This is a genomic window from Streptomyces sp. NPDC093510, from assembly GCF_040683555.1.
Lineage (GTDB): Bacteria > Actinomycetota > Actinomycetes > Streptomycetales > Streptomycetaceae > Streptomyces.
Genome location: NZ_JBFBEE010000004.1, coordinates 1 through 113,655 on the forward strand (window position 1 = coordinate 1; position 113,655 = coordinate 113,655).

Consider the following 113,655-nt stretch of genomic DNA (forward strand, 5'->3'; position numbering starts at 1 on the left):
CCAAGTACGGCAAGAAGATCGAGGTCGACGACCCGTGGGGTTACGGCCGTTCGCTGGAGTGGGCGACGTCCTGCCCGCCCCCGCGGCACAACTTCCTCACCCTGCCGCGCATCCGTTCGGAATCGCCGGCGTTCGACCTGCACCACCCTGAGATCGCGGCGCTCGGCCACATCGAGAACGACGGGCAGAAGGACACCGCGCTGTTCGGCGGCGACAAGGAGGCCGCGAAGTGAAGATCCAGGGCAAGATGTTCATCTGGCTGAGCGTCTTCGTCCTCGCCATGGCGATCGTCTATGGCGTGTGGTCGAAGGAGCCGGCCGGTACCACGGCGCTCTTCCTGGCCTTCGGCCTGTGCATCATGATCGGCTACTACCTGGCCTTCACGGCCCGGCGTGTCGACGCCTCCGCACAGGACAACAAGGAGGCCGACGTCGCGGACGAGGCCGGCGAGGTGGGCTTCTTCAGCCCGCACAGCTGGCAGCCGCTCTCCCTGGCCGTCGGTGGCGCGCTCGCCTTCATGGGCGTCGTCTTCGGCTGGTGGCTGCTGTACTTCTCGGCCCCGATCATCATGATCGGCCTGTGGGGCTGGGTGTTCGAGTACTACCGCGGCGAGAACCAGACCCAGTGACTCCAGTGAGTCTGTAGTTCCCGGCGCACCCGAAGGGCCCAGACACTCCGAGAGGAGCGTCTGGGCCCTTCGGGCGTATTCGCCGTCCCACGAACGGGTCACTCGGCGCGCCGCAGCTGATGAACCTTCATACCGTGTGGTTATGAGCCACTCTCCGCGAATCCGCACGGTACTGAGCTGCACGGTGCTGGTGACCGCCCTCGGCGCGGGAGCCACGTCATGCGGCACCTCCGACGGCCACCCGCTCTCGGCGAAGCCGTACGACGCGGCAGGCCAGATCGCCTTCAACGGCCCCGTGGGCAGTCAGAAGGCGGACCCGGACAAGCCCCTGGAGGTCACGGCCCAGGGCGAGGACGGGCGCATCACCGACGTGACGGCCACCGACGCGATGGGGCGGTACGTGGCGGGCGAACTCTCGGCCGACGGCGCCCGGTGGCACAGCACCACGCCGCTCGCGGCAGGGGCCCACTACACCGTGCGGGTGAGCACCGAGGACGACGAGGGCTCACCGGGCCGCAAGATCATGACTTTCGACACCGACACGCCCGACAAGAAGAAGCGGCTGAAAGTCACCTTCGGCCCCGAGTCGGGCAAGTACGGCGTCGGCCAGCCCGTCACGGCCTCCCTCAGCGCCCCGGTGAAGGGCAAGGAGGCAAGGGCGATCGTCGAACGCGCCCTCAAGGTCCGCTCGGTACCCGCTGTCGAGGGCGCCTGGCACTGGGTGGACGGCGAGACGCTGCACTACCGCCCGAAGGAGTACTGGCCCACCGGCGCGACCGTCAACGTCTCGAGCAACCTCGAGGGCCTCAAGATCAAGGACAAGCTGTGGGGCGGCGACTCCAAGCCGCTCAACCTCTCCATCGGCGACCGGATCGAGGCCGTCACGGACGCCTCCTCGCACTGGATGACGATCTACCGCAACGGCGAGGAGATCAACTCCATCCCGGTGACCACCGGAAAGCCCGGCTACTCCACCCGTAACGGCGTCAAGGTGGTGCTGGGCAAGGAGTACTCCGTACGCATGACCAGTGCCAGCATCGGCGCGTCGGACTTCTACGACAAGATGGTCTATTACGCGACACGGGTGACCGACTCCGGCGAGTACGTGCACGCGGCGCCCTGGTCGGTCGGTTCGCAGGGCGCCGCCAACACCAGCCACGGCTGCACCGGCATGAGCACGGGGAACGCCGCCTGGTTCTACGAGACCGTCCGGCAGGGCGACCTCGTCACGGTCATCAACAGCAACGGCGAGGACATGCCGACGTTCGGCAACGGCCTCGGCGACTGGAACATGGGCTGGAAGACGTGGCGCAAGGGCAGCGCGCTGCTCACCGGGACCAGGGAAGGCCCCGCGGCGGCCGATGCGGCCAGGCTGCGGCCGCGGGTCTAGCGGCCCGCCAGAGAGGCCGTCAGAGGCGCACGAGAGGGGCCCACACCACAGCGTGGGCCCCTCTCGCACACCTCGTCACGTTCTCGGGCGCTCTCAGGCCTCCACGGCCGTCTTCGTGCGCAGCAGGGCGGCCAGGGCCTCCGCGAACTCCACCGGGTCGACCGGCAGGGTCACCGCGGCCTCCGCCCGGCTCCAGGTGGCCAGCCAGGCGTCCTGCGGGCGCCCGATGAGGAGCAGCACGGGCGGCGACTGGAAGACCTCGTCCTTGATCTGGCGGCAGATGCCCATGCCGCCGGGCGCCGACTCGCCGTCCAGCACGCAGACGTCGATGCCGCCCTGGTCGAGTTCCTTGATGACGGCGTGCGGTGTGGCGCACTCGACGAACTGGACCTGGGGAACGTCCGCCGCCGGCCTGCGGCCGGTGGCCAGCCGCACTTGCTCGCGGGTGCTCGAGTTGTCGCTGTAGACCAGCACCGTGGCGGTCGGCTGCATTGTTCCTCCATACGTCGGTACGTCGAGCAGTGAGCAGTCTGAGCAGAGCTGTGCCGTCATGGGATCGGGAACCGATGCGCGGATGCTACTCCTCCCGACACCCCGTCAACACCGGTTCGGACAGGCCTCCGATGGGCCATCCGGGCAGGACACAGACCGTAGACACTCCGAACGGCACCCCCCGGGGTGAGGGCGGGATAAGCGACCGACATAATGTCGGTCGTGGCGACAGCAACGACAGTAGATACCGGGCACGCGCACCCGCCGGTCAATCGACCGAACCTCACCAGCGTCGGAACCATCATCTGGTTGAGTTCCGAGCTGATGTTCTTCGCGGCCCTCTTCGCGATGTACTTCACCCTGCGATCGGTGACGGGTCCTGATCACTGGAAGGAAATGGCCTCGGCCCTTAACTTCCCGTTCTCGGCGACGAACACCACGATCCTGGTGCTCTCCTCCCTCACGTGTCAGCTGGGCGTGTTCGCAGCTGAACGCGGTGATGTGAAGAAGCTCCGGATGTGGTTCATCGTCACCTTCATCATGGGTGCGATCTTCATCGGCGGTCAGGTGTACGAATACACCGAGCTGGTCAAGCACGAGGGCCTCTCGCTCTCGTCGGACCCGTACGGCTCGGTCTTCTACCTGACCACCGGCTTCCACGGACTGCATGTGACGGGCGGCCTGATCGCCTTCCTGCTGGTCCTTGGACGCACCTATGCGGCCAGGAGGTTCACCCACGAGCAGGCGACCGCAGCCATCGTCGTGTCCTACTACTGGCACTTCGTCGATGTGGTCTGGATCGGCCTCTTCGCCACGATCTACATGATCAAGTAAGCGGCAGGTCGCTCACGCGACGTATCCGAAACATTCCAGAAGCATCGACGCAGAAGATCCTGACACCGGGGTAATCCGTGAAAAAGCTCTCCGCACGACGACGCCATCCGCTGGCGGCGGTCGTCGTCCTACTCCTCGCGCTGGCGGCCACCGGGGGGCTGTACGCCGCGTTCGCGCCGGCGGACAAGGCGCAGGCCGATGAAACCGCCCAGTCCCTCGCCATCGACGAGGGCAAGAAGCTCTACGCCGTGGGCTGCTCCAGCTGCCACGGAACCGGCGGTCAGGGCTCCTCCGACGGTCCGAGCCTGGTCGGCGTGGGCGCCGCCGCTGTCGACTTCCAGGTCGGCACCGGCCGCATGCCGCTCCAGCAGCCAGGTGCCCAGGCGCCCAAGAAGAAGGTCATCTACAACCAGGCCCAGATCGACCAGCTGGCGGCGTACATCTCGTCGCTGGGTGCCGGTCCCTCGGTTCCGACCGAGAAGCAGTACAGCCCGGAAGGAGCGGACATCGCCAAGGGCGGTGAGCTGTTCCGCACCAACTGTGCCCAGTGCCACAACTTCACCGGTGAAGGTGGCGCGCTGACGCACGGCAAGTTCGCGCCGTCGCTCGAAGGTGTCTCCCCGAAGCACATCTACGAGGCCATGCAGACCGGCCCGCAGAACATGCCGTCCTTCCCCGACACCACGATGCCGGAGAAGAACAAGAAGGACATCATCGCGTACCTCGACGCGGTCAACGGTGAGAAGACCGAGAGCCCTGGCGGTCTCAAGCTGGGTGGTCTGGGTCCGGTCAGTGAAGGCCTCTTCGGCTGGATCTTCGGTCTCGGCTCGCTGATCGCGGTCGCCGTGTGGGTCGCCGCTCGGACCGCAAAGGCCAAGAAGTCATGAGTAGCCAAGAGATTCCAGAAGAGAACCTGCCCAGCAAGCAGGAGACCGAGCACGGCTCGGTGGCGACCACGGACGACAACCCGTTCGCCGACCCGGGGCTGCCGCCCCACGAGCACCGCGTCCAGGACATCGACGAGGCCGCCGCCCGGCGTTCCGAGCGTGCCGTGGCGTTCATGTTCACCCTGTCGATGATCGCGACGGTCGGCTTCATCGCCTCGTACGTGGCGATCCCGGCCGACAAGAGCGTGTTCATCTGGCCGATGGGGCACATCAGCGGCCTCAACTTCGCCCTGGGCACGACGCTCGGCCTGGCGCTGTTCTTCATCGGCGCGGGCGCGGTCCACTGGGCCCGCACCCTGATGTCCGACGTGGAGATGGCCGACGAGCGGCACGAGATCGCGGCGACGCCCGAGGTCCGCGCCAAGGTCATGGCGGACTTCAGGCAGGGCGCCGAGGAGTCGGGCTTCGGTCGGCGCAAGCTGATCCGGAACACGATGTTCGGCGCGCTGGCCCTGGTCCCGCTGTCCGGAGTCGTCCTGCTGCGTGACCTCGGTCCGCTGCCGGAGGACAAGCTCCGGCACACCAAGTGGGCCAAGGGCAAGATGCTCCTGAACATGAACACCAACGAGCCGCTGCGCCCCGCGGACGTGCAGGTCGGGTCGCTGACCTTCGCCATGCCCGACGGCATGTCGGAGCACGACCACGACTTCCAGACCCAGATCGCCAAGGCCGCCCTGATGATCGTCCGGATTCAGCCGGAGAACATCAAGGACAAGCGCGAGCTGGAGTGGTCGCACGAAGGCATCGTGGCGTACTCCAAGATCTGCACCCACGTGGGCTGCCCGATCTCCCTGTACGAGCAGCAGACGCACCACGTCCTCTGCCCGTGCCACCAGTCCACCTTCGATCTCTCCGACGGTGCCCGAGTGATCTTCGGCCCGGCTGGCCACGCCCTGCCGCAGCTGCGCATCGGCGTGAACGAAAAGGGCTACCTCGAGGCGCTCGGCGACTTCGAAGAGCCCGTCGGTCCAGCTTTCTGGGAGCGCGGATGAGCACCACCACCACTTCCTCCAACGAACAGCGCAAGCAAGCGCCCGCCGGCGAGCGCGTCGCCGACTGGGCCGACGGCCGGCTGGGGATCTTCTCCCTCGCCAAGGCCAACATGCGCAAGATCTTCCCGGACCACTGGTCCTTCATGCTCGGTGAGATCTGCCTGTACAGCTTCATCATCATCATCCTCACGGGTGTGTACCTGACGCTGTTCTTCCACCCGTCGATGAACGAGGTGGAGTACCACGGCAGCTACATCCCGCTGCAGGGTCAGCTGATGTCCGAGGCGTTCAACTCGACCATGCACATCTCCTTCGATGTGCGCGGTGGTCTGCTGATCCGGCAGATCCACCACTGGGCGGCGCTGATCTTCCTCGCCGGCATGTTCGTGCACATGATGCGCGTGTTCTTCACGGGTGCGTTCCGCAAGCCGCGTGAGGTCAACTGGCTCTTCGGCTTCCTGCTGTTCTTCCTGGGCATGTTCACCGGTTTCACCGGCTACTCGCTCCCGGACGACCTGCTCTCCGGCACCGGTGTCCGCTTCATGCAGGGCGCCATCCTGGCGGTGCCGGTCATCGGTACCTACCTGTCGATGTTCCTGTTCGGCGGGGAGTTCCCCGGCGGCGACTTCGTGGCGCGGTTCTACTCGGTGCACATCCTGCTGCTGCCGGGCATCATGCTCGGCCTGATGGTGGCGCACCTGATCCTGGTCTTCTACCACAAGCACACGCAGTTCGCGGGCCCCGGAAAGACCAACAAGAACGTCGTCGGCATGCCGCTGCTGCCGGTCTACATGGCCAAGGCCGGAGGCTTCTTCTTCCTGGTCTTCGGTGTCATCGCGGTCATCGCGGCGGTCGCCTCGATCAACCCGATCTGGGCCATCGGCCCGTACCGCCCGGACCAGGTGTCCACCGGCGCCCAGCCCGACTGGTACATGGGCTTCGCCGAGGGTCTGATCCGTGTGATGCCGGGCTGGGAGATCAACCTCTGGGGTCACACGCTCGTCCTGGGCGTGTTCATCCCGCTGATGATCTTCCCGCTGGTCCTCGCCGCGATCGCGGTCTACCCGTTCATCGAGTCGTGGGTCACCGGCGACAAGCGCGAGCACCACATCCTGGACCGCCCGCGCAACGCACCGACCCGTACGGCCTTCGGTGTCGCGTGGATCACGGCGTACATGATCATGCTGGTCGGTGGTGGCAACGACCTGTGGGCCACCCACTTCCACCTGTCGCTGAACGCGATCACCTGGTTCGTCCGGATCGGCTTCTTCGTCGGACCGGTCATCGCCTTCATCGTCACCAAGCGGATCTGCCTGGGTCTCCAGCGGCGCGACAGGGACAAGGTGCTGCACGGCCGCGAGTCGGGCATCATCAAGCGCCTGCCGCACGGCGAGTTCATCGAGGTCCACGAGCCGCTCGGCAAGGACCAGCTGCACACGCTGACCGCGCACGAGCAGTACAAGCCGCTCGAACTCGGCCCGAAGGTCGACGAGAACGGTGTCGAGCGCAAGGTGTCCGGTTCGCAGAAGCTCCGGGCCAAGCTCTCCAAGGGCTACTACGGGGAGGACAGCCAGATCCCCAAGCCCACCGCCGAGGAGTACAAGGAGATCACGAGCGGCCACGGCCACCACTGATCACCTGATTGACCTCCCCCACTCTCGGCTTCGCTCGAGCGGGGGACGCCCATGGTCGCCACGGCAAGAGCCCCGTCCATTGCATGGACGGGGCTCTTTGCCGTCCCCGGGGGCTGGATAGGGTGGTCCCACCCCGCATTCCCGGGGTGTTCTCCACATACGCATGAGCAGACGAAGACCAGGAGCGGCTATGAACGCTGTGACCCCCGCAGGAGGCGACACCGCGGCGGACCGTTCCTGGCCCGTCGTACTGAACGGCCTGCTCGAAGGCCGTGACCAGAGCGCCGACGACACGGCCTGGGCCATGGACCGCATCATGCGGGGCGAGGCCACCGACGCGCAGATCGCGGGCTTCGTGGTCGCGCTGCGCGCCAAGGGCGAGACCGTCGAGGAGATCTCCGGTCTGGTCCGCGCGATGTACGCGCACGCCAACGTCATCGACGTACCGGGCCCCAGCGTCGACATCGTGGGCACGGGCGGCGACGGCGCCAAGACCGTCAACATCTCGACCATGTCCGCGATCGTCGTCGCGGGAGCGGGCGCGAAGGTCGTCAAGCACGGCAACCGCGCCGCCTCCAGCGCGTCCGGCGCCTCCGACGTGCTGGAGAAGCTCGGCGTCAACCTCGACCTCACCCCGCAGCGGGTCGTCGAGGTCGCGGACGAGGCCGGCATCACGTTCTGCTTCGCCGTGAAGTTCCACCCCGCGCTGCGGCACGCCGGCGCCGCGCGCAGCCAGCTGGGCATCCGGACCGTCTTCAACCTCCTCGGCCCGCTCACCAATCCGGCCAAGGTGCGGGCCCAGGCGGTCGGGGTCGCCGACCCGCGGATGGCGCCCATCGTGGCGGGCGTCTTCGCCGAGCGGGGCCACTCGTCCCTCGTCTTCCGCGGCGACGACGGGCTCGACGAGCTGACGACGACGTCCACGTCCCGCGTCTGGGTGGTGCGGGACGGCGCCGTGCGCGAGGAGGCCTTCGACCCCCGCGACGTCGGGATCGACCTGGTGCCCGTCGAGGCGCTGCGGGGCGCCGACGCCTCGTACAACGCGGAGGTGGCGCTGCGGCTCCTCGACGGGGAGGGCGGGCCGGTGCGGGACGCGGTGCTGCTCAACTCGGCGGCCGCGCTGGTCGCCCTCGCCCCCACCGACGCGCCGCTGGCGGAGCAGATCCGGGCCGGTATGGCACGGGCGGCGCAGGCGATCGACTCCGGGGCCGCGAAGAAGTCCCTGGAGCGCTGGGTGGCCGCCAGCAACCGCTGAGGGGCTCCCTCGGGCCCGACGATGTGACGCAAGGCGCAGTCCGGATTCTGGACTGCGCCTTGCGCGTCGAAGATCGTGTGGCAGGATGCTGCACAGGTCATGAGTGACAGCGACTACGGCCCCGGCCCGCTGTCCGGCAACCCTCCGTCCGTGGCGGGGTGCCCCGGGTGAAGACCAGGTCGTACGCAGCAAGGCGTATGGCAAGCGCGGACCCCTCGCACTCTTTCGAGTTGACACAGCCCAGGGGTCCTGGTCATCGAGGGAGCAGTCTCGTGAGCAAGCGAATGTGACAGGGCTTTCACGCCCCGCCTCCGCACACCCTTTTGCACTCTTCTCCCGCGCCGTCGACGTAGCTCGGACACAGCTCCGACGCAGCTCCGGCGCGGTGAATTCACCTGCCTCTCACGGGAGTTCGCCATGTCTGTTTCCGCCGTCGCCGTCGACGCCTCCGTCTGTGCCCCGCTGCCGGTCCTCGGCAGGGACGTCACCGTTCCGCTGGTCACCGGCGGCGAGGTGAGCTACGCCGCGCTCGACTACGCGGCGAGCGCACCCGCGCTGCAGCGGGTGTGGGACGACGTGGCGGCGTACGCGCCGTACTACGGCAGCGTGCACCGCGGCGCCGGGTACCTGTCGCAGCTCTCCACCGACCTGTTCGAGAACAGCCGGGTCGCCGTCGCCGAGTTCCTCGGCTGCCGCGAGGACGACCAGGTCGTCTTCACCCGCTCCACCACCGACTCCCTGAACCTGCTGGCCGCGGCCCTGCCCGCCGACTGCCAGGTCTTCGTCTTCGAGACCGAGCACCACGCCTCGCTCCTGCCGTGGCGCGACGCCCGGGTGACCTACCTGAACGCGCCGCGCACCCCCGACGAGGCCGTCCAGACCCTGGAGCGCGCACTGGCCGACCGCGACCCCTACGGGCCCGCCCTGGTGTGCGTGACCGGTGCCTCCAACGTCACCGGCGAGCTGTGGCCGGTGCGGGAGCTGGCCGCCGCCGCGCACGCCCACGGCGCCCGGATCGTCCTCGACGCCGCGCAGCTCGCGCCCCACCACCCGGTCTCCGTCGCTGAGTTGGACGTCGACTGGGTCGCCTTCTCCGGACACAAGCTGTACGCGCCCTTCGGCTCGGGCGTCCTCGCGGGCCGCTCCGACTGGCTGCGGGAGGCCGAGCCGTACCTCGCGGGCGGCGGCGCCTCGCGCAAGGTCGCACGGCGTGCGGACGGCGGAGTGGACGTGGAGTGGCACGACACCGCGGCCCGCCACGAGGCGGGTTCGCCGAACGTCATCGGCGTCTACTCGATCGCCTCCGCCTGCAAGGCGCTCACCGAGGCGGGCTTCGACGAACTCGTCGCCAGGGAGCAGTACTTGATCGGCAAGGTGCGCGAGGGGCTCGCCGAGGTGCCCGCCGTGCGCGTGCTCTCGCTCTTCGGGGACGACGCGCCGCGCGTGGGTGTCATCTCCTTCGTCGTGGACGGCTGGAACAGCTCGCACTTCGCCGCCGCGCTCTCCGCCGAGTACGGCATCGGCGTACGGGACGGCCTGTTCTGCGCCCACCCGCTGGTGCGCACCCTCCTCGGCAGCGAGCCCGACGAGCCCGGCGAGTGCGGCGCCCCCGAGGCCGCGCCGGGCGAGAGGTCGCTGAACGCCATCCGGGTGAGTTTCGGCGCGGGCACCCCGGACGAGCACGTCGAGCGCTTCGTGCGTGCCGTCAAGGAGCTGGTGGCGGACGGCGCGCGGTGGAACTACCGCACGGAGGACGGGCGTTGCGTGCCGGACACCAGCGCCGCCGCCTGAGCCGCCGCCTGCCCCGCGGTCGGCCGGCCGCCCGGCAGCCGTGACCCGAGCTGGATCATCCGCAGGGCCCGTTCCGTCGCGTCGGTGAGGAACTCGTCGCCCCGGCCGAGCGCCTCCGTCAGCGAGACCGGGGCGGGCAGGATCGAGCTGTACGCGTCCACGCCCAGCGCGCGGACGGTGTGCGCGCCGTCCCCGATCGTGCCCGCGAGCACCAGGACCGGGCGGCCGGACCGCTTCGCGCGGCGGGCCACCTCGGCGGGGACCTTGCCGCGCGGAGTCTGGTGGTCCAGGGCGCCCTCCGCGGTGATGACCAGGTCGGCGCGGGCGAGCCGTTCGTCGAGGTCGAGCCGTTCGAGCAGGACGTCGAAGCGGGGGAGCAGCGCGGCGCCGAGGGCGGCGAGCCCGGCGCCGAGGCCGCCCGACGCGCCCGTGCCGGGTCCGCCGAAGAGGTCGGACCGTACGCGCAGGTCCCTGGTGAGGATGTGCGCCCAGTGTTCCAGGGCGGCCGCCAGCCGTTCGGCCTGCTGGGGTGTCGCGCCCTTCTGGGGGCCGAAGACGCGGGCCACGCCGCGCTCGCCGCACAGGACGTTGAAGGGGTTGCAGGCGACGCGGATCTCGGTGTTCCCGATGCGCGGATCGAGGCCGGTCGGGTCGATCCGGCTCAACCGCGTCAACTCGCGCCCGCCGAAGGGGAGTTCCCAGCCGTCCGCGTCCAGGAGGCGGGCGCCGAGGGCTTGCAGGGCGCCCGCGCCGCCGTCCGACGTGCCCGAGTCGCCGCAGCCGACCAGGATGCGGCGGGCGCCCGCGTCGAGGGCGGCACGGATCAGCTCGCCGACGCCGTACGTCGTGGTGGCGCCCGGGTCCCGCAGATCGCGGGGCACCAGCGAGAGGCCCGCGACGGCCGCCATCTCGACGACCGCCGTGCCGTCGGGCAGCAGGGCGAAGTGCGTGCCGATCGGCTGGCCGACGGGCCCGGTGGCGGGCAGGGCGACGAGGCGGCCGCCGCCCGCCGCGGCCAGCGCGCGGGCCGTGCCCTCACCGCCGTCCACCAGCGGGATCAGATCGGTCTCGGCGTGCGGTACGACGCGGCGTACACCCGCGGCGATGGCATCGGCCACGGAGCTCGCGGACAGGGACTCCTTGAAGCCGCTGGGGGCGATGGCGAAACGGGTCAGCATGACGGTCTCCCGGTGGTTCAGGGGTGGGGTTCAGCGGACGGGGACGCCGAGCAGCGGCCAGAGCGTCACGGCGAAGAGCAGGACGAGCGCGGCGGTCAGCGGTGCCAGGACCGCGGAGAGGCGCAGCAGGTCGCGCGGGGTGTAGGTGGGGGTGTCCGGGATCTCGGCGAAGAGGGTGACGGGCTTCGCGGAGGCGGGCAGCGTGTGGCAGAAGCCGGCGGCCGCGGTGGAGGCGAGCGCGGCGGCGACCGGGTTGACGCCCGCGCCGGCGGCCGCCGCGACGACCAGCGGGACCAGCACCGATGAGCGTGCCGAGCGGGACTGCAGGACGAGGTGGGCGGCCGTGCTGACCGCGACGACCACGGTGAGGAACAGCCACGGGGACAGGTCCAGGGGCAGCCCCGACACCAGCCACTTCGCCGCCCCTGAGTCGGCGAGCGCGACGCCCATCGCCATCGTCGCCGCCATGAACAGGAGCAGCGACCAGGGGACCGTCTTGAGGGCGTCCTTGAGGCCGACGGTGCCGAGGGCGGGGGAGGCGGCCACGACCGCGCCGATCAGCGCGACGACGGCGGGCGGCACCTGGTGCAGCGGCTCGCTGCACCACAGGGCCACGACGGTGGCGAGCAGCAGGGCGCAGCGCGTCTCGGCCGGTTCCCAGGGGCCGGTGACGGGCTGCTCGCTGTGCTCCTGGAGCTGGTCGAGGGTGATGCGGACCGGGCCGCGGCGGTCCGCGCGCCGCGTGGTCGTCAACAACACCGCCTCCGCCGCCAGATGGGATGACATCAGGGCGAGGGGCAGGCCGAGCAGCAGCCACTGCGTGAAGCCGATCCGTTCGCCGGTCGCCTCCCACAGGACCGACACGGTGATCAAATGTGCTCCCGCGCCGATCAGGGTCGCGACCGCGGAGAGAAGAATGACGGTCGGAAAGAGCAGCGCGAGCATCACGACCAGTCGCTTCCGGTCGGCGAGGACCTTGGCGAGGGCGAGGAAGACGGGCAGCGCGAGCGCGGCGCGCCCCGACGTGGCCGGCACCGCGAACGCGGTCACGACCAGCGCCGCCGTCGTCAGATGCGTCAACTGCCGTACGCCGCGCGCCCCGCTGACCAGGAAGGCCGCGGCCCGCCCCGACAGCCCGGTGCGCGCCACGGCCGCCGCGAGCACGAAGGCGCAGATCAGCAGCCACACCGTCTCGTCGCCGAGAGTGCCGAACAGCGTGTCGCTGCTGATCACCCCGGTCGCCGTGAGCGCGAGGCCCGCACCGAGCGCGATGTACGTGTCGTCGATCGGCGTACCGATCCAGGCACAGGTCGCGAGCGCGAAGACGGCGAGGGTGAGCCGGGCGTCACCGCTCAGCCCGTGGAAGTTCCCGGGGACCGACAGGAGGGCGCAGACGCTGAGCGCCACACAGAGGGTCACGGCCTGCCGCAGGTTCAAGGTCACGCCGTTCAGCGTGGTGCCGCGCCGTGAGCCCTCAATGAGCCGCAGATGAAAGGAGCTTCACCGAGCCCCCGCGTCTCACTCCGGCAGCCGGTACCCCATCCCGCGCACCGTCTCAACGCGCTGCGAGCCCAGCTTCTTGCGCAGCGCGCGGACGTACACGTCGACGATGTTCGAGCCCGGGTCGAAGTCGTACCCCCACACGTGGGAGAGGATCTGCTCCCGCGAGAGCACCTGCCCCGGATGGCGCAGGAACAGCTCCAGAAGCACGAACTCACGCGCCGTCAGGTCCACCGTCCGCTCCGCCGACCGCGCCCTGCGGGTCCGCAGGTCCAGCGTGAGCTCCCCGCTGCGCAGCACCGTCACCTCCGGCGCCCCGGCCGCCGTGCGCAGCCGCAGCCGCACCCGGGCGAGGAGCTCCTCGAAGCGGAACGGCTTGGTCATCCAGTCGTCGGCGCCGCCCTCCAGGCCCGCCACCGTGTCCCGCACCGAGTCCCGCGCGGTCAGCACGATGACGGGCGTGGTCACGCGGGCCTCGCGCAGTTGGCGCAGGACCGTGAAGCCGTCCTTGCCGGGCAGCCCGATGTCCAGGACGATCAGGTCGAAGCCGCCGGTCAGGGCGTAGTCGTGGGCACTCTCGCCGTCGGCGACCACGGTGGTCGTGAAGCCGTTGGCGCGCAGTCCCTTCTCGACGAAGGAGGCGATGCGCTCCTCGTCCTCGACGATCAGTATGCGGTTCACTGCTGCGCCGTCCCTTCCGGCTGTCCCTGCGGTAGTACGAGTACGAAGGTGGCGCCGCCGCCTTCCGTGGGGCGCAGCTCGACGCGCCCGCCGTGGCCCTCGGCGATGGCCTTCACGATGGCGAGGCCGAGGCCCGCCCCGGTCGCGCGGGAGCCGCGGCGCGCGGTGCCGCGCCGGAACCGCTCGAAGATGACCGCGGCGTCCTGCGCCTGCACGCCGGGCCCGCTGTCGGCGACGTACAGCTCGATGTGTCCCGCGTGCAGCCGTGAGCCGATGCCCACCCGCCGGCCGGGGACGGTGTGCTGGACGGCGTTCTGGGCCAGCTGCACCATCGCCTGGGTGATGCGCTGGGCGTCGAGGACGGACTCGGTGTCGGCGACCTCGGCGAGGCGCCAGTCGCGCTCGCCGAGCGCCCGCGCCTTGACGAAGACGTCCGCGGTCAGCTCGGCGAGCTGCACCGGCTCCGGGGTGACGAAGTCGGGCCGCTCGGCCTTGGCGAGCAGCAGCAGGTCCTCGACGATGCGGCTCATCCGGTCCAGCTCCTCCGTCACGATGCGGACGGTCTCCTCGCGTTCGCCGGGACTGTCGCCCATCAGCTCCAGATGGCCGCGGACGATGGTGATGGGGGTGCGCAGCTCGTGGCCCGCGTCGTCGACGAACTCGCGCTGGGCGGCGAAGGCCCGCTCCAGGCGGTCCAGCATGCCGTTGAACGTCTCGGCGAGGGCCGCGATGTCGTCCCGGCCCTGGACGGGGATGCGGCGGGTCAGGTCCTGCTCGGTGAGCTGCGCCGCGGTCGTCCGCACCAGCCGCACCGGTTTGAGGATGCGGCCCGCGACCGCCCAGCCGATGCCCGTCGTCATCAGGAGCGCCACGCCGGAGATGGCGAGGAGCATGGTGAACACGTCGGTGGCCTTGGCCTGTTCGCCCTCCGGGTGGAAGGCCACGACGAACGCGGCGGCCGGGTGGCCGCCGCTCGCCCCGATCTCCACCTTCGCCCAGCGGACCTCGCCGCGGTCGCGGTGGAGCGTGCCGGTCGCGTCGGGGGAGTCGAAGACGGCCTTCAGCGCGGCGGGGTCCTCGGCCAGCGGATGGTCGATCCGCGGCTCGCGGGCCTGCTCCTTCTTGGCGGGCGCCCTGCCGGAGCGGCCGACCAGGCCGAGGAGTTCCTCGTCGGGGTCGGCGTACTGCCGCGACAGGAAGAGCCGCAGGAGCGGGTCGGGGTCGGTGAACCTCTCGCCGGTGTGCGGGTCGACGCCCTCACGCGCGAGATTGGTGAACTCACCGGTCTCCTGGGCGAGGAGCCGGTCGATGCGGTGGTCGACGTCGCGGAGCAGGACCGAACGGGTGGTGGCCGCCACCGCGGTGAGCGCGACGGCCATCACGACGAGCAGCCACAGCAGGATGCGGACACGGGCGGATATCCAGTGGCGCCGGGGCTCAGCCGTCGTCGCCGGGGCCGTCATCGTCGTTGTCACCCCGGCTGTCGTCGCCGCCGTCGTCGTCGGAGTCGTCGCTGCCTCTGCCGCTGCCGTTGCCTCTGCCGTTGCCGCTGTCATCGTTTGAGGGATTCTCACTCACCGGTGGCGGGGACACCTTCTCGTCGCTCGGGGTGGGCCGGGGGGAGGCCGGCGCCGAGGACGGAGAGCCGCTCTCCAGCTCCACCTTGGGCGGGGCCTTGGGCTGCTCGGGGTTGTCCGTCAGGGCGTAGCTGGTCGCGGCGATGCCGAGCGGGATCGCGACGACGGCGGCCAGGGCGGCCATGCGGTGGGAGAAGACCATGACAGCGAGGGTGGCCGACGTACCGCGCCGCCAGGATGAGGCGCGGATGAAGAAACCCTCATGGAGTGCCCGGGGACGGAGTGCCCAGGAACGGAGCGCCCGGGAACGGAATGCCCGGGAGCCGAGTGCCTAGGAGTCGAGGCCGATCGCGAAGGCGGCTTCCAGGTCGTGCTGCGAGTACGTGCGGAACGCCACGTGCGTGTCCGTGCCCTCGACACCGGGGATCTTGCTGATCCGGCCGGGGATGATGTCCGCCAGATCGTCGTGGCGCGGCACCCGCACCATCGCGATCAGGTCGTACGTACCGGTCACGGAGAAGACCTCGCTGACGGAGTCGAGCGCGGCGATCGACTCGGCGATCTCCGGAATCCGGTCCACGCTGGTCTTGATGAGCACGATCGCGGTGATCACGGCTGGCTGTCTCCCTCGGTGGCCGGTGCGCTGGCTTGCATCTGCACTCTAGTCCTCCGGACACTCCACCCCCACGCGAAGAGGAAGCCGAGCGAGAAGCCCACCAGGTGGGCCAGATAGGCCACCCCCGTGCCCTTGCCGTCCTGCCCGGCCGCCAGCCACTGCAGCGCCACCCAGAACGGCAGCACCACCCACGCGGGGAAGCGCAGCGGCAGGAAGAAGAGGAACGGGAAGAGGCTGGTGACGCGCGCCTCAGGGAAGAGATACAGGAAAGCACCGAGGACGGCGGAGATCGCCCCGGACGCCCCCACGAGCGTCTGGTCGGAGCCCGCGTGCGCGGCCGCGTACGCGAGCAGGGCGAGGTATCCGCAGCAGATGTAGAAGAGCGCGTACAGGAGGTGCCCCATGCGTTCCTCGACCATGGCCCCGAACACGTACAGGAACAGCATGTTCCCGAGCAGATGAAGCCAGCTTCCGTGCACGAACAGGGCGGTGAACGGTCCGAGTGCGGCACGCGGGGCGCCGCTGAACAGTTCGACGGGGACCACGCCCCACCGCTCGAAGTAGACCTGCTGCGCGCCGAGCAGCTCGTCACCGCTGCCGTAGGAGGGGTTGAACCCGGACCCCGGGGAGATCAGGAAGACCGCGCAGCAGACGGCGATCAGTCCGTACGTCACCGGAGCGGACTCTCCCCTGAGCAGCCGGCCCGCCTTCATGCCCCATGCGTGGATCATGAACAGAGCATGACGTAATGCCAGGAAACCGTACAGACCGCCTCGCCGCCGCGACGTGCCCCTTACAGGCCTTAGGGTTACGGGCAATACGCACCACGTAAATCGAGGGAAAGCAGCCACGATGACGGTTCCCCTGCCGACCGCCACCACCCGGTGGCGCTGCACGCTGTGCGGCAACCTCACGCGTTTCGACGTGACCCGCACCTCCAAGGTCGTCGAGTATGTGCATCTCGACCTGGCCGGAGAGGCGAACGTCGAGGAACGCGAGGTGGTCAGTGAGAGCATCGAGTCCGTGCGCTGCCGCTGGTGCAACGCGGTGGATCAGGTGGAACTCGTGGACAGGCCGGGCACCGGCTCCTGAGGGAGCGGGACCCGCACAGCTAGTGGGGTGACGGATGGTGGAGAGCGCAGGCGGGGAGCCGGACGACGGCACCGCTGAGGTGCTCGACCGTCCGCTGCCCGACGGGGTGCGCCGGCGGGTCGTGCAGATCGTCTCGGACGGCTTCGGCGGCCTCACCCTGGCCGAACTGCCCGCCCAGCTGCGGCAGTACGCGCGCTTCACGCCCACCCGGCGCGCGAAGTTCGCGGCCAACGCCATGGCGGCGGCACTGGAGAACGACACCCTCTTCCGGCAGCGCATCGGCGAACGCCTCAGGGAGGTCCAGCCCGAGCTCGCCGGCGCCCTGGACGCGGGCTCGCCGCCCCCCGCCGCCGACCCCCTCGACGTGGCCGCGGCGGCCTACGTGCTGCGCCCCACCGGCTGGGTGAAGCTGGTCACCGCCGCGGGCGAGGAGGCCCAGCGGGCCGACGCCGAGCGGGTCGACGACGAGACGCGGGCCGAGCTTGAACGGCTGCGCGAGGAGCTCGCCGCGGCCCGCGGCCAGACCAGGGCGGACACCGAGCGGCTGCGCACCGAGCTCGAATCGGCGCGCAAGGAAGCCGAGTCGATGCACCGCAAGCTGCGCGGAGCGCTCAGCGACGTGAAGCGCGGTGAGGCCGCGCTGCGCAAGGCCGCCGCCGAGATCGAGGCCGTGCGCGCCGAGGGCCAGGCGCAGGTGTCCGCCGCCGAGAGCGAGACCCGGCGGCTCAAGGCGCGGCTCGGCGAGACGGAGGCCGCCCTGGAGGCCAGCCGCAGGGCGGCCCGCGAGGGGCGCAGCGTCGAGGACATGCGGCTGCGGCTGCTGCTCGACACCGTCCTGGACGCGGCCCAGGGGCTGCGGCGCGAGCTGGCGCTGCCGCCCGTGTCCGTGCGGCCCGCGGAGACCGTGGACGCCGTCGAGCCGGGCCGGATGTCGCCCAAGGACATCGCCGCCCGCGCGCTCTCCGAGAACGACCCGGCGATCCTGGACCAGCTGCTCGCCCTGCCGCAGGCCCATCTGGTCGTCGACGGCTACAACGTCACCAAGACGGGTTACCCGACCATGCCGCTGGACAAGCAGCGGCTGCGGCTCCTCGGCTCGCTCTCGCAGCTCGCCCTGCAGTCGGGCGCCGAGGTCACCTGCGTCTTCGACGGCGCGGAGCTGGCCGCGCCCGTGCTGCTCGCGCCGCCGCGCGGGGTGCGGGTGCTGTTCTCCAAGCCCGGTGTCACCGCGGACGAGTTGATCCGTCAGCTGGTGCGCGCGGAGCCGCCGGGGCGGCCCGTGGTCGTCGTCTCGACCGACCGCGAGGTGGCCGACGGGATCGCGAAGGCGGGGGCGCGGCCAGTGGCTTCGGCGGTGCTTCTGAAGAGGCTTTCGCGCGGCTAAGTGGTGCTCGGTCAACTCCTGGGTCCTATGCCCGAATTGAGGGGCTCCCTTACGCGACGTAGCGTCAGAAGATCATCACTGACCGTGCGTCATCGGTAAAGAATGTTCCCCGCGGCCGTTTTTTCGCCGGTGGGATTTGAATGATCACAAGATGGTCACTAGGGTCTCGCCTCGAACCCCCGCTCGGTTGATCACCCATCCGGGGTGGCGGCGGTGGTACCCGCCGACCGCGTCCCGGTAGGCGGCCGGAGGATGAAGGAGCCGCCCGCGTGGCGTCCCACCGTCGACCCAAGCAGCCGAGCCGCACCCGCGTGACCGTGCTCACCGCAACCGCCGCCGCTGCCGTGGCCCTCACCTCGCAGGGCGCCGCCCAGGCCGCGCCGAAGCCGAGCAAGGACGAGGTCAAGTCCAAGGTCGACAAGCTCTACGAAGACGCGGAGCGGGCCACCGACAAGTACAACGGGGCCAAGGAGAAGCAGGAGAAGCTCGAGAAGCAGATCGGCGATCTCCAGGACAAGGTCGCCCGCGGCCAGGAGGAGCTCAACGACCTGCGCGACGGCCTCGGTTCGATGGCCAGCGCCCAGTACCGCTCCGGCGGCATCGACCCCTCCCTGCAGCTCTTCCTCTCCTCCGACCCGGACAACTACCTGGAGAAGGCCTCCACGCTGGACCAGCTGAGCAGCCAGCAGGTCGACTCTCTCCAGAAGATCCAGAAGAAGCAGCGGGACCTCGCGCAGCAGCGCAAGGAGGCCGCGGGCAAGCTCGACGACCTCGCCGCCACCCGCACCGAGCTCGGCAAGAAGAAGAAGGAAGTCCAGGGCAAGCTCGGCGAGGCGCAGAAGCTCCTCAACACGCTGACCGCCAAGGAGAAGGCGGCCATGGCCGCCAAGGAGGAGCAGCGCGCGAGCCGCTCCGCCGACAAGCGCGCCGACCTCGGCGACGAGGCGCCCGCCTCCGGCCGCGGCGCCGCCGCCCTGAGCGCCGCCGCCACCCAGCTCGGCAAGCCCTACGTCTCCGGCGGCACAGGACCCAACTCCTACGACTGCTCCGGGCTCACCCAGTGGGCGTACGCGCAGGCCGGTGTCTCCATCACCCGGACCACGTACACGCAGCAGAACGACGGCACGAGGATCGGCCGCAACGAGCTCAAGCCCGGCGACCTGGTCTTCTTCAACAACCTCGCGCACGTCGGCTTCTACGCCGGCAACGGCCAGGTGCTGCACGCCCCGAAGCCCGGCGCCGTGGTCCGCTACGAGTCGATGTCGTACCTCGGCACCTTCCAGTTCGGCGTCCGCGTCTGAGCAGTGACGGCTGCCGACACCGCCCGAACGGGCGAATTCCGGTAACTCCCGCTGACCCCACGCCCCGTTGATGACCTGCGTCTGAAGCGGGGCGTCGGGCTGTCCGCCCCTTTCCTCACCCGGCCGGGTCTTTGGCACCGCGTGTCCGCACGGCTACTGTCGGCGCGCATTCCCCCGGGACAGCCGGGGGTTCGTCAGCGGAAGGGAGAGCGGCTTCCCGTGGGGTTCCATCGCCGTCCCGCACAGCCCGGTCTCGACCGGAGCACGCGCGTAACCGTCCTTTCAGCGGCAGCGGTCACCGCGGCGGCGGCCCTCGCCGCCGCGCCCGCAGGCGCCGCGCCGCAGGACAAGCCGTCCGACACGCGCGCCAAGGTGGACCGGCTGTACGAGCAGGCCGAGCAGGCGACCGAGCTGTACAACAAGGCCGACGAACGCGCCGACAAGCTGCGCGCACAGGTCGGCCGGGCCAAGGACAGCGTCGCGCGCGGCCAGGAGCGCATCAACCGGATGCGCGGCGCGCTCGGTGCGCTCGCCGGCGCGCAGTACCGCTCCGGCGGCATCGACCCCTCGCTGGCCCTGCTGCTCTCCTCCGACCCGGACGGCTACCTCGAAAGGGCCTCGGTTCTGGACCGCGTCACCGCCCGGCAGGCGGGCGAACTCGCCGACCTGCAGCGGGCCCAGCGCGGCCTCACCCAGGAACGCGCCGAGGCGGGCCGCAAACTGGCCGAGCTGGAGAAGAGCCGCGCCACCGTCGCCCGTCACAAGCGCACCGTCGAGCAGAAGCTGGCCAAGGCCCGACGGCTGCTCAACTCGCTGTCCGGCGACGAGCGCGACGCGTACGACAGGTCCTCGCGCACCGGCGGACGCGCCGCCGGGATGCCCGAGCTCGGGGGCGCCCCGGGCTCCTCGCGGGCCGCCGCCGCGATCGCCGCCGCCCGCTCCGCGATCGGCCGCCCCTACGTGTGGGGCGCCAACGGACCCTCCGGATTCGACTGTTCGGGCCTCATGCAGTGGTCGTACGCCAAGGCCGGCGTCGGCCTGCCGCGCACCTCGCAGGCCCAGCGGTACGCCGGACGCCAGGTGTCCCTGTCCGAGGCGCAGCCCGGCGACCTGGTCGCCTACCGCGACGACGCCAGCCACATCGGGATGTACGTGGGCAACGGCCAGGTGGTGCACGCCCCGTACCCCGGGGCGCCGGTCCGCTACGACCCCGTCGGCATGATGCCGGTGTCGTCCGTGACCCGGATCTGACCGGCGGCCCGCCACCCGCACACCGTACGATCGGGAAGGTGGCTGGTCACAGGCGTGGGTCGTGGATGGTGGCGCTGTGTTTCGCGCTCTGCCTCGCTCTGCTGGCCGGATGCGGCGGCGATCCGGTGCCGGACACCGCGGCCGGCGAGGTGCGCGGGCTCCTGGAGCGGCGGGCGCGGGCCCTCCTGGACGGCGACGAGAAGGCGTACGACAGGACCGAGCGGCCCGCGAAGGGCGCGAAAGACCTCTTCGAGAACGTCGACGACGTCCCGCTGGAGTCCTGGGCGTACCGCCTGACCGGCCTCGACCGCACCGGTGCCGAGGCCACGGCGACCGCCGAACTCCACTACCGCGTCAAGGGCTACGACCGCGCGCCGGTCACCGCCGAGCGCACGCTGTCGCTGGAGCGCAGGGACGGCCGGTGGTACGTCACCGCCGAACGGCCCGCGAAGAAGTCCGGCGAGCAGCTCTGGGACCAGGGGCGCGTGACGGCCGAACGCGGCAGGCGCAGCCTCGTCCTCGGCGTCGGGCAGAGCCCGGCCGAGCTGCGCGCCCACCGTGAGCTCGCCGACCGGGCGGTGCCCGTGGTGCGGGACGCCTGGCCGGGCGAGTGGCCGGAGCGGGTCGTCGTCCTCGTGCCCCGCTCCCTGGACGGCATGGCGGGGCTGCTCGGGGCGCCCGCCTCCGGGTACCGGGGGATCGCGGCGGTCACCACCGGTGAGACGGGCGGGTCGGGGCGGGCGCCCGCCGACCGGATCATCGTCAACCCCGAGGCGTACGGCGTCCTCGGCGACTTCGGCAAGCAGGTCGTCCTCACCCACGAGGCGGCCCACGTCGCGACGCGCGCGCAGACTTCGACGGCCACCCCGCTCTGGCTCTCCGAGGGCTTCGCCGACTGGGTGGCGTACCGCGAGACGGGGCGTACCCCGGCGCAGGCCGCGCCGGAACTGCGGCGCGCGGTGCAGCGCGGGCAGCTGCCGGGCGCGCTCCCCGAGGACAAGGACTTCGGCTTCGGAGGGGACGCCGCGAAGCTCGCCGGGGCGTACGAAGGCGCGTGGCTGGCCTGCCGGATGATCGCGGAGCAGTGGGGCGAGCGGAGACTGACGGACTTCTACCGGGCGGTGGGGGACCACGAGAAGCGGGCGGGCGCGGTCGAGGACGCGCTGTCGGACGTCCTGGACACGACGCCCGAGGACTTCACGGCGCGCTGGCGCACGTATCTGCGTGCGGAGCTCGGCTGACCTGCCCGGGCATCGGCCGCGGCCCGCGGCGCGGTTCGGACACCGTCTCCCGCCACAGATTCCGGCAGGCCAGCAGGGCCGCCGTGACCAGCAGACCATTGCGTGCGAGGAGCAGGGACACGCCCAGCGGGTCGCTGGCCACCACGTGCGAGAACCACACGGGGAACTCCAGGAACGTCACGAACGTGGCCGCGAGCACCAGACGCGCGGGTGCCTCCATGCGGCTGGCCCGGAACGCCAGGCAGACGGCGGCGATCCCGACCAGCCAGAGCATGTACTGCGGACTGATCACCCGGCTCGTGGTGGTGAAGAGCAGCACGGCCACGAAGGCGGCGTCCGCGGGCGTGCTCGCCGACCAGGCACGGGCGCGCAGCCGCCACACCAGGAGCCAGCAGAAGGCCGCCGCCGACAGGCCCTGCGCCACCGTGCTCACCAGTGGAACGTATGGACCGAGGAATTCCACCGAGCCGTAGTTGAGCCGCACGTCCCCCTCCCAGCCGGCGTACCGTCCGATGTGGAAGACGAGGGCGCCGAGCGACTCCACCTCCGTGCCGCGGTCGCGCTGGAAGGTGAGGAACGCGAGCGCGCCCGGCATCGCCACCAGGAACCCCAGCGTGAGGACGACGGCCGTACCCGCGGCGGCGCTCCACGACCGCCGGGTCGCCCGCCCGCGCGGGGCGCCGACGAGCAGCAGCACCGGCCACACCTTGAGCAGCGCGCCGAACCCCGCGAGCGCCCCCATGATCCGCGGCCGCCGCGCCCCGGCGAGCAGCGCGGCGACCGCGACGGCGGCCACCATCACGTCGTAGCGGGCGTACACAGTGGGCCCGAGCAGCGCCACGCCCACGACCCACGTCCAGGCGCCCCGCGGCGACTTGCCGGGCCGCCGCCCCGCGTACAGGAGCAGCGCGCACACCGCCGCGTCGCAGAGCAGGGCGATGACGAAGAAGGCCGAGGCGTAGTCGAGGAAGGGCAGCAGCGCGGGGGAGAGGATCGCGAGGGCGGCGGCGGGCGGGTACTGCCAGGTGACGTCGTCGAGCGGGAAGGTGCCGGTGCGCAGCACCTCGTACCAGCCCTGGTAGATGACGGAGACGTCGCTGGTCACGTCCGGGCCCGGGGCCGTCAGCACGCGGAGGACGCAGAGCAGCAGCACGGTCCTGGTCAGGACCCAGACGGTCAGGATGCGTGCCATGAGTGCCTCGCCCCTTTTTCACACACTTCGTTGTGATTCGGGGACATGATGCCGGGCGGTGCCGGGGGAGGGCGAAGAGGCTGGGCCGTTCGGCACGGGCGGCGGCTTGCGGCACGGCCCGCGGCTTTCGGTACTGTCGTGCGCGATGCACAAGACCCTGATCGTCACGAACGACTTCCCGCCCAGGCCCGGTGGCATCCAGGCGTTCCTGCACAACATGGCGCTGCGCCTGGACCCCGAGCAGCTCGTCGTCTACGCCTCCACCTGGAAGCGCGGCCGCGAGGGCGCGGAGGCGACGGCCGCCTTCGACGCCGAGCAGCCCTTCAAGGTCGTACGCGACCCCACGACGATGCTCCTGCCGACCCCGCGCGCCACCCGCCGCGCGGTCTCGCTCCTGCGCGAACACGGCTGTACGTCGGTGTGGTTCGGGGCAGCCGCCCCGCTGGGTCTCATGGCGCCCGCGCTGCGGAAGGCCGGGGCGGAGCGGCTCGTCGCCACGACGCACGGACACGAGGCCGGCTGGGCCCAGCTGCCCGCGTCCCGCCAACTCCTGCGCCGGATCGGCGAGTCGACGGACACGATCACCTATCTCGGTGAGTACACGCGCTCGCGGATCGCCGCCGCGCTGACGCCCGCGGCGGCCGGGCGGATGGTCCAACTGCCGCCCGGCGTCGACGAGAAGACGTTCCACCCGGGGTCCGGCGGCGACGCGGTGCGGGATCGGCTCGGGCTGACCGGTCGGCCCGTGGTGGTCTGCGTCTCCCGGCTCGTGCCGCGCAAGGGCCAGGACACGCTGATCCTCGCCATGCCGAGGATTCTCTCCTCGGAGCCGGAGGCGGTGCTCCTGATCGTGGGCGGCGGGCCGTACGAGAACGACCTGCGCAAGCTCGCGGCCGAGACGGGTGTCGCGGACTCCGTCCGCTTCACGGGGGCGGTTCCCTGGGCGGAACTGCCCGCCCACTACGGCGCGGGGGACGTCTTCGCCATGCCCTGCCGGACCCGGCGCGGGGGCCTCGACGTGGAGGGCCTCGGCATCGTCTACCTGGAGGCGTCCGCGACGGGGCTTCCCGTCGTCGCCGGTGACTCCGGCGGGGCGCCGGACGCGGTGCTCGACGGCGAGACGGGCTGGGTCGTCCGGGGCGGTGCTCCTGAGGAGGCGGCGGATCGGATCACCGCCCTGCTGGCGGACGCGGAGTTGCGGGCCCGCATGGGGGAGCGGGGCCGCGCCTGGGTCGAGGAACGGTGGCGCTGGGACCTCTTGGCAGAACGCCTCAAGGAGCTCTTGTAGCGCCTACGCGTCTGCCTCGGAAGCTCGCTCGGCGGCTGACGGCTGTCCTGGGCTGATCGCGCAGTTCCCCGCGCCCCTACCGCCCAGGGGGCTGCCACTGGCGGTTCGCCGGCGTCTGACGGCCTGTCTTGGGCTGATCGCGCAGTTCCCCGCGCCCCTATCGCCCAGGGGGCTGCCACTGGCGGTTCGCCGGCGTCTGACGGCCTGTCTTGGGCTGATCGCGCAGTTCCCCGCGCCCCTGGAAAGCCGGGCTGCGCCCGCCTTCAGGGGCGCGGGTGCAGGGAGGAGCGGGGCGCAGCCCGCTTCAGGGGCGCGGGGAACTGCGCGAGCAACCACAAGAGACCGGGAGCCGCCCGACAAGACACGCAGCCACGGCGAGTGGGCGCAGCAACCGCAGGAGACCGCGCGCCGCGCGTCAAGGGCGCCCCGCCACGGCGAGTGGGCGCAGCAGCCACAAGAGACCGGGAGCCGCGAGGCAAGGGCGCCCCGCCACGGCGAGTGGGCGCAGCAGCCACAAGAGACCGGGCGCCGCGAGGCAAGGGCGCCCCCCACGGCGAGTGGGCGCCTCCGCCCACGCTACCCGCGGTAAATCGCTTCGATCTCGTCCGCGTAATCCTTCGCCACCACGTTCCGCTTCAGCTTCAGCGACGGCGTCAGGTGGCCCGACTCCTCCGTGAACTGGGAGCCGAGGACCCGGAACTTGCGTACGGACTCCGCCTTGGAGACCGCCGCGTTGCCGTCGTCCACCGCGCTCTGGATCGCCGCGAGGAGGTCCGCGTCGTCACGGAGAGAGGTCGCTGTCGAACCGGTGGGCTTCCCGTGTTCCGCGGCCCACCGGCCGAGGAACTCGTCGTCGACCGTGACCAGCGCGCCCACGAAGGGGCGGCCGTCGCCGACGACCATGCACTCGGCGACCAGGGCGTGCGCGCGGATGCGGTCCTCGATCACGGCGGGGGCGACGTTCTTGCCGCCCGCGGTGACGATGATCTCCTTCTTGCGGCCGGTGATGCGCAGGTAGCCGTCCTCGTCGAGCGTGCCGATGTCACCGGTGTGGAACCAGCCGTCGGCGAGCGCCTCTTCGGTGGCTCCCTCGTTGTTCCAGTACTCCTTGAACAGGTGCTCGCCGTGGAGCAGGACTTCGCCGTCGTCGGCGATGCGGACGACCGAGCCGGGCAGCGGCTGGCCGACCGTGCCGATCTTCTGGCGGTCCCACGGGTTGAAGGCGGTGGCCGCGCAGGATTCGGTGAGGCCGTACCCCTCCAGGACCGTGAAGCCGATGCCGCGGAAGAAGTGGCCGAGGCGCTCGCCGAGCGGGGCGCCGCCGGAGATCGCGTACTCGCCGCGGCCGCCGAGGACCGCGCGCAGCTTGCTGAAGACCAGCTTGTCGAAGATCTTGTGCTTGATTTTCAGGCCGAGGGACGGGCCCGAGGGGGTGTCGAGCGCGCGGCTGTAGGCGATCGCCGTGTCCGCGGCCTTGTCGAAGATCTTGCCCTTGCCGTCGGCCTGCGCCTTGGCGCGCGCCGAGTTGTAGACCTTCTCGAAGACGCGCGGGACGCCCAGGACCATGGTCGGCCGGAAGGAGGCCAGCTCGTCGGTGAGGTTCTTGACGTCCGGCGCGTGGCCGAGCTTGATCGGAGCCATCAGCGCGGCGACCTCGACGAGCCGTCCGAAGACGTGCGCGACGGGCAGGAAGAGGAGGACCGAGCACTCGCCCGTACGGAAGAGGGGCTTGAGGCGCTCCACCACGTTGCCGCACTCCGCGAAGAAGCTGCGGTGGGTGAGGACGCAGCCCTTGGGGCGGCCCGTGGTGCCGGAGGTGTAGACGATGGTGGCCGGGTCGTCGGCGCCGGCGACCGCGCCGCGCTCGTCGACGGTGGCGTCCGGGACGTCGGCGCCGGTGCGGTGCAGCTCCTCGACGCTGCCCTTGTCGATCTGCCAGACGTGGTCGAGGGCGGGCAGCCGGTCGCGCACGGACTCGACGGCGGCGGCGTGCACGTCCAGCTCGACGACGCAGGCCACGGCGCCGGAGTCGCCCAGTATCCACTGGATCTGCTCGGCGGAACTCGTCTCGTACACGGGGACGGTGACCGCGCCCGCGCTCCAGATGGCGAAGTCGAAGAGCGTCCACTCGTACCGGGTGCGGGACATCAGGCCGACGCGGTCGCCGGGGCGCACCCCGGCGGCGATCAGACCCTTGGCGGTGGCACGCACGTCGGCGAGGAAAGCCTTGGCGGTGACGTCCTGCCAGCGGCCGTCGACCTTGCGGCCGATGACGGCGACATCCGGGTGCTGCGCGGCATTTCTACGGACGATGTCGGTCAGATTGCCGTCCGCAGGGACCTCGTACAGGGCCGGAAGGCTGAACTCGCGCAAGACTGCTGCTCCTACATAGGGCGCCGGCGCCACGACGTTGTGTGCTGCGACGGTGCGGTCCAAGATCGGGCAGGTGCTCAGTCGAGTGAGGGCTGAGCACTACTGGACTGCCCGGACGTTACCCATCGGTATGGCTGGTTCGGTAGGGGGGCAGGGCCAGATGTTCGGTGCGTCACACGTCGTTCTGGTCTGAATCGCACAGTACGCCACGGTCTTCCTGACTCGGAAGTAACCGCAGGTCGCACACTGTCAAGAGCCCCTACCGCCCGTCGGGCGACCGTCCTAGGGTGATCGGCATGCCAGCTTTCCGGGTCAATGTGGTCAGTGACGTGCACGGCAACGCGGAGGCCCTCGCCCGCGCGGGAGACGGCGCGGACGCGCTCGTCTGCCTCGGCGACCTCGTGCTCTTCCTCGACTACGCCGACCACTCGCGCGGCATCTTCCCCGACCTCTTCGGTGCGGCGAACGCGACGCGGCTCGTGGAACTGCGCACCGCACGCCGCTTCGAGGAGGCCAGGGAATTCGGCCGGAAACTGTGGGGAACCATCGGCAGCGACCGGGCCACGGCGATCGAGTACGCCGTCCGGAAGCAGTACGCCGAAATGTTCGCGGCCTTCCCCACCCCGACCTACGCCACCTACGGCAATGTCGACATCCCGACCCTGTGGCCCGAGTACGCGCGCCCCGGCACCACCGTCCTCGACGGCGAGCGGATCGAGATCGGCGGCCGCGTCTTCGGCTTCGTCGGCGGCGGCCTGCGCACCCCGATGCGCACCCCCTACGAGATCAGCGACGAGGAGTACGCCGCGAAGATCGAGGCCGTCGGCGAGGTCGACGTCCTGTGCACCCACATCCCGCCGGACGTGCCCGAGCTCCTCTACGACACCGTCGCGCGCCGCTTCGAACGGGGCAGCCGGGCGCTGCTCGATGCGATCCGCAGGACCCGGCCGAAATACGCCCTCTTCGGCCACGTCCACCAGCCGCTGGTCCGGCGCGTGCGCGTCGGCGCCACGGAGTGCGTGAACGTGGGGCACTTCGCGGGGTCGTCCACGCCCTGGGCCCTGGAGTGGTGACGACACGGCGCGCGGTAGCCTTCACGCGGTACACACCACCTGATCCCGGACCGCATCTGGAGGAGCCACAGCGATGGCGGAACACACCAGCTCGAGCATCACGATCGAGGCGGCACCGGCCGAGGTCATGGGAGTGATCGCCGACTTCGCTCGCTACCCGGACTGGACGGGGGAGGTGAAGGAGGCCGAGGTGCTCGCCACCGACGAGCAGGGCCGCGCCCAGCAGGTCCGCCTCGTCATGGACGCGGGCGCGATCAAGGACGACCAGACGCTCGGATACACCTGGACCGGCGACAACGAGGTCAGCTGGACCCTCGTCAAGTCCCAGATGCTGCGTGCGCTGGACGGCTCGTACCTCCTGAAGCCCGTCGGCACCGGCACCGAGGTCACCTACCAGCTCACCGTCGACGTCAAGATCCCCATGCTCGGCATGATCAAGCGCAAGGCCGAGAAGGTTATCATCGACCGCGCCCTTGCGGGCCTGAAGAAGCGCGTGGAGTCCAAGGAGTCCTGAGCTTTCGCAGGCGCGGGGGGAGCGGGGCGCAGCCCCAGCTTCCAGGGGCGCGGGGAACTGCGCGAGCAACCACCCACAACCGTCCGCCGCGAAAGAAGCACGCTCCCCGCGGCGAGTGGGCGCCCCCGCGCCCCCGCGCCCCCGCAACGCGCTGACGTACGGTTCACCCCTATGCGCACCCTCCTCGTCACCGGCCCCGGCGGCTCCGGCCGGACCACCGTCGCCGCCGCCACCGCGCTCGCCGCGGCGCGCGCCGGCCACCGGGTCCTCGTGCTCTCCGCCGACCGTGCCGACACCCTCGGCACGGCGCTCGGCGCATCGGCCGCGCACCCCGGGCTCACCACCCGGCGGCTCGACCCCGACGACCGCTTCCGGGACGACCTGCTGGCCTTGCAGGAACGTGCCGCCTCCGCCCTCGACCTGCTCGGCGCCGAGCGGCTGGACGGCGAGGAGCTGACCCCGCTGCCCGGGGCCGAGGAACTTGCCCTGCTGCGCGCCCTGCGCGACGCCGCCCGCGACGACACGTACGACACCGTGGTCGTCGACCTGCCGCCCACCCCGAAGGCCCTCGCGGCCCTCGCACTCCCCGAGCAGCTCCGCCGCTACCTGCGCAGGCTGCTCCCGCCCGAGCGGCAGGCGGCCCGCGCCCTGCGCCCCATGCTCGGCCGCCTCGCGGGCGTCCCCATGCCGGCCGCCTGGCTGTACGAGACCGCGGCCCGCGGCGAGGACGAACTCGCCGCCGTCCAGCACGTGATCGAGGCCCCCACCACCACCGTCCGCCTGGTCGCCGAACCGGGCCCCGCGGGCGCCGACGCCGTGCGCACGGCCGCCACGGGCCTGGCCCTCCAGGGCCTGCGCACCGACCTCCTGATCGCCAACCGGGTCCTCCCGGACGCCGGCTCCGACCCCTGGCTGGCCGGACTCTGCGCCCAGCAGCACAAGACGCTGGCCGAGTGGGAGTCGGCGTACGACCGTGTCGGCGGGGTCCGCAGGGTCCCGCACCTCGGCCGCGACCCCCGCGGCGCCGACGACCTCACCGCCCTCGGTCTGACCGCGCCCGCGCCCGCCCCCGACCGGATCGTCTGGCCCGTCACCGAGGCATCCGCAGACCCCGCCGACCCCGCCGACGCCGAAGGCGGCCACCGCTACGTGTGGCACATCCCGCTGCCCGGCGTCGCACGCGACGAACTCGGCCTCGTCCGGCGCGGCGACGAACTCGTCCTCACCGCGGGCCCCTTCCGCCGCATCGTCCCCCTGCCCTCCGCGCTGCGCCGCTGCACCGTCGAGGGGGCCGGGCTGCGCGAGGACGAACTGCGGGTGCGGTTCGCGCCCGACCCGGACCTGTGGCCGCGCCGCGGCTGATCCTTGCGTCCGGACGGTGAACGCCCTACCGCCGTTCGGGTAACGTCGAGTGGCATGAGCGATGCCACCGAGCGCGAAGCCCCCGAAGCCGACGCCGACGCCTGGGAGCAGGCGTGCGCCGAGGATCTCGCGGCCGAGCAGGCCCGCCGCCGCGCGCAGTACGGCCCGCCGCCCGGATCGGCGGCCGAGGAGCTGCGCAAGCTCGTCGACGCCGTCTCGGAGAAGCTCTCCGGGCTCCAGGCGCCGCTGCTCGGCGCGGTCGCGCAGGGCGCCGTCGAGCAGACCCTGAAGCAGGTCGTCAGGGAGGCGAAGGCCGTCGTCGAGCCGGTCATCGAGCGCAACCCCGACGTCTTCGACCACCTCGCGGCGGCCGGCTCGGAGCTGCTCGCCGCCTACCGCTCCGCGGTCGAGGGCCAGGAGAGCCGCTGGACCCGCGGCGAGGATCGCAAGGACGACGGTCCCTCGGCGGGCGAACACATCGATCTGGACTGACCCCCCTCGGGTACGGTGGGCCGTAGCGGGGCTCGATCGAACTGAGGGATTCATGGGACTCACCATCGGCGTCGACATCGGCGGCACCAAGATCGCGGCCGGAGTGGTCGACGAGGACGGCAACATCCTCTCGACCTTCAAGGTGCCGACCCCTGGTACTTCCGAGGCCATCGTCGACGCGATCGCCTCCGCCGTGGCGGGCGCACGGGCCGGGCACGAGATCGTCGGCGTCGGCATCGGCGCCGCCGGATACGTCAACCGCCAGCGTTCCACGGTCTACTTCGCGCCGAACATCGACTGGCGGCAGGAGCCGCTCAAGGACGAGGTCGAGAAGCGCGTCGGCCTGCCCGTGGTCGTCGAGAACGACGCCAACGCCGCGGCGTGGGGCGAGTACAGGTTCGGCGGCGGCAAGGGCCACCGCAACGTCATCTGCATCACGCTCGGCACCGGCCTCGGCGGCGGCATCATCATCGGCAACAAGCTGCGCCGCGGCCACTTCGGCGTGGCCGCCGAGTTCGGCCACATCCGGATGGTGCCGGACGGCCTGCTCTGCGGTTGCGGCTCGCAGGGCTGCTGGGAGCAGTACGCCTCAGGACGCGCCCTCGTGCGGTACGCGAAGCAGCGCGCCAACGCCACCCCCGAGAACGCCGAGTACCTCCTCTCGCTGGGCGACGGCACCCCCGAGGGCATCGAGGGCAAGCACATCTCGATGGCCGCGCGGCAGGGCGACGCCGTCGCCATCGACTCCTACCGCGAGCTGGCCCGCTGGGCGGGCGCCGGCCTCGCCGACCTGGCGTCGCTCTTCGACCCGTCCGCGTTCATCGTCGGCGGCGGACTCTCGGACGAGGGCGAGCTGGTCCTCGACCCGATCCGCAAGTCCTTCAAGCGCTGGCTCGTCGGCGCCGCCTGGCGCCCCGAGGCCCAGGTCATCGCCGCCCAGCTGGGCAACAAGGCGGGCATGGTCGGCGCGGCGGACCTGGCGCGGGAGCCCGACCCGGTCATGTGACCCCGTGACGGGGGCGCCGCCCATCGCGACGCCCATCGCGCCGCGCGCTCGTCCTCGAACGCCGGACGGACTGGATATCCCCAGCCCGTCCGGCGTTCGCGTATCTTGATCGCCATGCCGACGAGCCCGAGCTCCGCGCTCCCCGACTCGCGCACCGAATCCGACGGTTCGGCCGTCATCCGGGTGCTCAGCTACAACATCCGTTCCCTGCGCGACGACACCGCCGCGCTCGCCCGGATCATCTCCGCCTGCGCCCCGGACCTCGTCCTGATCCAGGAGGCGCCGAGGTTCTTCCGCTGGCGCAAGAAGCTGGCCCGCCTGGCGCGCGCGGCCGACCTGGTGATCCTCTCCGGCGGCGGCAGCGCGGCCGGACCCGCGCTGCTCTGCTCGCTGCGCGCCACGGTCGAGCGCACCGAGGACGTGCTGCTGCCGCTCACCCCCGGGCTGCACCGGCGCGGCTTCGCGACCGCCGTCGTCCGCTTCGGCGGCGCCAGGCTCGGCGTCCTGAGCTGTCACCTGAGCCTGCAGACCGACGAACGGTACGACCAGGGCGGCATGCTGCTCGACCGGCTCGCAGGCATGGGCGTGGAGCACGCCGTCGCGGGCGGCGACCTCAACGAACGCCCCGGCGGCCGGACGTTCCGCGCCCTCGCGGCCGCGCTCCAAGACTGCTGGAAGGTGCGGCCGTGGGGTGGCGAGAACACCTCGACGCCCACCGACCCGCACCAGCGCATCGACGCGATCTTCGCGACCCGGGGGATCGAGGTCCTGGGCTGCGGGGTGCCGTCGGACCTTCCGGGCGTGGACGAGACGGACCTGAGGGCGGCCACGGACCACCTGCCGGTCCTGGCCGCCCTCAGGGTTCCCCCCTCCCGATGAGGCCCACGAGGCGAGCGCTCGGTGAGACCTACGGGCGCTGCCTCACCTTGTCGACGATCGCCCACTCGACCGTGTGCGACAACTGGACGTACGTCTTCTTTCCGTCTCGCGAGACCCGCTCGTCACGGAAGCCCAGGAATTCATGGGACTTCGCGTCGAAGATGAGGTACCTGCCCTTGAAGTGGCCGGGGTAGGCGACCCCCACACCGGTACGCCCTGCGGAGTCCTCGACCCCCTCGACCGTCTTGACGCCGGGCACGAGCGCCAGCCCTTCGTAGGCCGCGGCGCGCAGCCCTTCGGGCAGCGTCGGCGCCTTCAGGAGCTCGCCGAGCAGGAAGTAGGCCTGCCACCGGTCGTCCTTGGTGAAGGCGCTGACCGGTTTGTCGGAGGTGCCCATGGAAACGATGGCCGGGACGAGCTTCTCGGGGTCGGTGGGCAGCTTCTTCAGCTCGTCCCACCTGCGGGGCGGCCACACCCCCTCGCCCTCGCCCATGGGCTCCTCCCACATGATCTTGCCGAGCTCCATGGTCAAGGAGCGCCGGGAGCCGTCCACCGAGTCCCACATCTCGTCGGTGTAGGTCCTGACCTCGCCGGTCCTCTCCTCCGTCTCCTTGATGATCCGCTTGGAGTAGATGAACTGGTCGTCGCGGGGCACCACGGTCTGCTTCTCGTGCTTGCGCTCCCAGGCGGCCGCGCCGCTGAGCACCTTCACCGCGGCGACGTTGGCCACGTTCGGGGAGCTGTCGGCGGGCGGCTTGGCCTGCTGCCCTTCCTCCGTGCCGTCGACGGCGACCAGGACGGTCGCGGCCACCGCGGCCGTCACGAGGCCGGCAAGGGCGATGCGCAGCACGGGTCGGCGCCTCAACGGCCGTACCGCTGCGGGCTGTTCGTTCATCGCGGCGAACAGACGGATGCGCGCGCGGTGGCGGGTGTCGTCGTCCAGCGGGGGAGCCCCGGCCTCCCAGCCGCGCAGTTCATCGAGCTCATTCATGGGCGTGTGCCTCCTGCAGTGCTGTCGGATCGGATCCGCCCAGTGCTTCGCGCAACGTGCTGCGAGCCCGGTGCAGCCGTGACCTGACGGTGCCGATGGGCACCCCCAACGCCTGGGCCGCCTCTTCGTAGTTGAGGTCGGCCCACGCCACCAGCAGGACCACGTCGCGGTGCCGGGCGGAGAGCCGGGCCAGGGCCGCCGCAAGGTCGGTGCGGATGCCCTCGGCGCCCGCGCGGGCGACCGCGAGGTCGGCGACCGGCTCGTCGTGCGGCACCGGGGCGGGCACCTGGGCCAGCGCCTTGAAGCGGCGGGCCTCGGCCCTGCGGTGCCGGCTGATGAGGTTGGTCGCGATGCCGAACAGCCAGGGGCGGGCGTCGGCCCGCGCCGGGTCGTACCGGTGGCGCTGCTGGAAGGCGGTGGTGAAGGTGTCCGCCATCAGGTCTTCCGCCGCCTCGGGGCCGAGCCGGCGTGCCGCGTACCGGTACACGGAGTCGGCGTGCCGGTCGAAGAGGACGGCGAACCGCTCGGGCTCGTCCCGGGACCGCTCGATGGACCAGGCGTCACTCTGCTCGTGCTGCCCCGTTCGAAGGGGGACGCCGGGTTCGACGGTCATCGGGGCTCCTTTCGTTCGTACGAACGCCTCGAAGGCTTGGGCTTGTTCGGTGGTTCACCTCTCCTTCGCCGCTGGGCGGAATCGGGTTCCATCGGCGTACGCCCGCCATGCGTGAGGCCCGCCCGGAACAGTTCCGGACGGGCCTCACAGGGGCTGGGGGACGGGTCAGACGACCGCGCCGCGTCCCGGGTCGTCGTCCTCCTCGTCGTCACCGCTGTTCATCCGCATCACGAGCGTGGCGAAGCCGCCCAGGAAGCCGCCGATGCCGAGCGTGGTCAGCCACCACGTCATCTGCCAGCCGAGCAGCACGGCGAGCAGCATGAGCAGCGGGCCGCCGAGCACGGCGAGCCAGGCGAACTTGGCCGTCACGTCGGCCTCGGGCAGCGGCGGCGGCTCGGGCGGCACGAAGTGGCCCTCGTCGTCGGCGTCGAAGTCCTTCTCGGAGGGCTCCGGCGTGCTGTAGTCGCGCGGGCCGCCGGCCATCGGCCCGATGCCGGGCGCGAAGGAGACGGAGCTGCCGAGCGGCTTGTCGGTGCCGGACTTGTCGTCCGGGTCGGACTCGGCGGGGCTCTTCACCGGGCCGCCGGGGCCGGTGGCGGGACCGGTCGCGGGGCCGTTCGTCTCCGTCTCAAGGAGCGCCAGGTCCTCTACCGACTTGAAGGGCTTGGCGCCGGGCGGATCGGCCGGCTCCTCGCCGTACCCCGCGACGATCGCCTGCCAGGCGGCGTCCTCGTCCAGGGGCAGCCTGTCCGCCGGAGTCCCGTCCTCGGGCACCTTGCTCTTCTCGGGGCTCTTCTCGGGGCTCTTCTCAGGCTCGCGGCTCTCGTCGCGACTGTCCTCGCGGTCCGCCTCGTGCTCAGCCACCGGTGGCCGTCCCTTCCTTACCGACACTGGGGGCGAGCCGGCCGATGAACGCGTAGCTCTCCTCGAAGATCCGGTCCGCGTCGTAGTCCAACGTCGCGACGTGGTAGCTCTGTTCCAGCAGGATCTCCTTGACGTCCATGGACGAGACGCGGCCGAGGATGCGGGCCGAGTCGGCGGGCGGCACCACATGGTCGCGGGGGCTGTGCAGCACCACCAACGGCTGGGTCACCTGCGGCAGTTCCGCGTCGACCACGCGGAAGAAGCGGCGCAGGGAGTGCGCGGCGTGCAGCGGGACCTTGCCGTACCCGATCTCCACGGATCCTGGCTTGGCGATGTCGCTGGCGATGCCCTTGGTCGTCGTCACGAAGTGCCGCACCACCGGCAGCGCGTGCGCCGCGACGCCGTGCACCTTGTTCCCCGGGTTGACCAGGACGAGACCGCTGACCGCGTCCCCGTGCCTGGCCGCCAGGCGCAGCGCGAGCGCGCCGCCCATCGAGAGCCCGAAGACGAAGACCCGCTCGCACCGGTCCAGGAGGCCCCGCAGCTCGCGCTCCACCTCGGCGTACCAGTCCTGCCAGCCGGTGACCTGCATGTCCTCCCAGCGGGTGCCGTGCCCGGGCAGCAGCGGCAGCGAGACGGTGAGGCCGCGCTCCGCCAGGTACTCGGCCCAGGGGCGCAGCGACTGCGGTGATCCGGTGAAGCCGTGGCAGAGGAGGACGCCGACCTCGCCGCCTTCGTGGCGGTACGGCTCGGCTCCGGGGAGGACCGGCACCTTCGGTCTCCTTCGTGAGAGGTGGAGGGGGTGACAAGGGCCCGCGAGGGGGTTCGAGGAGTACTTCACCGTACGCGACCGGACTGACACCGACCAGGGTCGTCGGGCCCATTGGCCGTACCCCGGGTTAAGGTCTGATCCACAGAAACAGGAGGCACTCGGTTTGATCTACGGCGCAATGAAGGTTGCCATCGGAGGGCCACTGAAGCTCGGCTTCAGGCCCTGGGTGGAGGGCCTTGAGAACGTCCCCGCCGAGGGCCCCGCGATTCTGGCGAGCAACCACCTCTCGTTCTCGGACTCCTTCTTCCTCCCCGCGGTCCTCGACCGCAAGGTCACCTTCATCGCCAAGGCGGAGTACTTCACCTCGCCCGGTGTGAAGGGCAGGCTCACCGCCGCGTTCTTCAAGGGTGTCGGCCAGCTTCCCGTGGACCGCTCCGGCGGACGCGGCGCGGGCGAGGCGGCCATCAAGAGCGGCATCGAGGTCCTGGAGCGCGGCGAACTCTTCGGCATCTACCCCGAGGGCACCCGCTCGCCCGACGGGCGTCTCTACCGCGGCAAGCCGGGCGGCCTCGCGCGCGTGGCGCTCGCCACCGGCGCGCCCGTGCTCCCCGTCGCGATGATCGACACGGAGAAGATCCAGCCGCCCGGCAAGGTGATGCCGAAGCTGATGCGTCCCGGCATCCGCATCGGCGAGCCGCTCGACTTCACGCGCTACCAGGGCATGGAGCAGGACCGCTTCGTGCTGCGCGCGCTGACCGACGAGGTCATGTACGAGATCATGAAGCTCTCCGGCCAGGAGTACGTCGACATGTACGCGACGGCCGCGAAGCGCCAGATCAGCGACGCGGCCAAGGCGGCCAAGGCAGCGGACGGACACAAGGACGCGCACAAGGACGCGCGCAAGGAACGGTCCGGCTCCTAGCCGCGTCCGTTCAGGGGTGGGCACACGGGCGGTGGGGGGACATGGCCAGGCGCGAGAAAGTCATGCGGATGTCGGTCGAGCAGCCGCTGTGGCGCGCGCTCACCGCCTACCGCGTCCTGACGATGCTGTACGCGATCGGCCTCTTCGGGGCGGCGCACGAGAAGCTGGACCGGCCCTGGCTGGCCGTCGCCTACTACGCGGTGCTCGCCCCCTGGACCCTCGCCACCCTGCCCCGCGTCGCGAACGCGGCGAGCTGCACCAGACGGTTCCTCGTCGCGGACCTGACCGTCGCGATCGTGGGCATCCTGCTGACGCCGCTCGCCGACTCGCAGCAGCGGATCGTCGACGGCGGCCCGACGCTGCCCTCCATATGGACGGCGGGCTCCGTCCTCGCGTTCGCGATCAAGGGCGGCTGGCGCTGGGCGGCCTCGGCCTCCCTCCTCGTGGGCGTCGCCAACGTCGTGCAGCGCGGCGCGTTCAGCCGCGACACCCTGCACAACGTCCTGCTGGTCTGCATCGCCTCCATCGCCATCGGCTACGTCGTGGAGCTGGCCCGCGCCTCCGAGCGCACCCTGGCCCGCGCCCTGGAGATAGAGGCCGCGACCCGCGAACGCGAACGGCTCGCCCGCGACATCCACGACAGCGTCCTCCAGGTCCTCGCCATGGTGCAGCGGCGCGGCACCGCCATCGGCGGCGAGGCCGCGGAGCTCGGCAGGCTCGCGGGCGAACAGGAGGTCGCGCTGCGGACCCTGGTCGCCGGGGGCATGGTGCCCGCCTCGCACGTGTCGGAGGACCTCTCGCAGGGCGCCGTCGTGCGAGCCGTCGAGGTACCCGACGAAGAGCCGGACGACGCGGCGCCGCACGATCTGCGCTCGCTCCTCGCCGCGCACGCGGGGGCGAAGGTGACGCTCTCCGAGCCCGGGGCGCCGGTGCTCCTCGCGCCGCCGGCCGCGAAGGAGCTGGCGGCCGCCGCCGGTGCCGCACTGGACAATGTCCGCAGGCACGCGGGGCCGGACGCGCGGGCCTGGATCCTGGTCGAGGACGAGCCGGACGAGGTGATCGTGACGGTCAGGGACGACGGCCCCGGCATCCCGGAGGGGCGGCTCGCGGAGGCCGAGGGGGAGGGGCGCATGGGCGTGGCCCTCTCGATCCGGGGGCGGCTGCGCGACCTCGGGGGCACGGCCGAGCTGATCTCGGTACCGGGCCAGGGGACGGAAGTGGAACTGAGAGTGCCGCGTGACAACGCGCGGGCCGCACGGGGGAAGGCAGGAAAGGCGAGATGAGCGAGCAGCAGCAACAGCGGGAACCGGCCATCGCGGGGGACGGGACGGCGGCCGGCACGATCAGGGTCATGGTCGTCGACGACCACCCCATGTGGCGCGACGCCGTCGCCCGTGACCTGGCGGAGGCGGGCCTCGACATGGTCGCCACCGCGGGCGACGGCGAGCAGGCGGTCCGCCGCGCGCAGGCGGCGGCCCCCGACGTCCTGGTCCTCGACCTGAACCTCCCGCTCAAGCCGGGCGTGCAGGTCTGCAAGGAGCTCGTCGGCGCCAACCCGGCGCTGCGGGTCCTCGTCCTCTCCGCGAGCGGCGAGCACGCCGACGTCCTGGAGGCGGTCAAGTCCGGCGCCACCGGCTATCTCCTGAAGTCCGCGTCCACGGAGGAGCTGATCGACGCGGTGCGCCGCACGGCGGTCGGCGACGCGGTCTTCACCCCGGGCCTCGCGGGCCTCGTCCTCGGCGAGTACCGCAGGCTGGCCACCGAGCCCGCGGCCGGCACCCCGGACGACCCGAAGGCCCCGCAGCTCACCGACCGCGAGACGGAGGTCCTGCGCCTGGTCGCCAAGGGCCTGAGCTACAAGCAGATCGCCGAACGCCTGGTCATCTCGCACCGCACCGTGCAGAACCACGTCCAGAACACCCTGGGCAAGCTCCAGCTGCACAACAGGGTGGAGCTCGTGCGGTACGCGATAGAGCGCGGCATCGACAGGCCCGACGACGCGTGACCCCTCGTACGACCCCTCGTACGAGTGAAAGAGCTTGATCAACTCCCCAGCACAGCACAGGAATTGGCCGTTCGCACCGTCCCGGAGTGACCTGGATCACCATTAGCGTGACTCGCATCAGGTCACTGAGGCGAAGGGACTGTTCCATGGGGGCCAAGAAAATTGGCGTACTGACCGGAGGCGGCGACTGCCCCGGGCTCAACGCGGTCATCCGGGCCGTCGTCCGCAAGGGCGTGCAGGAGTACGACTACGACTTCGTCGGCTTCCGGGACGGCTGGCGCGGTCCGCTGGAGGGCGACACCGTCCGGCTCGACATCCCCGCGGTCCGCGGCATCCTGCCGCGCGGCGGCACCATCCTCGGCTCCTCGCGCACCAACCCGTTCAAGGCGGAGAACGGCGTACGCCGCATCAAGGAGAACCTCGCCAAGCACGAGGTCGACTCCCTCATCGCGATCGGCGGCGAGGACACGCTCGGAGTCGCCGCGCGCCTCACCGACGAGTACGGCGTCCCGGTCGTCGGCGTCCCGAAGACCATCGACAACGACCTCTCCGCCACCGACTACACCTTCGGCTTCGACACGGCGGTCGGCATCGCGACCGAGGCGATCGACCGCCTGCACACCACCGCCGAGTCCCACATGCGCGTCCTCGTCGTCGAGGTCATGGGCCGCCACGCGGGCTGGATCGCGCTCCACTCGGGCCTCGCGGGCGGCGCCAACGTCATCCTCATCCCCGAGCAGCGCTTCGACGTCGACCAGGTCTGCGCCTGGGTGACCTCGCGCTTCAAGGCGTCGTACGCCCCGATCGTCGTCGTCGCGGAGGGCGCGATGCCCAAGGACGGCGAGATGGTCCTCAAGGACGGCACGCAGGACTCCTTCGGGCACGTCAGGCTCTCCGGGGTCGGCGAGTGGCTGGCCAAGGAGATCGAGGGGCGCACCGGCAAGGAGGCGCGCACCACGGTCCTCGGCCACGTCCAGCGCGGCGGCACCCCGAGCGCCTTCGACCGCTGGCTCGCCACGCGCTTCGGCCTGCACGCCATCGAGGCCGTCCGGGACGGCGACTTCGGGAAGATGGTCGCGCTGCGCGGCACGGACGTCGTACGCGTACCGATCGCCGAGGCCACGGCCCGCCTCAAGACGGTGGACCCGGCGCTGTACGCGGAGGTCGGCGTCTTCTTCGGCTGACCGGAGCCCGCCGCCGGAACGCGACGGGACGGCCCCCGGCCAACGCTCCGGGTGCCGTCCCGGGAGGCGGTACATAGACTCACGCCATGGAGATCCTCGCATTCGGCGTGCAGTCCGACGAGAAGCCGCTGATCGAGAAGGCCTTCGAGGGACACCACGACGTCCGCTGCCTCGACGTGTTCCTGAACGAGGACACCGCCCCCATCGCCGCCGGCTACGAGATCATCTCCTCCAGCGTCAACGCCACCCTCGACAACCGGGTGCTCCAGACCCTCGCGGCCGGCGGCACGCGGATGATCGCCCAGCGCTCCACCGGCTTCAACAACATCGACCTGCGGGTCGCCGAGCGCCTCGGCCTGACCGTCGCCCGCGTCTCGTACTACTCGCCGTACTCCGTGGCCGAGTTCGCCTGGACCCTGGCGATGGCCGTCAACCGCCGCATCGTCCGCGCCAGCAACCGCACCCGCGACTTCGACTTCCGCCTCGACGGCCTGATGGGACGCGACCTGCGCGGCCGCACGGCCGGCGTGCTCGGCACCGGCAAGATCGGCGAGGCGTTCACCCGCATCGCGCACGGCTTCGGCATGCGCCTGCTCGGCTGGGACGTCGCCGAGAACCCCGCCTGCGTCGAGCTCGGCATGAAGTACGTGGCGAAGGACGAACTCCTCGCCGAGGCCGACCTCATCAGCCTGCACGTGCCGCTGCTCCCCGCCACCCAGCACCTCATCGGTGCCCAGGCGCTGCGGATGATGAAGGACGACGCGATCCTGGTGAACTCCAGCCGCGGCGGCCTGATCGACACCGACGCCCTGGTCGGGGAGTTGCGCGCCGGCCGCTTCACGGGCGTGGGCCTCGACGTGTACGAGGCGGAGGCCGGGCTCTTCTTCCTCGACAAGTCCCTGGAGGTCGTCGAGGACGACACCCTGGCCCGCCTCGTCACGTTCCCGAACGTCGTGGTGACGTCCCACCAGGCGTACTACACCGCGGACGCGGTCGGCCAGATCATCGACACCACGGTGGGCAACGTCCTGGACTACCTGGCGGGCCGCCGCTCCGAGAACGTCCTCGTGCCCGTGGCCGGCAGAAGCTGACCGAGCAGCTCCCGCACGATCCCGGCCCCGCGCAGCGTCAGCACCGACTCCGGGTGGAACTGCACCCCCGCGAAGGACCCGCCGCGCACCGCGTGCACCTCGCCGCTCGCCAGGTCCCTGCTGACCTCGATGCCGTGCGCGGCGAGCTCCGCCGCCGCCTCGTCGTCGCAGCGCGCCACGAAGCTGTTGTAGAAGCCGACGGTCTCGGCCCGCCCGAACAGGTCGATGCCCGTCTGCGCGCCCTGGTACGGCACCTCCTTCCGCACGATCTCCAGACCCAGCTCGGCGGCGATCAGCTCGTGCCCGAGACAGACGCCGAGCACGCCGTGGCCGTGGCCGCGGACGACCTCGGCGGCCAGCGAGCGCAGGAACCGCATCTTCGGGTCGGTGAGGTCGGACGGATCGCCCGGACCGGGGCCGAGCACCACGGGCCCTTCGTGCGCGAGCACCGCCTCCCGCAGCCCCTCCTCGTCGTACCGCCGCACCGATACCCGGAGGCCCGAGGAGCGCAGGACGTGCGCGAGCATCGCGGTGAAGGTGTCCTCGCCGTCCACGACGAGCGCGTGCCCGGCCAGCTCGTCGGCCCGCTCCTGCATCCGCAGCCAGAACGGCGCGAGCGACGCGCGCCGGCCGTCCAGCGCCGCCCGCACGCGCGGATCGTCGGCGAGGGTGGGCCGCGTGCCCTCCTCGCCGGGCCGCCCGGGACGTACGCCGAGGGCGGCCAGCACACCGGCGGCCTTCGCGTGCGTCTCCGCGACCTCGCCCATCGGGTCGGAGCCGCGCACCAGCGTGGCGCCCACCGGCACCCGCAGCCGGCCGGTCGCGGAGATGTCGGCGGTGCGGATCAGGATGGGGGAGTCCAGGGTCTGCGCGCCGCCCGCGTCCCTGCCGATGAGGGCGAGGGCGCCCGCGTAGTAGCCGCGTCCGCCCGCTTCATGCCGTTCGATGACGCGGCAGGCGTTCTGCACCGGCGACCCGGTGACGGTCGCCGCGAACATCGTCTCCTTCAGGACCTCCCGCACGTCCAGCGACGACTTGCCGCGCAACTCGTACTCGGTGTGCGCGAGATGGGCCATCTCCTTCAGGCGCGGCCCGATCACGACGCCGCCCATGTCGCCGACGGTGCACATCATCTTGAGCTCCTCGTCGACGACCATCGAGAGCTCCTCGATCTCCTTGCCGTCGGAGAGGAAGGCGAGCAGGCCGTCCGGCGTGGGCCCGCCGGCCGGGTAGCGGTACGTCCCGCTGATCGGGTTCATGACGACGGTCCCGCCGGACATCCGCACGTGCACCTCGGGGCTGGCCCCGACGAGCGTGCGGTCCCCGGTGTGCACGATGTACGTCCAGTACGCGCCCCGCTCGCCCACGAGCAGCCGCCGGAAGAGCGCGAGGGCGTCCGCGCGCCCGAAGCCGGGGATCTCACCCTCGTACGTACGACGAATGACGAAGTTGGCGCCCTCGCCCCGGCCGATCTCCTCGCGCAGGACGCGCCCCACGATGTCCGCGTACGCCGCGTCGTCCACGTCGAACGCCCCGCCCTCGACCCGCACGTCGTGCGCGGGCAGCGCGGCGAGGGCCTCGGGGAGCGGGAGCTCGTACGTCTCCTCGGGGGTCAGGACGGTGAGCGGCGTGCCGTCGTCGCGGACGTCGAAGCCGCGCTCCCTGATCTGCCGGAACGGCACGAGCGCGAGCCCCTCGGGGATGTCCGCGAGCCGTTCGTACGTGCCCGTCGGGCCGGTCAGGACCTCGACCGTGTCGTGGTCGCGGCCCGGGGTGCGGCGGCGCAGCAGGGCGAAGGGACGGTCGTCGGACAGGAGGTCGGTGAGGTACGTGGGGTGCATGGGGCTGGTTCCTTCTCACTCGGAGAGGAACGGCCCGGCCCCGGGGAGTCCGGAAAACACTGAAGGCCGCCCCTCGGGCGGCCTTCGCGAGTCTGTGGATACGCGCAGTCAGTGGGCCGCCGGATGAGCGGGCCACCACCAGTTACGAGTCGTCGTCTGCGCGTGCATGTCCGGCACCTTAGCGCATCATCAGGAGGTCGAGGCTCTCGTCGAGATAGGCGCCGAGTTCCGCGCCGGACGGCACGGCCGAGGGCACCGCGTGGCCGAGCTGGGTGTGGCCCAGATAGACGCTGTACGCGAGCAGGCCGCGCCGCCGCGCTTCCGCACCCGGGAAGCCGAGGTCGGCGAAGAGCTCGGCTACGTACGCCAGACGGCGCTCGGTCACCTTCCGCAGGGCGGCCGCCACCCGCGGATGCTCGGCCGTCGCCAGCAGGGAGACCTCCAGCGGGCCCGAAGCGGCGGCGGTGATGGCCTCCGCGAAGAGCAGCCGGATCCGCTTGCGGGGGTCCGGCTCGGCCTCCACGTGGCTGATCATCCCCTCGGTGTGGAGCTCGGCCCAGCGCTCCAGTGCGGCCTCGATGAGTGCGTCGCGGTTGGCGAAGTGCCAGTAGAAGCTCCCCTTCGTGGTGCCGAGGCGGACCGCCAGGGGCTCCACGGCGACGGCCGCGAGCCCGCCCTCGCCGATCGCCGTCAGTGCGGCGTCCGCCCAGTCGTCGGCGGTCAGCCGGGGCTTCGCCGGGTCCTTCTTCCGCTGCCGTTGCGCCATGTCCATACGCTACCGTACGGTTGACCATACGCCAGCGTATGGAGGTGCGGCATGGGAGTCGTGCGCAACGAACACGAGCGGGTCGTAGAGGCTCCGGCGGAGGTGGTCGGAGCCCTGCTCGACCGCCTGTCCGCCGAGGACGACCCGGTCTTCCCCGTCCCGGCCTGGGCGCCGATGACCTTCGACCGCCCGCTGGGCGTCGGCGCGACCGGCGGCCACGGCCCGATCAGGTACTCCGTCACCGCCCACGAACCGGGCCGCCGCGTCCGGTTCGCCTTCACCCCGCCGGGTGACGGCTTCCATGAGATGACGGTCGAGCCGAGAGGGGAGGGCCGCTGTCTCGTCCGCCACGTCCTGGAGATGCGGCAGTCCGGCGTCGACCGCCTCCTGTGGCCCACGGCCGTCCGGCCCGTCCACGACACGATGCTCGAAGAGCTCTTCGACAACATCGAGCGCGCGGCGGCAGGCGGCTGCGCCCGCCCCGTCCGCTGGTCGCCCCGGCTGCGGCTGCTCAACCGGCTCTGGTGGCCCCGGCCCGAGACGGTGGAGGTGCCCGAGGGGGCCAGGCTGCTCCGGACCTCCGTGGAGCGGCCCGGCTACCGGGACGCGTACCGCATGGAGCTGCGCCCCGGCCTGCCGCGCGACCCCGCCGCGTGGACCGGCGTCCTGCGCGACGCCTTCCCCGTCGTCGCCCGCGAGGACGGCGAACTGCTGATGGACGTGGACACGGCGGGCCTCACCGCCCGCGCCTCGATCCTGGTCGACGAACGGCACGTCACGCTCAGCACGGCCGTCCGCGCGGACACGGTGCGCTCCCGGCTCTACTGGGGCGCCGTGCGGCGGGCGCACCCCTTCATGGCCCGCATGATGCTGCGGCGCGTCCACCGAAGGCTCGCCCTCGCCGCGCCGCACGCCGGTGACCGGGCGACAGGAACCGTTCACTCCACTGTGTCGGCTCCGTCTCACTTCGTGAGCGGGTGAATGGACGGCACGCATCACCACGTAATGTTGACGAGGTGACCGTGAACGCTAAGACCACCGCCTCCGGTGGCAACACCTGGCGAAACCTGCCCGCGGCGCAGCAGCCCGAGTACCCCGATGCCGAGGCTCTGCGCGATGTGATCGCGGACCTCGAGTCGTATCCGCCGCTCGTCTTCGCGGGCGAGTGCGACCAGCTGCGCGCCCGACTGGCCTCCGTCGCCAAGGGAGAGGCGTTCCTGCTCCAGGGCGGCGACTGCGCCGAGGCCTTCGACGGCGTCTCCGCCGACCACATCCGGAACAAGCTGAAGACGCTGCTCCAGATGGGCGCCGTCCTCACGTACGCGGCGTCCGTGCCCGTCGTGAAGATCGGCCGCATCGCGGGTCAGTACTCCAAGCCGCGCTCCAAGCCGACCGAGACCCGCGACGGCGTGACGCTCCCGACCTACCGGGGCGACTCCGTCAACGGCTTCGACTTCACCGAAGAGGCCCGCATCCCGGACCCCGAGCGCCTGAAGCGGATGTACAACGCCTCCGCCTCCACGCTCAACCTGGTGCGCGCCTTCACCACGGGTGGTTACGCGGACCTGCGCCAGGTGCACGCCTGGAACCAGGACTTCGTGAAGTCGTCCCCCTCCGGCCAGCGGTACGAGCAGCTGGCCCGCGAGATCGACAACGCGCTCAACTTCATGCGCGCCTGCGGCACCGACCCGGAGGAGTTCAAGACCGTCGAGTTCTACGCCTCCCACGAGGCGCTGCTCCTCGACTACGAAACGGCGCTCACCCGCGTCGACTCCCGCACCGGCCGGCTGTACGACACCTCGGGCCACATGGTCTGGATCGGTGAGCGCACCCGCCAACTGGACCACGCGCACATCGAGTTCGCCTCCCAGGTGCGCAACCCCATCGGCGTCAAGCTCGGCCCGACGACGACCCCGGAGGAGGCGCTGCAGTACATCGAGCGCCTCGACCCCGACCGCGAGCCCGGCCGGCTGACCTTCATCGTCCGCATGGGCGCCGACAAGGTCCGCGACAAGCTGCCCGAGCTGGTCGAGAAGGTCACCGCCACCGGCGCGACCGTCGCCTGGATCACCGACCCGATGCACGGCAACACCTACGAGGCGGCCTCCGGTCACAAGACCCGGCGCTTCGACGACGTGCTCGACGAGGTCAAGGGCTTCTTCGAGGTCCACAAGGCCCTCGGCACCCACCCGGGCGGCATCCACGTCGAGCTCACCGGTGACGACGTCACCGAGTGCGTGGGCGGCGGCGACGAGATCTTCGTCGACGACCTCCACCAGCGCTACGAGACGGCCTGCGACCCGCGGCTCAACCGCAGCCAGTCGCTGGACCTGGCGTTCCTGGTGGCGGAGATGTACCGCGACCAGTAGTTCTTCGAGGTGTACGTACGTGTGGGGCGCGGATCCGTGTGATCCGCGCCCCACCGGCGTATCCGGGGCTTTTGTGGGCCCGGAGTCATGGGTAAGGTTAGGTTAGCCTCACCGATCAATCGGGACGGCGCTACTGATGAGTCCTGTCCGTCCTGTCTGTCCTGTCCGGGAGGTGAACCGCGTGTACGTCTGCAACTGCTTCGGGGTCACCGAGGCGCAGGTGAAGAAGCACGCGGCGGACGGGGCCTGCACCCCCCGCCAGATAGCGTCGGCCTGCAAGGCCGGCACGGACTGTGGTTCGTGCGTACGACGCATCCAGGCGCTGCTCGGCCGGGGCGCGTGCCCCCGCCGTGAGCTGGCGGACCAGGGAGAGCCGGTGCTCTCCGGCTTCGACGAGACCTCCCAGCAGGCCGCCTAGCTCTCCGGCTGCTCGATGAGCTGCGCGAGGTAGAGCGGCTCGCCCAGCTTCTCGACGAGCTCCAGCTGGGTGTCCAGATAGTCGATGTGGTGCTCCTCGTCGGCGAGGATCGACTCGAAGATGTTCGCGGACGTGATGTCGCCCTTGGCGCGCATCACCTCGATGCCGCGCCTGAGGCGGTCGATCGCCTCCACCTCGACCTGCCGGTCCGCCTGGAACATCTCGGTGACCGTCTGGCCCACCCGGACGTGGAAGAGCCGCTGGTAGTTGGGCAGCCCGTCGAGGAACAGAATCCGGTCGGTCAGCACCTCCGCGTGCTTCATCTCGTCGAACGACTCGGACCGGGTGTACTTCGCGAGCTTCGTCCAGCCGAAGTTCTCCTGCATCTTGGCGTGGAGAAAGTACTGGTTGATCGCCGTGAGTTCGGCGGTCAGCTGCTCGTTGAGAAATTCAATGACCTCGGGGTCGCCCTGCATCGCAGAGGCTCCTTCCACGCGGGTGACTGGGCAGGTAGCGCGCATCTTTGCACCGGTGTTCGGAGGGCGTCCAGTAAGTGCAGGCTTAGTAGGAGTTGCCCGAATCCGTATCTGTCAGACTTCGTCTGGTCACGTCCACCGCCCCGGGTCTGTCAGGATGGAGTCATGGGTCAGCCGGCGGAACGCGCATCTCGACAGGCAGCGGAGCCGGAGCTTCCGCCGGGGCAGCGGCTGCAGCGCGGCTGGCCGGTCACGCACTACGGACCGGTGCCGAAGTTCCGCCCGGAGCGCTGGGAGTTCAGGGTTTTCGGGGCCACCGCCGACGGCGAGAAGCACTGCTGGACGCACGAGGAGTTCTCCGCCCTGCCGTACGACACGGTGGTCGCGGACCTGCACTGCGTCACGAAGTTCAGCATGCTGGGCGCCGAGTGGGGCGGCGTCCCGGCCCGCACGCTCCTGGAGATCGCGCCGCCCGCGCCGAACGCCACCCATGTGATGGTCTGGGCCGAGTACGGCTTCAGCTCCAACCTGCGGATGGCGGACTTCGCAGACGACCGCACGATTTTCGCCACGCACAAAGGCGGCGAACTGCTCACCGCGGAGCACGGCTTCCCGCTCCGGCTCGTGGTGCCCCACCTGTACGCGTGGAAGGGCCCCAAGTGGGTCCGCGGCATCGAGTACATGACCGCCGACCGCCGCGGCTTCTGGGAGGAGCGCGGCTACCACAACCTCGGCGACCCCTGGCAGGAGCAGCGCTACTCGTACCAGGAGGAGCCCGGGGACGGCCCCGAGTTCTAGCCCGGCGCACCGTCCACCGCGTCGCTACAGGCCCCTGAGCGCCTTCAGCCGGGCCACGTCCGCCGCGTGCCCCTCCTTGCCGCCGGGCGTCTCGATGACCAGCGGCACGCCCTCGGTGGCCGGGTGCAGCATCAGCTCGCGGAACGGCTCCTCGCCGATGTGGCCGGTGCCGATGTTCTCGTGGCGGTCCTTGTGGGCGCCGACGACGTCCTTGGAGTCGTTGGCGTGCACGAGCTTCAGACGGCCCTCGCCGACCGTGTCCACGAGGAGGTCCAGGGTCTGCTTCATGCCGCCGGGGCCCGCCAGGTCGTGGCCCGCCGCGTAGATGTGGCAGGTGTCCAGGCAGATGCCCAGCTTGGGGTGGGAGTCGAGCGCCTCGAAGTACGGGCCGAAGTCCCAGGTGCGGGAGCAGAGCGAGGCGCCCTGGCCCGCGGTCGACTCCAGGAGCAGGAACGGGTCGTCGTCGTGCGTCAGCTCGTCGAGGAGAGGCAGCATCCGGTCGCGCACCTGCTTCAGGGCGACCGCGCGGTCCCGGCCACCGGTCGCCGAGCCGGTGTGCACGACGACGCCGAGCGCGCCGATCGCGCGGGCCCTGCGCAGCGAGTGGCGCAGGGACTCCACGGACTTCTCGACGGTCGCCTCGGTGTGCGAGCCGAAGTTGATGAGGTAGGGCGCGTGGACGTACGCCGGGATGTTCTCGGCGGCACAGGCCGCGCGGAACGCCTCGTCCTGCTTCGGGTTGCCGGGCGGGGTCGCCCAGCCGCGCGGGTTGGCGACGAAGACCTGGACGGTCTCGGCGCCGAGGTCACGGGCGTACGAGAGGCCGACGGAGGCGAGTCCGCCGGCCACCGGGACATGGCCGCCTACGGGATTGCGGGACACTGCGTTGGGGGACTTGTTGCTGCTCACGACGTCAAGGGTGGCACGCGCGCGCGGATGCTCCCGAACGGTCGGGACCGGGCGACGGGCCCGGCCCCGGCTCAGCGGATCGTGATGGTGATCGTCGAGTTCTTCGGCGCCTTGTCGCCGCCGTCCACCGACTGCTTCTTCACGGTGTCCCCGAAGATGCCCAGCAGGCCGCGGTCCTCGTCGACCTCGAAGCCCGCGCCCTCCAGCTCGTCCCTGGCCTCGTCGACGCTCATGCCGGTGACGTCCGGGACCTCGACCATCGGCGGGCCCTTGGAGATCGTCAGCTTGACCGTGTCACCCTCCGCGACCGTCTCGTCCCGGGCGGGCAACTGCTTGACGACGTCGCCCTTGTCCTCGTCGGAGTGGACCCGCTCCGGGGCGATCTCGACCTTGAGCCCGGCCTCCTCCAGGTCTTCGGTGGCGTCGGCCTGGGACTCGCCCGTCACGTCGGGGACCTCGACCGGACGGCCCTTGCTGACGACCAGGGCGACGGCCGAACCCGCCTTGCGGGTGAAGCCGGCCCGCGGGTCCGTGCTGAGCACGGAGCCCTTGTCGATGCTCTCGCTGAACTTCTTGGTCACCATGCCCGGCGCGAGCCCGGCGCCCTTGAGCTCCTTCTTCGCCGTGGCCAGCGGGAGGTTCTTCACGTCCGGGACCTTCACGGTCTCCGGGCCAAGCGAGATGATCAGCGTCACCCCGTCGTTCTGCCGGATGCGGTCGCCCGCCGCGGGGTCGCTGTCCATGACCGTGCCGCGCTTGTCCGTGTCGCTGTACTTGCGCTCGACGCCCTTCACATCGAGCCCGGCCTCGTCGAGCCGCTGCTTCGCCTGCGCCTCGGTCTTCGCCAGGATCGGCGGGACCTCCGTGAACTGGCCCGAGTTGATGTACCAGACGCCCGTGCCGATGCCCAGGACCAGCAGGACGCCCGCTATGACCGCGATGGTGCGGCGGCGCGGATCGAACCGCCTGCGGGAGCCGCGGCCGGGGGCGGGAGGGCCGGGCGGACCGGGCGGCGGGGTCGCCAGGACGCTGGTGCGGTTCAGCGCGTCCTCGCCGCTCCGCTCGCCCTCGGCGGGCAGCGGGAGCTGGACGGAGCGGGCCGCGCGCGGGATCACGCTCGTGCGGTCCGCGGAGATGTCGCGGCCCTCGTGCTCCGCCGCGCGCGCCTGCGGCGGCACCGCGTCGAGCTGCTCCTCGGTCAGGGCGGCGCGCGCCTCCCTGAGCTGGGCGAGGAGCGCCACGGCGTCGTACGGGCGGATGTCGGGGGTGCGCGCGGTGGCGGAGGCGACCAGCTCGTCGAGCGCGAAGGGGAGCCCGGGGACGGCCGCCGACGGGGGCGGCACGTCTTCGTTGAGGTGCTGGTAGAGGACCTGGGCGGGGGAGTCCCCGGAGTGCGGCTTGGCGCCGGTCAGCATTTCGTAGAGCACGACCCCGCACGCGTACACGTCCACGCGGGTGTCCGCCGTGCCGTGCTCGATCTGCTCGGGGGCGAGGTAGGAGACGGTGCCGAGGACGGTGCCCGTCGTGTTCGTGACGGTGTCCACCGCGCGGACGAGCCCGAAGTCGGCGACCTTTACCCGGCCGTCGTCCCCTATGAGGACGTTCTCGGGCTTCATGTCGCGGTGCACGAAGCCGGCGCGGTGCGCGGCGCCGAGCGCGGCGAGGACCGGCTCCAGGATGTCGAGCGCGGCCCGCGGCTGGAGGGCGCCGCGCTCGCGCAGGACGTCGCGCAGGGTGCAGCCCGCGACGTACTCCATCGCGAGGTAGACGTACGACCCGTCCGTGCCCTGGTCGAAGACACCGACCACGTTCGGATGGGAGAGGCGGGCCACCGATTTGGCCTCGCGGATGAAACGGTCCACGAAGGAGGCGTCGGCCGCCAGCGTCGGGTGCATCACCTTGAGCGCGAGCACGCGGTCGAGGCGGGTGTCCACGGCCCGGTAGACCGTGGCCATCCCGCCGACCGCGACGCGCCCGTCGATGCGGTAACGGCTGTCGAGCAGCTGCCCGACGAGCGGGTCCTGAAGGGTCGTGTCCACGCAGGGGAGTCTACGAGCCGCCACCGACACCTCGTCCCGGCCGGTCCTCCCCGCGGCCGGACTGCAGCCGAGCTGTGACAGGCGACGGGCCGGGGCGCCCCGTCAGGGGCGCGGGGAACCGCGCGACAAGCCCCCACTGGCGGGCAGCCGCGAACGAACAGACCCTCCCTGGCACGGCGAGGGTGTCAGAACGCGGGCCGCTCCGGATCGAGCCGCGCCATACCCTCCGCAGGAGAGGACGCCTCGGCGAAGTGCCGCCGCGGGATACGCCCGGCCCGGCGCGCGAGCCGCCCGGCCTCGACGCCGTGCCGCATGGCCTCGGCCATCAGGACCGGCTCCTGCGCCCGCGTCACCGCGGAGGCGAGCATCACACCCGCGCACCCCAGCTCCATCGCGATCACCGCGTCGGACGCCGTGCCCGCGCCCGCGTCGAGGATCACCGGCACGCGCGCGTGCTCCACGATCAGCTGGAAGTTGTGCGGATTGCGGATGCCGAGCCCGGAGCCGATGGGCGAGCCGAGCGGCATGATCGCCGCGCAGCCCACGTCCTCCAGCTTCCGCGCGAGCACCGGGTCGTCGTTCGTGTACGGCAGGACGGTGAAACCGTCGTCCACCAAGGTCTCGGCGGCGTCCAGGAGCTCGACCGGATCGGGCAGCAGGGTGCGCTCGTCGGCGATCACCTCCAGCTTCACCAGGTCCGTGCCGAGCGCCTCCCGCGCGAGCCGGGCGGTCAGGACGGCCTCGCCCGCCGTGAAGCAGCCCGCCGTGTTGGGCAGGACACGGATGCCGAGCCGGTCCAGGACGGAGAGCACGGAGCCCTGCACGCCCGGGTCGAGGCGGCGCATCGCGACGGTGGTCAGCTCCGTGCCGGACGCGACGAGGGACCGCTCCAGGACGTCGAGGCTGGGCGCCCCTCCCGTGCCCATGATCAGGCGCGAGGAGAGGGTGAGCCCGCCGATGACGAAGGGGTCGTCTGCCATGGTGGTTCAGCCTCCCTGGACGGCGGTGAGTATTTCGACGCGGTCGCCCTCGGCGAGCGTCGTGGCGGGCCACTGCGCGCGCGGGACGACGGTTTCGTTGACGGCGGCGGCGACACCGGAGTGCGCCGAGGAGAGGGTGGCCACGACGGCTTCGAGCGTGGTGCCCGAGGCCACGTCGCGTGCCTCCCCGTTGACGGAAACGGCGAAGGGCGTGCTCATGCGTGCTGCTCCGTGAAGTGCGGCGTGGCGGGAGGGGGTACGGGGGAGGGCTCGGCGAAGCGGAGCGGGGTGAACGGGAGCGCCTCGTCCGGCAGTTCACCGGTGGTCAGGGCGTGCGCCATGACGTCACCTGTGAGAGGCGTCAGCAGGACGCCGTTGCGGTGGTGCCCGGTGGCCAGGTGGAGCCCGGCGAGGCGCGTCGGGCCGAGCAGCGGCGCGTTGTCCGGCGAGCCGGGGCGCAGGCCGGCGCAGGTCTCGGTCAGCGGCAGCTCCGTGATGCCGGGGACGAGTTCGTGCGCGTCCCGCAGCAGTTCGTACACGCCGCCCGCGGTCACCGTCGTGTCCCAGCCGAGCTCCTCGCTGGTCGCGCCGACGACGAGCTCGCCGTTCTCGCGCGGTACGAGGTAGAGGTGGCTGCCGCGCACCACGGCCCGCACGGTGCGGCTCAGGAACGGCGCGTACGCCTTCGGCACCGTCAGCCGCAGCACCTGGCCCTTGACGGGCCGCACGGGCGGCACGACGTCGTCCGGGACGCCTCCGAGACGCCCGCTGAGACTGCCCGCCGCCAGCACAGTCAGGTCCGCGCTCAGCTCGGTGCCGTCGGCGAGGACGACGCCGCGCGCCCGGTCGTCCGCGACCGAGAGGCGCTCCGCCCAGCCGCGGTGGACGGCCACACCGGCCCGCTCGCAGGCCACCACGAGTGCCGCCGCGAGCCGGCGCGGGTCGACCTGGTGGTCGCCGTCGACCCGCAGCCCGCCGCGTACCCCCGGAGCGAGCATCGGCTCCAGGCGGCGGCACTCGCGGCCGCTCAGCCACTCCGATTCGAGCCCCGAACGGCGTTGCAGCGCGTGGAGTTCGCGCAGGTGGGCGCGGTCGTCGGAGTCGAGCGCGACGGCGAGCGTGCCGCACGCGCGATAGCCGAGGTCCTGCCCGCTCGCCTCGGTCAGCTCGGCGGCGAAGGCGGGATAGCGGCGGGCGGATTCGACGTTGAGGCCGAGCAGCGTCTGCTCGCCGTAGTGCAGTTCGGTGACGGCGGCCAGCATGCCCGCCGCGACCTGCGCGGCGCCGCCGCCCGGCTCGGGGTCGACGAGCGCGACGGAGAGCCCGCGCTGGGCGGCCCGCCAGGCCGTGACCAGGCCGATGACGCCGCCTCCCACGACGAGGACGTCAGAGGCGGCGGATGGTGCTGTCGTACGTGGATGCATGGGCGTCCAGCCCCTCCCTTCGCCGGCATGACCCGGATCAGGTTCGTACGGTCGGAGGCCGTCCCAGCCTCCCTCTCAGCCCGGTGCGTCCGGGCTCCCGCGAGTGCTCTGCACCGTCAGCCTAGCCCGTCGCTCCGCGTGGCAGTAGGGGAGCTGTCCGGGTGCGGGCAGTGACGGTGTGTCAGAGATCTCCCCGCCCGCACCTGAAGCCGCTCCCCGCGGCCGTCCTACAGTGATCGGGTGAGCGACCAGCAGAGGCAGAGCGGGAAACAGCGGCAGGCGGAGCGGCGCGTCGTCATCGTCGGCGCCGGAATGGCCGGGGTGCAGACCGCGGTGGCCCTGCGCGAACAAGGGTTCACCGGAACGGTCACCCTCGTCGGGGCGGAGCCGCACCAGCCGTACGACAGGCCTCCGCTGTCCAAGGCGGTGCTGCTCGGCAAGGCGGAGGGCTCCGCCTTCGACATCGACTTCGAGGCGCTCGGCATCGAGCTGGTCCTGGGCCGCGAGGTCACCGGCGTGCGCCCCGCCGACCACGCGCTGGACACCGCCGAGGGCTCCCTCGCGTACGACGTCCTGGTCGTCGCGACCGGCGCCGAACCGATCCGGCTGCCCGGCACCGAGGGCGTCCCCGGCGTGCACCTCCTGCGCACCCTGGACGACGCCGAGCGGCTGCGCCCGGTCCTCGCCCGGCAGCAGGACGTCGTGGTCGTCGGCGCGGGCTGGATCGGCGCGGAGTTCGCGACCGCCGCGCGCGAGGCGGGCTGTTCCGTCACCGTGGTCGAGGCCGCCGCACGGCCGCTCGCCGGGGCGCTGCCCGAAGAGGTCGCGGTCCCCATGACGGGCTGGTACGCGGACTCCGGGGCGGTCCTGCGCACCCACGCGCGCGTGGAGCGCGTCGAACCGGGCGAGGTCGTCCTGTCCGACGGGACCCGGCTGCCCGCGGGCGCCGTCGTCGTCGGCATCGGGGCGCGGCCCGCGACGGCCTGGCTCGCCGGCTCCGACATCGAGCTGGGAATCCACCGGGAGGTCGTGACCGACGACGGCCTGCGGGCCTCCGCCCCCGACGTGTACGCGGTCGGCGACTGCTCCTCCTTCCCTTCGGGAAGGTACGGCGAGCGTCTTCTCGTGCACCACTGGGACAACGCGCTGCAGGGCCCGCGCACGGTGGCGGCGAACATCATCGGCGAGACACCGGCGGCGTACGACCCGGTGCCGTACTTCTGGTCGGAGCAGTTCGGCCGCTTCGTGCAGTACGCGGGCCACCACGCCTCCGCGGACGAGCTGGTGTGGCGCGGCGACCCGACGGGCGTGGCCTGGTCGGTGTGCTGGCTGCGGGACGGCGCCCTCGTCGCGGTCCTCGCGGTGGGCCGCCCCAGGGACCTGGCCCAGGGCCGCAGGCTGATCGAGTCGGGCACCCGGCTGGACGCGGGCCTGACGGCGGACCCGTCGGTCCCGCTGAAGAAGGCGGCGCTGTAGCCGGACGGGCGCCGTCCGGTGCGTGTCACCGGCCAGGGATACGCTTGACCATGTGACCGAGATTGACGCAAAGACTGATGCTCTCGTCCCCGACTGGCTGCACCTCCCCGACATCGCGGAAATGCTCGATGTCGAGGTGACCCGTGTGCGCCAGCTGGTCAAGGAGGGCCAGCTGATCGCCGTACGCCGTGGGGAGAACCGGGCGCTCCAGGTGCCCGCCGCCTTCATCGACGGCGACAAGGTCGTCAAGGGCCTGGTCGGCACCTTGACGCTCCTGAGGGACGACGGCTTCTCCGACGAAGAGATGCTCGAGTGGCTCTTCACCCCCGACCCGACCCTGCCCGGTACGCCCGCGCAGGCACTGAGCGAGAATCGCGGCACGGAGGTGAAGCGCCGCGCCCAGGCGCTGGCTGTTTGACCTGACCGCACCATCGAAAACGCGAAAAACTCGAAAACGCGAAAACTCGAAAACGCGACAACGGGGGGACTTCTCCATGGCCGCCGACCACCGCGACCGGCTCGCCGACGCCCGGCTCTATCTGTGCACGGACGCCCGCAAGCGCCAGGGGGATCTCCCCGAGTTCCTCGACGCCGTCCTCGCGGGCGGCGTCGACATCGTGCAGCTGCGCGACAAGGGCATGGAGGCCGGCGAGGAGCTGGAGCACCTCCAGGTCTTCGCGGACGCCGCACGGCGGCACGACAAGCTCCTCGCGGTGAACGACCGCGCGGACGTCGCGCACGCCATCGGCGCCGATGTGCTGCATCTCGGCCAGGGCGACCTGCCCGTCCCCGCGGCCCGCGCCATCCTCGGCGGCAGCGACGACGTGCTGATCGGCCGCTCCACGCACGCCGAGGCGGAGGCCGCCGCGGCCGCCGTCCAGGACGGCGTGGACTACTTCTGCACCGGCCCGTGCTGGCCCACGCCCACCAAGCCGGGCCGCCACGCCCCGGGCCTCGACCTGGTCCGGTACACGGCCTCGCTCGGCACGGACCGGCCCTGGTTCGCCATCGGCGGCATCGACGCGGGCAACCTGGACGAGGTGCTCGAAGCGGGTGCGCGGCGCGTCGTCGTCGTGCGGGCGATCACCGAGGCCGACGACCCCGGGGCCGCCGCCGCGGACTTCGCGAAGCGGCTGCATACGTCTGTGTGAGCAACAGCCCGGGAGTGTCCGATCCGTGGACAACAAACCGGCAAACCGGCCATATCTCCCGGGTCCGGTTGGGCGACCGCTGAGCCCTGGCTAACCTTCCCGTATGGCCCTAGGCACAGCTTCGACCAGGACTGACCGTGCGCGCACGGTACGCGACATGCTCGCGACCGGTAAGACGACGTTCTCGTTCGAGTTCTCCGCCCCGAAAACCCCGAAGGGGGAGCGGAACCTCTGGAACGCGCTGCGCCGGGTCGAGGCGGTCGCCCCGGACTTCGTCTCCGTGACCTACGGCGCGGGCGGCTCGACGCGCACCGGCACGGTCAGGGAGACCCAGCAGATCGTCGCCGACACGACCCTGACGCCCGTCGCGCACCTGACCGCCGTCGACCACTCCGTGGCCGAGCTGCGCAACATCATCGGGCAGTACGCGGACGCGGGCATCAGGAACATGCTCGCGGTCCGCGGCGACCCGCCCGGCGACCCGCTCGGCGACTGGATCGCCCACCCGGAGGGCCTCACCTACGCCTCCGAGCTGGTCGAGCTCATCAAGGAGTCCGGCGATTTCTGCGTGGGCGTCGCCGCCTTCCCCGCGATGCATCCGCGCTCGCCCGACTGGGAGTCCGACACCCGGCACTTCATCGACAAGTGCCGGGCCGGCGCGGACTACGCGATCACGCAGATGTTCTTCGACCCCGAGGAGTACCTGCGGCTGCGCGACCGCGTGGAGGCGGCCGGGTGCGACACCCCGATCATCCCTGAGATGATGCCGGTCACCAACGTCCGCCAGCTCGACCGGCTGCCCCAGCTCAGCAACGCCGTGTTCCCGGCCGAGCTGAAAGAGCGGATCCTCTCGGCCAAAGACGATCCCGCCGCTGTACGCTCCATTGGCATCGAGTTCGCGACGGAGTTCTGCGCGCGGTTGCTGGCCGAAGGCGTGCCGGGGCTGCACTTCATCACGCTGAACAACTCCACGGCGACGCTGGAGATCTACGAGAATCTGGGCCTGCACCACCAGGCCTGAACGGTCGTACCCGCACCCGAGGGGCGGCGACCGCAGGGGAGAGGGGCGTACATGGGCTGGACGGTCCTCTACATCGCGTTCGGATGCGTCGCGCTGTGGCTGCTCGGCGAGGTGCTGCTGCAGTACAAGGCCAGGCTGCGCTGGCGTCTGCTGGCCTTCGTGGGCTTCCTCGGCGTCGTGGTCGGCGTGCTGATCCCCTCGGTGTGGATCATCGGGATCGGCGCCATCGCGTTCGCCACGGGCCAGACGTACGTGACGCTGTCGTTCCGCCGGGGCTTCTCCACCGGCTGGGCGCTCGGCGGCCGGCCGGGCCTGAGCAAGCGCCGCAAGAGGCCGGCGCAGGCCGCCGCGGCCGCCACGCGGGAACCGACGCTCCAGGTGTCCGACCTGGAGTACGAGCAGGTCCCGCCGCCGCCCGCGCACGGCCCGGACATCCCCGCGGGCGGGATCTACGAACCGGAGCCGATGCCCGACGACACCGGGCAGTACGGCGTGTACGACGACGCTCCCTACGCCCCGCCGACCACCGGCGACCAGCCAGGCGCCCACCAGAGCGACGGCTACGCCTACGACGCGGCCGCCTACACCGGCTACGACCAGCAGAACTACACGTACGACGGGTACGACGAGACGGGCCGACAGCAGTACGCCGCGTACTCCGACCCGTACATCGGCACGCAGACCTACGGCGCGCGGCAGAGCTACGACACCTACGGCGACCAGCAGCAGTACGCCCCGTACGGCGGCGACACCTACAGCGGCGGGCTCGGCGGAACGTACAACGACACCCCGCCCGGCGGCGTCTGGGTGCCGCACCAGCGCACCACCGACGAGCCGCACGGCGGCGAGCTCCCGCCCGAACAGCCGTACCCGTACCAGGGGCACGACGGGTCGGGGTACGACGAGCAGCAGTACCGGTACTGACCCTTCGCGCGGCCCGCCCGTCTCACCACCCGTGTCACCGCCCGTGTCACCGGGAGCCGCGGAACTCCGGGCCCTCGACGATCAGCCCCGCGACCAGCGTGCCGGACATTCCCGCGTGCGGCAGTCCACCGCCCGGGTGCGCCCAGCCGCCGACCGCGAAGAGCCCCGGCAGGCCCGTGCTGTTGGACGGGTGCAGGAGGCTCCCCCCGGCCGCGGCGAGCGCCGGGGCAGGGACCGCGCCGCCGTCGGCACCGGTGGCCTCCGCGACGTCGGCCGGGGTGCGGACCTCGTGCCACAGGAGACGGCTCCTGAGGTCAGGGACCACGGCCTCGGCACGGGAGATCACCCGCTCCACGTCCGCCTCGGTGATCTCCAGGTGCGCGGGCACCGTCACCGTGAGCGTCACCGCCTCGTGCGCGCCGTCCGGAACCAGCTCCGGGTCGTCGGGACGGAGCACCGCGAGGGTGGGGGAGGCGGGGAGTCCGGGCCGGTCGCCGAAGAGGCGGTCGAGCTCGTCCCGGCGGTCCGCCGAGTGCAGCACCGTCCGGAGCGGGGTGCCCGCGCAGCGCGCGCCCGACAGCGCGAGGAACACCGTCAGCCGGCTGGGCATGCCGGAGCGCGCCGGAACGTCACCCTCCGCTCGCACGTCCGTGCCGGGCAGCATGCCGTCCAGGACCGTGGGCGCGACACCGGCGACCACGAAGTCCGCGTCCGCGACGGTGCCGTCCGCGAGCTCCACGCCCGCCGCCCGGCCGTCCTTCTCGACGATCCGCGTCACCGCCGCGCCGAACACGAACTCGACCCGCCGGGCCACGCACCGCTCGTACACCGCGCGGGCCAGGGCGCGCATGCCACCCCGCGCCGACCAGGTGCCGAACGTCTGCTCCAGATAGGGCAGGACGGCCGCGCTCGCCGGGGTCGTGCGGGGATCCAGACCGTGCACGAGCGCGAACTGTTCCAGGAGGGCGACCAGCCGCGGGTCGCCGCCCAGCTCCAGCTCGCCGACCTCGCCGAGCGTCACCGCGCGGCGCTCGCGCCGCAGCAGGCGCTTGAACGGCACCGAGGGGTACGGCTCGCGGCCGGCCAGCACCTCCCAGTTCGGCCACAGGGGCTCTTCCAGGAGGGGGCGACGGGTGCGGTCCCAGGCCTCCCTCGCGCGGTTCATGAACGCCGACCAGCGCGCGCCCGCACCGTCCCCGAGGGCCGTGTCCAGGGCCTCGCCCACGCCCGCCCGCGAGGCGTTCGGCAGGTCGGCCGCGGTGCCGTCCGCGAAGACGTGGCGCACGGCGGGCTCCACCTGGGACAGCTCGACGCACTTCTCCAGGGGCTCCTTGCCCGTCTTGACGAACAGGTCGCGGTAGACCGCGGGGAGCAGGAGGAGACCCGGCCCGGTGTCGAAGGCGAAACCGTCCCGCTCGACGCGCCCGAGCGCGCCGCCGTACGTTTCCCCGCGTTCGTACACCACCACCCGGTGGCCCGCGACGGCCAGCCGCGCGGCCGCCGTCATCGCGCCGAGACCTGCGCCGATCACCACAATCCGTGCCATGCCAGGGACTTTATCGGCCGCCACCGACAGTCAGGGCGGCGGTGGTCCTGTCCGCCCCGCGAGCCGCTTCTCCTCGCGCCGCTGCGCCCTGCGCCGCAGGAACCGCCGGATCCGCGAGACGAGGAAGAACAGCAGGAACAGGCCGAGGAGCAGAAGCACGGCCGCGATGATCGCGGCGGCCTCCGGGTAGAACATCGCGAAGCTGATGAGGCCGCCGACGCCGAGGTCCTCGGCCGTGCTCATCACGACGTTGCTGAACGGTTCGGGCGAGGTGTTGATCGCCATCCGCGTGCCGGCCTTCACCGCATGGCTGGCCAGCGCCGTCGAGCCGCCCACGGCGCCCGCGGCCAGATCCGGCAGAGACCCGCTCTGGCCCGCGAGGAGCGCGCCCACCACGGCGCCGGACACCGGCCGGATCACGGTGTGCACGGTGTCCCAGACGGAGTCGACGTACGGGATCTTGTCGGCGACGGCCTCGCACACGAAGAGCACACCCGTCGCGATCAGCACATCGGGCCGCTGGAGCGCCTCGGGAACCTCGTCACTGACACCCGTCGCGCCGAAGATGCCGAGCAACAGGACAACGGCGTACGCGTTGATCCCGCTCGCCCAGCCGCTGGTGAACACCAGGGGGAGTACGGACACGGACGTGATCGTAACCAGTCGGGGACGAAGCGGCCCGGGGATGAGCGCGTGCGTCTGAGTATCCGTACCTAGTGGGTGAGATGAGTACGCGCGCGGATGGGGCCCCACCTGCAAAGACGGAAGAGTGTGGGGCACGGAGAAGGGCGCAGCGCCGGTACCGCCGACACGGGGCGGCGGAACGGTGCCGCGCCCTTGGCCGCTCCTCCCGCCGGCACGGCGGGAGCGAGGTACGGGGGTGACTCGGGGGGACGACCTAACGGGGGTCGTACGGGGGTTACGGGGGGACACGAAGAAAGCGCCGGTCCGGTGCCGCCCGGTGTACGGGGGCACCGGACCGGCGCCGTTGTGCGGAGTTTTCGTGTCCCTACGCGCGCGTGCCGCTGACCCTGCCCTGAAGCAGCCGCGACAGCGCGGCGTGCACGTCGTCCAGCGAGCGCTCCGGCTGGAACGCCTGCCAGTCCAGCGCGGCCACCAGCACCATGCCGACGAGCGCGGCGGCCGTCAGCGGGATGTCGATCTCCTCGCTGAGCTCGCCGTTGTCCACACCCGCCCGCAGCACGTCCTCGACCACCGCCACGGCCTGCTGCCTGACCACGAGCAGCGTGGACTGCCAGGCCCGGTTGGTCCGCCACAGCTCGGCGACGTACAGCTGGGTGAAGGCCGGGTAGCGGTTGATGAAGACCAGGCCCGCGCGGATCATCGCGTCGAGGGCGTCGACCTTGCTGCCGCCCCCGGTGTCCGCCGCGTCGGCCGCCTCCTTCAGGGAGGCGGTGAGCAGGCCGACGCCGTGCCGCAGCAGCTCTTCGAAGAGGACCGATTTGCTCGCGAAGTTGTAGTAGACGGTGCCCTTCGCGACCCCGGCCCGTTCGGCGATCTCGTCCACCGTCGTGGCCGAGAAGCCCTGCTCCGCGATGAGGGTGACGGCCGCCTCGTAGAGCTTCTGCCTGGTGGCCTCGCGGCGGGTGCTGCCTGCACTGCTGTCCATGGGCCTGATTCTCACACTCACAGGGTCAGCTCCGGGTGCAGCCGGTCCAGGGTCCACACCTGCTTGCGGCGTGCGGAGAGCGCGGTGAGTGCGAGGGCGCCCGCGGTGAAGGCCGTCAGGACCGCGCAGCCCTGCCAGACAGGGCCGAGTCCGCCGCCTGTGATGAGTCTCCGGAGAGCCTCGACGACGTAGCTCATCGGCAGGAAGGGGTGGATCGCGCTGAAGAAGCCGGGGCTGGTCTGTACGGGGTACGTGCCGCCCGCCGACGTCAGCTGCAGCATCAGCGCGGCGAGGACGAGTATCCGCCCCGCCGCCCCGAAGCGCGCGTTGAGCCACTGCACGATCGCCGCGAAGCACGCCGTCACCAGGCAGAGGAAGCCCACGGTCCCGGCCGCCCTGGCCATCTGGAGGCCGATCCCCCAGTGCAGGACCGAGAGCAGGGCCGCGGTCTGGAGCACGCCCAGGGCGGCCACCGGGAGCCAGCCCGCGACCGCGATGCGCCACGCGGGGGCACCCGCGGCGAGCGCGCGCCGGTTGAGCGGCTGGATCAGCATGTACGCCACCATCGCGCCGACCCACAGGGAGAGCGGGATGAAGTACGGCGCGAAGCCCGTGCCGTAGTTGGGCGCCTTGTGCATCGACTGGGAGGCGAGCTGCACGGGGTCGGACATGACTCCGGTGCGCTCGTCGCGGTCCTTCTTGTCGTAGTCGGGGATCTTCTTGACGCCGTCGTGCAGCCCGTCGGACAGCTTCGCGGAACCGTCGGCCAGCTTGAACAGGCCGCCCTTGAGGTCGCCCGCGCCGGTCTCCAGCTTGCCGATGCCCGTGTCGAGGTCGTCGGCGCCGGTCCTGGCGGCCCCGAGGCCCGTGTGGATCTTCTTGGCGCCCTTGGCCACCTGACCCGCGCCCTTGTTCAGGTCGTTGATCCGGGTGACCGCGGTGTTCAGCTCCTCGTCGAGGTGCGGGGCGCGGTCGGCGAGCGCCTGGGACTTCTTCTGGAGCGTGGCCAGGTGCTTGTCGAGCTTCTTGACGTCGCTGTTCTGGTCCTTGATCAGGGTGTTCATGTCGTCCGCGATGGCCGACACGTTCTCCGTGGCCTTCTTGGCCTTCTTGATCTCCGGGCAGCCGGGGTCGGGGACGGGGGCCTTCACGCACTGCTTCGTGTAGAGGTCGTCCATGATCCGGGAGGCGTCCTCGGCGCCCTCGGCCGCGCCGGGCGCCAGCTTCACCCAGGTGTCCAGGTTGTGGCGCATCGCCTTGGAGGAGTCGGCGACGAGCTGAGCCGTGTGGCCGATGGACTTGCCGTTGTCCTTAAGGAAGGGCCGCACCTTGTCCGCCGTACCGTTGACCTTGTCGGCCAGTCGCTGCGTGCCGTCCGCGACCTTCTTCGCACCGGTTTCGAGCTTGCCCGCGCCCGTGTGGAGCTTCTTGACGCCCCCAGCGAGGTCGCCGCTGCCCTTCTTGGCGTCCCCGAGACCGTTCGCGAGGTCCTTGGAGCCCTTCTTCGCCTTCCCGATGCCGGTGTCCAGCTTGTCGGCGCCCTCGGCGGCCTGCTGCGTCTTCCCGTGGATGTCGGAGAACGAGATGAAGATCTTGTCGAGGAAGGAGCGTGACGCCTTCGTGGACGCGGCGGACCGCACCTCGGAGAAGACGGTCCGTGAGATCTGCCCGACGATGTAGTTGTTGGCGTCGTTCGTACGCACCCGCAGGGCGCCTGTCTCCGGAGAGTCCCCCGAACTCGACGCGATGCGCTTGCTGAAGTCCGTGGGCATGGTCAGCGACAGGTAGTAGGTCCCGTCCTCGACGCCCTCGCGCGCCTCGGCGTCACTCACCTCATGCCATTCGAAGGTCTTGCTGTCGCGCAACCCCTTCACGATGTTGTCGCCCGCCGCGAGCTTCTTGCCCTGCGCGGTCGCCCCCTTGTCCTCGTTGACGAGCGCCACGGGGATGCGGTCGAGATGGCCGTACGGGTCCCAGAACGACCACAAGTACAGGGCGCCGTACAACAGGGGGAGGAGCAGGAGCGCCACGAGCGCGGCGCGCGGCAGCTTCCCCCTGCCGAAGCGCCTGAGCTCAAGCGCGGCCAGCTTCGGCGAGCGCATCCGCCGTCTCCTTGTCGTCGTCGTTGAGGAGGGTGGCGTCGGTGGGGCGGGTGGTGTGGGTGCGGACCACGACCGCGCCCTCCGGAGCCTCGCTGCACACCGCCACGACGGTCGTCCCGCGCTCCGTGAGGGACTTCAACATCCCCCAGGCCTCGGCCCGTTCGGCGTCAGAAAGCTTCAGGTCGGTGTCGTCGACGCCGAGCACCCGCGGCCGGCCGATCAGGGCCAGGGCCACGGAGAGCCGCAGGACCTCGAGCCGCTCCAGATCGCGTACGGAGGTCCGCCGCCCCTTCGGTAGCGTCTCCGTGTCGAGCCCGGCGGCGGCAAGCGCGGTGTCGACGCGCATCCGCATCTCGTTCCTCCGCTCGTCGCGCGGCCGCAGCAGAGAGCGCAGCGACCCGCCGAACCGCCGCTCCAGGAGCGCCCGTTCGTGCAGGTGCTCGGCGACGGTCAGGGCCGGGTCGAGGTCGGTGACGCCCGGCACGGGGCCGAGCCCGCTGATCCGGCGCACCGGGGCCAGCTGCTTGGGCAGCAGGAAGCGGCCCACCGACGCGTGGCCCTCGGTGGCACGCATACGTCCCGTGAGCGCGAGCAGAAGACAGGTGCGGCCCGTACCCGACGGGCCCTCCAGCGCAATCAGTGAGCCGGGCCCGGCCTCGAACCGGATGCCGCGGAACGCCCAGCCGCGCGGCCCCTTGAGCCCGAAGTCCTCGGCGGTGACGGCGACTCCGCGCACGTCGTCGGTCGGACCGTCCACAGTCCCCCCTGCCCCTCCATCGAAAACGGCTTTTGAACTGACTGGTCAGTTCAAAAATAAGCCCGAACCCTCGATCGAGGCAAAGCCCCAGGTCAGAGCCGATTGTCAGTGGCGTACCCCACGATGGGCACATACGGCCACTGCGCCGTCACACGACGACAGGAGGTTCGTCATGGCCAGCACTTCCGCAGCAGCCGCCCGCCGGCACAGCGCCGTCGGTCCTGCTCCCTCACTGACCGGCCCGGCGAGCGATGTCCACCCCGTCCTGCGCCGCGCGACCGCCCCGCCCGCCGCTCTCGAACTGCTCGCCCAGGCCCGCGCCGGAATCGACGAGGCCACCCACCTGGACGCCCCGCACGAGCGCTACGCCACCGCCCACCTCGCCGCCCTGCGCACCGCCGCCGCCGTCCTCGCCGCCCGCGGCCGCCCCGAGACGACACCGCGCCGCAGGCAGCGCATCCGCAGCGCCTGGGAAGTCCTCCCCGAGATAGCTCCCGAACTGACCGAGTGGAGCGCCCTGTTCGCCTCCGGCGCCGCCCGCAGGGCCCGCGCCGAGGCGGGCATAGCGGCCGCCGCCACCGCCCGCGACGCCGACGACCTGCTCCGCGACGTGGCGATGTTCCTGCGCATCGTCGAGCGGATGCTGGTGCTCCAGCCCGTGCTGCCCCAGCCGAGGCAGGAGTCGCAGGACGCGGGCCGGGAGCCGCCGGACGCGGGCTGACCGGCGCATCCGTGCCCCGGGAGCCATGGCCGGGGCACGGACCCGCAGGCAATAAGGTGGAGGCGTTCGCATCCCAAGCGCCGAGGAGTCACCTGCCGTGTCGGACCCGATGCGCCCGCCCGTCTCCCACCACCACCCGCAACCGGCGTCGCTGCGCTCCGACCCCTCTCGCCCGCGCGCTTCACTTCGTACAGCAGTGGTCTGGGACGTCCTGAAGGACGCCCTCGACCGCCGCGCCGAGGTCACCGGCCGGGAGTCGCGCACCGAACTGGATGTGCTCGACACCGGAGGCGGCAGCGGCAACTTCGCGGTGCCGGTCGCCCGTCTCGGCCACCGCGTCACCGTCGTCGACCCCAGTCCGAACGCCCTGTTCGCGCTGGAGCGCCGGGCCGCCGAGGCCGGCGTCGCCGACCGGGTGCGCGGCGTCCAGGGCGACGTGCTCGGCCTCTTCGACGTCGTCGAGCGCGGCGGCTTCGACGCGGTCCTGTGCCACGGCGTCCTGGAGTACGTGGACGACCCCGCAGAGGGCGTGCGTCTCGCCGTGGACGCGCTGCGCCCCTCCGGCATCCTCAGCCTGCTCGGCGCGGGCCTCGGCGGCGCCGTGCTCGCGCGGGCCCTCGCCGGGCACTTCAAGGAGGCGCAGGCCGCGCTCACCGACCCGGCGGGCCGCTGGGGCACGGGCGACCCCGTGCCGCGGCGCTTCACCGCCGAACAGCTCACCGGTCTTGTCGAGGCCGCGGGCGTGCGCGTCGACGCGGTGCACGGCGTCCGGGTCTTCGCCGACCTGGTCCCCGGAGTCCTCGTGGACACCGAGCCGGGCGCCCTGGAGGCCCTCCTCAAGCTGGAGGCCGCCGCCGCGGAACTGCCCGCTTTCCACTCCGTCGCCACCCAGCTGCACGTGCTCGGTGAGGCGCGGGACGCGTCCGGGAACTGAGGTGCTCCTGTGGCCGACCGGCTGATCAGGGCCGCAGCCGCACATGGAGTACGCCACAGGCCCCCCGAACGGGCTACGGGCGCCGTATGATCGAGGGACACCGTTCTGCATGACGGTTCGGCCGCTGGGGAATGCACGCTTCAGCGAGCCGGAGCGGCGTGAAGGTCCGGTTTGGCGAAGTTGGCGCAGAGGGGCGGGTTTCACGGGGGCGATTCCCTGCCTATCCTGAAGGGGACCCCCGGTCGCCCCGGCGACTGCACGATGAGGAGGACTCCGTGCCGCTCTCGGAGCACGAGCAGCGCATGCTCGAGCAGATGGAGCGAGCGCTGTACGCCGAAGATCCCAAGTTCGCGACAGCGCTTGAGGGAAGCGGGCTGCGCACGTACACCCGGAAGCGGGTCTACCAAGCGGTCGTGGGCTTCCTGGTGGGTATCGCCCTTCTCATGGCCGGAATGGTCGCCCAGCAGATCTGGATCAGCGTGGTGGGGTTCCTCGTCATGCTGGGCTGCGCGGTGCTCGCCGTCACCGGTTGGCGCAAAGCGCCGAAGCCGGGCGAACAACCTTCGGGCACAGCCGCCGCGCCGGGTGGGGCCGCGGCCCCACGGCAGGCGAGGCAGCGCCGCTCGGTCATGGACCGCATCGAGCAGCGGTGGCAGCGCCGCCGCGACGAACAGCAGGGCGGCGGCCAGTAGCCGGTCACCGAACAGACCCGGTCGCCGAACAGACGTAGTCATGTGTGAGGGGTGACCGCCCGGATGGGGCGGTCACCCCTCACACATGTGTACGCGGCCCCCGCCTCAAGCCTCCCGGGGTCTCACGCCCCCCGGCCCGAGGCCCGAGGCCCGAGGCCTCAGCCCTCCTGACCGGCCCGGCGGGGCAGCTTCCGCGCGACACTCGCCCACCGCTTCGCGCCCCGCTCCCGCCAGCGCGCGCCGAACGCCGCCCACCGGTCCGAGAGCGCCCAGACCACCCGCGCGGTCGAACGCGGCGCGAGCGTGACCCGCAGCCGGGTGGTCCGGCCCACCGAGGCGTTCAGTCCGTCCCGCACCCGCCGCACATCCTCGGCCAGTCCGGTCGCGAGCTGGGGGCGCGGGGCATAGAGCACCTGCTCCACCGCGGCCGCCACCCGGTGGACGGCCTCCGCCGGCCCCGCCGTCAGCTGTCCGACGCGGACGATCCGCGCCGCCGCCTTCCGGGGGGTCTGTGACTCGTCCGGCGCAATGCCGTGGTCCCAGGCCGTATCGGTCACTTCGAGCCAGGCTGCCAGCGTCCGCGTCGCCGCGTCGGCGGGGCCGCCGGTCGCCAGCCGAGCCGCCCGCGTACGGGTCCGCCACAGCAAGGGCAGCAGCGGCGCCCCGAGGACGAGCAGCGCCGCGAGGCCGATGCCCACGATCATCGCGATGGGCGGTCCTTCACCGCCAGAACCGGCCGCGACCTGCGGAGCGGCGCTCGCGCAGCCGCCCTGCTTCTGCTGGTCGGGCGGGCAGGCGTCCGACGCGGAGGGCGCCGTGGACGGCTCGGAGGACTCGGCGGGCTCCGGCGTGTCCGGGTCGCTCGCGCCGTCCGACGGGACGTCCGAGCGGGTGTACTCGGGCACCGTGCCGCGGCTCGGCGTCGGCTCGAAACGGGTCCAGCCCACGCCCTCGAAGTACAGCTCGGGCCAGGCGTGCGCGTCCCGCAGCCCGACCGACATCGAGCCGTCGCCCTGCGCGGTGCCCGGCGTGAAGCCCACCGCGACCCGGGCGGGGATGCCCAGCGTCCGCGCCATGGAGGCCATCGCGAAGGAGAAGTGGACGCAGAAGCCCTCCTTCTGCTTCAGGAACCGCTCGATCGCGGAGGGGCCGTTGCCCGCCCGCACCTGGGTGTTGTACGTGAACCCGCCGTCCGAGGCGAAGTAGTCCTGGAGCTTGACCGCCTGCTCGTACTGGTTCGCGGCGCCCTTGGTGACCTGCCGGGCCCGCTCCCCGACCAGCGGCGGGAGCGATTCCGGCACATCGGTGAACTCGCGCCTCAGGCTGTCGGGAGGCGCCGGCGCGGCCGCCAGCTGCTCGGCCGTGGGGTCGACGATCAGGCTCTTGACCTGGTACTGCACACCCCGGGTCGTCTGTCCCCGGTCGCCGACGAGAGCGCGGCCCACCGGCTCGAACCGCCAGCGGCCGCCGGCCTCCACCTGGCTGGCGGGGAAGGGCATGGGCAGCCAGTTCTGCGCGTAGCTGTCGGCGGCCGAGAGGTTCGTCTGGATCTCGGTCCTGCGGACGTCGGGGCGCAGGCCCCGGGGGTTCGGCAGCGGCGACGGCACGTCCTGGATGCGCCGGACGGTGGTCTTCCACGTCGTGCCGTCGAACTGGTCGAGCGAGACGATCCGCAGATACAGGTCGTCGGTCGTCTCGGCGTTCGTACGGTACGAGAGGACCTCGCGGTCCTCCGGCTGGTTCAGGCTGTCCTGGAGCGCGAGCAGCGGGTTCACGGCCGAGATCGTCCCGCCGCCGCCCGAGCCGCCGCCCCCCGGACCGCCGGAGCCGTCCAGGAGGCCACCGTCCAGGGCGGGCAGCGCGAGCGGCACCACCAGGGCGATGCCCAGCGCGACGGCGCCGATGCGCCGCCCCGTGCGGACCGGGGCGACCGCCCCGCTCTCGCTCTCCAGACCTCCGGAGACCCGGCCCGGCGCGCGCGCCGCGCCGCCGAACACCCGCCCCCACTGCGAGAGCCGGTCCCGGCCCTCCGCCAGGAGCAGCAGCAGATAGCCGGCGGCGGCCAGCAGGAACCACAGCCATCCGGCGCCGCCGTCCGAGAGCCCCGCCGCGACCGAGTAGAGGGCGAGCAGCGGAAGCCCGGCGGGAGCCGCGGTACGGAACGTCACCGCCAGCGCGTCCACCGCGAGGCCGATCACCAGGACGCCGCCGACCAGCATCAACCGGATGCCGTCGCTGAGCGGCGCCGGGATCATGTACTTGCTGACGTCGTTGCCGCCCGCCTCCAGGAGCAGCCCGAACCGCTGGAACACCTCGGGCCCCGGCACGATCCCCGCGACGGCCTGTTCGCGGGCGAAGGCCAGCGTCAGCAGGAACAGCGAGAACAGTGCCTGCACCGCGACGGTGAGCGGCCTGGCCAGCGGCACCCGCCGGGCCAGCGCACCCACCCCGCTCTGCAGCACGAGCAGGACCACCGCCTGGAGGAACCACGTGGCGGGATCGACCAGCGGCAGCAGCGAGCCCGACGCCATCAGCGTGGCCGCGGTGGCGCACACCGCGAGCCGCGCGCGTCCGCTCATGTCCGTCCCCCCGCTGTCGTACGTCCCCGGCCGCTCATGCCCAACCCCCGGTCGTCGTGCCCGCGGCGGGCGCCGGGCCCGCGCTCGTGCGGGCGTGGTCCGCCTGCCGCCACAGGTCCGCGAGGCCCGCCCCCGGCGGTACGGCTAGAGCCGTCCAGCCCGCCTGGCGGAGCATCCGCACGCGGGCCTCCCCGGCACCGGACGGCGGGGCCCCCTGCCCCTGCGCCCAGGCCGCGCTGTCCAGTACGAAGGCGACCGCGGAGCCGCTGCGCTGGCGCATCTTGGCGACCACCGCGGCCTGCTCCTCGTCCAGGTCTCCGAGGAAGGCGAGGAGGAGGCCCTCGTTTCCGCCGCGCAGCACGTCGTAGGCCCGGGAGAGCCCGGCGCCGTCCGAGTGGTCGATCACGGCGAGCGTGTCCATCATCAGCCCGGCCGCGTCCGCCGACTCCTGGCTGGCGCCCGCGAAGCCGTCGGAGCCCTCGCCCGGCACGGAGGTGCCCGTGTCGGTCAACAGGCGCACCGAGAAGCCCCGTTCGAGCATGTGCACCAGGGCGGATGCCGTGCCCGACACCGCCCACTCGAAGGCCGAGTCGGGCCCCGCGCCCCGGAAGCCTACGCCCCGGGTGTCCAGGAGCACCGTGCAGCGGGCCCGCTGCGGCTGCTCCTCGCGGCGCACCATCAGCTCTCCGTAGCGCGCGGTGGAGCGCCAGTGCACCCGGCGCAGGTCGTCGCCGTACCGGTACCCGCGCGGGATGACGTCGTCCTCGCCGGCCAGCGCCAGCGAGCGGTTGCGCCCGTCGCCGTACCCCTTCGCCTCACCGGTGAGCCGCACCGGAGGCAGCGCCTCCACGCGCGGGATGACCGTCAGGGTGTCGTACGTGGAGAAGGAGCGCGTCAGTTCGCACATCCCGAACGGGTCCGTCAGGCGCAGCTGCAAGGGCCCCAGCGGATAGCGGCCGCGCAGGTCGGAGCGGACGCGGTAGGACACCTCGCGCCGCCCGCCCGCCTCGACGCGGTCGAGTACGAAGCGGGGCCGCGGGCCGAGCACGTAGGGCACCCGGTCCTGGAGCATCAGCAGCCCGGTGGGCAGCCGCGAGACGTTGTCCATCCGCAGGTGGACGCGGGCCTCCGAACCGGCGGGCACGCGCGCGGGGGAGAGCCTGCGGCTGCCCGCGACGCGGTACCGGGTGCGGAACAGGACGGTGGCGCACACCAGCGGCAGCACGGCGAGCAGCAGCCCGACGCGCAGCAGGTCGCTCTGGCCGAGGACATAGGCGCAGACGGCGGCGGCGACGCCGGCCGCGAGGAAGGAACGTCCGCGTGTGGTCAGGCCCGCGAGGGCCGTGCGCACCCCGCCCTTCTCGTCATCGGCGGGGCCCGCCGGCGTCCCCCCGGACGCCATCAAAGCCTCCGGGCGCCGGGCGGCTGCTGGTTGAAGAAGGCGCCGGTGCCCGGGGGCGTGGCGGCGGGCACCGGGGTGCGCTGCAGGATCTCCAGGACGACGGCTTCGGCCGTACGCCGGTTCAACTGGGCCTGTGCCGTGGGCAGCAGGCGGTGGGCGAGGACCGCGACGGCCAGGGCCTGCACGTCGTCGGGCAGGGCGAACTCGCGGCCGCTGAGCGCGGCGGAGGCCTTGGCGGCCCGCAGCAGGTGCAGCGTCGCGCGCGGGGACGCCCCGAGTCTGAGGTCCGGGTGGTTGCGGGTCGCGCCGACCAGGTCCACCGCGTACCGCCGCACGGGGTCGGCCACGTGGACCGTGCGCACGGCGTCGATGAGCTTCACGATGTCGTGCGCGTGTGCCACCGGCTGGAGGTCGTCGAGGGGTGAGACGCCGCCGTGGATGTCGAGCATCTGCAACTCGGCCTCAGGGCCCGGATAGCCGATCGAGACCCGCGCCATGAAGCGGTCGCGCTGTGCCTCGGGCAGCGGGTAGGTCCCCTCCATCTCGACGGGGTTCTGCGTGGCCACCACCATGAACGGGCTGGGCAGTTCGTAGGTCTGCCCGTCGATGGTGACCTGGCGCTCCTCCATCGACTCGAGCAGCGCGGACTGCGTCTTCGGAGACGCGCGGTTGATCTCGTCGCCGATCACGATCTGCGCGAAGATCGCCCCCGGCTTGAACTCGAAGTCCCTGCGCTGCTGATCGAAGATGGACACACCGGTGATGTCCGACGGCAGCAGATCCGGTGTGAACTGGATCCGGCGCACGGAGCAGTCGATGGAGCGCGCGAGCGCCTTGGCGAGCATGGTCTTGCCCACGCCCGGTACATCCTCGATGAGCAGGTGCCCCTCCGCCAGGAGCACGGTCAGCGAAAGCCGTACGACCTCTGGCTTGCCCTCGATCACACTCTCCACCGACCCGCGGACACGCTCCGCTGTGGTGGTCAGATCTGTGAGGCTCGCTCGATCGTCATAGGTCGTCACCCGGCCCTCCTCGGCCCTTCCCCCACGCTCTCAAGGAGCAGGGGATACCCCATTTCCAAGCCGCCATTCGAACGCGCGACCCGGTACACCCCGAATTCACCGGCAGCACGCGTGAATGGTTTCGCGCGGTGCCACCCCCGCATTGTTGTTGGGCATACCGGGTCGTGTCACTCGCCTGTGGATAACTGGCTCCGATTTGTCGGGCTTTACGCCGCTTTGTCAGTCACGCGGCGTCGATCTCCCGCAGCAGACCCGTCTTCACGTCGAAGACGAACCCCCGGATGTCGTCGGTGTGCGACAGGAACGGCGAGGTCCGCACCCGCTTCATCGACTGCCGTACGTCCTGGTCCACGTCGCGGAAGGACTCCACCGCCCACGTCGGCCGCTGCCCGACCTCGTTCTCCAGGTCCTGGCGGAACTCCTCGGTGAGGGTCTCCAGGCCGCAGCCGGTGTGGTGGATGAGGACCACGCTGCGGGTGCCGAGCGCACGCTGGCTGATGGTCAGGGAGCGGATGACGTCGTCGGTCACCACGCCGCCCGCGTTCCGGATGGTGTGGCAGTCGCCCAGTTCCAGGCCGAGGGCCTCGTGCAGGTCGAGACGGGCGTCCATGCACGCGACGATGGCGACGCGCTGGACGGGACGGGCGTCCATGCCCGGGTCGGTGAACCCGGAGGCGTACTTCTGGTTCGCTTCGACCAGGCGGTCGGTGACCGTGCCGGCGGCTATGTCGTCGGCGGTCGGCTCGGCGGGGATGCGGTCCGGGGAGGCTGCGGAAGTCGACATAGAGATGACGTTAGTGGGCACTGATCGTCGGGGCCCGCTGTGGGGAGGGACAAAGAACGCCAAAGAGTCTTGTTGTGAGCTAACCCACAGGGTGGCGCAGGCGCGGCCGAACGGGTGACCCCGCCGGATTCGCACCCCTGTCGGGGCCGGTCCGCGACGCGCAGGCCGGTTGATTGACCGGGAGACACGGTGGACTAAAGTGACGCGAAGCGGGAGACGTGACCTGCTCCCTGCTGGACCGCACATCCCGGGGATTCCCTGAATCCCCCCACGTGCGCGGCGCGTACGTACGGCTCGGCCTCCTCCCGCTCCCGGTCGGCTGACGCCACTTCCCCGGCGCCAGCAGTCCATTCCCCTTCACGGAGCGGGTGGGGACCCGGCGGTGCGTGCGCACGCCGCGCCGGACCTGAGAGGGCCCCTTGAGCGACAACAGCCGACACGTCCCGGTGATGCTTCAGCGGTGCCTGGACATGCTGGCCCCCGCGCTCGCCGAGCCGGGCGCCGTCGTCGTCGACTGCACCCTCGGACTCGGCGGCCACAGCGAGGCCCTCCTCGCCACCTTCCCCTCGGCCCGCCTCGTCGCCCTGGACCGCGACAAGGAAGCGCTGCGCCTGTCCGGTGAGCGGCTCGCCCCCTTCGGCGACCGGGCCACCCTGGTGCACGCGGTGTACGACGAACTCCCCGACGTGCTCGACCGCCTCGGCATCCCGCGCGTCCAGGGCGTCCTCTTCGACCTCGGCGTCTCCTCCATGCAACTCGACGAGGCGGACCGCGGATTCGCGTACGCCCAGGACGCGCCCCTCGACATGCGCATGGACCAGACGACCGGCATCAGCGCGGCCGAGGTCCTCAACACGTACGCACCGGGCGAACTGGTGCGTATCCTGCGCCAGTACGGCGAGGAGAAGCAGGCCAAGCGCATCGTCGGCGCGGTCGTCCGCGAGCGCCAGAAGGAGCCGTTCAGCAACAGCGCGCGGCTCGTCGAGCTCATCCGTGACTCGCTGCCGCAGGCCGCCAAGCGCACCGGCGGCAACCCCGCCAAGCGCACCTTCCAGGCCCTGCGCATCGAGGTCAACGGCGAACTGAGCGTCCTGGAGCAGGCCATCCCGGCCGCCGTGAAGGCGCTCGCCGTCGGCGGCCGGATCGCCGTCCTCTCGTACCACTCGCTGGAGGACCGCCTAGTCAAGCAGGTGTTCGCGGCCGGTGCCGCGAACACCGCGCCGCCCGGCCTGCCCGTCGTCCCCGAGCGCTACCAGCCGAGGCTCAAGCTCCTGACCCGCGGCGCCGAACTCCCCACAGAGGAAGAGGTCGCCGAGAACCGCAGGGCGGCCCCGGCCCGGCTGCGGGGCGCGCAGCGCGTACGAGAAGACGTCCGCTGAGCAGCACCCGCTGATCAGAGTCCGCTGATCAGAGTCCGCTGATCAGAGTCCGCGAGGAGGCTCCATGAGCAAGAAGCCCGAGTTGCGGGGGAGGGCCGCCCGCCTCGCGCGGCTGCTGCCCCAGGGCCCGAGCCAGGCCGCGCGCACCCCCTTCGTCCTCCTCGTCGTCCTGCTCCTCGGCGGCGGCCTGATCGGGCTGCTCATCCTGAACTCCTCCCTCAACGAAGGCTCGTTCCAGCTGAGCGAGCTGAAGAAGGAGACCAAGGACCTCACCGAGGAGAAGCAGGAGCTCCAGCGCGAGGTGGACGGCTATGCCGCCCCCGACGCCCTCCAGCGCCGCGCCGGTGAGCTCGGCATGGTCCCGGGCGGCGACCCGGCCTTCCTGAACCCCGACGGGACCGTGCGCGGCGTGCCGGGCGCCGCGGCCCGCCCCTCGTCGCTGGGGTACCCCGCGCCGCGCCCGCAGGAGGTCGCGTCCCCCGCGGCGTCCGTCTCGATCCCGGTCGCGCCACCCGTGCCGCCCCCGGCCCCGGACGTCACGGCAGCCGCCCCGCCGCCGTCCGCCCCCACCCCCGCCGCCCAGGCACCCACGCAGCCCGGCCCCACGACGACCTCCGGCAGGTGACGCACGTGTCCGACAGGGAACCCCCGCGCCGCCGGGTGCCAGGACCCGCGAGGCCCTCCCGCCCCGCACGGCCCGGCGCCCCCCGCCGGCCCGCGGGCGGCGGCCGCCCCGCCACCCGCCGTCCCGCCGCGAAGGCCAAGGGCAAGGCCCGCACCATCCGCCTGGGCAGCCCCCGGCCCCGCCTGCGCATGGTCAGCCTCGGCCTGACCCTGGTGATGCTGGCCTTCGTCGTACGGCTGCTGCAGGTGCAGGCCGTCGACGCGAGCGCGTACGCGGCCAAGGCCGAGAAGAACCGCTACTTCACCCACACCCTGGCCGCCGAGCGCGGCCGCATCACCGACCGCGGCGGCGTCGAACTGGCCGCCAGCGTGGACGCGTACGACATCACGGCGGACCCCACGCTGTTCACGCCGGAGGAGATGAAGACCAAGGACGCGCCCGAGCAGGCGGCCGCCCTGCTGGCCCCGATCCTCGACAAGGGCGTCGCCGAGCTCACCAAGAAGCTCAAGACCCCCAAGACGCGTTACGTCCTGCTCGCCCGCCGACAGAGCCCGCAGGTGTGGAAGCAGATCAAGGACCTGCGCGGCGCGCTCGCCGAGAAGGCGGGCACCGATCCGGCATCGCCGAACGTGCTGGCCGGCGTCCTCGCCGACCCGAGCAGCAAGCGGGTCTACCCGAACGACGATCTCGGCGCCGGGATACTGGGCTGGGTCAACTCCGACGGCAAGGGCGCGGGCGGCCTGGAGGCGCAGCTCGACAAGAAGCTGGCCGGCGAGGACGGCAAGATCCGCTACGCCCAGTCCGGCGGCCGCCAGGTGCCGACCGCGGGCTCCACGGAGACGCCCGCCGTGCCCGGCTCCGACGTCGAGCTCACCATCGACCGCGACATCCAGTGGGCCGCGCAGAACGCCATCAGCGAGCAGGTCAGGAAGTCCAAGGCGGACCGCGGCTACGTGATAGTGCAGGACGCCCGGACCGGCGAGGTCCTTGCGATGGCCAACGCCCCCGGCTTCGACCCGAACGACCTCACCCAGGCCGACGGCGCCGCCCTCGGCAACGCCGCCCTCCAGGACGCCTTCGAGCCCGGCTCCACCGCCAAGGTCATGTCGATGGCCGCCGTCCTGGAGGAGAACGCGGCCACGCCCGGCACCCATGTGACGGTGCCCAACCGGCTGCACCGCGGCGACCGCCTCTTCCAGGACGACATCGACCACCCGACCTGGCATCTGACGCTCAACGGCGTCCTCGCCAAGTCCTCCAACATCGGCACGATCCTCGCCACCGGCGAACTCGGCAGGACGCAGAAGGAGGCCAACGAGGCCCTCTACTCGTATCTGCGCAAGTTCGGCATCGGCAAGGAGACCGGCCTCGACTTCCCCGGCGAGACCTCCGGCATCCTCGCGCCCGCCGCCAAGTGGTCCACCTCGCAGCAGTTCACGATCCCGTTCGGCCAGGGCGTCTCCATCAACGCCATGCAGGCCGCCTCGGTCTACTCGACCATCGCCAACGGCGGCGTGCGCATCGAACCCACGCTCGTACGCGGCACGAAGGGCCCCGACGGCCGCTTCACCCCCGCGCCGAAGCCCAAGAAGACCCGCGTGGTGAGCGAGAAGACCGCCAAGACGGTCTCGCAGATGCTCGAATCCGTCGTCGACGACGAAGAGGGCACCGGCACCAAGGCCCGCATCCCCGGCTACCGCGTCGCGGGCAAGACCGGTACGGCCAACCGGGTCGACCCGGCGACCGGCCGCTACAAGGGCTACACCTCCTCGTTCGCCGGCTTCGCGCCCGCCGACAAGCCGCGCGTCACGGTCTACTGCGCGATCCAGAACGCCACCAAGGGCAGCTACTTCGGCGGCCAGATCTGCGGCCCCATCTACAAGGAGGTCATGGAGTTCGCCCTCAAGACGCTCCAAGTCCCGCCCACCGGAAGCGGCCCGGCCCGCCTTCCGGTGACCTTCAAGCCCTGAGAACCGACCAGGAACCACCCGTGACAACGATCACCCCGGACCCCGGGAACCAGACCCCGCCGCACCGCCCACTTCGCTCTGGAGCGGGTGCGCCCGGTACGCTCACCGCCGTGCCACACGCTGATCAGTCCCAAACCACCCAGAAGGGCGTTCCCGTGACATATCCGGGACCGCCGCGGCCGGCCCAGGTCTCCCCGACCTCGCTGACGGAGCTCGCAGGCCAGCTGGGCGTCGCCGACCCGGGCAGCGCGCAGATCACGGGCATCACGCACGACTCGCGCGCCGTACGCCCCGGCGACATCTACGCCGCGCTGCCCGGCGCCCGCATGCACGGCGCCGACTTCGTCGCGCAGGCCGCCGACCTCGGGGCCGCCGCGGTGCTCACCGACCCGACCGGCGCCGAGCGAGCGGCCGCGACCGGGCTGCCGGTCCTGGTCGTCGACGACCCGCGCGGCAGCATGGGCGAGCTGGCGGCGACGGTCTACGGCCACCCCGGCCGCGACCTGCTGCAGATCGGCATCACCGGCACGTCGGGCAAGACCACCACCGCGTACCTCATCGAGGGCGGTCTCAAGGGCGTCCGTTCCACCGGACTCATCGGCACCGTCGAGATGCGCATCGGCGACGAGCGCATCAAGTCGGAGCGGACGACGCCCGAAGCCACCGACCTCCAGGCGCTGTTCGCGGTGATGCGCGAGCGCGGCGTCGAGGCGGTCGCGATGGAGGTCTCCAGCCACGCGCTGGTGCTCGGGCGGGTGGACGGCTGCGTCTTCGACGTCGCCGTCTTCAACAACCTCAGCCCGGAGCACATGGAGTTCCACTCCGGCATGGAGGACTACTTCCAGGCCAAGGCGCAGCTGTTCACCAAGCACCGTTCGCGCCTCGGAGTGGTCAACTTCGACGACGAGTACGGGCGTCGGCTCATCACCGAGTCGGAGGTGCCCGTCACCACCTTCTCCGCCGAGGGCCACCCCGACGCCGACTGGCGCGCCGAGGACGTCGAGGTCGGACCGCTCGACTCGACGTTCGTCGCGGTCGGCCCCGGAGGCGAGCGGATCAACGCCAAGTCGCCGCTCGCGGGCCCCTTCAACGTCGCCAACACCCTCGCCGCGATCGTCTCGCTGGCCGTCGCCGGGCTCGACCCGCAGCAGGCCGCCGACGGCGTCGGCGCGGTGCCCGGCGTACCGGGCCGCCTGGAGCGCGTCGACGCGGGCCAGCCCTACCTCGCCGTCGTCGACTACGCCCACAAGACGGACGCCGTCGAATCGGTCCTGCGCGCGCTGCGCAAGGTCACCGAGGGCAAGCTGCACATCGTGCTCGGCTGCGGCGGCGACCGCGACAAGACCAAGCGGATGCCGATGGGCGCGGCCGCGGCCCGCCTCGCCGACACCGCCGTACTGACCTCCGACAACCCCCGTGGCGAGGACCCCCTCGCGATCCTCGCCACGATGCTCGCCGGCGCCGCCGACGTCCCGTCCCACGAGCGCGGCGACGTGGCCGTCTTCGAGGACCGGGCCGCCGCCATCCGCGCCGCCGTCGTCCGCGCGCAGCCGGGCGACACCGTCCTCGTCGCGGGCAAGGGCCACGAGCAGGGACAGGACATCGCCGGGGTGGTGCGTCCCTTCGACGACCGCCAGGTGCTTCGCGAAGCTATCCAGCAAACCCAGGGATGAAGTTGTGATCGCCCTCTCCCTCGCCGAGATCGCCAGCGTCGTCGGCGGGCAGACGTACGACATACCGGATCCAGCCGTTCAGGTCACCGGACCCGTCGTCCGGGACTCCCGTGAGGTGGAGCCCGGCAGCCTCTTCGTCGCCTTCGTCGGCGAGCGCGTCGACGGCCACGACTACGCGGCGGACGTCGTCGCGGCAGGCGCCGCGGCCGTCCTCGCCTCGCGGCCCGTCGGCGTGCCCGCCATCGTCGTGGACGACGTGACCGCGGCCCTCGGAGCCCTGGCGCGCCACGTCGTGCGGCGGCTCGGCGCCACACTGGTGGCGCTGACGGGCTCCGTCGGCAAGACCAGCTCCAAGGACCTGCTCGCGCAGGTGCTGCGGCAGAAGGCGCCCACGGTCTTCACCCCGGGCTCGCTCAACAACGAGATCGGCCTGCCGCTGACCGCGCTGAGCGCCACCGACGAGACGCGCTTCCTCGTCCTGGAGATGGGGGCGCGCGGAATCGGCCATATTCGCTACCTCACCGAGCTCACGCCGCCGCACATCGGCCTCGTCCTGAACGTCGGAACCGCCCACATCGGCGAGTTCGGCGGACGCGAGCAGATCGCGGTAGCGAAGGGTGAGCTGGTCGAGTCGCTGCCCGCGGACGGCGCCGCAGTCCTCAACGCCGACGACCCGCTCGTACGCGCCATGGCGTCCCGTACGAAGGCGCGCGTGCTGCTCTTCGGAGAGGCCGAGGACGCCGACGTACGCGCCGAGAATGTCCGGCTCACAGAGAACGGACAGCCCGCTTTTACGCTGCACACACCCTCCGGGTGCAGCGACGTGACCTTGCGGCTGTACGGTGAGCACCACGTGTCGAACGCGCTTGCCGCGGCCGCCGTCGCCCATGAGCTGGGCATGTCCGTGGACGAGATCGCCCTCGCGCTCTCCGAGGCGGGCACGCTGTCCCGCTGGCGGATGGAGGTCACCGAGCGCCCGGACGGTGTGACGGTCGTCAACGACGCCTACAACGCGAACCCCGAGTCCATGCGAGCCGCTCTGCGCGCGCTCGCGGCCATGGGCAAGGGACGCCGTACGTGGGCGGTGCTCGGTCAGATGGCCGAGCTCGGGGACGAGGGTCTCGCCGAGCACGACGCGGTCGGACGCCTTGCCGTCCGGCTCAACGTGAGCAAGCTCGTGGCAGTCGGGGGCAGGGAAGCGTCCTGGCTCCAACTGGGCGCATACAACGAGGGTTCGTGGGGTGAGGAGTCGGTGCACGTGTCCGACGCACAGGCGGCGATCGACCTGCTGCGCAGCGAGCTGCGCGCAGGAGACGTCGTACTGGTGAAGGCGTCCAGATCGGTCGGTCTCGAGCGGGTCGCCACGGCGCTGCTCGACGACGCCGCGGTGTCTTCCGAGGGGCAGGTCGCCGGCCGATGAGGCAGATCCTCTTCGCGGGTGTGATCGGGCTCTTCCTGACCCTGGTCGGTACCCCGCTCCTGATCAAGCTCCTGGCCCGCAAGGGCTATGGCCAGTTCATCCGGGACGACGGCCCGCGCGAGCACCACAGCAAGCGCGGTACGCCGACCATGGGTGGTATCGCCTTCATCCTGGCCACGCTCATCGCGTACTTCCTCACGAAGGTCATCACCGGCACGGAGACCACGCTCTCCGGCCTCCTGGTGCTCTTCCTGATGGCGGGCATGGGCCTCGTCGGCTTCCTCGACGACTACATCAAGATCGTCAAGCAGCGTTCGCTCGGTCTGCGCGCCAAGGCGAAGATGGCCGGCCAGCTGATCGTCGGCATCGGCTTCGCCGTGCTCGCGCTGAACTGGCCGGACAACCGCAACCAGACCCCGGCCTCCACCAAGCTGTCGTTCGTCACGGACTTCGGCTGGTCGATCGGCCCGGTCCTGTTCGTGGTCTGGGCGCTGTTCATGATCCTCGCGATGTCGAACGGCGTGAACCTCACCGACGGTCTGGACGGCCTCGCCACCGGCGCCTCCGTGATGGTCTTCGGCGCCTACACCTTCATCGGTGTCTGGCAGTACCAGGAGTCCTGCGCCAACGCGACGACGCTGACCAACCCCCAGGCGTGCTTCGAGGTCAGAGACCCGCTCGACCTCGCCGTGGTGGCCTCCGCGCTGATGGGCGCCTGCTTCGGCTTCCTGTGGTGGAACACCTCGCCCGCCAAGATCTTCATGGGTGACACCGGCTCGCTCGCCCTCGGCGGCGCGCTGGCGGGCCTCGCGATCTGCTCCCGCACGGAGCTGCTCCTCGCGCTGCTCGGCGGCCTCTTCGTCCTGATCACCATGTCGGTCGTCATCCAGGTCGGCTCGTTCCGGATGACCGGTAAGCGCGTCTTCCGGATGGCGCCACTTCAGCACCACTTCGAACTCAAGGGGTGGTCCGAGGTCCTTGTCGTGGTCCGCTTCTGGATCATCCAGGGCATGTGCGTGATCGTCGGCCTCGGTCTCTTCTACGCGGGATGGGCAGCCGAAAAGTGACCTCTGTGTCCGAGTGGCAGGGCAGGAACATCACCGTCGCCGGTCTCGGCGTGAGCGGCGTCAGCGCCGCCCGCGCCCTGGCCGGCCTCGGCGCGACGGTGACCGTCGTGGACGGCGGCTCCGGAGAGGCGCATCGGGAACGCGCCGCCTCTCTGGAGAGCGAGGGCATCTCCGTACGCCTGGGGGACGCCGAGAGCCTGCCGCCCGGCACGGACCTCGTCGTCACCTCGCCGGGCTGGAAGCCGTCGTCGCCGCTGTTCGCCGCGGCCGCAGAGGCGGGCGTGGACGTCGTCGGCGACGTCGAGGTCGCCTGGCGCCTGCGCGGCCCCGACGCGGCCCCCTGGCTCGCCGTCACGGGCACCAACGGCAAGACCACGACCACGCAGATGCTCGCCTCGATCCTTGACGCGGCGGGCCTGCGCACGGCCGCCGTCGGCAACATCGGCACCCCGATCGTGGACGTGGTCCTCGAAGGCGACGACGCGTACGACGTCTTCGCCGTCGAGCTGTCCTCGTACCAGCTGCACTGGGCGCCCTCGCTGCGCGCCCACTCCGCGACCGTCCTCAACCTCGCGCCGGACCACCTGGACTGGCACGGCTCCATGGAGGCGTACGCCGCCGACAAGGGCCGCATCTACGAGGGCAACCGGATCGCCTGCGTCTACAACGTGGCGGACAAGGCCACCGAGGATCTGGTCCGCGAGGCCGACGTCGAAGAGGGCTGCCGCGCCATCGGTTTCACGCTGAACGCGCCCGCGCCCTCGCAACTGGGCGTCGTGGACGGCATCCTGGTCGACCGTGCCTTCGTGCCGGACCGCCAGAAGCAGGCCCAGGAGCTCGCCGAGATCTCCGACGTCCAGCCGCCCGCGCCGCACAACATCGCCAACGCGCTGGCCGCTGCGGCCCTCGCGCGCGCCTTCGGCGTACAGGCCACGGCCGTACGCGACGGGCTGCGCGCCTTCCGCCCGGACGCCCACCGCATCGAACATGTCGCGGACGTCGAGGGCGTCGCGTACGTCGACGACTCCAAGGCCACCAACACCCACGCCGCACAGGCGTCGTTGGCGGCGTACGAGTCGATCGTCTGGATCGCCGGCGGGCTCGCCAAGGGCGCCACCTTCGACGAGCTCGTCGCGGGCGCGGCGAAGCGGCTGCGCGGCGTTGTCCTCATCGGCGCCGACCGCGAGCTGATCCGTGAAGCCCTCGCGCGACACGCCCCCGAGGTCCCGGTCGTCGACCTCGACCGGACCGACACTGGGGCGATGTCCGAGGCGGTACGGCGGGCGGCGGAGCTGGCTCAGCCGGGGGACACCGTGCTGATGGCTCCGGCCTGTGCGTCGATGGACATGTTCACCAACTACAACAAGCGTGGTGAAGCGTTCGCGGACGCCGTCCGCGAACTCGGCACCACGCGCGCCTGACCGGGCTTTCCGTCCGGCGGGCGCCGGGCACACCCTTGGGAGGGGAACGTGGCCAGGTCATCCGTGCGGGTCGCCAGACGACCGCCTCCGGTACGCGCCAGAGGTGCCTCCCACCCTCCGGGCGAGCGCGGGCCCCGGCGGCTCTACACCCGGCTCCGCCGGGCGTGGGACCGTCCGCTCACCGCGTACTACCTCATCCTCGGCAGCAGCCTGCTGCTCACCGGGCTCGGCCTGGTGATGGTCTACTCCGCCTCGATGATCCAGGCGCTGCAGTTGGACCTGCCCGCCTCGTACTTCTTCCGCAAGCAGTTCGTGGCGGCCGTGCTCGGCGCGATCCTGCTCCTGGTCGCCATGCGGATGCCCCTCAAGCTGCACCGGGCGCTCGCCTATCCGATCCTCGCGGTGACCGTCTTCCTGATGGTCCTCGTGCAGGTCCCGGGGATAGGGCGCAGTGTCAACGGCAACCAGAACTGGATCTACCTGGGCGGCCCGTTCCAGCTCCAGCCCAGTGAGTTCGGCAAGCTCGCCCTGGTCCTGTGGGGGGCCGACCTGCTCGCGCGTAAACACGACAAGCGGCTCCTTACCCAGTGGAAACACATGCTGGTGCCGCTCGTGCCGGTCGCGTTCATGCTGCTCGGACTCATCATGCTCGGCGGCGACATGGGCACCGCGATCATTCTCACCGCGATCCTTTTCGGCCTGCTGTGGCTCGCGGGAGCGCCCACCCGGCTCTTCGCCGGCGTGCTCAGCATCGCGGCCGTGCTCGGTGTGATTCTCATCAAGACCAGCCCCAATCGCATGGCCAGGCTCGCATGCATCGGCGCCACGGACCCCGGCCCCGGGGACCAGTGCTGGCAGGCCGTGCACGGCATCTACGCCCTGGCCTCCGGCGGATTCTTCGGTTCCGGACTCGGCGCGAGTGTGGAAAAATGGGGTCAACTGCCTGAACCGCACACCGACTTCATCTTCGCCATCACGGGGGAGGAACTCGGCCTGGCAGGGACACTGTCGGTGCTCGCCCTCTTCGCGGCTCTAGGCTATGCGGGTATCCGCGTGGCCGGACGCACGGAGGACCCCTTCGTGAGGTATGCCGCGGGAGGCGTGACCACCTGGATCACGGCCCAGGCCGTGATCAACGTCGGTGCGGTGCTCGGTCTGCTGCCGATCGCCGGTGTCCCGCTCCCGCTGTTCTCCTACGGGGGTTCGGCCCTGCTGCCGACCATGTTCGCCATCGGACTCCTCATCGCCTTCGCGCGATCGGATCCGGCGGCGAAGGCGGCCCTGGCCATGCGGCAACCTCGGGTGAGATGGAACACGATGCGACGGCGCGTCAAGGCGCGTTCGTCCGGAGAGCGGTGAATTTCGGTGCATGTCGTACTCGCCGGTGGGGGGACCGCCGGCCACATCGAGCCCGCGCTCGCCCTCGCGGACGCCCTGCGGAGGCAGGACCCGACCGTGGGCATCACGGCCCTGGGCACGGAGCGTGGACTCGAGACCCGGCTCGTACCCGAGCGGGGCTACGAACTCGCGCTGATCCCGGCCGTCCCGCTGCCGCGCAAGCCCACCCCTGAACTGATCACCGTGCCGGGGCGGCTGCGCGGCACCATCAAGGCGGCCGAGCAGATCCTGGAGCGCACCAAGGCGGACTGCGTCGTCGGCTTCGGCGGCTACGTGGCCCTGCCCGGCTATCTCGCGGCCAAGCGGGCGGGGGTGCCGATCGTCGTCCACGAGGCCAACGCGCGGCCCGGCCTCGCCAACAAGATCGGTTCGCGGTACGCCCACGGGGTGGCCGTCGCCACCCCCGACAGCAAGCTGCGCAACTCCCGCTACATCGGCATCCCGTTGCGGCACACCATCGCCACGCTCGACCGGGCCCGGGTCCGCCCGGAGGCGCGCGCCGCCTTCGGCCTCGACCCGAACCTGCCGACCCTGCTCGTCTCCGGCGGCTCACAGGGCGCCCGGCGGCTCAACGAGGTCGTCCAGCAGGTCGCCCCGGTGCTGCAGCGCGCCGGCATCCAGATCCTGCACGCGGTCGGCCCGAAGAACGAATTGCCGCAGGTGCACCAGATGCCGGGGATGCCCCCGTACATCCCGGTACCGTACGTGGACCGGATGGACCTCGCGTACGCCGCGGCCGACATGATGCTCTGCCGCGCGGGCGCGATGACCGTGGCCGAACTCTCCGCCGTCGGGCTCCCCGCCGCGTACGTCCCGCTGCCGATCGGCAACGGCGAACAGCGGCTCAACGCCCAGCCTGTGGTCAAGGCGGGCGGCGGACTGCTGGTCGATGACGCGGAACTGACGCCCGAGTGGGTCCAGGGCAACGTCCTTCCCGTCCTCGCCGACCCGCACCGGCTGTACGAGATGTCGCGCGCGGCCTCGGAGTTCGGCCGCAGGGACGCCGACGACCTCCTCGTCGGCATGGTGTACGAGGCGATTGCGTCACGCCGTAACGCGTGAGAAGGCAGGGGACCGTGGCCGGACCGACCACCGCCGAACGGCAGCAGAAGAAGTCCGGCCCGCCCCGCCCGCAGCGCATCCGCCGCCCCAGGCTGCCGCGTTCACGCACTCTGATCGTCGTACTGGTGCTCGCCGTGCTGCTCGGTGGCGGCGGGGTCTGGGTGCTCTACGGCTCGCAGTGGCTGCGCCTGGAGCGGGTGACGACGTCGGGAACCCACGTCCTGACGCCCGAAGAAGTGCGTGAGGCAGCCGATGCCCCCGTCGGGGCACCACTGATTTCGGTCGATACGGACGCCCTGGAAGAGCGGCTGCGCTCAAAATTGCCCCGAATTGACTCGGTTGACGTCGTCCGGTCCTGGCCGCACGGAATCGGACTCAAAGTGACGGAACGCAAGCCGGTGCTCCTCATCGCAAAGGGCGGGAAGTTCGTCGAAGTGGACGCCGAAGGAGTGCGATTCGCCACGGTCGAGCGCGCGCCCGAGGGCGTCCCGGAGCTCGAATTGAGCCTGGACCGGGAGAGCGGGGCGGCGAGTCTGCGCCGCTTCGGCACCGACCGGCTGGTGCGCGAGGCGGTACGGGTCGCCGGTGACCTGCCCGAAGAGGTGGCCCGCGACACCCGGAACCTCAAGGTCCGTTCGTACGACTCCATCTCGCTGGAGCTGAGCGGCGGGCGCACCGTCGCCTGGGGCAGTGGCGAGAAGGGCCACTCCAAGGCCACTACCCTCACCGCACTGATGAAAGCGGCACCCAAGGCACGGCACTTCGACGTGAGCGTCCCCACCGCACCTGCGTCATCGGGGAGTTGACGCATATCGCCGCAGGCCAGCACCCTGGTTCGGCAGCGCTACGGCTGATCACATAGGGTGAAAAGAAAAACGGGAGGTTCGGCGTGTTCGTTGAACGTGCGCCACTTGTCGACTTAGTGTCCTGTTCGGAAGAGTCCAAGGAACAGACACACTGGTAACCCTAAACTTCAGCGTTAGGGTTCGGGTCGGCGTTCGGACCGTCCCATTCGGCATCAGTCGCCGCATCGCATCGATGCGAAACGGCGACACGTAACTCGAGGCGAGAGGCCTTCGACGTGGCAGCACCGCAGAACTACCTCGCAGTCATCAAAGTCATCGGTGTCGGCGGCGGTGGTGTCAATGCCATCAACCGGATGATCGAGGTCGGTCTCAAGGGCGTCGAGTTCATCGCCATCAACACCGACGCGCAAGCCCTGTTGATGAGCGACGCCGACGTCAAGCTCGACGTCGGCCGTGAACTCACCCGCGGCCTCGGCGCCGGCGCCAACCCGGCCGTCGGCCGCAAGGCCGCAGAGGACCACCGCGAGGAGATCGAGGAGGTCCTCAAGGGGGCCGACATGGTCTTCGTCACCGCCGGCGAAGGCGGCGGCACCGGCACCGGCGGCGCACCCGTCGTCGCCAACATCGCCCGCTCGCTCGGCGCCCTCACCATCGGTGTGGTCACCCGGCCGTTCACCTTCGAGGGCCGCCGTCGCGCCAACCAGGCCGAGGACGGCATCGCGGAGCTGCGCGAAGAGGTCGACACCCTCATCGTCATCCCCAACGACCGCCTGCTGTCCATCTCGGACCGCCAGGTCTCCGTCCTCGACGCCTTCAAGTCGGCGGACCAGGTCCTGCTCTCCGGTGTCCAGGGCATCACCGACCTCATCACCACGCCCGGCCTGATCAACCTCGACTTCGCCGACGTCAAGTCGGTCATGTCCGAGGCCGGTTCGGCGCTCATGGGCATCGGCTCGGCCCGCGGCGACGACCGCGCGGTGGCCGCCGCCGAGATGGCGATCTCCTCGCCGCTCCTGGAGGCGTCCATCGACGGCGCCCGGGGCGTCCTGCTCTCCATCTCCGGCGGCTCCGACCTCGGCCTCTTCGAGATCAACGAAGCGGCCCAGCTGGTCAGCGAGGCCGCCCACCCCGAGGCCAACATCATCTTCGGCGCGGTCATCGACGACGCGCTCGGCGACGAGGTGAGGGTCACCGTCATCGCGGCGGGCTTCGACGGCGGACAGCCGCCGTCCAAGCGGGACACCGTCCTCGGCTCGGCGTCCTCGGGAGCGCCCAAGCGCGAGGAGTCGGCCCCGTCCTCCGCACCGTCCCGTCCTGCGGAATCGTCCCGCCCGGCCTTCGGTGGCCTCGGCAGCGTCACCCCGCGCGACGAGCCCTCGGCCCCGGAGCCCGCGGAGTCGGCACCGGCGAGCGAGGCCCCGTCCGCGCCGACGGCCCCGCCGCAGGTTCCGCCGGCCCGTCCCTACCAGGACAGCCAGGCCGAAGAGCTGGACGTGCCGGACTTCTTGAAGTGATAAGCGAGCACAGCACCGTGAGCGGCGCGCACTTCGCCTTCACCGACAGGTGGGGCGGGGTGAGCGCCGTTCCGTACGAAGAGCTCAATCTCGGCGGCGCGGTCGGCGACGACCCCGAGGCCGTGCGCACCAACCGCGAGCTGGCCGCCAAGTCCCTCGGCGTCGATCCGGCCCGGGTCGTCTGGATGAACCAGGTGCACGGCCGCGACGTCGCCGTCGTCGACGGTCCGTGGGGCTCCGACGCCGAGATCCCGGCCGTCGACGCGGTGGTGACCGCCCGCAGGGGCCTCGCCCTCGCCGTCCTGACCGCCGACTGCACTCCCGTCCTGCTGGCCGATCCGGTCGCCGGGGTCGCGGCCGCGGCCCACGCGGGCCGCCCCGGCATGGTGGCCGGGGTCGTCCCCGCCGCCGTCGAGGCCATGGTGGAGCTCGGCGCGGACCCCGGGCGCATCGTCGCCCGCACCGGTCCCGCCGTCTGCGGGCGTTGCTACGAAGTGCCGGAGGCGATGCGCGCCGATGTCGCCGCCGTCGAGCCCGCGGCGTACGCCGGGACGAGTTGGGGCACGCCCGCGGTCGACGTGACCGCCGGGGTGCACGCCCAACTGGAGCGGCTCGGGGTGTGCGACCGGGAGCAGTCGCCGGTGTGCACGCTGGAATCCGGTGACCATTTCTCGTACCGCCGCGACCGGACCACCGGTCGCCTCGCGGGCTATGTCTGGCTGGACTGATAGGGCATGACGGAGCGTAAGTCTCAACTCGCCGCAAATCTGGCGAAGGTCGAGGAGCGCATCGCCGCGGCGTGCGCGGCGGCCGGGCGCAAGCGGGAAGAAGTGACCCTGATCGTGGTCACGAAGACCTATCCCGCGAGCGACGTGCGGATCCTGTCCGAACTCGGTGTGCGCCACGTCGCGGAGAACCGCGACCAGGACGCGGCGCCGAAGGCGGCCGAGAGCGCGGACCTGCCTCTCACATGGCACTTCGTCGGTCAGCTTCAGACCAATAAAGTCCGTTCCGTGACCGGTTATGCCGATCTGGTGCAGTCTGTTGATCGTCCCAAGCTTGTCACAGCTCTCTCGACGGCCGCGGTGCGTGCGGAGCGTGAGGTCGGCTGCCTGATCCAGGTCGCGCTCGACGCCGAGGAGAACGGGCGGGGCGAGCGCGGCGGCGTGGGGCCCGGCGGAATCGAAGAGTTGGCCGACCTCGTCGCCGGGGCGCCGGGGCTGCGGCTCGATGGTCTGATGACCGTGGCGCCGCTCAGCGGACCGTACGCGGGTCGGCAACAGGCGGCGTTCGAGCGGTTGATGGAATTCTCAACCCTCATGCGCGCGGCTCATCCTGCTGCGAACATGGTGTCGGCAGGGATGAGTGCGGACCTCGAACAGGCCGTTGCGGCCGGGGCGACACATGTGCGCGTCGGTACGGCGGTACTCGGAGTCCGACCCGGGCTCGGGTAACGTCGCCAAGAAGTCGGACCACAGCAGAAAATATGGTCATTCTCGCTGTTGGGCGGGGATACCTCGTGGATCGCGGGCAGTTGACGACGACAGCCGATCCACCACAGAGCGGAGGACTCAGAGCATGGCCGGCGCGATGCGCAAGATGGCGGTCTACCTCGGCCTCGTGGAGGACGATGGGTACGACGGTCCGGGGTTCGACCCCGATGACGAGTTCGAACCCGAGCCGGAGCCCGAGCGCGACCGCAGAAGGCACGAACCATCGCATCAGTCGCACCAGTCCCACCAGTCACAACGGGACGAATCGGTACGAGTGGTGCAGCCGCCCGCCCCGCGCGAGCCGGCGGCCCATTCCGCTTCGCTCGCTGCGGAATCCGGACGTCCGGCACGAATCGCCCCCGTGGCATCCATCACACCTGAACGCCAGAGCCTGGAGAAGAACGCACCGGTGATCATGCCCAAGGTCGTGTCCGAGCGGGAGCCCTACCGCATCACCACATTGCACCCCCGGACCTACAACGAGGCCCGTACCATCGGGGAACACTTCCGCGAGGGCACCCCGGTGATCATGAATCTGACCGAGATGGACGACACGGACGCGAAGCGACTTGTCGACTTTGCCGCCGGTCTGGTCTTCGGTCTGCATGGCAGCATTGAACGAGTGACGCAGAAGGTGTTCCTGTTGTCGCCTGCTAACGTCGATGTAACGGCGGAGGACAAGGCTCGCATCGCAGAGGGCGGGTTCTTCAACCAGAGCTGAGACGCAGTGACGCAGTAGACGCAGTACCGGAACGACAAGCACGGGTAACAGGGGAGAGGGAACCGCGAACATGAGCGTGGTCGTGCAGGTGCTTTACATCGCGCTGATGTGCTTCCTCATCGTGCTGATCTTCCGGTTGGTCATGGACTACGTCTTCCAGTTCGCCCGCTCATGGCAACCCGGCAAGGCGATGGTGGTCGTTCTCGAGGCCACCTACACTGTCACTGATCCACCGCTCAAGCTTCTGCGGCGGTTCATTCCGCCGCTGCGTCTCGGGGGCGTGGCGCTCGACCTGTCCTTCTTCGTACTGATGATCATCGTCTACATCCTGATCTCCGTCGTGAGGCAGCTGTGAGCTCGATGTCAGCTACGTTCTTGCCGAATGCCGACGACTACGTTGAGGTGAAGAGATGCCGTTGACCCCCGAGGACGTGCGGAACAAGCAGTTCACGACCGTCCGCCTCCGAGAAGGCTATGACGAGGACGAGGTCGATGCCTTCCTCGATGAGGTCGAAGCCGAACTGACCCGCCTGCTCCGCGAGAACGAGGACCTGCGCGCCAAGCTCGCCGCGGCCACCCGTGCCGCCGCGCAGAACCAGCAGCAGGGCGGGATGCGCAAGGGTCCCGACGGACCGCAGGACCAGCGCGGTCCCGGCGCCCCCGTGCCCGCCGCAATATCAGGTCCGCAGCCGGTGCCGCCGCAGCATCAGCAGCAGCAGATGGGTGGCCCCATGGGCGGCCCGCCGCAGCTGCCCGGTGGCGCGCCGCAGCTGCCCGCAGGCCCCAGCGGCCACGGCCAGGGCCACCCGCAGCAGGGTGGTCCGCAGGGCCCCGGCCCCATGGGTCAGGGTCAGATGGGCGGCCCCATGGGCGGTCCCATGGGCGGTCACGGTCCGCAGATGCCGCAGCCCGGCCAGGGCCCCGGTGGCGACAGCGCCGCCCGTGTGCTCTCCCTGGCGCAGCAGACCGCGGACCAGGCGATCGCGGAGGCCCGTTCCGAGGCCAACAAGATCGTCGGAGAGGCGCGCTCGCGCGCCGAGGGCCTCGAGCGTGACGCCCGTGCCAAGGCCGACGCCCTGGAGCGGGACGCGCAGGAGAAGCACCGCGTCGCGATGGGCTCCCTGGAGTCCGCCCGCGCCACGCTGGAGCGCAAGGTCGAGGACCTGCGCGGCTTCGAGCGCGAGTACCGCACGCGTCTGAAGTCCTACCTGGAGTCGCAGCTGCGCCAGCTGGAGACGCAGGCGGACGACTCGCTGGCCCCGCCGCGCACTCCGGCCACCGCCTCGCTGCCGCCGTCCCCGGCGCCTTCGATGGCTCCGGCCGGCGCGGGTGCCCCGTCCTACGGCGGCAACCAGCAGATGGGCGGCAACAACCAGCCCGCCGGTGGTCCGTCCTACGGCGGCCAGCAGCAGATGTCCCCGGCGATGACCCAGCCGATGGCGCCGGTGCGGCCGCAGGGCCAGCAGCCGATGCAGCAGGCTCCGTCGCCGATGCGTGGCTTCCTCATCGACGAGGACGACAACTGACGGGCGTGACCACGCCATAGGCGTCGGCAGCGTTCAGGGCCGGGCCCCCGGATTTCTCCGGGGGCCCGGCCCTTTTGCTGTCCCTGTACGGGGCTCCGCCCGCATGCGAAAGGCCCGGTCCCGCCGAGGTCGTCGGCGGGACCGGGCCTTCGTACGAGCGCTTACGCCTTGCGGAGGCGGAACGTCAGCTTCAGGGAGTCGTCCGTGAACGGCTGTCCGAACGTGTCGTCCGCCTCACCCTGTGCGAAGTCGGTCGCGAGGACCTCGTCCGCGATGAGCCCGGCGTGCTCGGACAGGGCCGTCTCCACCGCCGGGTCGGCGGAGGACCAGCGCAGGGCGATCCGGTCGGCGACGTCCAGGCCGCTGTTCTTGCGGGCCTCCTGGATCAGGCGGATCGCGTCACGGGCCAGTCCGGCCCGGCGCAGCTCCTCGGTGATCTCCAGGTCCAGGGCGACCGTGGCACCGGACTCGGACGCCACCGACCAGCCCTCGCGCGGGGTCTCCGTGATGATGACCTCGTCCGGGGCCAGCGTCACCGTCTCGCCGTCGACCTCGACCGAGGCCGTGCCCTCGCGCAGGGCCAGGGACAGCGCGGCCGCGTCCGCGTCGGCGACGGCCTTGGCGACCGCCTGGACGCCCTTGCCGAACCGCTTGCCGAGCGCCCGGAAGTTGGCCTTCGCCGTCGTGTCGACCAGTGAACCGCCGACTTCGGAGAGCGACGCCAGCGAGGAGACGTTCAGCTCCTCGGTGATCTGGGCGTGCAGCTCCGGGTTGAGCGACTCGAAGCCCGTGGCCGCGATCAGGGCCCTGGACAGCGGCTGGCGGGTCTTGACGCCCGACTCCGCGCGCGTGGCCCGGCCGAGCTCGACGAGGCGGCGCACGAGCACCATCTGCTGGGACAGCTCGGGGTCGATGGCGGAGAGGTCCGGCTCCGGCCAGGCGGTGAGGTGCACCGACTCCGGGGCGCCGGGGGTGACCGGCACGACCAGGTCCTGCCAGACACGCTCCGTGATGAACGGCGTCAGCGGCGCCATGAGGCGCGTGACCGTCTCGATGACCTCGTGCAGGGTGCGCAGGGCCGCCTTGTCGCCCTGCCAGAAGCGGCGGCGGGAGCGGCGGACGTACCAGTTCGAGAGGTTGTCGACGAAGACGGACAGGAGCTTGCCCGCGCGCTGGGTGTCATAGCTCTCCAGGGCCTGGGTGACCTGGTCGGTCAGCGCGTGCAGCTCGCTGAGCAGCCAGCGGTCCAGGAGCGGGCGGTCGGCGGGCGCCGGGTCGGCGTCGCCGGGGGCCCACTGCGACGTACGGGCGTAGAGCGCCTGGAAGGCGACCGTGTTCCAGTACGTGAGGAGCGTCTTGCGGACGACTTCCTGGATGGTGCCGTGGCCCACGCGGCGGGCCGCCCACGGGGAGCCGCCGGCCGCCATGAACCAGCGGACCGCGTCGGCGCCGTGCTGGTCCATGAGCGGGACGGGGTCCAGGGTGTTGCCCAGGTGCTTGGACATCTTGCGGCCGTCCTCGGCGAGGATGTGGCCGAGGCAGACCACGTTCTCGTAGGACGACTTGTCGAAGACCAGGGTGCCGACGGCCATCAGCGTGTAGAACCAGCCGCGGGTCTGGTCGATGGCCTCCGAGATGAACTGCGCGGGGTAGCGGCTCTCGAAGAGCTCCTTGTTCTTGTGCGGGTACCCCCACTGCGCGAACGGCATCGACCCCGAGTCGTACCAGGCGTCGATGACCTCCGGCACGCGCGTGGCCGTGGAGCCGCACCCGTCCTGCGGGCAGGCGAAGGTGACCGCGTCGATGAACGGGCGGTGCGGGTCGAGGCCCGACTGGTCGGTGCCCGTCAGGTCGGAGAGCTCGGCGCGCGAGCCGACACAAGTGAGGTGGTCCTCCTCGCAGCGCCAGATGGGCAGCGGGGTGCCCCAGTAGCGGTTGCGGGAGAGCGCCCAGTCGACGTTGTTGGTCAGCCAGTCGCCGAAGCGGCCGTGCTTGACCGAGTCCGGGAACCAGTTGGTCTTCTCGTTCTCCTGGAGGAGGCGGTCCTTGACGGCCGTGGTGCGGATGTACCAGGACGGCTGCGCGTAGTAGAGCAGCGCCGTGTGGCAGCGCCAGCAGTGCGGGTAGCTGTGCTCGTACGCGATGTGCTTGAAGAGCAGTCCCCGGTCGGCCAGGTCCTTCGTGAGGCTTTCGTCCGCCTTCTTAAAGAAGACGCCGCCTACGAGGGGGACGTCCTCTTCGAAGGTGCCGTCCGGGCGGACGGGGTTCACGACCGGCAGGCCGTACGAACGGCAGACCTTGAGGTCGTCCTCACCGAAGGCGGGGGACTGGTGCACCAGACCGGTGCCGTCCTCGGTGGTGACGTACTCGGCGTTGACCACGTAGTGCGCGGGAGCGGGGAACTCCACGAGCTCGAACGGACGTTGGTAGTTCCAGCGCTCCATCTCGGCACCGGTGAAGGTCTCGCCGGTGGTCTCCCATCCCTCGCCGAGGGCCTTCTCGACGAGCGGCTGGGCGACGACGAGCTTCTGCTCGCCGTCCGTCGCGACGACGTACGTGACGTCGGGGTGCGCGGCGACGGCGGTGTTCGAGACGAGGGTCCAGGGGGTCGTCGTCCAGACGAGGAGGGCGGCCTCGCCCGCGAGGGGACCGGAGGTGAGGGGGAAACGGACGTAGACGGAAGGGTCGACGACCGTCTCGTAGCCCTGCGCCAGCTCGTGGTCCGAGAGGCCCGTGCCGCAGCGCGGGCACCACGGGGCGACGCGGTGGTCCTGGACGAGCAGGTCCTTGTTGAAGATCTCCTTCAGGGACCACCAGACCGAGTCCACGTACTCCGGGTTCATCGTCCGGTACGCGTCGTCGAGGTCGACCCAGTAACCCATGCGGGTCGTGAGCTCGGCGAAGGCGTCGGTGTGCCGGGTCACGGACTCGCGGCACTTGGCGTTGAACTCGGCGATGCCGTACGCCTCGATGTCCTTCTTGCCGTTGAACCCGAGCTCCTTCTCGACGGCGAGCTCCACCGGGAGGCCGTGGCAGTCCCAGCCGGCCTTGCGGGCCACGTGGTAGCCCCGCATGGTGCGGAAGCGGGGGAAGACGTCCTTGAAGACGCGGGCCTCGATGTGGTGGGCGCCCGGCATGCCGTTGGCGGTCGGCGGGCCCTCGTAGAACACCCACTCGGGGCGGCCCTCGGACTGCTCGAGGCTCTTGGCGAAGATCTTCTGCTCGCGCCAGAAGGCGAGCACGGCGTGCTCGAGGGCGGGCAGGTCGACCTGGGCGGGCACCTGACGGTACTGCGGCGGCGTATTCAACGAAGTCCTCCGGCGGATGTGCTGCCTTCCGTCGGAGGGACGAGAGCCGTATGCGCCTGGTGCGGCGCGCTCCCGCGGTACCACCCTCCTTGGCCCTCCGGTACGGGGTCCGTGCCGGTGAGCCCCCTCATTGGGGTCGCGATGCCGGGTCTACCGGCCGCCGCCCGAGGGCGTCGGCTTTCTTCCGGCGGCTCCGGGGTGATCTTCACGACGCGCCGGCCCCCGGGCTCACACCGTCCCCGGGTCGCTCATGGCTGCGTACGCCGCTACTCGTCCCCATCCACGCTTCTCGCTGCCGCCCAGTGTACGGCGCCCGGCGAGGGCCGGCCGACCGGTTTTCCGGGACGCCCGGGGCGGGTGGGGGCGGAGGTGACGACTGACCCGAATGGCGACATGCGGGACGGGCGGTTCCTGGCGCGCGCTCACCGGCGGATTACCCGCCAGGGAGTTGGGCACAACGCATGCAGACTCGCCGTGCGGCACCCGTGTGGCGGGCGGATCAGGCGGCGTGCCCCGTTGCCGCGGGCCTGGAGTCGATTTATCGTCCCAGCACGATTCGCGAGCAAGATCACAATATGTGAAGGGGCCGCGGCCATGGTGGCGAAGAAGACCGCCGTACAGCAGTCGGCGTCCGGCAGATCCACCGACGCGGGGGCGGCGTCCGACGCCGAAGGGACGGTGCAGGGGGAGAAGGCAGCGGCGGGGAAGAAGGCGGTGGGGAAGAAGGCCGCCGTCAAGAAGGCGGTGGCCAAGAAGGTCGCCGCGAAGAAAGCGGTGGCGAAGAAGGCGGTGATGGGGGAGCCGGTGAGAGCGGCCGCGGGCGAGCACGCCGCCGCCGGGCATGAGGCGGCTCCTACGAAGAAGGCCCCCGCGAAGAAGGCCCCCGCGAAGAAGGCCCCTGCGAAGAAGGCTCTGGCGAAGAAGGCTCCGGGCCCGGTCAAGAAGACCGCCGCCGCGGAAACCGCGGCCGAGGAGGCTCAGGAGGCGGGGACCGAGGCGGACTCTGAGAGCGCTGCCAAGGAGCACTCGACGGCGAGAAGCGCCGCCAAGAAGAGTGCGGCCAAGAAAACCACGGCCAAGAAAACCGCGGCCGGGCGGAGCACGGACAACGGAACGGCCGCGTCCGCGGCCGAGGATGCGGCTGAGGCCGCGGAGACGACGGGAGCCACGACGGTGGTTGCGAAGAAGACTCCGGGCACGGCGACAGCGGCCGAGCAGCCCACGGCGGTGCCGAAGGCACGGGCCGCCGCGGCGGAGCCCGGCGAGCTCGCGGTACGGCCGGGCGAGGACCCCTGGACTCCGGAGGAGGTCGCCGAGGCCCGCACGGAGCTCCAGAGCGAGGCGCTGCGCCTGGGCAGCGAGATCACGGCCTCCGAGGACGCCCTGGCGGGGCTGATGAGGGACTCCGGTGACGGGGCGGGCGACGACGAGGCGGACACCGGCACGAAGAACATCACGAGGGAACACGAGATGTCCCTGGCCGCCAACGCGCGCGAGATGCTCGAACAGACCGAGCGCGCCCTGGAGCGCCTCGACGCGGGGACGTACGGCCTCTGCGAGAACTGCGGCAATCCCATCGGCAAGGCGCGGATGCAGGCCTTCCCGCGCGCGACGCTGTGCGTGGAGTGCAAGCAGAAGCAGGAACGGCGCTACTGAGCGCGGCCTGGGCACCGGGGACCGTACGCGTGTGCCGTACCCTCGTCCCCAGTCAGGCACCTAGGTTGAGGGACTCACGTGGCAGAGGCGGAGCGCATCATCGGTACGCCGGACATCCCTGAGGCGGCCGGGGACGAGTCGGAGCAGTCCGGTTCGGACTCCGAGGAGACGGCGTCGGGCGGTCAGGACGGGCAGCGGACCGAGGGCAGGGGCAAGCGCAAGATCGCCGTGCTGTTCGCGGTGGCCGTCGTCGCGTACGCCCTGGACCTGGTCAGCAAGATGATCGTGGTGGCGAAGCTCGAGCACCACGAGCCGATCGAGCTGGTCGGCGAGTGGCTCCGCCTCTCCGCCATCCGGAACGCGGGCGCCGCGTTCGGCTTCGGCGAGGCCTTCACCGTGATCTTCACCTGCATCGCCGCGGCGGTCATCGTGGTGATCGCCCGGCTCGCCCGCAAGCTGTACAGCCTGCCGTGGGCGATCGCGCTCGGCCTGCTGCTCGGCGGCGCGCTCGGCAACCTCACCGACCGCCTCTTCCGCTCGCCCGGCGTCTTCGAGGGCGCGGTCGTCGACTTCATCGCTCCGAAGGGCTTCGCGGTCTTCAACCTCGCGGACTCGGCGATCGTCTGCGGCGGCATCCTGATCGTGCTGCTGTCCTTCCGCGGCCTCGACCCGGACGGCACCGTCCACAAGGACTGAGGCCCCGCGGAAGCCCCCCGGGGGTGCCCTGTGGTGCGGGAGTGTCGGTGCGCTCCTGCATACTCAATGGGTGAGCACGATTCCCGAGATCCGTACCCTGCCCGTGCCGGACGGCCTTGAGGGCGAGCGCGTCGACGCCGCCATCTCGCGCATGTTCGGGTTCTCCCGTACGAAGGCCGCCGAGCTCGCCGCGGCGGGGAAGGTCTCGGTCGACGGCTCGGTGGTCGGCAAGTCCGAGCGGGTGCACGGCGGCGCCTGGCTGGAAGTGGAGATGCCGCAGGCGCCCGCTCCGGTGCAGATCGTCGCCGAGCCCGTCGAGGGCATGGAGATCGTGCACGACGACGACGACATCGTCGTGATCGTGAAGCCGGTCGGCGTGGCCGCGCACCCGAGCCCCGGCTGGACCGGGACGACCGTGATCGGCGGCCTCGCCGCCGCGGGGTACCGCATCTCCACCTCCGGTGCCGCCGAGCGCCAGGGCATCGTGCACCGCCTCGACGTGGGCACGTCCGGCCTGATGGTGGTCGCCAAGTCGGAGCGCGCGTACACCTCGCTGAAGCGCCAGTTCAAGGAGCGCACGGTCGACAAGCGCTACAACGCGCTGGTGCAGGGCCACCCCGACCCGATGAGCGGCACCATCGACGCCCCCATCGGCCGGCACCCGAACCACGACTACAAGTGGGCGGTCACCGCCGAGGGCAAGCCCTCCGTGACGCACTACGACCTGATCGAGGCGTTCCGCGCCGCATCCCTGCTCGACATCAAGCTGGAGACCGGCCGCACGCACCAGATCCGCGTCCACATGTCGGCCCACCGGCACCCCTGCGTGGGCGACCTGACGTACGGCGCGGACCCCACGCTCGGCAAGCGCCTCGGCCTCACGCGTCAGTGGCTGCACGCCGTCCGGCTCGGTTTCGAGCACCCGGGCGACGGCCAGTGGGTGGAGTACGAGAGCGGCTATCCCGACGACCTCCAGCTGGCGCTCGACCGGGTGCGGGCGGAGAGCGCGTGACCGGTGTGACGGTCCGGGTCGCCCGGGACGCGGACGACCTGGAGGCCTGCTTCGCGGTCCGCAAGGACGTCTTCGTGGCCGAGCAGCAGGTCCCCGAAGAGCTGGAGTACGACGCGTACGACGCCGGGGCAGTGCATGTCCTCGCCGTGCGCGAGGACGGCGTCCCGCTGGGCACGGGCCGGCTCCTGACCGGGTCAGCCGCAGCCGCCAAGAACGGCGGCGACGCCAAAGTGGGCGCGCTCGGCAGGCTCGCGGTGACGCGCTCCGCGCGCGGCCTCGGCGTGGGAGCCTCCCTGGTCGCGGCCATCGAGGACGCGGCACGCGCGCGTGGCCTGACAGCGGTGGACCTGCACGCGCAGACACGCGCCCTGGGTTTCTACGAACGCCTCGGGTACGAGGCGTACGGGCCGGAGTTCCCCGACGCGGGCATCCCGCACCGCGCGATGCGCAAGTCGTTGGGCGAGTAGCGTGGCAGGGTTGAGGTCTTGATCGTCCAAGCCTCGACCGCCGGAGGGCACACCCGTGGATCAACTTGCGCTGGTGCTCATCTTGCTGCTCGGTGCTGTGCTCACCGTGCCCCTGGGAGACCGGCTCGGGCTGCCGGCGCCCGTGCTCATGACGCTGGTGGGCATCGGCATGGCTCTGCTGCCGTTCGTGCCCAACGTCGAGATCCCGCCGGACTACATCCTTCCGCTGGTACTCCCGCCGCTCCTCTACGCCTCCGTGCAGCGCACGTCCTGGCGGCAGTTCACGGCCAACATCCGGCCGATCTTCCTGCTCGCCGTGGCACTCGTGTTCGTGACGACGGCGGCCGTCGCCGCGATGGCCAACTCCATCGTGCCGGGGCTGCCGATCGCGGCGGCCGTGGCGCTCGGCGCGCTCGTGGCGCCGCCCGACCCCGTCGCGGCGACCGCGGTCGCCGGGTCGCTCGGGCTGCCGCGCAGGCTCGTGTCGATCCTGGAGGGCGAGGGGCTCTTCAACGACGTCACGGCGATCGTGCTCTACCACGTGGCGATCGCGGCGGCGGTGAGCGGCACCTTCTCCTGGCCGTCGGCCGTGGGTCTCCTGGTGCTTTCGGCCGTGGTCGCGATCGCCGTCGGTCTCGTGCTCGGCTGGCTCACCAACAAGCTCATGGGGCTGCTCGGTGACGCCACCCTGCAGACCGGTCTGACGCTCCTCGTGCCGTTCGTCAGCTACGTCCTCGCCGAGGAGCTGCTCGGCTCCGGCGTGCTCGCCGTCCTCACCACCGCGCTCTACCTCGCCGAGAACGCCGTCGACGCCGACGACGTGCTCGGGCGCATCACCGGGCAGACCTTCTGGCAGATCGTCGACACCCTGGTCACCGGCATCGCCTTCGGACTCATCGGCCTTGAGCTGCACAACGTCTTCGGCATCGCGGACGGCCGCGAGTGGCACATGTTCGGCTGGGGCGCCGCGGTCGTCGCGGTCGTCGTCGGCGTACGGCTGCTGTGGCTGCTGCCCGCGACCTGGCTGGCGAAGCGGCTCCACAAGCGGCGGGACGTCGACGAGGAGATCCCGACCACCTGGCGCGAGACCGTCGTCATGTGGTGGTCGGGGATGCGGGGCGTGGCCTCCGTCGCGCTGGCGCTCGCCATTCCGCTCAAAACGGACGACGGGACCCCGTTCCCGGCCCGCGACGAGATCATCTTCATCGCGTTCTGCGTCATCATGGCGACCCTCGTCGTCCAGGGGCTCACCCTGCCCTGGCTGGTGCGGAAGCTCGGGGTGCGCGCCGACGCCGACGCGGAGCGCGAGCTGGAACGCACGCTCGCACTCCGCGCCGCCAAGGCCGCCAAGCGCCGCCTCAAGGAGATCCAGGAGGTCGAGGAGCTCCCCGACGACGTCAGCGAGCGGCTCCAGAGGGGCGCCCTCGACATCGGCACCAGGATCAGCCCCGACCTGCTCGACGACGAACGGCGCGAGCGGTACGCCAAGCGCGTCGACCGGCTGAAGGCCGTCCAGCGCATCCAGCGCGAGATGATGTCGGCCGCCCGCCACGAAGTGCTCGCCGCGCGCAGCGAGGCCGGCGCCGACCCGGAGGTCGTCGACCGGGTCCTGCACCACCTCGACGTACGCAGCCTGCGCTGAGAGCCTGTCAGCCCGTCATTCCGTTATCGAGGGTCAGCCGCGGCCGGTGCGCGGGGACTTCGGCGCGAGGTGGAGCGGGCGGTGGCCGTTCGGCGACGGCTCCGCGGAGGCCGTGTTGACCCGCGGCAGCGCGTACGGATGGTGCTCGGTGAGCCACTGGATGAGCTGTTCGCGCACCAAGACCCGCACGGTCCAGATGTCGTCCGCGTCCTTCGCGGTGACCAGGGCGCGGACCTGCATGGTGCTCGGCGTCGTGTCCGTGACCGCGAGCCCCCAGTCCCGCCCGTCCCACGCCGCGCAGTCCCGCAGGATGTCCTTGAGCTTCGCGCGCATCTTGTGGACCGGCGCCGAGTGGTCCAGGTGGAAGAAGACCGTGCCGGTCATCTGCGCACCGCCGCGGGACCAGTTCTCGAAGGGCCTCGACGTGAAGTACGACACGGGCATGGTGATCCGGCGCTCGTCCCAGGTGCGGACCGCGAGGAACGTGAGGGTGATCTCCTCCACGGTGCCCCACTCGCCCTCCACCACGACGGTGTCCCCGATGCGCACCATGTCGCCGAAGGCGATCTGCAGGCCCGCGAAGAGGTTGCCGAGGGTGGACTGGGCGGCGACACCGGCGACGATGCCGAGGATGCCGGCCGAGGCCAGCAGCGAGGTGCCGGCGGCCTGCATGGCGGGGAAGGTCAGCAGCATCGCGGCGGTCGCCACCACGGCGACGACCGCGGTGACCACCCGCTGGATGAGTGTCACCTGCGTACGGACCCTGCGGACCCGGGCGGGGTCGCGGTGGATCGTGGCGTATCGCGCGTACGTGGACTCCACTATCGCCGCGGCGATCCGCACCACGAGCCAGGCCGTGGAGCCGATCAGCACGAGGGACAGAATCCGCCCGATGGCCGCTGAGTGGTCCCGGGCGAGCTCGGCCTTGTCGTAGGAGCCTCTCAGCAGGGCGGCGCACAGGACGACGTGGAAGGGGACGCGGCAGCGGCGCAGCAGACCCCACAGAGGGGTCTCGTGGTGCCGTTCGTCGGCCCGGCGCATAGCGAAGTCGACCAGCCAGCCGACCACCACTGTGAGCACGACCGAGCCGCCGATCACGATCAACGGGCGCAGTACGTTCTCCATGCCTCCGAGAGTAGGGGCACGTGGTGCCTCCGAGGGGAGGGGGCCCCGGAGGATGGCACGATGGCTCCATGAACATCGTGCTTTTCCATTCGACGTACGGTCTGCGGCCCGCGGTGCACGCGGCCGCGGACCGGCTGCGTGCCGCCGGGCACGAGGTGTGGACCCCGGACCTCTTCGAGGGCCGCGTCTTCGACGACGTCGAGGCAGGAAGGGCCTTCCAGAGCGAGCTCGGCAAGGACGAGCTCCTGAAGCGGGCGATCCTCGCCGCCGCGCCCTACTCGGAGCGGGGGCTCGTGTACGCGGGCTTCGCGCTCGGCGCCGCGACCGCGCAGACCCTCGCCCTGGGCGACGAGAAGGCACGCGGCCTGCTGCTCCTGCACGGTACGTCCGACCTCGCGGAGAACGCGTCAGTGGACGAGCTGCCCGTACAGCTGCACGTCGCCGAACCCGACCCGTTCGAGTCCGACGACTGGCTGAGCGCCTGGTACCTCAGGATGGGCCGGGCCGGCGCCGACGTGGAGATCTACCGCTACGCGGGCGCCGGGCACCTCTACACCGACCCGGACCTCGACGACTACGACGCGCAGGCCACGGAGGCGACGTGGCGCACGGCGCTCGGCTTCCTGGAGACGCTCTAGTCGCCGAAACTGCTGCGAAACCGCTCCGGCACCGCTCCTGACGGTCAGCGCACCGGCGCGTGCACGCGCTCGACCTTCTGCGTGCCGCTGAGCGTGCGGTACGAACGGGCCCAGGACGAGGTGGCCGCCGGGTCGGTCCGGTCCGAGACGACGTAGTAGTCCATCTGCGAACGCTCGGCGGTGACGTCGAGGACCCCGTAGCCGTGCGAGTCCATGTCCAGCCACTTCACGTGGCGGTTGGCGGCCTTGATGGCGCTCGCGGCCACGAGGGAGACCGTGTGCGGGGCGACGTGGAGCATGTCGTCGATGTTGTCGGAGCTCACGGACGTGACCACGAACTCGGTGGCCGCGGAGGGTGAGAGCGGGTACGTGGCCGCCCTGACCGGCACGTCGTTGGCCCACGCCATGTGGATGTCACCGGTCAGGAAGACGGTGTTCCGGATCTTCCGGTCGCGCAGGTGGGCGATGAGCTCCTTGCGGTCGTCCGTGTAGCCGTCCCACTGGTCGGCGTTGATGGCCAGCCCCTCCTTGGGCAGGCCGAGCAGCTCCGCGAGCGGCTCCAGGAGATGCGCGGGCAGGGAACCGAAGGCGACCGGCGAGATCATCACCGAGGTGCCGACCAGCTTCCAGGCGGCGTCCGAGGAGGCGAGGCCCGACTTCAGCCAGTCGAGCTGCGCGCGGCCCGTGAGCGTGCGGTCCGGGTCGTCCACCTCGCCGCTGCCGAAGCCCGCCTGCTCGGAGCGGAAGGACCGCAGGTCGAGCAGGTGCAGATCGGCGAGCCTGCCGAAGCGGACGCGGCGGTAGACGGTGCCCTCGGTGGAGGGACGTACGGGCATCCACTCGAAGTAGGCCTGCTTGGCCGCCGTCACGCGCTCCGCCCAGCTGCCCTCGCCGCCGGGGGTGTGGTTCACCGCGCCGCCCGACCAGGCGTTGTCGGCGAACTCGTGGTCGTCCCATATCGCGATGACCGGGTGCGCGGCGTGCATGGCCTGCGCGTCGGGGTCGGTCTTGTGGACGCCGTGCCGGGCGCGGTAGTCGGCGAGGGTCCTGATCTCGTGCTTCGGCTCGTGCGGACGTACGACGTACTCGGCGGTCGGGTACTCGCCGCTCTGGTACTCGTAGATGTAGTCCCCGAGGTGGAGGACCGCGTCGAGCTCCGTGCGGGCCGCGAGATGGCGGTACGCGGAGAAGTGGCCCGCCTCCCAGTTGGCGCAGGACACCACGCCGAACCGGACGCCGTGCGCGGACGCGTCGTGGGCGGGGGTGGTGCGGGTGCGGCCGATGGGGGAGTGCACCGGGGAGCCGTCCCCGGCGGGCGTCACGGAGAAGCGGAAGTAATACGTGGTCGCCTGGCGCAAGCCCCTTACATCGGCCTTGACCGTGTGGTCGGACGCGGCCCGCGCGGTGGTACTGCCCCGGCCGACGACCCGGGTGAAGCCCTTGTCCTCGGCGACCTCCCAACTCACCTCGGTGTCGGGGCCCTTGCCGGAACCCGGCGCGGCGTCCGCCGTGGGGGTCACGCGGGTCCAGAGCAGGACGCCGTCGGGGAGCGGGTCTCCCGAGGCGACCCCGTGGTGGAATGCGGGTCTCTCGGCGGCGTGCGCGGGTATGGAGGCGAGCGGTGCGGCGAGCGCGGCGCCGGCGGCCGCGGCCTTGACGACGGTACGGCGGCTCGGGGCCGGGGAGTTGGGCCTGGGGGAGGAGGAGTCGGGCCCGGGGGCCGGGGAGTTGAGCGACGGCTGAAGATCGTTTCGACTGGTCACGGACGATTACGATACTGATCGGTAATCGCCAAAGGGGGGCGAACTCATCACGTTCACCCCCCTCTTGAAGACTGTTCAGTTCGCTACTTGGTGACGCCCGCCTTCTTCAGGGCGGCCTTCCAGGCGTCCGCGGTCTTCGGCGTCTCGACCACCTTGTCGTTGATCTTGATGGTCGGGGTGGACTCCACGCCCTTGGCCGACTGGAAGGAGTCGCTCATCTTGAGGGCCCAGGGGTCGAAGGTCCCCTTCTCGACAGCGCTCTTGAACTTCTTGTTGTCCTTGAGGGTGTCCACGCTGTTCGCCACCTTCAGCAGGTACTCGTCCTTCGCGAAGTCGTCCGTGGACTCCGAAGGGTGGTACTTCGTCGAGAACAGCGCGGTCTTGTACTCCAGGAACGCTTCGGGGCTGACGTTCAGCGCGGCGCCCAGCGCGCTCAGGGCGTTCTTCGAGCCCGTGCCCGAGAGGTTGTTGTCGAGGAACGTGCCGATGGTGAAGTTCAGCTTGTAGTCGCCGTCCTTCATGCCCTTGTCGATCGCGGAGCCGATGGACTGCTCCATGGCCGCGCAACCGGGGCAGCGCGGGTCCTCGTACAGGTGGACCGTGTTCTTCGTGGCGGACTTGCCGATCGTGACCGTGGTGCCGTCCTCGCCCGAGGTGTTCGCGGGCTTGACGACCTTCTTGTCCTTGGCCTCTTCCCAGTATCCGGGCTTGTTGGTCTGCATGACGGCGTAGCCCACGCCGCCGGCGAGTGCGAGGACGGCGACGATCGAGACACCGACGATGGCCGCCCGCTTCTGCTTCTCCCGCTTGCGCTCGGCTTCCTGCTGGGCGCGGATACGCTCACGGGCGGCGGACTTGGCGGCCTGGCTGTTGCGCTTGCTCATGATCTTTTTCTCCGTGTGGGTGTACTGCGTGGGGTGCTGTGCTCAGACGACGACGGCCGAGCAAGGCGGTCCACGCCGCCCCACGAAGTGCACGAGCAGCCGCGTGCGCGCCGCCCGCACCCGGCGCGCGGGACGCGGCAGGCGGCGTACGGGCATGCGGGAGGTGGTGACCGCGGCGACCGCGATCAGCAGGGGCCGGAACGTCGCGGCGGCGACGGCGCGCAGCAGCTGGGCGAGTGCCCGCTCACCGCGCCGCAGCCAGGCCGCGGCGAGAAGGCCCACGCCGACGTGTGCCCCGAGCAGCAGCCAGGCGGCGGCCGGGTCCACGTCGGCGAGCAGGGCCGCGGGGCCGTGCCCCTCGGCGGTCATGCGGGCCAGCGGGGAACCGACGGGCGCCCCGCCGCACAGCACGTCGAAGCCGACGGAGCGCAGCGGGCCCGCGACCGGGCCGCCCGCCTCGCCGTAACAGACGTGCTGGCCCGCGGTGAACACCGTGTCGGCGGCCAGCTCCAGGGGGATCAGCAGGGACGCGATCCGCCCGAACCCCCGCTCGTGGCCCGCCAGCGCGTACGCGATGACGAAGACGGCGGCGGCGATCGCCGCGACGGTGGTCAGCGGCAGGGGGACGCGGGACAGCAGGACATGCGACGCGGCGGAGAGCGTCACGACGAGTGCCGTGAAGAGTGCCGCGCGCACGACTCTGAACTGGGTCCCGGATATGTCCATCGCGGAGGAGTGTGCCATGTGTTCCTGTGCGGGACGCCTACAGGCCCGGGATGCGGCCGTTGCGGAACAGGTCGACGAAGATCTGGTGGTCCGCCCTGGCGCGTGCGCCGTAGCTGTGCGCGAAGTCGACGAGCAGGTCCCCGAAGCCGTCCTCGTCCGCCGCGATCGCGGCGTCGATGGCGCGCTCCGTGGAGAACGGCACCAGGTCCGAGTGCCCGCTCTCGTCGTCCGCCGCCGCGTGCATCGTGGCCGTGGCGCGGCCCAGGTCGGCGACGACCGAGGCGATCTCCTCCAGGTCGTCGATGTCCGACCAGTCCAGATCGACCGCGTACGGCGACACCTCGGCGACGAGCTGGCCGGAGCCGTCCAGCTCGGTCCAGCCCAGCCACGGGTCGGCGTGCGCCTGGAGGGCGCGCTGCGAGATGACCGTGCGGTGTCCCTCGTGCTGGAAGTACCCGCGGACCGCCGGGTCCGTGATGTGGCGGGAGACCGCGGGGGTCTGCGCCTGCTTGAGGTAGATCACGACGTCGTTCTCCAGGGCGTCGCTGTTGCCCTCCAGGAGGATGTTGTACGAGGGCAGGCCGGCGGACCCTATGCCGATGCCGCGGCGGCCGACGACGTCCTTCACGCGGTACGAGTCGGGGCGGGTCAGCGAGGACTCCGGGAGCGTCTCCAGATAGCCGTCGAACGCGGCGAGGACCTTGTACCGCGTGGCGGCGTCGAGCTCGATGGACCCGCCGCCCGGCGCGAAGCGGCGCTCGAAGTCACGGATCTCCGTCATGGAGTCGAGCAGCCCGAAGCGGGTCAGGGAGCGGGCGTCGCGCAGCGCGTCCAGGAGGGGGCCCTGGGCGGTGTCCAGCGTGAAGGGCGGCACCTCGTCGCTCTTGGCGCCTGTCGCCAGGTCGTGGATCCGCTCGCGGTACGCCGCTGCGTAGATCCGCACCAGGTCGGTGATCTGCTCGTCGCCGAGCGCCTTCGTGTACCCGATCAGGGCCACGGAGGCGGCGAAGCGCTTCAGGTCCCAGGTGAAGGGGCCGACGTACGCCTCGTCGAAGTCGTTCACGTTGAAGATCAGGCGGCCCTGGGAGTCCATGTACGTGCCGAAGTTCTCCGCGTGGAGGTCACCGTGGATCCAGACCCGGCCCGTGCGGTCGTCCAGGTAGGGCCCGCCGTGCTGCTCTCGCTCCAGGTCGGCGTAGAAGAGGCAGGCCGTGCCGCGGTAGAACGCGAAGGCGGAGGAGGCCATCTTCCGGAACTTCACCCGGAACGCTGCGGGGTCCGCGGCGAGCAGCTCGCCGAACGCGGTGTCGAAGACGGCGAGGATCTGCTCGCCGCGCTGCTCAGCAGTGGGCTGCGGGACCGACATCGCTGGGTGCCTCCTGGTGCGGGGGTGGTGCGTGACACGGGGGCGGACGCTCCGCCCCCCGGGAACAGGGGGATTTTCCGCCCCCTCGGGACAGATGTTCCGCCCCTTCCAACGCTCGACCGTACTCCCGAGTGCCCGCCGACTGTCAGCGCCCCGGATTAGACTTCCACGCTGTCCCCTCCAGACTGCCCGCAGCCTGTCGCCCCTCGTTCGCCGGAGGCCTTCCACCGTGACCAAGCCGCCCTTCACGCACCTGCACGTCCATACGCAGTACTCGCTTCTGGATGGTGCCGCGCGGCTCAAGGACATGTTCGACGCGGCCAATGAGATGGGCATGACGCATATCGCCATGTCCGACCACGGCAACCTGCACGGTGCGTACGACTTCTTCCACTCGGCGCAGAAGGCGGGTGTGACGCCGATCATCGGGATCGAGGCGTACGTGGCGCCGGAGTCACGCCGCAACAAGCGGAAGATCCAGTGGGGCCAGCCGCACCAGAAGCGCGACGACGTGTCCGGTTCGGGTGGTTACACGCACAAAACGATCTGGGCGGCGAACAAGACGGGCCTGCACAACCTCTTCCGGCTCTCCTCGGACGCCTACGCGGAGGGCTGGCTGCAGAAGTGGCCCCGCATGGACAAGGAGACCATCTCCCAGTGGTCGGAGGGGCTTATCGCCTCCACCGGCTGCCCCTCCGGCGAGCTGCAGACGCGGCTGCGGCTCGGCCAGTTCGACGAGGCGGTGCAGGCGGCCTCGGACTACCAGGACATCTTCGGCAAGGACCGGTATTTCCTGGAGCTGATGGACCACGGCATCGACATCGAGCGCCGGGTCCGTGACGATCTGCTCCGGGTCGGCAAGAAGCTCGGCATCCCGCCCCTGGTGACGAACGACTCGCACTACACGTACGCGCACGAGTCCGTGGCGCACGACGCCCTGCTGTGCATCCAGACCGGCAAGAACCTCTCGGACCCGGACCGCTTCCGCTTCGACGGCACGGGCTACTACCTGAAGTCCACGGACGAGATGTACGCCATCGACTCCTCGGAGGCGTGGCAGGAGGGCTGCCGCAACACCCTCCTGGTGGCCGAGCAGATCGACACCACGGGCATGTTCGAGAAGCGCGACCTGATGCCGAAGTTCGACATCCCGGAGGGCTTCACCGAGGTCACCTGGTTCCAGGAGGAGGTCCGGCGCGGCATGGAGCGCCGCTATCCGGGAGGTGTCCCCGAGGACCGGCAGCAGCAGGCCCAGTACGAGATGGACATCATCATCCAGATGGGCTTCCCCGGGTACTTCCTCGTGGTCGCCGACTTCATCATGTGGGCCAAGAACAACGGCATCGCGGTCGGCCCCGGCCGAGGCTCCGCGGCAGGTTCGATCGTCGCGTACGCGATGGGCATCACCGACCTCGACCCGATCACGCACGGACTGATCTTCGAGCGGTTCCTCAACCCCGAGCGCGTCTCCATGCCCGATGTCGACATCGACTTCGACGAGCGCAGGCGCGTCGAAGTGATCAGGTACGTGACGGAGAAGTACGGCGCCGACAAGGTCGCCATGATCGGCACGTACGGAAAGATCAAGGCGAAGAACGCCATCAAGGACTCCGCGCGCGTGCTCGGATATCCGTACGCGATGGGCGACCGCCTCACCAAGGCGATGCCCGCCGACGTCCTCGGCAAGGGCATCGACCTCTCCGGCATCACCGACCCCAAGCACCCGCGCTACAGCGAAGCGGGCGAGATCCGGGGGATGTACGAGAACGAGCCGGACGTGAAGAAGGTCATCGACACCGCGAAGGGTGTGGAAGGTCTGGTCCGGCAGATGGGTGTGCACGCGGCCGGCGTGATCATGTCCAGTGAGCCGATCGTCGACCACGCCCCGCTCTGGACGCGGCACACCGACGGCGTGACCATCACGCAGTGGGACTACCCCCAGTGCGAGTCGCTCGGCCTGCTCAAGATGGACTTCCTGGGCCTGCGCAACCTCACCATCATGGACGACGCCGTCAAGATGGTGCGGGCGGGCAAGGGCATCGACCTGGAGATGCTCTCCCTCCCGCTGGACGACCCGAAGACGTTCGAACTGCTCTGCCGCGGTGACACGCTCGGCGTCTTCCAGTTCGACGGCGGTCCGATGCGCTCGCTGCTGCGCCAGATGCAGCCCGACAACTTCGAGGACATTTCCGCCGTCTCGGCCCTGTACCGGCCGGGCCCGATGGGCATGAACTCGCACACGAACTACGCCGAGCGCAAGAACGGCCGCCAGGAGATCACGCCGATCCACCCGGAGCTCGAAGAGCCCCTGAAGGAGACGCTCGGCCTCACCTACGGCCTCATCGTGTACCAGGAGCAGGTGCAGAAGGCCGCCCAGATCGTCGCCGGCTACTCGCTCGGCGAAGCCGACATCCTGCGCCGCGTGATGGGCAAGAAGAAGCCCGAGGAGCTGGAGAAGAACTTCGTCCTCTTCCAGGCGGGCGCCCGGAAGAACGGGTACTCGGACGAGGCGATCCAGGCCCTGTGGGACGTCCTGGTCCCCTTCGCCGGATACGCGTTCAACAAGGCGCACTCCTCCGCGTACGGCCTGGTCACCTACTGGACCGCCTACCTGAAGGCGAACTACCCGGCCGAGTACATGGCCGCGCTGCTCACCTCGGTCAAGGACGACAAGGACAAGTCGGCCGTCTATCTGAACGAGTGCCGGCGCATGGGCATCAAGGTCCTCCCGCCGAACGTGAACGAGTCGGTGCACAACTTCGCCGCCCAGGGCGACGACGTGATCCTCTTCGGCCTGGAGGCCGTCCGCAACGTCGGTACGAACGTGGTCGAGTCGATCATCCGGTCGCGGAAGGCGAAGGGGAAGTTCACCTCCTTCCCGGACTACCTGGACAAGGTCGAGGCCACCGCCTGCAACAAGCGCACCACGGAGTCGCTGATCAAGGCGGGCGCGTTCGACACGATGGGGCACACCCGCAAGGGCCTCACCGCGCAGTACGAGCCGATGATCGACAACGTGGTCGCGGTCAAGCGCAAGGAGGCCGAGGGGCAGTTCGACCTCTTCGGAGGGATGGGGGAGGAGTCCGGCGGCGACGAGCCGGGCTTCGGGCTCGACGTGGAGTTCTCCGAGGACGAGTGGGAGAAGACGTACCTGCTCGCCCAGGAGCGGGAGATGCTCGGTCTGTACGTGTCCGACCACCCGCTCTTCGGCCTGGAGCACGTGCTCTCCGACAAGGCGGACGCGGGCATCGGGCAGCTCACCGGCGGTGACTTCTCCGACGGCTCTGTCGTCACCATCGGCGGCATCATCTCGGGCCTGCAGCGCAAGATGACCAAGCAGGGCAACGCCTGGGCCATCGCCACCGTGGAGGACCTCGCGGGCTCCATCGAGTGCATGTTCTTCCCGGCGACGTACCAGCTGGTGTCGACCCAACTGGTCGAGGACGCCGTGGTGTTCGTCAAGGGACGCCTCGACAAGCGCGAGGACGTGCCCCGGCTCGTCGCCATGGAGATGCAGGTCCCCGACCTGTCGAACGCGGGCACCAACGCGCCCGTGATCATCACCATTCCGACGGTCAAGGTGAGCCCGCCGATGATCACGCGCCTCGGGGAGGTGCTCAGCCATCACCGCGGCAACAGCGAGGTGCGGATCAAGCTCCAGGGGGCGCAGAAGACCACTGTGCTGCGCCTCGACCGGCATCGCGTGAAGCCGGACCCGGCCCTCTTCGGCGACCTGAAGGTGCTGCTCGGCCCGTCCTGCCTGGCCGGCTGACCGTACTTATCCAAACCGGACATCCCGGGGAGTAAGATGCATAGTGCATCTAGTTCTTCTCGCGTGTGAGGGTTGAGTGCCGTGAATGGTGCCGCTGTCGACAAGGCCGTATTTCTGATGCGTGAGACGCACCAGTCCCCGGAGGCGACGCGCCGGGCGCTGGCCGCCTACTTCCCGCGGATGGAGTTCCTCGACCGCGTGCGGCACGTGCGCGCCGCGTACGCGGTCCTCCAGGGCGGCCGCAAGGTGGCGCGGCCGCGCCTGTCCGAGCTGGAGAGGCCGAGCTCGTTCATGGTCGCCCACGAGCGGCACGGCTTCACCGACTGACCCTGACCGGAAAGGCCGGACCGGGCCGGACCGGGCCGGAGCGGAACGGCATGAGGGGCGCACCCGAACCGGGTGCGCCCCTCATGTGTGCCTGGATGTGTGTCAGTTGTGGCCGAAGCGACGCTGGTGCTTACGGGCAACATCAGCAGGGTTGCCCTGGGCCTGCGACTGCATCGTCGACTGGGCCTCAGAGGCGGCCGACTTGGCCTGCTCCTGCGCCTGCTCGGCCTGCGAGGCGCGGTTCTGATCGCCGCCCTGCTTACGGTTCTTGTTCTTGGCCATGGTGATCTTCCTCCTGAAGGGGATCTGGGGGCCAGACGCGTTCAGATTCACATATGGCGACAAAGAGCGCATTTCAGAGAATTACCGTGCGTAATAAGGCCTGTGGGCGGGCGATCCGCGGATGCGCCACGCCGAAGATCGAGTTCCGGCCGTTAACCTCCGCCGGGTCGGGCAGACTCGAAGGAAACCCGACGCGGACCCGCACCCCTGATTCGTTGTCCTTCCAGGGTGTCTTCGTGGGACTTCGAGGGAACGTCCAGAGACCTCCGGGCAGGGAAAGAGGGTGGACCGCGTGGATCGCTGCATCGTCCTGGTGGACGCCGGGTATTTGCTGGGCGCGGCCGCGAGCCTCCTCGCGGGCGAACCGTCCAGGTCCCGGATCACCGTCGATCACACAGCCCTGATCCAGGGCCTTCGCGAGCGCGCGGAGTCGGACACCGAGCGCCCCCTGCTGCGCATCTACTGGTTCGACGGCGCCCCCGACCGCGTCCCGCAGCCCGAGCACCGGCGCCTGCGCGTCATGCCCCGCGTGACGGTCCGGCTGGGCGCTCTGACCCGCAGCGACGGACGGTGGGCGCAGAAGGGCGTCGACGCCGCGATGCACGCCGAGCTGACCGAGCTGGCCCGCAACCGCGCCTGCTCCGACGTCGTGCTCGTCACCGGCGACGGCGACCTGCTGCCCGGCATGATGGCCGCCAAGGAGCACGGCGTCGCCGTCCACCTGTGGGCCGTGCAGGCCGCCGACGGCGACTACAACCAGTCCGAGGACCTCGTCGCCGAGGCCGACGAGCGGCGCGTCCTCGACCGGGCCTGGATCACCAAGGCCGTACGCCCCAAGGAGCTCACCGGCACCTGCGCGCCCCCGCCCGCGCCGCGCCCCGAGATCGCCGCGATCCTCTCGGCGCCGCTCCCGGAGTCCGCGCTCGCCGCCGCCGCGCAGCACGCCGAGGAGGAGGCCCCCGCCCGGCACGCCGAACCCGCGGCCAACGGCCGGCAGGCCGACGAGCACCGCATGCCGGCGGGCAAGGGCGTCCCCACCCCCAAGGACCTCGCCGCGCTGCGCGGCCCCGGCACCCAGCCCGTGCAGCACCCCACGAACGCGACGCTGCGCTGGTCCTCCGACAAGGGCTGGGTCGAGCGCCCCGGCGGCGCGGCCGAGAGCGCCGAGGCGGCCGCCCTGCCCACCCTCGCCCAGCTGACGACGGCCGAGCAGCGCTGGGCCGACCGCGAGGAGGACATCACCACCGTCGGCGGCGACCCCTTCGAGGTCGGTCAGGTGTTCGCGCGGCGCTGGATGGCGCGGCTCCCGGAACAGCACAACCTCCAGAAGCTGTCGACGATGTACCCCCGCATCCCGCACCGCGTCGACGGAGAGCTCCTGCGCTATGCGGCACGTTTCGGCCTTCTCGCCCACAAGGACGACCAGATCGACGAACACGACCGGTACGCGATCAGGGCGGGCTTCTGGCGGGAGATCGACGTGCGTACGGCCGCCGAGCACGCGCCCGCGGCGGACCGCGCCGGTGACTGAGACGGGGTGTACGACCCGCCCCGGGCGTCGTCCGCCCCCGCCGACCCCGTAGGCTCGTCCTTCGTGAGTACGCGCCCGGCACCGGCAGTCAGACAGGGACTCCGTCAGGAACACGGCAACGATGCCGTCTGCGCGGTGCGCGACCTGGTGAAGACCTATCCCGCCGCCCGCGCCCGGCGCGGCAGGCCGGCGACCCCCGAGGTCCGCGCCACCGACGGCATCGGTCTGACGGTGGGCCGCGGCGAGATCTTCGGTCTGCTCGGCCCCAACGGCGCCGGCAAGTCCACCCTCGTACGCCAGCTGACCGGCCTGATGCGGCCCGACAGCGGCAGCGTCGAGATCCTCGGCCACGACATCGTGCGGCACCCCGAGCGGGCCGCGCGCATCCTCGCGTACCTGGGGCAGGAGTCCACCGCCCTCGACGAGCTGACCGTCTCGCTCGCCGTCGAGACGACCGGGCGGCTGCGCGGGCTCGACGTGCCGCGGGCGCGGGCCGAGCGGGACGCGGTCCTCGAGGAGCTGGGGCTCACACCTCTGGCCTCGCGGCCGCTGAAGAAGCTTTCCGGCGGGCAGCGCAGGCTGGCCTGCTTCGCCACCGCCCTGGTGGGGGAGCGGCAGCTGCTCGTCCTCGACGAGCCGACCACCGGCATGGACCCCGTCGCGCGGCGCGCCGTCTGGGCGGCGATCGACTGGCGCCGGGCCGAGCGCGGGACCACGGTCGTCCTGGTCACCCACAACGTGATCGAGGCCGAGACCGTCCTCGACCGGGTCGCCGTGCTCGACCAGGGCAAGGTCATCGCCTGCGACAGTCCGGCCGGGCTCAAGGAGAAGGTCGCCGACGAGGTGCGGGTGGAACTGGTGTGGCGGGAGCGGGCGCCGTTGGGCGTCCCCGAAGTGGCCGCGCTCCGCCCTCTCGCGGTCGAGTCGGGGCGGCGCTGGACGCTGCGGCTCGCGCCCGACGCGGCGCGGGCCGCCGTCGCCGCGGTGACCGGCGGGGCCGCGTTCGCCGCCCTTGACGACTTCACGCTCGCCACGCCGAGCCTGGAGGACGTCTACCTCGCGTTGGGCGGGAGTGCGCAGGGGTTGGTCAAGGCGTGACTCTTTTCGCGGCTCGGTGCGGCCGTTCCCGCGCCGCCTGTAGGGACAAAGACGGAGGGGTTGTCCGGTGAGTGCAGTTCCCTTGGAAGCCGCCGTGCGGGCCGGCAGCGGCTCCACGGAGCAGGAGGCCGAAGGGCCGGCGCCGCTCGGGCCGCGGGCGCGGCTGTTCCCCGCCCTCTCGGCCGTCTACCGCGCGCAGCTGTCCCGGGCCAGGGTCGCCCGGATACCGCTGCTCTTCGTGGCGACCTTCCAGTCCGTCGGCATCATGATCCTGATGCGCGGCGTCGTCGACGGGGGCGGTGAGGCGCGGGCCGTCGTCGCCGGTTCCTCCGTGCTCGTCGTCGCCTTCGTCGCGCTCAACCTGCTCGCGCAGTACTTCGGGCAGCTCCGCTCCGACGGGGGGCTCGACCACTACGCCACGCTGCCCGTGCCGCCCGCCGCGGTGGTCCTCGGGGCCGCCGCCGCGTACGCCTCCTTCACGGTGCCGGGCACCTTCGTCACGGCGATCGTCGGGTGCGGGCTCTTCGGGCTCCCGTTCACGCACCTGTGGGTGCTCCTCGCGGTGATCCCGCTCGCCGGTGCCGCGCTCGCCGGGCTCGGCGCGGCCCTCGGCCTGCTCGCGCCGCGGCCCGAACTGGCCACGCTCCTCGGGCAGATGGGCATGTCGGCGGCGCTGCTGCTCGGTGTGCTCCCGGCCGACCGCATGCCGACGCTGTTGCAGTACGCGCGTGACCTGCTGCCCTCGACGTACGGCGTGGAGGCTTTCGCCCGTACGTTCGGACCGGATCCGGACTGGGCCGTCGTGGTCCTGGACCTGGCGGTCTGCGCCGGAGTGGGCGTGGTCTCGCTGGCCGTCGCGACCTGGGCGTTCCGCCGGGCAGCCGTCCGGTGACGCGCCGCACAGGGAGTCCTGGCACGATGTGAGGGTGACCGCACCGCTGACACCCTCCCAACCGCCGCACCACCGACCCTCGCACGACCCCTGGCAGGCAGCCGCGCAGCCGTCGGGAGCGACGTCTCCTCACGGGTACGAGGAGGAGGACGGTCCCGGCATGAAGACCGAAGTGCGGCAGGCCGCGGTGATCATGGTCGTGGTGGCTGTCGCCGGAGTGCTGCTCGCGCTGCTGTGGACGTGGCTCGCGCCGCGGGTGCCGCTCATCTCGGACGGCAGGCTGGTCTTCCTCAAGGACACCGAGGGCGAGCAGGCGATAGGCGTGGACGGAACGTTCACTCTGCTGTCGCTCGGCTTCGGCCTCGTCAGCGGGGCCGTCGTCTTCCTGTGGCGCAAGCGCGGCGGAATTCCGCTGGTCGCGGGGCTCGCGCTCGGCAGCCTGTTCGGGGCGCTGCTCGCCTGGCGGGCCGGCATCTGGCTCGGCCCGCAGACGGACGTCGTGGCGCACGCCAAGGCCGTCGGCAAGGGCGTCGTCTTCGACGCGCCGCTCGAACTCAAGGCCAAGGGCACGCTCCTCGCCTGGCCGGTGGCCGCGCTCGCCGTGCACCTCGGTCTCACCGCGATGTTCGGACCGCGGGACCCGGAGCCGTATCCGGCACCGGTCGCCCACGAAGGGCCTGGTGCGCCCTACGAAGGCCCCGGCGCCGCGTCCTAGCTCGTTCCGGCCCGCCCCAGCTCTTCCCGGCTCGTCCTAGGCGGGCCGCTTCCCGTGGTTGGCCTTGCGCTTCTTCGCCCGCCACTTCCGCATGCGCGTCTTCTTCGACATGCCCTCGGTACTAGTCCCGCCCGGGGCATGTGTCGAGGGCGTTTTCACGTCGTCCGTCTCACGCCCGGCCGACGGGCGCGAGGACCGCGCCGGTGAGCTCCGCCAGGTCGCCCGGCGCCAGCTCGACCTCCAGGCCGCGGCGGCCCGCCGAGACGCAGACCGTGGCGTGCGCCGACGCCGAGTCGTCCAGGACCGTGCGCAGCTTCTTGCGCTGGCCGAGCGGGGAGATGCCACCCCTCACGTAACCGGTGGTGCGCTCGGCGGCCGCCGGGTCCGCCAGCACGGCGCGCTTGCCGGAGACCGCGGCGGCCAAGGCCTTCAGGTCCAGGGTGCCCGCGACGGGGACGACGGCCACCGTGAGCTCGCCGTCGACCTCGGCGACCAGCGTCTTGAAGACCCGGTC

The 113,655-nt window shown here is 71.2% G+C and carries 105 protein-coding genes, 1 pseudogene and 2 riboswitches (1 of these 108 only partly in view); of the genes and pseudogenes, 66 read left to right on the top strand and 40 right to left on the bottom strand.

Annotation, left to right across the window (positions count from 1 at the left end):
- The 3 genes and pseudogenes from AB0N81_RS07040 to AB0N81_RS07050 form a co-directional block, all read left to right on the top strand.
- Positions 1-233 (top strand): annotated as a pseudogene (locus tag AB0N81_RS07040) (cytochrome ubiquinol oxidase subunit I); the annotation flags it as partial.
- Positions 230-628 (top strand): cytochrome c oxidase subunit 4, encoded by a 399-nt coding sequence (locus tag AB0N81_RS07045; protein WP_365356407.1) that lies wholly within the window; start codon positions 230-232, stop codon positions 626-628. The pseudogene AB0N81_RS07040 and the gene AB0N81_RS07045, both read left to right, overlap by 4 nt.
- A gap of 142 nt (positions 629-770) precedes the next feature.
- A complete protein-coding gene (locus AB0N81_RS07050) occupies positions 771-2,018 on the top strand; it encodes an Ig-like domain-containing protein (protein WP_365356409.1) in 1,248 nt (415 codons plus the stop codon).
- Between the two features lie 93 nt (positions 2,019-2,111).
- Here the strand turns inward: AB0N81_RS07050 and AB0N81_RS07055 are convergent, their stop codons facing one another.
- Positions 2,112-2,510 (bottom strand): hypothetical protein, encoded by a 399-nt coding sequence (locus tag AB0N81_RS07055; protein WP_365356410.1) that lies wholly within the window; start codon positions 2,508-2,510, stop codon positions 2,112-2,114.
- 213 nt (positions 2,511-2,723) lie between these two features.
- On the opposite strand from AB0N81_RS07055, the gene AB0N81_RS07060 reads away from it, so the two are divergent.
- The 6 genes from AB0N81_RS07060 (at position 2,724) to AB0N81_RS07085 (ending at position 9,963) form a co-directional block, all read left to right on the top strand.
- Complete coding sequence (locus AB0N81_RS07060) at positions 2,724-3,344, top strand: heme-copper oxidase subunit III (protein WP_055566234.1); 621 nt, start codon at positions 2,724-2,726, stop codon at positions 3,342-3,344.
- Positions 3,345-3,421: 77 nt separating this feature from the next.
- On the top strand, positions 3,422-4,231 hold the full coding sequence (locus AB0N81_RS07065; RefSeq protein WP_365356411.1) for a cytochrome c: 810 nt from the start codon (positions 3,422-3,424) through the stop codon (positions 4,229-4,231).
- Positions 4,228-5,283 carry a Rieske 2Fe-2S domain-containing protein gene (locus AB0N81_RS07070; protein WP_365356412.1) on the top strand — a complete coding sequence of 352 codons (1,056 nt, stop codon included), beginning with the start codon at positions 4,228-4,230 and terminating at the stop codon, positions 5,281-5,283. Before AB0N81_RS07065 ends, AB0N81_RS07070 begins: the two co-directional genes overlap by 4 nt.
- Positions 5,280-6,917: a cytochrome bc complex cytochrome b subunit gene (locus AB0N81_RS07075; RefSeq protein ID WP_365356413.1), complete on the top strand. Its 1,638-nt coding sequence runs from the start codon at positions 5,280-5,282 to the stop codon at positions 6,915-6,917. The genes AB0N81_RS07070 and AB0N81_RS07075 overlap by 4 nt, the downstream gene beginning before the upstream one ends.
- Positions 6,918-7,107: 190 nt before the next feature.
- The gene (gene trpD, locus AB0N81_RS07080; protein WP_365356415.1) at positions 7,108-8,172 is read left to right on the top strand and encodes an anthranilate phosphoribosyltransferase; all 1,065 of its coding nucleotides are present in this window, start codon (positions 7,108-7,110) and stop codon (positions 8,170-8,172) included.
- 95 nt (positions 8,173-8,267) lie between these two features.
- Positions 8,268-8,385: riboswitch (SAM riboswitch) on the top strand.
- 204 nt (positions 8,386-8,589) lie between these two features.
- On the top strand, positions 8,590-9,963 hold the full coding sequence (locus tag AB0N81_RS07085) for an aminotransferase class V-fold PLP-dependent enzyme (RefSeq protein ID WP_365356416.1): 1,374 nt from the start codon (positions 8,590-8,592) through the stop codon (positions 9,961-9,963).
- Here AB0N81_RS07085 and AB0N81_RS07090 read toward each other — a convergent pair.
- The 7 genes from AB0N81_RS07090 to AB0N81_RS07120 all read right to left on the bottom strand — a co-directional run bounded on the left by AB0N81_RS07090 (position 9,912) and on the right by AB0N81_RS07120 (position 16,246).
- On the bottom strand, positions 9,912-11,141 hold the full coding sequence (locus AB0N81_RS07090; protein ID WP_365356418.1) for a glycerate kinase: 1,230 nt from the start codon (positions 11,139-11,141) through the stop codon (positions 9,912-9,914). The two genes, AB0N81_RS07085 and AB0N81_RS07090, sit on opposite strands and share 52 nt — an antisense overlap.
- A gap of 30 nt (positions 11,142-11,171) precedes the next feature.
- A complete protein-coding gene (locus tag AB0N81_RS07095; protein WP_365356420.1) occupies positions 11,172-12,584 on the bottom strand; it encodes an SLC13 family permease in 1,413 nt (470 codons plus the stop codon).
- A 75-nt stretch (positions 12,585-12,659) separates the two neighbouring features.
- Positions 12,660-13,322, bottom strand: coding sequence for a response regulator transcription factor (locus AB0N81_RS07100; RefSeq protein WP_365356421.1), 663 nt, complete (start codon positions 13,320-13,322; stop codon positions 12,660-12,662).
- On the bottom strand, positions 13,319-14,785 hold the full coding sequence (locus tag AB0N81_RS07105) for a HAMP domain-containing sensor histidine kinase (protein WP_365356423.1): 1,467 nt from the start codon (positions 14,783-14,785) through the stop codon (positions 13,319-13,321). Before AB0N81_RS07105 ends, AB0N81_RS07100 begins: the two co-directional genes overlap by 4 nt.
- Positions 14,760-15,101 (bottom strand): small secreted hydrophilic protein, encoded by a 342-nt coding sequence (locus AB0N81_RS07110; RefSeq protein ID WP_365356425.1) that lies wholly within the window; start codon positions 15,099-15,101, stop codon positions 14,760-14,762. Before AB0N81_RS07110 ends, AB0N81_RS07105 begins: the two co-directional genes overlap by 26 nt.
- Before the next feature lie 129 nt (positions 15,102-15,230).
- Positions 15,231-15,512: an Lrp/AsnC ligand binding domain-containing protein gene (locus tag AB0N81_RS07115; protein WP_365356427.1), complete on the bottom strand. Its 282-nt coding sequence runs from the start codon at positions 15,510-15,512 to the stop codon at positions 15,231-15,233.
- The gene (locus AB0N81_RS07120) at positions 15,509-16,246 is read right to left on the bottom strand and encodes a rhomboid family intramembrane serine protease (protein WP_365356429.1); all 738 of its coding nucleotides are present in this window, start codon (positions 16,244-16,246) and stop codon (positions 15,509-15,511) included. The genes AB0N81_RS07115 and AB0N81_RS07120 overlap by 4 nt, the downstream gene beginning before the upstream one ends.
- 121 nt (positions 16,247-16,367) lie before the next feature.
- On the opposite strand from AB0N81_RS07120, the gene AB0N81_RS07125 reads away from it, so the two are divergent.
- The 5 genes from AB0N81_RS07125 (at position 16,368) to AB0N81_RS07145 (ending at position 21,784) form a co-directional block, all read left to right on the top strand.
- Positions 16,368-16,607 carry a hypothetical protein gene (locus tag AB0N81_RS07125; RefSeq protein ID WP_362997643.1) on the top strand — a complete coding sequence of 80 codons (240 nt, stop codon included), beginning with the start codon at positions 16,368-16,370 and terminating at the stop codon, positions 16,605-16,607.
- A gap of 34 nt (positions 16,608-16,641) precedes the next feature.
- Positions 16,642-17,991: an NYN domain-containing protein gene (locus AB0N81_RS07130; protein WP_365356430.1), complete on the top strand. Its 1,350-nt coding sequence runs from the start codon at positions 16,642-16,644 to the stop codon at positions 17,989-17,991.
- Positions 17,992-18,260: 269 nt separating this feature from the next.
- The gene (locus AB0N81_RS07135) at positions 18,261-19,292 is read left to right on the top strand and encodes an NlpC/P60 family protein (RefSeq protein WP_365356432.1); all 1,032 of its coding nucleotides are present in this window, start codon (positions 18,261-18,263) and stop codon (positions 19,290-19,292) included.
- Positions 19,293-19,511: 219 nt separating this feature from the next.
- Positions 19,512-20,543 (top strand): NlpC/P60 family protein, encoded by a 1,032-nt coding sequence (locus AB0N81_RS07140; protein ID WP_365356433.1) that lies wholly within the window; start codon positions 19,512-19,514, stop codon positions 20,541-20,543.
- 65 nt (positions 20,544-20,608) lie between these two features.
- Positions 20,609-21,784: a hypothetical protein gene (locus tag AB0N81_RS07145; protein ID WP_365356995.1), complete on the top strand. Its 1,176-nt coding sequence runs from the start codon at positions 20,609-20,611 to the stop codon at positions 21,782-21,784.
- On the opposite strand, the gene AB0N81_RS07150 is transcribed toward AB0N81_RS07145, so the two are convergent.
- Positions 21,741-22,976 (bottom strand): glycosyltransferase family 87 protein, encoded by a 1,236-nt coding sequence (locus AB0N81_RS07150; protein WP_365356434.1) that lies wholly within the window; start codon positions 22,974-22,976, stop codon positions 21,741-21,743. The genes AB0N81_RS07145 and AB0N81_RS07150 overlap by 44 nt on opposite strands.
- 145 nt (positions 22,977-23,121) lie before the next feature.
- On the opposite strand from AB0N81_RS07150, the gene AB0N81_RS07155 reads away from it, so the two are divergent.
- Positions 23,122-24,264: a glycosyltransferase family 4 protein gene (locus tag AB0N81_RS07155; protein ID WP_365356436.1), complete on the top strand. Its 1,143-nt coding sequence runs from the start codon at positions 23,122-23,124 to the stop codon at positions 24,262-24,264.
- A 576-nt stretch (positions 24,265-24,840) separates the two neighbouring features.
- Here the strand turns inward: AB0N81_RS07155 and AB0N81_RS07160 are convergent.
- Positions 24,841-26,637, bottom strand: a complete 1,797-nt coding sequence (locus tag AB0N81_RS07160; RefSeq protein ID WP_365356437.1) for an AMP-dependent synthetase/ligase — start codon at positions 26,635-26,637, stop codon at positions 24,841-24,843.
- Positions 26,638-26,933: 296 nt separating this feature from the next.
- On the opposite strand from AB0N81_RS07160, the gene AB0N81_RS07165 reads away from it, so the two are divergent.
- The 6 genes from AB0N81_RS07165 to AB0N81_RS07190 all read left to right on the top strand — a co-directional run bounded on the left by AB0N81_RS07165 (position 26,934) and on the right by AB0N81_RS07190 (position 31,963).
- Complete coding sequence (locus AB0N81_RS07165) at positions 26,934-27,710, top strand: metallophosphoesterase (RefSeq protein ID WP_365356439.1); 777 nt, start codon at positions 26,934-26,936, stop codon at positions 27,708-27,710.
- Positions 27,711-27,783: 73 nt separating this feature from the next.
- Positions 27,784-28,224: an SRPBCC family protein gene (locus AB0N81_RS07170; protein ID WP_365356440.1), complete on the top strand. Its 441-nt coding sequence runs from the start codon at positions 27,784-27,786 to the stop codon at positions 28,222-28,224.
- A 171-nt stretch (positions 28,225-28,395) separates the two neighbouring features.
- Positions 28,396-29,586, top strand: a complete 1,191-nt coding sequence (locus AB0N81_RS07175) for an ArsA-related P-loop ATPase (RefSeq protein ID WP_365356441.1) — start codon at positions 28,396-28,398, stop codon at positions 29,584-29,586.
- A 54-nt stretch (positions 29,587-29,640) separates the two neighbouring features.
- The gene (locus tag AB0N81_RS07180) at positions 29,641-30,078 is read left to right on the top strand and encodes a DUF5304 domain-containing protein (RefSeq protein WP_365356442.1); all 438 of its coding nucleotides are present in this window, start codon (positions 29,641-29,643) and stop codon (positions 30,076-30,078) included.
- Positions 30,079-30,130: 52 nt separating this feature from the next.
- Entirely contained in the window at positions 30,131-31,084 is a 954-nt protein-coding gene (locus AB0N81_RS07185; RefSeq protein WP_365356443.1) for an ROK family glucokinase, read from the top strand.
- 114 nt (positions 31,085-31,198) lie between these two features.
- Positions 31,199-31,963 (top strand): endonuclease/exonuclease/phosphatase family protein, encoded by a 765-nt coding sequence (locus tag AB0N81_RS07190; protein WP_365356445.1) that lies wholly within the window; start codon positions 31,199-31,201, stop codon positions 31,961-31,963.
- Between the two features lie 28 nt (positions 31,964-31,991).
- On the opposite strand, the gene AB0N81_RS07195 is transcribed toward AB0N81_RS07190, so the two are convergent.
- From AB0N81_RS07195 to AB0N81_RS07210, 4 genes are all read right to left on the bottom strand, one after another.
- Positions 31,992-32,954: a CU044_5270 family protein gene (locus AB0N81_RS07195; RefSeq protein ID WP_365356446.1), complete on the bottom strand. Its 963-nt coding sequence runs from the start codon at positions 32,952-32,954 to the stop codon at positions 31,992-31,994.
- A complete protein-coding gene (locus tag AB0N81_RS07200) occupies positions 32,947-33,567 on the bottom strand; it encodes an RNA polymerase sigma factor (protein ID WP_365356448.1) in 621 nt (206 codons plus the stop codon). Before AB0N81_RS07200 ends, AB0N81_RS07195 begins: the two co-directional genes overlap by 8 nt.
- Positions 33,568-33,732: 165 nt before the next feature.
- Positions 33,733-34,431 carry a hypothetical protein gene (locus tag AB0N81_RS07205; protein ID WP_365356449.1) on the bottom strand — a complete coding sequence of 233 codons (699 nt, stop codon included), beginning with the start codon at positions 34,429-34,431 and terminating at the stop codon, positions 33,733-33,735.
- Positions 34,424-35,203 carry an alpha/beta fold hydrolase gene (locus AB0N81_RS07210; protein ID WP_365356450.1) on the bottom strand — a complete coding sequence of 260 codons (780 nt, stop codon included), beginning with the start codon at positions 35,201-35,203 and terminating at the stop codon, positions 34,424-34,426. Before AB0N81_RS07210 ends, AB0N81_RS07205 begins: the two co-directional genes overlap by 8 nt.
- A 178-nt stretch (positions 35,204-35,381) precedes the next feature.
- On the opposite strand from AB0N81_RS07210, the gene AB0N81_RS07215 reads away from it, so the two are divergent.
- The 5 genes from AB0N81_RS07215 to AB0N81_RS07235 all read left to right on the top strand — a co-directional run bounded on the left by AB0N81_RS07215 (position 35,382) and on the right by AB0N81_RS07235 (position 40,405).
- Entirely contained in the window at positions 35,382-36,125 is a 744-nt protein-coding gene (locus AB0N81_RS07215) for a lysophospholipid acyltransferase family protein (protein ID WP_365356451.1), read from the top strand.
- A 41-nt stretch (positions 36,126-36,166) separates the two neighbouring features.
- Positions 36,167-37,408 (top strand): DUF5931 domain-containing protein, encoded by a 1,242-nt coding sequence (locus AB0N81_RS07220; RefSeq protein ID WP_365356453.1) that lies wholly within the window; start codon positions 36,167-36,169, stop codon positions 37,406-37,408.
- A gap of 68 nt (positions 37,409-37,476) precedes the next feature.
- On the top strand, positions 37,477-38,130 hold the full coding sequence (locus AB0N81_RS07225; protein WP_365356996.1) for a response regulator transcription factor: 654 nt from the start codon (positions 37,477-37,479) through the stop codon (positions 38,128-38,130).
- A gap of 146 nt (positions 38,131-38,276) precedes the next feature.
- Positions 38,277-39,314 (top strand): 6-phosphofructokinase, encoded by a 1,038-nt coding sequence (locus AB0N81_RS07230; RefSeq protein WP_365356454.1) that lies wholly within the window; start codon positions 38,277-38,279, stop codon positions 39,312-39,314.
- 86 nt (positions 39,315-39,400) lie between these two features.
- The gene (locus AB0N81_RS07235; protein WP_365356456.1) at positions 39,401-40,405 is read left to right on the top strand and encodes a 2-hydroxyacid dehydrogenase; all 1,005 of its coding nucleotides are present in this window, start codon (positions 39,401-39,403) and stop codon (positions 40,403-40,405) included.
- Here the strand turns inward: AB0N81_RS07235 and AB0N81_RS07240 are convergent.
- The 3 genes from AB0N81_RS07240 to AB0N81_RS07250 form a co-directional block, all read right to left on the bottom strand.
- Positions 40,348-42,246: an anthranilate synthase family protein gene (locus AB0N81_RS07240; RefSeq protein WP_365356457.1), complete on the bottom strand. Its 1,899-nt coding sequence runs from the start codon at positions 42,244-42,246 to the stop codon at positions 40,348-40,350. The genes AB0N81_RS07235 and AB0N81_RS07240 overlap by 58 nt on opposite strands.
- Before the next feature lie 108 nt (positions 42,247-42,354).
- Positions 42,355-42,414 (bottom strand): trp operon leader peptide, encoded by a 60-nt coding sequence (locus AB0N81_RS07245; RefSeq protein WP_106977022.1) that lies wholly within the window; start codon positions 42,412-42,414, stop codon positions 42,355-42,357.
- A 10-nt stretch (positions 42,415-42,424) separates the two neighbouring features.
- Complete coding sequence (locus AB0N81_RS07250; protein WP_365356458.1) at positions 42,425-43,012, bottom strand: TetR/AcrR family transcriptional regulator; 588 nt, start codon at positions 43,010-43,012, stop codon at positions 42,425-42,427.
- 51 nt (positions 43,013-43,063) lie between these two features.
- Between AB0N81_RS07250 and AB0N81_RS07255 the strand changes: the two genes are divergently transcribed.
- From AB0N81_RS07255 to AB0N81_RS07265, 3 genes are all read left to right on the top strand, one after another.
- Positions 43,064-43,993, top strand: coding sequence for a DUF2867 domain-containing protein (locus tag AB0N81_RS07255; protein ID WP_365356460.1), 930 nt, complete (start codon positions 43,064-43,066; stop codon positions 43,991-43,993).
- Positions 43,994-44,028: 35 nt separating this feature from the next.
- Positions 44,029-45,381 (top strand): class II 3-deoxy-7-phosphoheptulonate synthase, encoded by a 1,353-nt coding sequence (locus AB0N81_RS07260; protein WP_365356462.1) that lies wholly within the window; start codon positions 44,029-44,031, stop codon positions 45,379-45,381.
- A gap of 172 nt (positions 45,382-45,553) precedes the next feature.
- Positions 45,554-45,799, top strand: a complete 246-nt coding sequence (locus tag AB0N81_RS07265) for a (2Fe-2S)-binding protein (protein WP_365356463.1) — start codon at positions 45,554-45,556, stop codon at positions 45,797-45,799.
- Here AB0N81_RS07265 and bfr read toward each other — a convergent pair.
- Complete coding sequence (bfr, locus tag AB0N81_RS07270; RefSeq protein ID WP_365356464.1) at positions 45,796-46,275, bottom strand: bacterioferritin; 480 nt, start codon at positions 46,273-46,275, stop codon at positions 45,796-45,798. The genes AB0N81_RS07265 and bfr overlap by 4 nt on opposite strands.
- A gap of 165 nt (positions 46,276-46,440) precedes the next feature.
- Between bfr and AB0N81_RS07275 the strand changes: the two genes are divergently transcribed.
- Positions 46,441-47,073 (top strand): sulfite oxidase-like oxidoreductase, encoded by a 633-nt coding sequence (locus tag AB0N81_RS07275; RefSeq protein ID WP_365356465.1) that lies wholly within the window; start codon positions 46,441-46,443, stop codon positions 47,071-47,073.
- Positions 47,074-47,097: 24 nt separating this feature from the next.
- Here the strand turns inward: AB0N81_RS07275 and AB0N81_RS07280 are convergent, their stop codons facing one another.
- From AB0N81_RS07280 to thiO, 5 genes are all read right to left on the bottom strand, one after another.
- Positions 47,098-47,982 (bottom strand): deoxyribonuclease IV, encoded by an 885-nt coding sequence (locus AB0N81_RS07280; RefSeq protein ID WP_365356467.1) that lies wholly within the window; start codon positions 47,980-47,982, stop codon positions 47,098-47,100.
- 71 nt (positions 47,983-48,053) lie between these two features.
- Positions 48,054-50,021, bottom strand: coding sequence for a Stk1 family PASTA domain-containing Ser/Thr kinase (gene pknB, locus AB0N81_RS07285; protein ID WP_365356469.1), 1,968 nt, complete (start codon positions 50,019-50,021; stop codon positions 48,054-48,056).
- Positions 50,022-50,206: 185 nt separating this feature from the next.
- Positions 50,207-51,001 carry a thiazole synthase gene (locus AB0N81_RS07290; RefSeq protein WP_365356470.1) on the bottom strand — a complete coding sequence of 265 codons (795 nt, stop codon included), beginning with the start codon at positions 50,999-51,001 and terminating at the stop codon, positions 50,207-50,209.
- 6 nt (positions 51,002-51,007) lie between these two features.
- On the bottom strand, positions 51,008-51,220 hold the full coding sequence (thiS, locus tag AB0N81_RS07295; RefSeq protein WP_365356471.1) for a sulfur carrier protein ThiS: 213 nt from the start codon (positions 51,218-51,220) through the stop codon (positions 51,008-51,010).
- Entirely contained in the window at positions 51,217-52,425 is a 1,209-nt protein-coding gene (gene thiO / locus AB0N81_RS07300) for a glycine oxidase ThiO (RefSeq protein ID WP_365356472.1), read from the bottom strand. Before thiO ends, thiS begins: the two co-directional genes overlap by 4 nt.
- Positions 52,423-52,536: riboswitch (TPP riboswitch) on the bottom strand. Its footprint overlaps the gene before it by 3 nt.
- A 201-nt stretch (positions 52,537-52,737) precedes the next feature.
- Here thiO and AB0N81_RS07305 point away from each other — a divergent pair.
- From AB0N81_RS07305 to AB0N81_RS07325, 5 genes are all read left to right on the top strand, one after another.
- The gene (locus AB0N81_RS07305) at positions 52,738-53,901 is read left to right on the top strand and encodes an FAD-dependent oxidoreductase (RefSeq protein WP_365356997.1); all 1,164 of its coding nucleotides are present in this window, start codon (positions 52,738-52,740) and stop codon (positions 53,899-53,901) included.
- Positions 53,902-53,953: 52 nt separating this feature from the next.
- Entirely contained in the window at positions 53,954-54,319 is a 366-nt protein-coding gene (locus tag AB0N81_RS07310; protein ID WP_365356474.1) for an Rv2175c family DNA-binding protein, read from the top strand.
- Between the two features lie 76 nt (positions 54,320-54,395).
- Positions 54,396-55,052: a thiamine phosphate synthase gene (gene thiE, locus AB0N81_RS07315; RefSeq protein ID WP_365356475.1), complete on the top strand. Its 657-nt coding sequence runs from the start codon at positions 54,396-54,398 to the stop codon at positions 55,050-55,052.
- A gap of 103 nt (positions 55,053-55,155) precedes the next feature.
- Positions 55,156-56,073 (top strand): methylenetetrahydrofolate reductase [NAD(P)H], encoded by a 918-nt coding sequence (metF, locus tag AB0N81_RS07320; RefSeq protein ID WP_365356476.1) that lies wholly within the window; start codon positions 55,156-55,158, stop codon positions 56,071-56,073.
- 51 nt (positions 56,074-56,124) lie between these two features.
- Positions 56,125-56,997 (top strand): hypothetical protein, encoded by an 873-nt coding sequence (locus AB0N81_RS07325; protein WP_365356478.1) that lies wholly within the window; start codon positions 56,125-56,127, stop codon positions 56,995-56,997.
- 46 nt (positions 56,998-57,043) lie between these two features.
- Here AB0N81_RS07325 and AB0N81_RS07330 read toward each other — a convergent pair whose 3' ends face one another.
- The 5 genes from AB0N81_RS07330 to AB0N81_RS07350 form a co-directional block, all read right to left on the bottom strand.
- The gene (locus AB0N81_RS07330) at positions 57,044-58,543 is read right to left on the bottom strand and encodes an NAD(P)/FAD-dependent oxidoreductase (RefSeq protein WP_365356480.1); all 1,500 of its coding nucleotides are present in this window, start codon (positions 58,541-58,543) and stop codon (positions 57,044-57,046) included.
- Positions 58,544-58,573: 30 nt separating this feature from the next.
- Positions 58,574-59,188 (bottom strand): DUF4126 domain-containing protein, encoded by a 615-nt coding sequence (locus tag AB0N81_RS07335; protein WP_365356482.1) that lies wholly within the window; start codon positions 59,186-59,188, stop codon positions 58,574-58,576.
- Between the two features lie 364 nt (positions 59,189-59,552).
- Entirely contained in the window at positions 59,553-60,173 is a 621-nt protein-coding gene (locus AB0N81_RS07340) for a TetR/AcrR family transcriptional regulator (RefSeq protein ID WP_365356483.1), read from the bottom strand.
- A gap of 17 nt (positions 60,174-60,190) precedes the next feature.
- A complete protein-coding gene (locus AB0N81_RS07345) occupies positions 60,191-62,275 on the bottom strand; it encodes a YhgE/Pip domain-containing protein (protein ID WP_365356484.1) in 2,085 nt (694 codons plus the stop codon).
- On the bottom strand, positions 62,247-63,032 hold the full coding sequence (locus AB0N81_RS07350; protein WP_365356485.1) for an ATP-binding cassette domain-containing protein: 786 nt from the start codon (positions 63,030-63,032) through the stop codon (positions 62,247-62,249). The genes AB0N81_RS07345 and AB0N81_RS07350 overlap by 29 nt, the downstream gene beginning before the upstream one ends.
- A gap of 172 nt (positions 63,033-63,204) precedes the next feature.
- On the opposite strand from AB0N81_RS07350, the gene AB0N81_RS07355 reads away from it, so the two are divergent.
- The 3 genes from AB0N81_RS07355 to AB0N81_RS07365 all read left to right on the top strand — a co-directional run bounded on the left by AB0N81_RS07355 (position 63,205) and on the right by AB0N81_RS07365 (position 65,379).
- A complete protein-coding gene (locus tag AB0N81_RS07355) occupies positions 63,205-63,753 on the top strand; it encodes an SAV_6107 family HEPN domain-containing protein (RefSeq protein ID WP_365356487.1) in 549 nt (182 codons plus the stop codon).
- 97 nt (positions 63,754-63,850) lie between these two features.
- A complete protein-coding gene (locus AB0N81_RS07360; protein WP_365356488.1) occupies positions 63,851-64,687 on the top strand; it encodes a methyltransferase in 837 nt (278 codons plus the stop codon).
- 275 nt (positions 64,688-64,962) lie between these two features.
- Positions 64,963-65,379: a DUF3040 domain-containing protein gene (locus tag AB0N81_RS07365; RefSeq protein WP_365356490.1), complete on the top strand. Its 417-nt coding sequence runs from the start codon at positions 64,963-64,965 to the stop codon at positions 65,377-65,379.
- 158 nt (positions 65,380-65,537) lie between these two features.
- Here the strand turns inward: AB0N81_RS07365 and AB0N81_RS07370 are convergent, their stop codons facing one another.
- From AB0N81_RS07370 to AB0N81_RS07385, 4 genes are all read right to left on the bottom strand, one after another.
- Complete coding sequence (locus tag AB0N81_RS07370; protein WP_365356491.1) at positions 65,538-67,958, bottom strand: DUF3488 and transglutaminase-like domain-containing protein; 2,421 nt, start codon at positions 67,956-67,958, stop codon at positions 65,538-65,540.
- A gap of 34 nt (positions 67,959-67,992) precedes the next feature.
- On the bottom strand, positions 67,993-69,360 hold the full coding sequence (locus AB0N81_RS07375) for a DUF58 domain-containing protein (RefSeq protein WP_365356492.1): 1,368 nt from the start codon (positions 69,358-69,360) through the stop codon (positions 67,993-67,995).
- Positions 69,360-70,382, bottom strand: a complete 1,023-nt coding sequence (locus AB0N81_RS07380; protein ID WP_365356494.1) for a MoxR family ATPase — start codon at positions 70,380-70,382, stop codon at positions 69,360-69,362. The genes AB0N81_RS07375 and AB0N81_RS07380 overlap by 1 nt, the downstream gene beginning before the upstream one ends.
- Positions 70,383-70,605: 223 nt before the next feature.
- A complete protein-coding gene (locus AB0N81_RS07385; RefSeq protein WP_365356495.1) occupies positions 70,606-71,166 on the bottom strand; it encodes a carbonic anhydrase in 561 nt (186 codons plus the stop codon).
- Positions 71,167-71,585: 419 nt separating this feature from the next.
- Between AB0N81_RS07385 and rsmH the strand changes: the two genes are divergently transcribed.
- The 16 genes from rsmH (at position 71,586) to AB0N81_RS07465 (ending at position 89,241) form a co-directional block, all read left to right on the top strand.
- Positions 71,586-72,545, top strand: a complete 960-nt coding sequence (gene rsmH / locus AB0N81_RS07390) for a 16S rRNA (cytosine(1402)-N(4))-methyltransferase RsmH (RefSeq protein ID WP_365356496.1) — start codon at positions 71,586-71,588, stop codon at positions 72,543-72,545.
- 64 nt (positions 72,546-72,609) lie between these two features.
- Positions 72,610-73,170: a septum formation initiator family protein gene (locus AB0N81_RS07395; RefSeq protein WP_365356498.1), complete on the top strand. Its 561-nt coding sequence runs from the start codon at positions 72,610-72,612 to the stop codon at positions 73,168-73,170.
- Between the two features lie 5 nt (positions 73,171-73,175).
- Positions 73,176-75,140, top strand: coding sequence for a penicillin-binding transpeptidase domain-containing protein (locus AB0N81_RS07400; protein WP_365356499.1), 1,965 nt, complete (start codon positions 73,176-73,178; stop codon positions 75,138-75,140).
- A 20-nt stretch (positions 75,141-75,160) separates the two neighbouring features.
- A complete protein-coding gene (locus AB0N81_RS07405; RefSeq protein ID WP_365356501.1) occupies positions 75,161-76,813 on the top strand; it encodes a UDP-N-acetylmuramoyl-L-alanyl-D-glutamate--2,6-diaminopimelate ligase in 1,653 nt (550 codons plus the stop codon).
- Positions 76,814-76,817: 4 nt separating this feature from the next.
- The gene (gene murF, locus AB0N81_RS07410) at positions 76,818-78,233 is read left to right on the top strand and encodes a UDP-N-acetylmuramoyl-tripeptide--D-alanyl-D-alanine ligase (RefSeq protein ID WP_365356502.1); all 1,416 of its coding nucleotides are present in this window, start codon (positions 76,818-76,820) and stop codon (positions 78,231-78,233) included.
- Entirely contained in the window at positions 78,230-79,300 is a 1,071-nt protein-coding gene (gene mraY, locus AB0N81_RS07415) for a phospho-N-acetylmuramoyl-pentapeptide-transferase (RefSeq protein WP_125512299.1), read from the top strand. Before murF ends, mraY begins: the two co-directional genes overlap by 4 nt.
- The gene (gene murD, locus AB0N81_RS07420; protein ID WP_365356503.1) at positions 79,282-80,721 is read left to right on the top strand and encodes a UDP-N-acetylmuramoyl-L-alanine--D-glutamate ligase; all 1,440 of its coding nucleotides are present in this window, start codon (positions 79,282-79,284) and stop codon (positions 80,719-80,721) included. Before mraY ends, murD begins: the two co-directional genes overlap by 19 nt.
- A gap of 48 nt (positions 80,722-80,769) precedes the next feature.
- On the top strand, positions 80,770-82,080 hold the full coding sequence (gene ftsW / locus AB0N81_RS07425; protein ID WP_365356505.1) for a putative lipid II flippase FtsW: 1,311 nt from the start codon (positions 80,770-80,772) through the stop codon (positions 82,078-82,080).
- A 6-nt stretch (positions 82,081-82,086) separates the two neighbouring features.
- Positions 82,087-83,181 carry an undecaprenyldiphospho-muramoylpentapeptide beta-N-acetylglucosaminyltransferase gene (gene murG, locus AB0N81_RS07430; protein ID WP_365356507.1) on the top strand — a complete coding sequence of 365 codons (1,095 nt, stop codon included), beginning with the start codon at positions 82,087-82,089 and terminating at the stop codon, positions 83,179-83,181.
- A 14-nt stretch (positions 83,182-83,195) separates the two neighbouring features.
- Positions 83,196-83,987: an FtsQ-type POTRA domain-containing protein gene (locus AB0N81_RS07435; protein ID WP_365356508.1), complete on the top strand. Its 792-nt coding sequence runs from the start codon at positions 83,196-83,198 to the stop codon at positions 83,985-83,987.
- 275 nt (positions 83,988-84,262) lie between these two features.
- Complete coding sequence (gene ftsZ / locus AB0N81_RS07440; protein WP_365356510.1) at positions 84,263-85,501, top strand: cell division protein FtsZ; 1,239 nt, start codon at positions 84,263-84,265, stop codon at positions 85,499-85,501.
- Complete coding sequence (gene pgeF, locus AB0N81_RS07445) at positions 85,498-86,229, top strand: peptidoglycan editing factor PgeF (protein WP_365356512.1); 732 nt, start codon at positions 85,498-85,500, stop codon at positions 86,227-86,229. Before ftsZ ends, pgeF begins: the two co-directional genes overlap by 4 nt.
- Positions 86,230-86,235: 6 nt before the next feature.
- Positions 86,236-86,955 carry a YggS family pyridoxal phosphate-dependent enzyme gene (locus AB0N81_RS07450; protein ID WP_365356514.1) on the top strand — a complete coding sequence of 240 codons (720 nt, stop codon included), beginning with the start codon at positions 86,236-86,238 and terminating at the stop codon, positions 86,953-86,955.
- A 124-nt stretch (positions 86,956-87,079) separates the two neighbouring features.
- Positions 87,080-87,715, top strand: coding sequence for a cell division protein SepF (gene sepF, locus AB0N81_RS07455; RefSeq protein WP_055565231.1), 636 nt, complete (start codon positions 87,080-87,082; stop codon positions 87,713-87,715).
- A 70-nt stretch (positions 87,716-87,785) separates the two neighbouring features.
- Complete coding sequence (locus AB0N81_RS07460) at positions 87,786-88,070, top strand: YggT family protein (RefSeq protein WP_365356516.1); 285 nt, start codon at positions 87,786-87,788, stop codon at positions 88,068-88,070.
- 55 nt (positions 88,071-88,125) lie between these two features.
- Positions 88,126-89,241: a DivIVA domain-containing protein gene (locus AB0N81_RS07465; protein WP_365356518.1), complete on the top strand. Its 1,116-nt coding sequence runs from the start codon at positions 88,126-88,128 to the stop codon at positions 89,239-89,241.
- A 161-nt stretch (positions 89,242-89,402) separates the two neighbouring features.
- On the opposite strand, the gene ileS is transcribed toward AB0N81_RS07465, so the two are convergent.
- Entirely contained in the window at positions 89,403-92,549 is a 3,147-nt protein-coding gene (gene ileS, locus AB0N81_RS07470) for an isoleucine--tRNA ligase (protein WP_365356519.1), read from the bottom strand.
- Between the two features lie 594 nt (positions 92,550-93,143).
- On the opposite strand from ileS, the gene AB0N81_RS07475 reads away from it, so the two are divergent.
- The 5 genes from AB0N81_RS07475 to AB0N81_RS07495 all read left to right on the top strand — a co-directional run bounded on the left by AB0N81_RS07475 (position 93,144) and on the right by AB0N81_RS07495 (position 98,022).
- Positions 93,144-94,205 (top strand): TraR/DksA family transcriptional regulator, encoded by a 1,062-nt coding sequence (locus tag AB0N81_RS07475; protein ID WP_365356521.1) that lies wholly within the window; start codon positions 93,144-93,146, stop codon positions 94,203-94,205.
- Between the two features lie 78 nt (positions 94,206-94,283).
- The gene (lspA, locus tag AB0N81_RS07480) at positions 94,284-94,901 is read left to right on the top strand and encodes a signal peptidase II (RefSeq protein WP_365356522.1); all 618 of its coding nucleotides are present in this window, start codon (positions 94,284-94,286) and stop codon (positions 94,899-94,901) included.
- Positions 94,902-94,971: 70 nt separating this feature from the next.
- Positions 94,972-95,913 (top strand): RluA family pseudouridine synthase, encoded by a 942-nt coding sequence (locus AB0N81_RS07485; protein WP_365356524.1) that lies wholly within the window; start codon positions 94,972-94,974, stop codon positions 95,911-95,913.
- On the top strand, positions 95,910-96,380 hold the full coding sequence (locus AB0N81_RS07490; RefSeq protein WP_365356526.1) for a GNAT family N-acetyltransferase: 471 nt from the start codon (positions 95,910-95,912) through the stop codon (positions 96,378-96,380). Before AB0N81_RS07485 ends, AB0N81_RS07490 begins: the two co-directional genes overlap by 4 nt.
- Positions 96,381-96,435: 55 nt before the next feature.
- On the top strand, positions 96,436-98,022 hold the full coding sequence (locus AB0N81_RS07495; protein WP_365356527.1) for a Na+/H+ antiporter: 1,587 nt from the start codon (positions 96,436-96,438) through the stop codon (positions 98,020-98,022).
- 33 nt (positions 98,023-98,055) lie between these two features.
- On the opposite strand, the gene AB0N81_RS07500 is transcribed toward AB0N81_RS07495, so the two are convergent.
- Positions 98,056-99,147 carry a mechanosensitive ion channel domain-containing protein gene (locus AB0N81_RS07500; protein WP_365356528.1) on the bottom strand — a complete coding sequence of 364 codons (1,092 nt, stop codon included), beginning with the start codon at positions 99,145-99,147 and terminating at the stop codon, positions 98,056-98,058.
- Between the two features lie 68 nt (positions 99,148-99,215).
- On the opposite strand from AB0N81_RS07500, the gene AB0N81_RS07505 reads away from it, so the two are divergent.
- Positions 99,216-99,785 carry a dienelactone hydrolase family protein gene (locus tag AB0N81_RS07505; RefSeq protein ID WP_365356530.1) on the top strand — a complete coding sequence of 190 codons (570 nt, stop codon included), beginning with the start codon at positions 99,216-99,218 and terminating at the stop codon, positions 99,783-99,785.
- 44 nt (positions 99,786-99,829) lie between these two features.
- Here AB0N81_RS07505 and AB0N81_RS07510 read toward each other — a convergent pair whose 3' ends face one another.
- From AB0N81_RS07510 to AB0N81_RS07525, 4 genes are all read right to left on the bottom strand, one after another.
- On the bottom strand, positions 99,830-101,548 hold the full coding sequence (locus tag AB0N81_RS07510; RefSeq protein WP_365356532.1) for an alkaline phosphatase D family protein: 1,719 nt from the start codon (positions 101,546-101,548) through the stop codon (positions 99,830-99,832).
- An 83-nt stretch (positions 101,549-101,631) separates the two neighbouring features.
- Entirely contained in the window at positions 101,632-102,432 is an 801-nt protein-coding gene (locus AB0N81_RS07515) for a DsbA family protein (protein ID WP_365356534.1), read from the bottom strand.
- 42 nt (positions 102,433-102,474) lie between these two features.
- Positions 102,475-103,158 carry a hypothetical protein gene (locus AB0N81_RS07520; protein ID WP_365356998.1) on the bottom strand — a complete coding sequence of 228 codons (684 nt, stop codon included), beginning with the start codon at positions 103,156-103,158 and terminating at the stop codon, positions 102,475-102,477.
- Positions 103,159-103,195: 37 nt separating this feature from the next.
- The gene (locus AB0N81_RS07525) at positions 103,196-104,524 is read right to left on the bottom strand and encodes a DUF2252 domain-containing protein (protein ID WP_365356535.1); all 1,329 of its coding nucleotides are present in this window, start codon (positions 104,522-104,524) and stop codon (positions 103,196-103,198) included.
- 229 nt (positions 104,525-104,753) lie between these two features.
- Here AB0N81_RS07525 and dnaE point away from each other — a divergent pair, with 229 nt between their 5' ends.
- Both dnaE and AB0N81_RS07535 read left to right on the top strand, forming a co-directional pair.
- On the top strand, positions 104,754-108,296 hold the full coding sequence (gene dnaE, locus AB0N81_RS07530) for a DNA polymerase III subunit alpha (protein WP_365356537.1): 3,543 nt from the start codon (positions 104,754-104,756) through the stop codon (positions 108,294-108,296).
- Between the two features lie 117 nt (positions 108,297-108,413).
- Positions 108,414-108,623: a hypothetical protein gene (locus AB0N81_RS07535; protein ID WP_365356539.1), complete on the top strand. Its 210-nt coding sequence runs from the start codon at positions 108,414-108,416 to the stop codon at positions 108,621-108,623.
- A gap of 102 nt (positions 108,624-108,725) precedes the next feature.
- Here AB0N81_RS07535 and AB0N81_RS07540 read toward each other — a convergent pair whose 3' ends face one another.
- Positions 108,726-108,905, bottom strand: a complete 180-nt coding sequence (locus AB0N81_RS07540; RefSeq protein WP_365356540.1) for a hypothetical protein — start codon at positions 108,903-108,905, stop codon at positions 108,726-108,728.
- 292 nt (positions 108,906-109,197) lie between these two features.
- Between AB0N81_RS07540 and AB0N81_RS07545 the strand changes: the two genes are divergently transcribed.
- From AB0N81_RS07545 to AB0N81_RS07560, 4 genes are all read left to right on the top strand, one after another.
- Complete coding sequence (locus AB0N81_RS07545) at positions 109,198-110,436, top strand: NYN domain-containing protein (RefSeq protein WP_365356542.1); 1,239 nt, start codon at positions 109,198-109,200, stop codon at positions 110,434-110,436.
- A 135-nt stretch (positions 110,437-110,571) separates the two neighbouring features.
- Positions 110,572-111,534 carry an ABC transporter ATP-binding protein gene (locus AB0N81_RS07550; protein ID WP_365356999.1) on the top strand — a complete coding sequence of 321 codons (963 nt, stop codon included), beginning with the start codon at positions 110,572-110,574 and terminating at the stop codon, positions 111,532-111,534.
- 94 nt (positions 111,535-111,628) lie between these two features.
- On the top strand, positions 111,629-112,426 hold the full coding sequence (locus tag AB0N81_RS07555; protein WP_365357000.1) for an ABC transporter permease: 798 nt from the start codon (positions 111,629-111,631) through the stop codon (positions 112,424-112,426).
- A gap of 34 nt (positions 112,427-112,460) precedes the next feature.
- A complete protein-coding gene (locus AB0N81_RS07560) occupies positions 112,461-113,141 on the top strand; it encodes a DUF2567 domain-containing protein (RefSeq protein ID WP_365356544.1) in 681 nt (226 codons plus the stop codon).
- A gap of 169 nt (positions 113,142-113,310) precedes the next feature.
- On the opposite strand, the gene ybaK is transcribed toward AB0N81_RS07560, so the two are convergent.
- On the bottom strand, positions 113,311-113,655 hold the 3' portion of the coding sequence (gene ybaK / locus AB0N81_RS07565; RefSeq protein ID WP_365356545.1) for a Cys-tRNA(Pro) deacylase. 156 nt of this gene lie beyond the right edge of the window; the window shows 345 of its 501 coding nt (coding positions 157-501); its start codon lies beyond the right edge, outside the window — the gene reads right to left on this strand; its stop codon occupies positions 113,311-113,313.

Bases quoted from the DNA above. Each gene is read 5' to 3' on its own strand.
- AB0N81_RS07050 (WP_365356409.1), top strand. From the start codon at position 771: ATGAGCCACTCTCCGCGAATCCGCACGGTACTGAGCTGCACGGTGCTG.
- AB0N81_RS07055 (WP_365356410.1), bottom strand. From the start codon at position 2,510: ATGCAGCCGACCGCCACGGTGCTGGTCTACAGCGACAACTCGAGCACC.
- AB0N81_RS07060 (WP_055566234.1), top strand. From the start codon at position 2,724: ATGTCGGTCGTGGCGACAGCAACGACAGTAGATACCGGGCACGCGCAC.
- AB0N81_RS07070 (WP_365356412.1), top strand. From the start codon at position 4,228: ATGAGTAGCCAAGAGATTCCAGAAGAGAACCTGCCCAGCAAGCAGGAG.
- AB0N81_RS07075 (WP_365356413.1), top strand. From the start codon at position 5,280: ATGAGCACCACCACCACTTCCTCCAACGAACAGCGCAAGCAAGCGCCC.
- trpD (WP_365356415.1), top strand. From the start codon at position 7,108: ATGAACGCTGTGACCCCCGCAGGAGGCGACACCGCGGCGGACCGTTCC.
- AB0N81_RS07085 (WP_365356416.1), top strand. From the start codon at position 8,590: ATGTCTGTTTCCGCCGTCGCCGTCGACGCCTCCGTCTGTGCCCCGCTG.
- AB0N81_RS07090 (WP_365356418.1), bottom strand. From the start codon at position 11,141: ATGCTGACCCGTTTCGCCATCGCCCCCAGCGGCTTCAAGGAGTCCCTG.
- AB0N81_RS07105 (WP_365356423.1), bottom strand. From the start codon at position 14,785: ATGACGGCCCCGGCGACGACGGCTGAGCCCCGGCGCCACTGGATATCC.
- AB0N81_RS07110 (WP_365356425.1), bottom strand. From the start codon at position 15,101: ATGGTCTTCTCCCACCGCATGGCCGCCCTGGCCGCCGTCGTCGCGATC.
- AB0N81_RS07120 (WP_365356429.1), bottom strand. From the start codon at position 16,246: ATGATCCACGCATGGGGCATGAAGGCGGGCCGGCTGCTCAGGGGAGAG.
- AB0N81_RS07125 (WP_362997643.1), top strand. From the start codon at position 16,368: ATGACGGTTCCCCTGCCGACCGCCACCACCCGGTGGCGCTGCACGCTG.
- AB0N81_RS07130 (WP_365356430.1), top strand. From the start codon at position 16,642: ATGGTGGAGAGCGCAGGCGGGGAGCCGGACGACGGCACCGCTGAGGTG.
- AB0N81_RS07145 (WP_365356995.1), top strand. From the start codon at position 20,609: ATGGTGGCGCTGTGTTTCGCGCTCTGCCTCGCTCTGCTGGCCGGATGC.
- AB0N81_RS07150 (WP_365356434.1), bottom strand. From the start codon at position 22,976: ATGGCACGCATCCTGACCGTCTGGGTCCTGACCAGGACCGTGCTGCTG.
- AB0N81_RS07155 (WP_365356436.1), top strand. From the start codon at position 23,122: ATGCACAAGACCCTGATCGTCACGAACGACTTCCCGCCCAGGCCCGGT.
- AB0N81_RS07165 (WP_365356439.1), top strand. From the start codon at position 26,934: ATGCCAGCTTTCCGGGTCAATGTGGTCAGTGACGTGCACGGCAACGCG.
- AB0N81_RS07170 (WP_365356440.1), top strand. From the start codon at position 27,784: ATGGCGGAACACACCAGCTCGAGCATCACGATCGAGGCGGCACCGGCC.
- AB0N81_RS07175 (WP_365356441.1), top strand. From the start codon at position 28,396: ATGCGCACCCTCCTCGTCACCGGCCCCGGCGGCTCCGGCCGGACCACC.
- AB0N81_RS07180 (WP_365356442.1), top strand. From the start codon at position 29,641: ATGAGCGATGCCACCGAGCGCGAAGCCCCCGAAGCCGACGCCGACGCC.
- AB0N81_RS07185 (WP_365356443.1), top strand. From the start codon at position 30,131: ATGGGACTCACCATCGGCGTCGACATCGGCGGCACCAAGATCGCGGCC.
- AB0N81_RS07190 (WP_365356445.1), top strand. From the start codon at position 31,199: ATGCCGACGAGCCCGAGCTCCGCGCTCCCCGACTCGCGCACCGAATCC.
- AB0N81_RS07195 (WP_365356446.1), bottom strand. From the start codon at position 32,954: ATGAATGAGCTCGATGAACTGCGCGGCTGGGAGGCCGGGGCTCCCCCG.
- AB0N81_RS07200 (WP_365356448.1), bottom strand. From the start codon at position 33,567: ATGACCGTCGAACCCGGCGTCCCCCTTCGAACGGGGCAGCACGAGCAG.
- AB0N81_RS07215 (WP_365356451.1), top strand. From the start codon at position 35,382: ATGAAGGTTGCCATCGGAGGGCCACTGAAGCTCGGCTTCAGGCCCTGG.
- AB0N81_RS07220 (WP_365356453.1), top strand. From the start codon at position 36,167: ATGGCCAGGCGCGAGAAAGTCATGCGGATGTCGGTCGAGCAGCCGCTG.
- AB0N81_RS07225 (WP_365356996.1), top strand. From the start codon at position 37,477: ATGGTCGTCGACGACCACCCCATGTGGCGCGACGCCGTCGCCCGTGAC.
- AB0N81_RS07230 (WP_365356454.1), top strand. From the start codon at position 38,277: ATGGGGGCCAAGAAAATTGGCGTACTGACCGGAGGCGGCGACTGCCCC.
- AB0N81_RS07235 (WP_365356456.1), top strand. From the start codon at position 39,401: ATGGAGATCCTCGCATTCGGCGTGCAGTCCGACGAGAAGCCGCTGATC.
- AB0N81_RS07240 (WP_365356457.1), bottom strand. From the start codon at position 42,246: ATGCACCCCACGTACCTCACCGACCTCCTGTCCGACGACCGTCCCTTC.
- AB0N81_RS07250 (WP_365356458.1), bottom strand. From the start codon at position 43,012: ATGGCGCAACGGCAGCGGAAGAAGGACCCGGCGAAGCCCCGGCTGACC.
- AB0N81_RS07255 (WP_365356460.1), top strand. From the start codon at position 43,064: ATGGGAGTCGTGCGCAACGAACACGAGCGGGTCGTAGAGGCTCCGGCG.
- bfr (WP_365356464.1), bottom strand. From the start codon at position 46,275: ATGCAGGGCGACCCCGAGGTCATTGAATTTCTCAACGAGCAGCTGACC.
- AB0N81_RS07275 (WP_365356465.1), top strand. From the start codon at position 46,441: ATGGGTCAGCCGGCGGAACGCGCATCTCGACAGGCAGCGGAGCCGGAG.
- AB0N81_RS07290 (WP_365356470.1), bottom strand. From the start codon at position 51,001: ATGGCAGACGACCCCTTCGTCATCGGCGGGCTCACCCTCTCCTCGCGC.
- thiS (WP_365356471.1), bottom strand. From the start codon at position 51,220: ATGAGCACGCCCTTCGCCGTTTCCGTCAACGGGGAGGCACGCGACGTG.
- thiO (WP_365356472.1), bottom strand. From the start codon at position 52,425: ATGCATCCACGTACGACAGCACCATCCGCCGCCTCTGACGTCCTCGTC.
- AB0N81_RS07305 (WP_365356997.1), top strand. From the start codon at position 52,738: ATGGCCGGGGTGCAGACCGCGGTGGCCCTGCGCGAACAAGGGTTCACC.
- thiE (WP_365356475.1), top strand. From the start codon at position 54,396: ATGGCCGCCGACCACCGCGACCGGCTCGCCGACGCCCGGCTCTATCTG.
- metF (WP_365356476.1), top strand. From the start codon at position 55,156: ATGGCCCTAGGCACAGCTTCGACCAGGACTGACCGTGCGCGCACGGTA.
- AB0N81_RS07325 (WP_365356478.1), top strand. From the start codon at position 56,125: ATGGGCTGGACGGTCCTCTACATCGCGTTCGGATGCGTCGCGCTGTGG.
- AB0N81_RS07330 (WP_365356480.1), bottom strand. From the start codon at position 58,543: ATGGCACGGATTGTGGTGATCGGCGCAGGTCTCGGCGCGATGACGGCG.
- AB0N81_RS07340 (WP_365356483.1), bottom strand. From the start codon at position 60,173: ATGGACAGCAGTGCAGGCAGCACCCGCCGCGAGGCCACCAGGCAGAAG.
- AB0N81_RS07345 (WP_365356484.1), bottom strand. From the start codon at position 62,275: ATGCGCTCGCCGAAGCTGGCCGCGCTTGAGCTCAGGCGCTTCGGCAGG.
- AB0N81_RS07355 (WP_365356487.1), top strand. From the start codon at position 63,205: ATGGCCAGCACTTCCGCAGCAGCCGCCCGCCGGCACAGCGCCGTCGGT.
- AB0N81_RS07370 (WP_365356491.1), bottom strand. From the start codon at position 67,958: ATGAGCGGACGCGCGCGGCTCGCGGTGTGCGCCACCGCGGCCACGCTG.
- AB0N81_RS07375 (WP_365356492.1), bottom strand. From the start codon at position 69,360: ATGGCGTCCGGGGGGACGCCGGCGGGCCCCGCCGATGACGAGAAGGGC.
- AB0N81_RS07385 (WP_365356495.1), bottom strand. From the start codon at position 71,166: ATGTCGACTTCCGCAGCCTCCCCGGACCGCATCCCCGCCGAGCCGACC.
- AB0N81_RS07395 (WP_365356498.1), top strand. From the start codon at position 72,610: ATGAGCAAGAAGCCCGAGTTGCGGGGGAGGGCCGCCCGCCTCGCGCGG.
- mraY (WP_125512299.1), top strand. From the start codon at position 78,230: ATGAGGCAGATCCTCTTCGCGGGTGTGATCGGGCTCTTCCTGACCCTG.
- murD (WP_365356503.1), top strand. From the start codon at position 79,282: ATGGGCAGCCGAAAAGTGACCTCTGTGTCCGAGTGGCAGGGCAGGAAC.
- AB0N81_RS07450 (WP_365356514.1), top strand. From the start codon at position 86,236: ATGACGGAGCGTAAGTCTCAACTCGCCGCAAATCTGGCGAAGGTCGAG.
- sepF (WP_055565231.1), top strand. From the start codon at position 87,080: ATGGCCGGCGCGATGCGCAAGATGGCGGTCTACCTCGGCCTCGTGGAG.
- AB0N81_RS07460 (WP_365356516.1), top strand. From the start codon at position 87,786: ATGAGCGTGGTCGTGCAGGTGCTTTACATCGCGCTGATGTGCTTCCTC.
- AB0N81_RS07465 (WP_365356518.1), top strand. From the start codon at position 88,126: ATGCCGTTGACCCCCGAGGACGTGCGGAACAAGCAGTTCACGACCGTC.
- AB0N81_RS07475 (WP_365356521.1), top strand. From the start codon at position 93,144: ATGGTGGCGAAGAAGACCGCCGTACAGCAGTCGGCGTCCGGCAGATCC.
- AB0N81_RS07500 (WP_365356528.1), bottom strand. From the start codon at position 99,147: ATGGAGAACGTACTGCGCCCGTTGATCGTGATCGGCGGCTCGGTCGTG.
- AB0N81_RS07505 (WP_365356530.1), top strand. From the start codon at position 99,216: ATGAACATCGTGCTTTTCCATTCGACGTACGGTCTGCGGCCCGCGGTG.
- AB0N81_RS07515 (WP_365356534.1), bottom strand. From the start codon at position 102,432: ATGAGCAAGCGCAACAGCCAGGCCGCCAAGTCCGCCGCCCGTGAGCGT.
- AB0N81_RS07520 (WP_365356998.1), bottom strand. From the start codon at position 103,158: ATGGACATATCCGGGACCCAGTTCAGAGTCGTGCGCGCGGCACTCTTC.
- AB0N81_RS07525 (WP_365356535.1), bottom strand. From the start codon at position 104,524: ATGTCGGTCCCGCAGCCCACTGCTGAGCAGCGCGGCGAGCAGATCCTC.
- AB0N81_RS07535 (WP_365356539.1), top strand. From the start codon at position 108,414: ATGCGTGAGACGCACCAGTCCCCGGAGGCGACGCGCCGGGCGCTGGCC.
- AB0N81_RS07540 (WP_365356540.1), bottom strand. From the start codon at position 108,905: ATGGCCAAGAACAAGAACCGTAAGCAGGGCGGCGATCAGAACCGCGCC.